Source organism: Vogesella aquatica (assembly GCF_028548455.1).
GTDB classification, from domain to species: domain Bacteria; phylum Pseudomonadota; class Gammaproteobacteria; order Burkholderiales; family Chromobacteriaceae; genus Vogesella; species Vogesella aquatica.
The window spans coordinates 1-109,763 of sequence record NZ_JAQQLF010000008.1 but is presented as its reverse complement, the minus strand read 5'-3'; the positions used below and the strand labels follow the sequence as shown (position 1 = coordinate 109,763).

The 109,763-nt window shown below is 61.8% G+C and carries 114 protein-coding genes and 1 pseudogene (1 of these 115 running past the window's edge); 77 read left to right on the top strand and 38 right to left on the bottom strand.

All coding sequences use genetic code 11. From position 1 onward, the window contains the following. On the top strand, positions 1-246 hold the final stretch of the coding sequence (locus tag PQU95_RS07795) for a cytochrome C assembly family protein (RefSeq protein ID WP_272751469.1). Its footprint begins 573 nt before the window's first position; the window shows 246 of its 819 coding nt (coding positions 574-819); the start codon falls outside the window, past its left edge; it ends in the stop codon at positions 244-246. 97 nt (positions 247-343) lie between these two features. Then, complete coding sequence (locus PQU95_RS07790; protein ID WP_272751468.1) at positions 344-697, top strand: ComEA family DNA-binding protein; 354 nt, start codon at positions 344-346, stop codon at positions 695-697. 91 nt (positions 698-788) lie between these two features. On the opposite strand, the gene PQU95_RS07785 is transcribed toward PQU95_RS07790, so the two are convergent. Further along, positions 789-2,195, bottom strand: coding sequence for a cryptochrome/photolyase family protein (locus tag PQU95_RS07785; protein WP_272751467.1), 1,407 nt, complete (start codon positions 2,193-2,195; stop codon positions 789-791). A 305-nt stretch (positions 2,196-2,500) separates the two neighbouring features. Between PQU95_RS07785 and PQU95_RS07780 the strand changes: the two genes are divergently transcribed. The 7 genes from PQU95_RS07780 (at position 2,501) to yacG (ending at position 8,997) form a co-directional block, all read left to right on the top strand. After that, the gene (locus PQU95_RS07780) at positions 2,501-3,457 is read left to right on the top strand and encodes a porin (RefSeq protein WP_272751466.1); all 957 of its coding nucleotides are present in this window, start codon (positions 2,501-2,503) and stop codon (positions 3,455-3,457) included. A gap of 153 nt (positions 3,458-3,610) precedes the next feature. Continuing rightward, positions 3,611-5,323 carry a type IV-A pilus assembly ATPase PilB gene (pilB, locus tag PQU95_RS07775; RefSeq protein WP_373321383.1) on the top strand — a complete coding sequence of 571 codons (1,713 nt, stop codon included), beginning with the start codon at positions 3,611-3,613 and terminating at the stop codon, positions 5,321-5,323. Between the two features lie 19 nt (positions 5,324-5,342). Next, a complete protein-coding gene (locus tag PQU95_RS07770) occupies positions 5,343-6,563 on the top strand; it encodes a type II secretion system F family protein (RefSeq protein ID WP_272751465.1) in 1,221 nt (406 codons plus the stop codon). After that, the gene (locus PQU95_RS07765; protein WP_272751464.1) at positions 6,563-7,417 is read left to right on the top strand and encodes a prepilin peptidase; all 855 of its coding nucleotides are present in this window, start codon (positions 6,563-6,565) and stop codon (positions 7,415-7,417) included. The genes PQU95_RS07770 and PQU95_RS07765 overlap by 1 nt, the downstream gene beginning before the upstream one ends. Then, complete coding sequence (gene coaE, locus PQU95_RS07760) at positions 7,410-8,027, top strand: dephospho-CoA kinase (protein ID WP_272751463.1); 618 nt, start codon at positions 7,410-7,412, stop codon at positions 8,025-8,027. The genes PQU95_RS07765 and coaE overlap by 8 nt, the downstream gene beginning before the upstream one ends. Next, positions 8,024-8,809 (top strand): cell division protein ZapD, encoded by a 786-nt coding sequence (zapD, locus tag PQU95_RS07755; protein WP_272751462.1) that lies wholly within the window; start codon positions 8,024-8,026, stop codon positions 8,807-8,809. Before coaE ends, zapD begins: the two co-directional genes overlap by 4 nt. Before the next feature lie 2 nt (positions 8,810-8,811). Then, on the top strand, positions 8,812-8,997 hold the full coding sequence (gene yacG / locus PQU95_RS07750; RefSeq protein ID WP_272751461.1) for a DNA gyrase inhibitor YacG: 186 nt from the start codon (positions 8,812-8,814) through the stop codon (positions 8,995-8,997). A 75-nt stretch (positions 8,998-9,072) separates the two neighbouring features. Here the strand turns inward: yacG and PQU95_RS07745 are convergent, their stop codons facing one another. Continuing rightward, positions 9,073-10,311, bottom strand: coding sequence for an N-acetylmuramoyl-L-alanine amidase (locus PQU95_RS07745; RefSeq protein ID WP_272751460.1), 1,239 nt, complete (start codon positions 10,309-10,311; stop codon positions 9,073-9,075). Continuing rightward, entirely contained in the window at positions 10,272-10,763 is a 492-nt protein-coding gene (gene tsaE, locus PQU95_RS07740; protein ID WP_272751459.1) for a tRNA (adenosine(37)-N6)-threonylcarbamoyltransferase complex ATPase subunit type 1 TsaE, read from the bottom strand. Before tsaE ends, PQU95_RS07745 begins: the two co-directional genes overlap by 40 nt. On the opposite strand from tsaE, the gene queG reads away from it, so the two are divergent. Further along, complete coding sequence (gene queG / locus PQU95_RS07735; RefSeq protein WP_272751458.1) at positions 10,762-11,850, top strand: tRNA epoxyqueuosine(34) reductase QueG; 1,089 nt, start codon at positions 10,762-10,764, stop codon at positions 11,848-11,850. The genes tsaE and queG overlap by 2 nt on opposite strands. A gap of 28 nt (positions 11,851-11,878) precedes the next feature. Here queG and PQU95_RS07730 read toward each other — a convergent pair whose 3' ends face one another. Both PQU95_RS07730 and PQU95_RS07725 read right to left on the bottom strand, forming a co-directional pair. After that, on the bottom strand, positions 11,879-12,337 hold the full coding sequence (locus PQU95_RS07730) for a GNAT family N-acetyltransferase (RefSeq protein WP_272751456.1): 459 nt from the start codon (positions 12,335-12,337) through the stop codon (positions 11,879-11,881). Between the two features lies 1 nt (position 12,338). Then, positions 12,339-12,758 (bottom strand): MaoC family dehydratase, encoded by a 420-nt coding sequence (locus PQU95_RS07725; RefSeq protein WP_272751455.1) that lies wholly within the window; start codon positions 12,756-12,758, stop codon positions 12,339-12,341. A 304-nt stretch (positions 12,759-13,062) separates the two neighbouring features. Here PQU95_RS07725 and PQU95_RS07720 point away from each other — a divergent pair, with 304 nt between their 5' ends. The 22 genes from PQU95_RS07720 (at position 13,063) to PQU95_RS07615 (ending at position 34,642) form a co-directional block, all read left to right on the top strand. Continuing rightward, complete coding sequence (locus PQU95_RS07720; RefSeq protein ID WP_272751454.1) at positions 13,063-13,812, top strand: electron transfer flavoprotein subunit beta/FixA family protein; 750 nt, start codon at positions 13,063-13,065, stop codon at positions 13,810-13,812. Positions 13,813-13,815: 3 nt separating this feature from the next. Then, positions 13,816-14,748 (top strand): electron transfer flavoprotein subunit alpha/FixB family protein, encoded by a 933-nt coding sequence (locus PQU95_RS07715; RefSeq protein ID WP_272751453.1) that lies wholly within the window; start codon positions 13,816-13,818, stop codon positions 14,746-14,748. A 259-nt stretch (positions 14,749-15,007) separates the two neighbouring features. After that, positions 15,008-16,792: an acyl-CoA dehydrogenase C-terminal domain-containing protein gene (locus PQU95_RS07710; RefSeq protein ID WP_272751451.1), complete on the top strand. Its 1,785-nt coding sequence runs from the start codon at positions 15,008-15,010 to the stop codon at positions 16,790-16,792. A 139-nt stretch (positions 16,793-16,931) separates the two neighbouring features. After that, positions 16,932-17,519: a hypothetical protein gene (locus tag PQU95_RS07705; RefSeq protein WP_272751450.1), complete on the top strand. Its 588-nt coding sequence runs from the start codon at positions 16,932-16,934 to the stop codon at positions 17,517-17,519. Positions 17,520-17,635: 116 nt separating this feature from the next. Then, positions 17,636-19,702, top strand: a complete 2,067-nt coding sequence (gene gspD, locus PQU95_RS07700) for a type II secretion system secretin GspD (protein ID WP_272751449.1) — start codon at positions 17,636-17,638, stop codon at positions 19,700-19,702. Then, positions 19,699-21,153 (top strand): type II secretion system ATPase GspE, encoded by a 1,455-nt coding sequence (gene gspE / locus PQU95_RS07695; RefSeq protein WP_272751448.1) that lies wholly within the window; start codon positions 19,699-19,701, stop codon positions 21,151-21,153. Before gspD ends, gspE begins: the two co-directional genes overlap by 4 nt. A gap of 1 nt (position 21,154) precedes the next feature. Next, positions 21,155-22,360 carry a type II secretion system inner membrane protein GspF gene (gene gspF, locus PQU95_RS07690; RefSeq protein ID WP_272751447.1) on the top strand — a complete coding sequence of 402 codons (1,206 nt, stop codon included), beginning with the start codon at positions 21,155-21,157 and terminating at the stop codon, positions 22,358-22,360. Positions 22,361-22,363: 3 nt separating this feature from the next. Continuing rightward, positions 22,364-22,522 (top strand): hypothetical protein, encoded by a 159-nt coding sequence (locus PQU95_RS07685; RefSeq protein WP_272751446.1) that lies wholly within the window; start codon positions 22,364-22,366, stop codon positions 22,520-22,522. Beyond that, entirely contained in the window at positions 22,516-23,064 is a 549-nt protein-coding gene (locus PQU95_RS07680; RefSeq protein WP_272751445.1) for a DinB family protein, read from the top strand. The genes PQU95_RS07685 and PQU95_RS07680 overlap by 7 nt, the downstream gene beginning before the upstream one ends. Positions 23,065-23,113: 49 nt before the next feature. Next, positions 23,114-23,551 (top strand): type II secretion system major pseudopilin GspG, encoded by a 438-nt coding sequence (gene gspG / locus PQU95_RS07675; protein WP_272751444.1) that lies wholly within the window; start codon positions 23,114-23,116, stop codon positions 23,549-23,551. 6 nt (positions 23,552-23,557) lie between these two features. Next, positions 23,558-24,043 carry a type II secretion system protein gene (locus PQU95_RS07670; protein ID WP_272751443.1) on the top strand — a complete coding sequence of 162 codons (486 nt, stop codon included), beginning with the start codon at positions 23,558-23,560 and terminating at the stop codon, positions 24,041-24,043. After that, a complete protein-coding gene (gene gspI, locus PQU95_RS07665; protein ID WP_272751441.1) occupies positions 24,040-24,417 on the top strand; it encodes a type II secretion system minor pseudopilin GspI in 378 nt (125 codons plus the stop codon). Before PQU95_RS07670 ends, gspI begins: the two co-directional genes overlap by 4 nt. Beyond that, the gene (locus tag PQU95_RS07660; RefSeq protein WP_272751439.1) at positions 24,414-24,968 is read left to right on the top strand and encodes a type II secretion system protein GspJ; all 555 of its coding nucleotides are present in this window, start codon (positions 24,414-24,416) and stop codon (positions 24,966-24,968) included. The genes gspI and PQU95_RS07660 overlap by 4 nt, the downstream gene beginning before the upstream one ends. Next, entirely contained in the window at positions 24,965-25,918 is a 954-nt protein-coding gene (gene gspK, locus PQU95_RS07655) for a type II secretion system minor pseudopilin GspK (RefSeq protein ID WP_272751438.1), read from the top strand. The genes PQU95_RS07660 and gspK overlap by 4 nt, the downstream gene beginning before the upstream one ends. Then, the gene (gspL, locus tag PQU95_RS07650) at positions 25,915-27,072 is read left to right on the top strand and encodes a type II secretion system protein GspL (protein ID WP_272751436.1); all 1,158 of its coding nucleotides are present in this window, start codon (positions 25,915-25,917) and stop codon (positions 27,070-27,072) included. The genes gspK and gspL overlap by 4 nt, the downstream gene beginning before the upstream one ends. Next, positions 27,069-27,566, top strand: coding sequence for a type II secretion system protein M (locus PQU95_RS07645; RefSeq protein ID WP_272751435.1), 498 nt, complete (start codon positions 27,069-27,071; stop codon positions 27,564-27,566). The genes gspL and PQU95_RS07645 overlap by 4 nt, the downstream gene beginning before the upstream one ends. Then, a complete protein-coding gene (gspN, locus tag PQU95_RS07640; RefSeq protein ID WP_272751433.1) occupies positions 27,563-28,294 on the top strand; it encodes a type II secretion system protein N in 732 nt (243 codons plus the stop codon). Before PQU95_RS07645 ends, gspN begins: the two co-directional genes overlap by 4 nt. A gap of 199 nt (positions 28,295-28,493) precedes the next feature. Next, positions 28,494-29,621 carry a glutamine-hydrolyzing carbamoyl-phosphate synthase small subunit gene (carA, locus tag PQU95_RS07635; protein WP_272751432.1) on the top strand — a complete coding sequence of 376 codons (1,128 nt, stop codon included), beginning with the start codon at positions 28,494-28,496 and terminating at the stop codon, positions 29,619-29,621. A 13-nt stretch (positions 29,622-29,634) separates the two neighbouring features. Further along, positions 29,635-30,282 (top strand): leucine efflux protein LeuE, encoded by a 648-nt coding sequence (gene leuE / locus PQU95_RS07630; RefSeq protein WP_272751431.1) that lies wholly within the window; start codon positions 29,635-29,637, stop codon positions 30,280-30,282. 32 nt (positions 30,283-30,314) lie between these two features. Further along, positions 30,315-33,524, top strand: coding sequence for a carbamoyl-phosphate synthase large subunit (carB, locus tag PQU95_RS07625; RefSeq protein ID WP_272751430.1), 3,210 nt, complete (start codon positions 30,315-30,317; stop codon positions 33,522-33,524). Between the two features lie 147 nt (positions 33,525-33,671). Beyond that, entirely contained in the window at positions 33,672-34,148 is a 477-nt protein-coding gene (greA, locus tag PQU95_RS07620) for a transcription elongation factor GreA (protein WP_272751429.1), read from the top strand. A gap of 62 nt (positions 34,149-34,210) precedes the next feature. Further along, entirely contained in the window at positions 34,211-34,642 is a 432-nt protein-coding gene (locus PQU95_RS07615; RefSeq protein WP_017508226.1) for a DUF4149 domain-containing protein, read from the top strand. A gap of 60 nt (positions 34,643-34,702) precedes the next feature. Here PQU95_RS07615 and yhbY read toward each other — a convergent pair whose 3' ends face one another. Then, positions 34,703-35,029, bottom strand: coding sequence for a ribosome assembly RNA-binding protein YhbY (yhbY, locus tag PQU95_RS07610; protein WP_272751428.1), 327 nt, complete (start codon positions 35,027-35,029; stop codon positions 34,703-34,705). Positions 35,030-35,221: 192 nt separating this feature from the next. Between yhbY and PQU95_RS07605 the strand changes: the two genes are divergently transcribed. The 4 genes from PQU95_RS07605 to glmM all read left to right on the top strand — a co-directional run bounded on the left by PQU95_RS07605 (position 35,222) and on the right by glmM (position 40,123). Further along, positions 35,222-35,839, top strand: a complete 618-nt coding sequence (locus PQU95_RS07605; RefSeq protein ID WP_147682586.1) for an RlmE family RNA methyltransferase — start codon at positions 35,222-35,224, stop codon at positions 35,837-35,839. 70 nt (positions 35,840-35,909) lie between these two features. Beyond that, positions 35,910-37,814, top strand: a complete 1,905-nt coding sequence (gene ftsH, locus PQU95_RS07600; protein WP_017508223.1) for an ATP-dependent zinc metalloprotease FtsH — start codon at positions 35,910-35,912, stop codon at positions 37,812-37,814. Between the two features lie 62 nt (positions 37,815-37,876). After that, the gene (gene folP, locus PQU95_RS07595) at positions 37,877-38,716 is read left to right on the top strand and encodes a dihydropteroate synthase (RefSeq protein ID WP_272751426.1); all 840 of its coding nucleotides are present in this window, start codon (positions 37,877-37,879) and stop codon (positions 38,714-38,716) included. A gap of 75 nt (positions 38,717-38,791) precedes the next feature. Further along, positions 38,792-40,123, top strand: a complete 1,332-nt coding sequence (glmM, locus tag PQU95_RS07590) for a phosphoglucosamine mutase (protein WP_272751425.1) — start codon at positions 38,792-38,794, stop codon at positions 40,121-40,123. Positions 40,124-40,269: 146 nt separating this feature from the next. On the opposite strand, the gene PQU95_RS07585 is transcribed toward glmM, so the two are convergent. From PQU95_RS07585 to iscR, 12 genes are all read right to left on the bottom strand, one after another. Further along, positions 40,270-41,694 carry an alanine/glycine:cation symporter family protein gene (locus PQU95_RS07585; protein WP_272751424.1) on the bottom strand — a complete coding sequence of 475 codons (1,425 nt, stop codon included), beginning with the start codon at positions 41,692-41,694 and terminating at the stop codon, positions 40,270-40,272. A 300-nt stretch (positions 41,695-41,994) separates the two neighbouring features. Continuing rightward, the gene (locus tag PQU95_RS07580) at positions 41,995-42,216 is read right to left on the bottom strand and encodes a DUF2798 domain-containing protein (RefSeq protein WP_272751423.1); all 222 of its coding nucleotides are present in this window, start codon (positions 42,214-42,216) and stop codon (positions 41,995-41,997) included. 50 nt (positions 42,217-42,266) lie between these two features. Then, positions 42,267-42,542 (bottom strand): hypothetical protein, encoded by a 276-nt coding sequence (locus tag PQU95_RS07575; protein ID WP_272751421.1) that lies wholly within the window; start codon positions 42,540-42,542, stop codon positions 42,267-42,269. Between the two features lie 54 nt (positions 42,543-42,596). Then, on the bottom strand, positions 42,597-43,220 hold the full coding sequence (udk, locus tag PQU95_RS07570; RefSeq protein WP_272751420.1) for a uridine kinase: 624 nt from the start codon (positions 43,218-43,220) through the stop codon (positions 42,597-42,599). 207 nt (positions 43,221-43,427) lie between these two features. Beyond that, positions 43,428-43,622: a Fe-S cluster assembly protein IscX gene (iscX, locus tag PQU95_RS07565; RefSeq protein WP_272751418.1), complete on the bottom strand. Its 195-nt coding sequence runs from the start codon at positions 43,620-43,622 to the stop codon at positions 43,428-43,430. Positions 43,623-43,633: 11 nt separating this feature from the next. Next, the gene (gene fdx / locus PQU95_RS07560) at positions 43,634-43,975 is read right to left on the bottom strand and encodes an ISC system 2Fe-2S type ferredoxin (RefSeq protein ID WP_272751417.1); all 342 of its coding nucleotides are present in this window, start codon (positions 43,973-43,975) and stop codon (positions 43,634-43,636) included. 53 nt (positions 43,976-44,028) lie between these two features. Further along, complete coding sequence (hscA, locus tag PQU95_RS07555; protein ID WP_272751416.1) at positions 44,029-45,888, bottom strand: Fe-S protein assembly chaperone HscA; 1,860 nt, start codon at positions 45,886-45,888, stop codon at positions 44,029-44,031. Positions 45,889-45,938: 50 nt separating this feature from the next. Then, positions 45,939-46,472: a Fe-S protein assembly co-chaperone HscB gene (gene hscB, locus PQU95_RS07550; protein ID WP_272751415.1), complete on the bottom strand. Its 534-nt coding sequence runs from the start codon at positions 46,470-46,472 to the stop codon at positions 45,939-45,941. An 88-nt stretch (positions 46,473-46,560) separates the two neighbouring features. After that, a complete protein-coding gene (iscA, locus tag PQU95_RS07545; protein WP_017508212.1) occupies positions 46,561-46,884 on the bottom strand; it encodes an iron-sulfur cluster assembly protein IscA in 324 nt (107 codons plus the stop codon). A gap of 46 nt (positions 46,885-46,930) precedes the next feature. Then, entirely contained in the window at positions 46,931-47,314 is a 384-nt protein-coding gene (gene iscU / locus PQU95_RS07540) for a Fe-S cluster assembly scaffold IscU (RefSeq protein WP_227301513.1), read from the bottom strand. A 52-nt stretch (positions 47,315-47,366) separates the two neighbouring features. Further along, positions 47,367-48,584: an IscS subfamily cysteine desulfurase gene (locus PQU95_RS07535; protein WP_017508210.1), complete on the bottom strand. Its 1,218-nt coding sequence runs from the start codon at positions 48,582-48,584 to the stop codon at positions 47,367-47,369. 21 nt (positions 48,585-48,605) lie between these two features. After that, a complete protein-coding gene (gene iscR / locus PQU95_RS07530; RefSeq protein WP_272751413.1) occupies positions 48,606-49,094 on the bottom strand; it encodes a Fe-S cluster assembly transcriptional regulator IscR in 489 nt (162 codons plus the stop codon). A gap of 302 nt (positions 49,095-49,396) precedes the next feature. On the opposite strand from iscR, the gene PQU95_RS07525 reads away from it, so the two are divergent. After that, positions 49,397-50,518: a beta-ketoacyl-ACP synthase III gene (locus PQU95_RS07525; RefSeq protein WP_272751412.1), complete on the top strand. Its 1,122-nt coding sequence runs from the start codon at positions 49,397-49,399 to the stop codon at positions 50,516-50,518. Positions 50,519-50,562: 44 nt separating this feature from the next. Here the strand turns inward: PQU95_RS07525 and PQU95_RS07520 are convergent, their stop codons facing one another. Then, positions 50,563-51,489 carry a LysR substrate-binding domain-containing protein gene (locus PQU95_RS07520; protein WP_272751411.1) on the bottom strand — a complete coding sequence of 309 codons (927 nt, stop codon included), beginning with the start codon at positions 51,487-51,489 and terminating at the stop codon, positions 50,563-50,565. Positions 51,490-51,906: 417 nt separating this feature from the next. On the opposite strand from PQU95_RS07520, the gene PQU95_RS07515 reads away from it, so the two are divergent. From PQU95_RS07515 to PQU95_RS07485, 7 genes are all read left to right on the top strand, one after another. Continuing rightward, positions 51,907-53,499 (top strand): ABC transporter substrate-binding protein, encoded by a 1,593-nt coding sequence (locus PQU95_RS07515; RefSeq protein WP_272751409.1) that lies wholly within the window; start codon positions 51,907-51,909, stop codon positions 53,497-53,499. Between the two features lie 323 nt (positions 53,500-53,822). Beyond that, positions 53,823-54,851: an ABC transporter permease subunit gene (locus PQU95_RS07510; RefSeq protein WP_272751408.1), complete on the top strand. Its 1,029-nt coding sequence runs from the start codon at positions 53,823-53,825 to the stop codon at positions 54,849-54,851. A gap of 12 nt (positions 54,852-54,863) precedes the next feature. Next, positions 54,864-55,787, top strand: a complete 924-nt coding sequence (locus PQU95_RS07505; RefSeq protein ID WP_017508204.1) for an ABC transporter permease subunit — start codon at positions 54,864-54,866, stop codon at positions 55,785-55,787. Between the two features lie 9 nt (positions 55,788-55,796). Beyond that, positions 55,797-56,771, top strand: coding sequence for an ABC transporter ATP-binding protein (locus tag PQU95_RS07500; protein WP_272751407.1), 975 nt, complete (start codon positions 55,797-55,799; stop codon positions 56,769-56,771). Continuing rightward, a complete protein-coding gene (locus PQU95_RS07495) occupies positions 56,768-57,742 on the top strand; it encodes a peptide ABC transporter ATP-binding protein (RefSeq protein WP_272751406.1) in 975 nt (324 codons plus the stop codon). The genes PQU95_RS07500 and PQU95_RS07495 overlap by 4 nt, the downstream gene beginning before the upstream one ends. 114 nt (positions 57,743-57,856) lie before the next feature. Then, positions 57,857-58,384: a pantetheine-phosphate adenylyltransferase gene (coaD, locus tag PQU95_RS07490; protein ID WP_026107826.1), complete on the top strand. Its 528-nt coding sequence runs from the start codon at positions 57,857-57,859 to the stop codon at positions 58,382-58,384. Between the two features lie 79 nt (positions 58,385-58,463). After that, the gene (locus PQU95_RS07485; protein ID WP_272751405.1) at positions 58,464-59,411 is read left to right on the top strand and encodes a class I SAM-dependent methyltransferase; all 948 of its coding nucleotides are present in this window, start codon (positions 58,464-58,466) and stop codon (positions 59,409-59,411) included. Between the two features lie 159 nt (positions 59,412-59,570). Here PQU95_RS07485 and PQU95_RS07480 read toward each other — a convergent pair whose 3' ends face one another. Then, complete coding sequence (locus tag PQU95_RS07480; RefSeq protein WP_373321381.1) at positions 59,571-60,059, bottom strand: GNAT family N-acetyltransferase; 489 nt, start codon at positions 60,057-60,059, stop codon at positions 59,571-59,573. A gap of 351 nt (positions 60,060-60,410) precedes the next feature. On the opposite strand from PQU95_RS07480, the gene trxA reads away from it, so the two are divergent. The 5 genes from trxA to PQU95_RS07455 all read left to right on the top strand — a co-directional run bounded on the left by trxA (position 60,411) and on the right by PQU95_RS07455 (position 67,088). After that, positions 60,411-60,773, top strand: a complete 363-nt coding sequence (gene trxA / locus PQU95_RS07475) for a thioredoxin (RefSeq protein WP_272751404.1) — start codon at positions 60,411-60,413, stop codon at positions 60,771-60,773. An 11-nt stretch (positions 60,774-60,784) separates the two neighbouring features. After that, complete coding sequence (locus PQU95_RS07470) at positions 60,785-61,315, top strand: glutathione peroxidase (protein WP_272751403.1); 531 nt, start codon at positions 60,785-60,787, stop codon at positions 61,313-61,315. Positions 61,316-61,514: 199 nt separating this feature from the next. Beyond that, positions 61,515-62,768 (top strand): MltA domain-containing protein, encoded by a 1,254-nt coding sequence (locus tag PQU95_RS07465; protein WP_272751402.1) that lies wholly within the window; start codon positions 61,515-61,517, stop codon positions 62,766-62,768. Positions 62,769-62,825: 57 nt separating this feature from the next. Continuing rightward, positions 62,826-63,947 carry an efflux RND transporter periplasmic adaptor subunit gene (locus PQU95_RS07460; RefSeq protein ID WP_272751401.1) on the top strand — a complete coding sequence of 374 codons (1,122 nt, stop codon included), beginning with the start codon at positions 62,826-62,828 and terminating at the stop codon, positions 63,945-63,947. Positions 63,948-63,959: 12 nt separating this feature from the next. Then, complete coding sequence (locus PQU95_RS07455; protein ID WP_272751400.1) at positions 63,960-67,088, top strand: efflux RND transporter permease subunit; 3,129 nt, start codon at positions 63,960-63,962, stop codon at positions 67,086-67,088. Between the two features lie 147 nt (positions 67,089-67,235). Here PQU95_RS07455 and PQU95_RS07450 read toward each other — a convergent pair whose 3' ends face one another. Continuing rightward, complete coding sequence (locus PQU95_RS07450; RefSeq protein ID WP_272751399.1) at positions 67,236-68,054, bottom strand: mechanosensitive ion channel family protein; 819 nt, start codon at positions 68,052-68,054, stop codon at positions 67,236-67,238. A gap of 210 nt (positions 68,055-68,264) precedes the next feature. Here PQU95_RS07450 and hemE point away from each other — a divergent pair, with 210 nt between their 5' ends. The 7 genes from hemE (at position 68,265) to PQU95_RS07415 (ending at position 75,552) form a co-directional block, all read left to right on the top strand. Continuing rightward, positions 68,265-69,326, top strand: a complete 1,062-nt coding sequence (hemE, locus tag PQU95_RS07445; RefSeq protein ID WP_017508192.1) for a uroporphyrinogen decarboxylase — start codon at positions 68,265-68,267, stop codon at positions 69,324-69,326. A gap of 361 nt (positions 69,327-69,687) precedes the next feature. Continuing rightward, positions 69,688-71,862, top strand: coding sequence for a primosomal protein N' (locus tag PQU95_RS07440; protein WP_272751398.1), 2,175 nt, complete (start codon positions 69,688-69,690; stop codon positions 71,860-71,862). Then, positions 71,863-73,239 (top strand): D-alanyl-D-alanine carboxypeptidase/D-alanyl-D-alanine endopeptidase, encoded by a 1,377-nt coding sequence (dacB, locus tag PQU95_RS07435; RefSeq protein ID WP_272751397.1) that lies wholly within the window; start codon positions 71,863-71,865, stop codon positions 73,237-73,239. A gap of 60 nt (positions 73,240-73,299) precedes the next feature. Beyond that, positions 73,300-73,557: a glutaredoxin 3 gene (grxC, locus tag PQU95_RS07430; RefSeq protein ID WP_272751396.1), complete on the top strand. Its 258-nt coding sequence runs from the start codon at positions 73,300-73,302 to the stop codon at positions 73,555-73,557. Between the two features lie 87 nt (positions 73,558-73,644). Continuing rightward, the gene (secB, locus tag PQU95_RS07425) at positions 73,645-74,097 is read left to right on the top strand and encodes a protein-export chaperone SecB (RefSeq protein ID WP_017508188.1); all 453 of its coding nucleotides are present in this window, start codon (positions 73,645-73,647) and stop codon (positions 74,095-74,097) included. Between the two features lie 5 nt (positions 74,098-74,102). Next, positions 74,103-74,546 carry an SH3 domain-containing protein gene (locus PQU95_RS07420; RefSeq protein ID WP_272751395.1) on the top strand — a complete coding sequence of 148 codons (444 nt, stop codon included), beginning with the start codon at positions 74,103-74,105 and terminating at the stop codon, positions 74,544-74,546. A gap of 10 nt (positions 74,547-74,556) precedes the next feature. After that, positions 74,557-75,552, top strand: coding sequence for an NAD(P)H-dependent glycerol-3-phosphate dehydrogenase (locus tag PQU95_RS07415; protein WP_017508186.1), 996 nt, complete (start codon positions 74,557-74,559; stop codon positions 75,550-75,552). 101 nt (positions 75,553-75,653) lie between these two features. On the opposite strand, the gene PQU95_RS07410 is transcribed toward PQU95_RS07415, so the two are convergent. From PQU95_RS07410 to aroQ, 7 genes and pseudogenes are all read right to left on the bottom strand, one after another. Next, the gene (locus tag PQU95_RS07410; protein WP_272751394.1) at positions 75,654-76,208 is read right to left on the bottom strand and encodes a redoxin family protein; all 555 of its coding nucleotides are present in this window, start codon (positions 76,206-76,208) and stop codon (positions 75,654-75,656) included. Positions 76,209-76,295: 87 nt separating this feature from the next. Further along, positions 76,296-77,318 carry a DUF3426 domain-containing protein gene (locus PQU95_RS07405; RefSeq protein ID WP_441374799.1) on the bottom strand — a complete coding sequence of 341 codons (1,023 nt, stop codon included), beginning with the start codon at positions 77,316-77,318 and terminating at the stop codon, positions 76,296-76,298. A gap of 81 nt (positions 77,319-77,399) precedes the next feature. Then, positions 77,400-77,504, bottom strand: a pseudogene (locus PQU95_RS18575) (MJ0042-type zinc finger domain-containing protein); the annotation flags it as partial. 3 nt (positions 77,505-77,507) lie between these two features. Then, on the bottom strand, positions 77,508-78,398 hold the full coding sequence (prmA, locus tag PQU95_RS07400) for a 50S ribosomal protein L11 methyltransferase (RefSeq protein ID WP_227301493.1): 891 nt from the start codon (positions 78,396-78,398) through the stop codon (positions 77,508-77,510). 4 nt (positions 78,399-78,402) lie between these two features. Then, positions 78,403-79,758 (bottom strand): acetyl-CoA carboxylase biotin carboxylase subunit, encoded by a 1,356-nt coding sequence (gene accC / locus PQU95_RS07395; RefSeq protein WP_272751392.1) that lies wholly within the window; start codon positions 79,756-79,758, stop codon positions 78,403-78,405. Positions 79,759-79,890: 132 nt separating this feature from the next. Beyond that, positions 79,891-80,355 carry an acetyl-CoA carboxylase biotin carboxyl carrier protein gene (gene accB / locus PQU95_RS07390; RefSeq protein WP_272751391.1) on the bottom strand — a complete coding sequence of 155 codons (465 nt, stop codon included), beginning with the start codon at positions 80,353-80,355 and terminating at the stop codon, positions 79,891-79,893. A 27-nt stretch (positions 80,356-80,382) separates the two neighbouring features. After that, a complete protein-coding gene (gene aroQ / locus PQU95_RS07385; protein ID WP_272751389.1) occupies positions 80,383-80,832 on the bottom strand; it encodes a type II 3-dehydroquinate dehydratase in 450 nt (149 codons plus the stop codon). Between the two features lie 288 nt (positions 80,833-81,120). Here aroQ and queA point away from each other — a divergent pair, with 288 nt between their 5' ends. The 10 genes from queA (at position 81,121) to PQU95_RS07335 (ending at position 88,867) form a co-directional block, all read left to right on the top strand. Continuing rightward, positions 81,121-82,146, top strand: a complete 1,026-nt coding sequence (gene queA / locus PQU95_RS07380) for a tRNA preQ1(34) S-adenosylmethionine ribosyltransferase-isomerase QueA (RefSeq protein WP_272751388.1) — start codon at positions 81,121-81,123, stop codon at positions 82,144-82,146. A 4-nt stretch (positions 82,147-82,150) separates the two neighbouring features. Next, positions 82,151-82,522, top strand: a complete 372-nt coding sequence (locus PQU95_RS07375; RefSeq protein ID WP_272751387.1) for a gamma-butyrobetaine hydroxylase family protein — start codon at positions 82,151-82,153, stop codon at positions 82,520-82,522. A gap of 2 nt (positions 82,523-82,524) precedes the next feature. Then, positions 82,525-83,259 carry a bifunctional demethylmenaquinone methyltransferase/2-methoxy-6-polyprenyl-1,4-benzoquinol methylase UbiE gene (gene ubiE, locus PQU95_RS07370; RefSeq protein WP_017508177.1) on the top strand — a complete coding sequence of 245 codons (735 nt, stop codon included), beginning with the start codon at positions 82,525-82,527 and terminating at the stop codon, positions 83,257-83,259. Next, entirely contained in the window at positions 83,259-83,816 is a 558-nt protein-coding gene (locus tag PQU95_RS07365; RefSeq protein WP_272751386.1) for a M15 family metallopeptidase, read from the top strand. Before ubiE ends, PQU95_RS07365 begins: the two co-directional genes overlap by 1 nt. Continuing rightward, positions 83,813-84,487, top strand: a complete 675-nt coding sequence (locus PQU95_RS07360) for a YiaD family glycine zipper/OmpA-like lipoprotein (protein ID WP_272751385.1) — start codon at positions 83,813-83,815, stop codon at positions 84,485-84,487. Before PQU95_RS07365 ends, PQU95_RS07360 begins: the two co-directional genes overlap by 4 nt. 3 nt (positions 84,488-84,490) lie before the next feature. Next, positions 84,491-84,817: a DMT family transporter gene (locus PQU95_RS07355; protein WP_272751384.1), complete on the top strand. Its 327-nt coding sequence runs from the start codon at positions 84,491-84,493 to the stop codon at positions 84,815-84,817. 1 nt (position 84,818) lies between these two features. Beyond that, entirely contained in the window at positions 84,819-85,400 is a 582-nt protein-coding gene (locus PQU95_RS07350) for a ubiquinone biosynthesis accessory factor UbiJ (protein WP_272751383.1), read from the top strand. Between the two features lie 15 nt (positions 85,401-85,415). Continuing rightward, on the top strand, positions 85,416-86,957 hold the full coding sequence (gene ubiB / locus PQU95_RS07345; protein WP_272751382.1) for a ubiquinone biosynthesis regulatory protein kinase UbiB: 1,542 nt from the start codon (positions 85,416-85,418) through the stop codon (positions 86,955-86,957). 112 nt (positions 86,958-87,069) lie between these two features. After that, positions 87,070-88,377 (top strand): NAD(P)/FAD-dependent oxidoreductase, encoded by a 1,308-nt coding sequence (locus tag PQU95_RS07340; RefSeq protein ID WP_272751381.1) that lies wholly within the window; start codon positions 87,070-87,072, stop codon positions 88,375-88,377. A 136-nt stretch (positions 88,378-88,513) separates the two neighbouring features. After that, complete coding sequence (locus PQU95_RS07335; RefSeq protein ID WP_272751380.1) at positions 88,514-88,867, top strand: carboxymuconolactone decarboxylase family protein; 354 nt, start codon at positions 88,514-88,516, stop codon at positions 88,865-88,867. Between the two features lie 65 nt (positions 88,868-88,932). Here the strand turns inward: PQU95_RS07335 and PQU95_RS07330 are convergent, their stop codons facing one another. Both PQU95_RS07330 and PQU95_RS07325 read right to left on the bottom strand, forming a co-directional pair. After that, the gene (locus PQU95_RS07330) at positions 88,933-89,277 is read right to left on the bottom strand and encodes a GlpM family protein (RefSeq protein ID WP_272751379.1); all 345 of its coding nucleotides are present in this window, start codon (positions 89,275-89,277) and stop codon (positions 88,933-88,935) included. Then, positions 89,277-89,645: an Mth938-like domain-containing protein gene (locus PQU95_RS07325; RefSeq protein ID WP_026107822.1), complete on the bottom strand. Its 369-nt coding sequence runs from the start codon at positions 89,643-89,645 to the stop codon at positions 89,277-89,279. The genes PQU95_RS07330 and PQU95_RS07325 overlap by 1 nt, the downstream gene beginning before the upstream one ends. A gap of 173 nt (positions 89,646-89,818) precedes the next feature. Here PQU95_RS07325 and PQU95_RS07320 point away from each other — a divergent pair, with 173 nt between their 5' ends. The 4 genes from PQU95_RS07320 (at position 89,819) to thrC (ending at position 94,310) form a co-directional block, all read left to right on the top strand. Then, positions 89,819-91,048 carry a pyridoxal phosphate-dependent aminotransferase gene (locus tag PQU95_RS07320; protein WP_017508168.1) on the top strand — a complete coding sequence of 410 codons (1,230 nt, stop codon included), beginning with the start codon at positions 89,819-89,821 and terminating at the stop codon, positions 91,046-91,048. 227 nt (positions 91,049-91,275) lie between these two features. Continuing rightward, positions 91,276-92,586 (top strand): homoserine dehydrogenase, encoded by a 1,311-nt coding sequence (locus PQU95_RS07315; RefSeq protein WP_017508167.1) that lies wholly within the window; start codon positions 91,276-91,278, stop codon positions 92,584-92,586. Continuing rightward, positions 92,579-92,902, top strand: a complete 324-nt coding sequence (locus PQU95_RS07310; protein ID WP_017508166.1) for a hypothetical protein — start codon at positions 92,579-92,581, stop codon at positions 92,900-92,902. The genes PQU95_RS07315 and PQU95_RS07310 overlap by 8 nt, the downstream gene beginning before the upstream one ends. Position 92,903: 1 nt before the next feature. Then, positions 92,904-94,310: a threonine synthase gene (gene thrC / locus PQU95_RS07305; RefSeq protein ID WP_272751378.1), complete on the top strand. Its 1,407-nt coding sequence runs from the start codon at positions 92,904-92,906 to the stop codon at positions 94,308-94,310. A gap of 114 nt (positions 94,311-94,424) precedes the next feature. On the opposite strand, the gene PQU95_RS07300 is transcribed toward thrC, so the two are convergent. Further along, a complete protein-coding gene (locus PQU95_RS07300; RefSeq protein WP_272751377.1) occupies positions 94,425-96,482 on the bottom strand; it encodes an autotransporter domain-containing protein in 2,058 nt (685 codons plus the stop codon). A gap of 149 nt (positions 96,483-96,631) precedes the next feature. Here PQU95_RS07300 and flgA point away from each other — a divergent pair, with 149 nt between their 5' ends. The 5 genes from flgA to PQU95_RS07275 all read left to right on the top strand — a co-directional run bounded on the left by flgA (position 96,632) and on the right by PQU95_RS07275 (position 100,752). Then, on the top strand, positions 96,632-97,306 hold the full coding sequence (gene flgA / locus PQU95_RS07295; RefSeq protein ID WP_272751376.1) for a flagellar basal body P-ring formation chaperone FlgA: 675 nt from the start codon (positions 96,632-96,634) through the stop codon (positions 97,304-97,306). A 70-nt stretch (positions 97,307-97,376) separates the two neighbouring features. Next, positions 97,377-97,679, top strand: a complete 303-nt coding sequence (gene flgM / locus PQU95_RS07290; protein ID WP_272751375.1) for a flagellar biosynthesis anti-sigma factor FlgM — start codon at positions 97,377-97,379, stop codon at positions 97,677-97,679. Positions 97,680-97,716: 37 nt separating this feature from the next. Beyond that, complete coding sequence (locus PQU95_RS07285; RefSeq protein WP_272751374.1) at positions 97,717-98,181, top strand: flagella synthesis protein FlgN; 465 nt, start codon at positions 97,717-97,719, stop codon at positions 98,179-98,181. Between the two features lie 75 nt (positions 98,182-98,256). After that, positions 98,257-99,174, top strand: coding sequence for a CobD/CbiB family protein (locus PQU95_RS07280; protein ID WP_272751373.1), 918 nt, complete (start codon positions 98,257-98,259; stop codon positions 99,172-99,174). Positions 99,175-99,279: 105 nt separating this feature from the next. Beyond that, a complete protein-coding gene (locus tag PQU95_RS07275) occupies positions 99,280-100,752 on the top strand; it encodes a DEAD/DEAH box helicase (protein ID WP_272751372.1) in 1,473 nt (490 codons plus the stop codon). Between the two features lie 114 nt (positions 100,753-100,866). Here PQU95_RS07275 and PQU95_RS07270 read toward each other — a convergent pair whose 3' ends face one another. The 4 genes from PQU95_RS07270 to pdxR all read right to left on the bottom strand — a co-directional run bounded on the left by PQU95_RS07270 (position 100,867) and on the right by pdxR (position 105,155). Beyond that, complete coding sequence (locus PQU95_RS07270; protein ID WP_272751371.1) at positions 100,867-101,433, bottom strand: LutC/YkgG family protein; 567 nt, start codon at positions 101,431-101,433, stop codon at positions 100,867-100,869. After that, on the bottom strand, positions 101,430-102,812 hold the full coding sequence (locus PQU95_RS07265; RefSeq protein ID WP_272751370.1) for a lactate utilization protein B: 1,383 nt from the start codon (positions 102,810-102,812) through the stop codon (positions 101,430-101,432). Before PQU95_RS07265 ends, PQU95_RS07270 begins: the two co-directional genes overlap by 4 nt. Then, positions 102,809-103,564 (bottom strand): (Fe-S)-binding protein, encoded by a 756-nt coding sequence (locus PQU95_RS07260; RefSeq protein ID WP_272751369.1) that lies wholly within the window; start codon positions 103,562-103,564, stop codon positions 102,809-102,811. The genes PQU95_RS07265 and PQU95_RS07260 overlap by 4 nt, the downstream gene beginning before the upstream one ends. Before the next feature lie 82 nt (positions 103,565-103,646). After that, positions 103,647-105,155: a MocR-like pyridoxine biosynthesis transcription factor PdxR gene (pdxR, locus tag PQU95_RS07255; RefSeq protein ID WP_272751368.1), complete on the bottom strand. Its 1,509-nt coding sequence runs from the start codon at positions 105,153-105,155 to the stop codon at positions 103,647-103,649. A 144-nt stretch (positions 105,156-105,299) separates the two neighbouring features. On the opposite strand from pdxR, the gene gabP reads away from it, so the two are divergent. Further along, positions 105,300-106,691 (top strand): GABA permease, encoded by a 1,392-nt coding sequence (gabP, locus tag PQU95_RS07250; protein WP_272751366.1) that lies wholly within the window; start codon positions 105,300-105,302, stop codon positions 106,689-106,691. A gap of 57 nt (positions 106,692-106,748) precedes the next feature. Here gabP and PQU95_RS07245 read toward each other — a convergent pair whose 3' ends face one another. Both PQU95_RS07245 and PQU95_RS07240 read right to left on the bottom strand, forming a co-directional pair. Further along, on the bottom strand, positions 106,749-107,648 hold the full coding sequence (locus tag PQU95_RS07245; RefSeq protein WP_272751365.1) for a cation diffusion facilitator family transporter: 900 nt from the start codon (positions 107,646-107,648) through the stop codon (positions 106,749-106,751). A 51-nt stretch (positions 107,649-107,699) separates the two neighbouring features. Beyond that, positions 107,700-108,266: a hypothetical protein gene (locus PQU95_RS07240; RefSeq protein WP_272751364.1), complete on the bottom strand. Its 567-nt coding sequence runs from the start codon at positions 108,264-108,266 to the stop codon at positions 107,700-107,702. A gap of 76 nt (positions 108,267-108,342) precedes the next feature. Here PQU95_RS07240 and PQU95_RS07235 point away from each other — a divergent pair, with 76 nt between their 5' ends. Then, positions 108,343-109,332 (top strand): serine/threonine protein kinase, encoded by a 990-nt coding sequence (locus tag PQU95_RS07235; RefSeq protein ID WP_272751363.1) that lies wholly within the window; start codon positions 108,343-108,345, stop codon positions 109,330-109,332. A gap of 47 nt (positions 109,333-109,379) precedes the next feature. On the opposite strand, the gene PQU95_RS07230 is transcribed toward PQU95_RS07235, so the two are convergent. Beyond that, positions 109,380-109,676, bottom strand: coding sequence for a response regulator (locus tag PQU95_RS07230; RefSeq protein ID WP_272751362.1), 297 nt, complete (start codon positions 109,674-109,676; stop codon positions 109,380-109,382). Positions 109,677-109,763 lie beyond the last annotated feature (87 nt).

The window sequence follows — 109,763 nt, the reverse complement described above, 5'->3', positions numbered from 1 at the left end:
ACTTGCAGTCTGGCCAGTGGTGTGTTTTTTGCTGAAGAAGTCTTTGGTCGTGCGGTACCGCTGAACCATAAAGTCATTTTCGGTTTTTTATCGTGGCTGGTGTTTGGTGGCCTGCTAGTTGGCCGCAAGCTGCACGGCTGGCGCGGCCGCTTGGCCATACGCTGGACGCTGGCCGGTTTTGCACTGTTACTTTTTGGCTATATCGGTAGCAAAATAGTTCTGGAGTTTGTTTTACACCGCTATTGAGCTTTTGGCATATTGGCTCAGCGGCAGGCATTTGTGCCGTAATCACATGTTTCTATAAGGAGTAGTTATGAAGAAATGGATTATTGGCCTGTTTGCCATGCTGATGTCGGTAGCCGCCCTGGCCGCGGTCAACATCAATACCGCGACTCAGCAAGAACTGGAGACCCTGAAGGGGATTGGCCCGGTAAAAGCCAAGGCCATTATTGACTATCGTGCCAAGAACGGGCCTTTCAAAAGCCAGGCTGATCTGGTGAACGTACCTGGTATTGGCGAGAAAACGGTAGAGAAGCTCAAGGCTGATCTGGCTGTCAGCGGCAGTGCCAACCCTGCCGCCGCCAAAGTAGCTGCTAAAGGTGCAACAGCAACAGCAACTGCTGCGGCGCAACAAGCAAGCAAGCAGGCCAAGGCTGCGGCACCCGCAGCGCCTGTGCCTGCCGCCAAAAAGCCCTGATATGTATGTGTCCTGACAAAAGCCCGGCATGCCGGGCTTTTTGTTATGCCGTACAAGCTGTTGCCGCATGGTGAACCGTAGCTGGTTGGCGCTAGCTCTGTTTGCCAAATAATGCCAGTGCGTGCTCGCGTTGAATGGCGTGATCCACAATCGGCGCCGGGTACGTTTGGCCCAGTACAAAGCCCAGTGGTAGCTGCTTGGCCAGCCATGGCGCGTGGATACTCTTGTTATCCAGTGCGGCCAACTGTGGCAGGTAGCGGCGGATGAATTTCCCCTCAGGATCAAACTTTTCCGACTGGCTAACCGGGTTGAAGATACGGAAGTAAGGCTGCGCATCACAGCCGGTAGAGGCCGCCCACTGCCAGCCACCATTGTTGGCTGCAAGGTCAAAATCCATCAGCTTGGCGGCAAAGTAGGCCTCGCCCCAGCGCCAGTCGATCAACAGGTCTTTTACCAGGAAACTGGCCACAATCATGCGCAGCCGGTTGTGCATATAGCCGGTCTGGTTAAGCTGGCACATGGCGGCATCTACGATAGGGTAACCTGTGCGCCCTTCGCACCAGGCCTCGAACCAGTGCGGCTCCCCCGGAAATTGCAATGCGCGATACGCAGGCTTGAAGCTTTCGTGGGCCGCTTGCGGGTAGTGCCACAGTAGTTGCTGGTAAAACTCGCGCCAGATCAGCTCGTTCAGCCAGCAGCTGGCACCTTCGTTCTCTTGTGAAATGGCCAGAGATACCGCTTCGCGTACTGATACGGTGCCAAAGCGTAGGTGAACAGACAGGCCGGACACACCAGGCTCACCTGGAAAGTCGCGCAGGGTATGGTAATGCGGCAGTTTACGGGTAAAGCGAGCCAGCAAGTCTAGCCCGGCCTCCCGGCCAGGTTTTGCGGCCGGGGTGATCGATGCTTCACCAAAACCGAGCTCGCTCAGTGTTGGCATCGGTGATAAGTCTTCCCCAGACTTGTGCCACTGTGCTTTGCCCGTATCCGGGTAGGGCAGGGCGAGGCTGCTATGAAAGCGCTTGCGCCAGGCGCGCATGTATGGCGTAAACACTGTGTAGGGCTTGTTCTGGCCGGTCAGTAGTTCGTCGCATTCAAAAATCACCTGATCTTTGCACAAAACCAGTGCACTACCCGCAGCTGTCAGACTGTTGGCCACCTGCGCATCCCGGCTGCGCGCGTAGGGCTCGTAGTCGCGATTGGCGTAAACGGTTTGGCAGCCCAGAGCTTGCGCTTGAGCGGGGATCAGCACCGCCGGGTCGCCGTGTAACACTAAAAGATCGCCGCCACGCGCTTGCAGCGCCTGTTTGAGCTCGCCAACAGCATGGTGGATAAACCCCAGCCGCGCATCATCCCGCGGCAATTGCGTCAGAATCGTGCTGTCAAACACGAATACGCCATAGACCACGTCGGTGTGATTGCATGCCTCGAGCAGGGCGGCGTTATCGGCCAGGCGCAAGTCGCGCCGGAACCAGATCAGTGATTTCGATAGAGTCATGTTTGGTTGTTCTTGTGTGGCAAACGCAACAGCTTGCGTGGGGAGTATGTTTTCTGTTGCTAGTGTACAACTATTGCAAAATCGGTAATTTCCATAAAAAACAAATGCTTAGTGTTGCATTCTTGCTTGTATACAAACTGCAGTGACCAAAAAAACCTCACTAAAGCTTTGTTTTTTTGCAACGGTGCATTTATATTCCAGTCCAGATACCGCCGGTTAACCGGTGGTCAAGACAGCCCGCCCGGCACCCACAAAACGTGCCGGCTACTTATCGGGCAGTGTACATGACCTCGAAAGGAACACACATGAAGAAGCTGATCGTACTGGCTACTCTGGCTGCTCTGCCGGCTGCTGCAATGGCTGACGTAACCATCTCTGGTAATCTGGCTGTTGGTATCGTTAACACCAAAGCAACTGGCAAAGGTTCGGTTAACACTGAAAACCGCACTAACGGTGAAATCAAATTTGCCGGCTCCGACGATCTGGGCAATGGCCTGAAAGCAGTTTGGCAAATCGCCAGCCGTATCAACCTGTCCGCTCAATCCGATAACGCCCGTGATAACCTGTGGGCCGGTCGTGACTCCTATGTAGGTCTGGATGGTTCCTTCGGTCGCGTTACCGCTGGTAACATCTACCTGATGCCGAATTCTGGCGCCATGGCCATCTTCGAAAACAATAGCGCTACTTTTGAATCGGCTGTTTACGATCAAGGTACCCGCTACAACAACACTGTATCCTACAAGGCTCCAACAGTGGCTGGCTTCTCCGCTACCGTTCAGCACTCCTTCGGTTCCAGCTCCGCTAACGAGCAAGCCAAACAATACGCTGATGCAGTGAGCCTGGCTTACGAAATTGGTGCCGTATCCCTGTCTTACGACAACCTGAGCGAGAAACTGAACGCCCAAGGCCAGAAAAACAAACTGCACGAGCTGAACGCTTCCGTTGGTCTGGATGCTCTGACCCTGCAAGCTGGTTACGCTACTGGCAAAAACCAATCTACCAATACCAAAGTTAAAGGCTGGGGTGTAGCTGCTTCCTACGCCATGGGTAATGTAACGCCGAAATTTGGCTACTGGCGCGAAGGTGACTCTAAGACCAACGGCGCTACTGCTAACGACGGTCACAAAGCTTACGCTCTGGGCGTAGAATACGCACTGTCCAAGCGCACCCGTACTGGTGTTGAACTTGCTAAGGCTAACTTTGATGCTCCGGCAACTGCTGATAAGCGCACCGCAACAGTTTACCTGGGTACCAAGTTCTAATCGTTTCTTGCAAACGGTTTGACTGTAGAAAGGCTGCTTCGGCAGCCTTTTTTTATTTCTGAACAAGCGCAGGCTTTGCAGTAAAGTACACAATGCTTGCTGATGCCTGACGGCTTCGGTCGTATAATTGGCTTAACTCACTTTCAAGTACTGATGTCTATGGACGCTGCTTCGATTTCCGGTCTCGGTCGTGCTTTGGTGCAAAGCGAACATCTGCTGGTGCAAGACGCTGAAAGCATCCAGCGTCAGGCGCAGGCATCCGGTATTACTTTTGTAGAGCAACTGGTACTCAGCAAAAAGCTGACACCGCTGGCGATTGCCAAATTTGCCTGCAGTATGTTTGGTCTACCCCTGCTGGATTTGTCTACGGTCAGTAGCGATAGCCTTCCCAAAGGCGTAGTGGATGATGAACTGGTAGCGGGCAAGCGCTTATTGCCATTGTATAAGCGCGGCACGCGTTTGTTTGTGGGTACATCGGACCCCACGCAGACCGCGGCGTTTCACGCCATTACCTTCAAGACCGGCCTGACCGTCGATGTGGTGGTGGTAGAAGACGACAAATTGGGCAAGCTGGTTGGCCGCTATAGCGAAAATGCTGCGGTGGCGGCGTTCAACAGCATGGCGGCGGACGAGTTTGGCGAGCTGGAAATTGCCGATCCGGATACCGAGGCGGTGCCGGATGGTATGCCGGACGTAGACGATGCACCGGTCGTGAAGTTTGTGAACAAGATTTTGCTGGATGCGATTAACGGAGGGGCCTCTGATATCCATTTCGAGCCCTACGAGCGCTTTTACCGTGTGCGTTATCGTATCGATGGCAACCTGAAAGAAATCGTGCAGCCGCCGCTGGCGATCAAAGAGAAGATCGCCTCGCGTATCAAGGTGGTCTCGCGCATGGATATTTCCGAAAAGCGCGTGCCACAGGATGGCCGTTTGAAACTGAAGATTTCCAGTACCAAGGCGATAGACTTTCGCGTTAGCACCCTGCCGACGCTGTATGGCGAGAAAATCGTGATGCGTATCCTGGATGCCTCGGCGGCGTCGCTGGATATCGAGCAGCTAGGCTTTGAGCCCAGCCAGAAAGCGCTGCTGTTGCGTGCTATTGAGCGACCCTACGGCATGGTACTGGTGACCGGGCCGACGGGTAGTGGTAAGACGGTTTCCCTGTATACCTGCCTGAATATCCTGAACAAGCCGGATACCAATATTTCTACTGCCGAAGACCCGGTAGAGATCAACTTGCCGGGTATCAACCAGGTGAATGTGAACGAGCGTGCCGGTCTGACCTTCGCCTCGGCCTTGCGCTCATTCCTGCGTCAGGATCCCGATGTGATCATGGTGGGTGAGATTCGCGACTTTGAAACAGCGGATATTTCCATTAAGGCCGCCCAGACCGGCCACATGGTGTTTTCTACGCTGCATACCAATAATGCGCCGGCGACGTTGACTCGTTTGTTGAACATGGGTGTGGCACCGTTCAATATTGCCAGCTCGGTGTTGCTGATCATGGCGCAGCGTTTGGCGCGTAAACTGTGTAACCACTGCAAAAAACCGGTAGATATCCCGCACGAGGCGTTGCTGCGTGCCGGTTTCGCCGAAGAAGAGCTGGATGGCAGCTGGCAGCCTTATGGCCCGGTAGGCTGCGATGAGTGCCGCGGTTCCGGCTACAAAGGGCGTACTGGTATTTACGAGGTGATGCCTATTACCGACGCCATGGTGCGTTTGATCATGTCAGACGGTAACGCTATCGACATTGCTGATCTGGCCAAAAAAGAAGGCATGGTGGATTTACGCCATTCCGGTTTGCTAAAGGTAAAGCGGGGGGTGACCTCGCTGACTGAAATTGAAGCCGTTACCAACGAATAACAGAAAGTAAACCGGCACTATGGCGGAAGCTGCACTGAAGAAGCCCTCCTCGGCGATCTGGAACTGGGAGGGCAAGGACAAGACAGGCAAGGTGATCCGTGGCGAGATTCGCGCCGAGTCCGAGACGGTGGCCAAAGCGCAGCTGCGCCGTCAGGGTATCAATGCCACCAAGGTCAGCAAGAAGCGGGCTGGCTTTGGCAAGCGTATTACCGAGCGCGACGTGGCGCTGTTTACGCGGCAGCTGGCCACCATGATGAAAGCCGGCGTGCCGCTATTGCAGGCGTTTGATATCAGTGCCAAAGGCCATAGCAATGCGGCTTTTACCAAAATCCTGCTGGATGTGCGTTCCGAGGTGGAAACGGGTAGCAACCTGGCCGATGCTTTTCGCAAGTATCCGGTGTATTTCGACAGCCTGTTTTGTAATCTGATCGCGGCAGGTGAAACCGGTGGTGTGCTGGATTCGCTGCTGGACAAGCTGGCGACTTACAAAGAAAAGATCATTGCCATCAAGGGCAAGATCAAGTCGGCAATGATTTACCCGTCGGCCATTATCGTTACCGCCTTTGCGATCACGGCGGTGATCCTGATCTATGTCATCCCCGCTTTTAAAGAGCTGTTTTCCAGCTTTGGTGCCGATTTGCCGGCGCCAACCCAGCTGGTGATCTGGCTGTCCGACTTGTTTGTCGAGTATTGGTGGCTGATTTTTGGCGGCATAGGCGGCACCATCTGGGCGCTGGTGACGGCTTACAAGCGTTCGCCGTCCATGCAGGTCAGTGCAGACCGTTTGCTGCTGCGCGTGCCCATTATTGGCGATATCGTGCGCAAAGCCACCATCGCGCGCTGGTCTCGCACACTGTCTACGCTGTTTACTGCCGGCGTGCCGTTGGTGGAGGCGCTGGATTCGGTCGCTGGTGCGGCGGGCAACCAGGTGTACGCCGACGCGACCAAGATTATCCAGGCCGATGTCAGCGCCGGTTCCACGCTGAACTTTTCCATGCAGCGCAGCAACCTCTTTCCCAATATGGTGCTGCAAATGACCGCTATCGGTGAGGAATCCGGTGCCCTGGATGACATGCTGGACAAAGTAGCGGACTTCTACGAAGAAGAGGTCGATAACGCCGTCGCCGCGCTTTCCAGCCTGCTGGAGCCGATGATCATGGTGATTCTGGGGGTGCTGATCGGCGGTCTGGTGGTCGCCATGTACATGCCTATCTTCAAGATGGGTCAGGTGGTGGGCTAATGCTGGACGAACTGATGTTATTGCCCGCTACGTGGCAGATTGCCTTTGCGCTGGTTCTGGGTTTGCTGGTGGGCAGTTTTCTGAATGTACTGATACACCGTTTGCCATTGATGCTGGAACAGCAGTGGCAGCAAGAGTGTGCGGCCTTGCAGGGCCAGGAGTCAGCGCCTGCGGCCAACTATAACCTTTTTTATCCTCCGTCCGCCTGTGTGCACTGCCACGCACCTATCCGTGCCTGGCAAAACATCCCGGTGCTGAGCTATCTGTGGCAGCGCGGGCGCTGTGCCAGCTGCGACGGGGCCATTGCGTGGCGCTATCCGCTGGTAGAACTGGTAGCCGGCGTGGCGTTTGCTGCTTTTGCCGCGCAGCTGGGGCTGGGCCTGCCATGGTTGGCCGCATGTTGCTTCAGCATGCTGCTGCTGGCGCTGGCGCTGATCGACGCCAAGACACAATTGCTGCCAGATGACTTGACGCTATTGTTGCTATGGGCCGGCTTGCTATTCAGCTTGCTTGGGGTCACGGTGCCCTTGGCGGATGCCGTCGTGGGTGCCATGGCTGGGTATCTGACCCTGTGGGGCATTTACTGGTTGTTCAAGCTGGCTACCGGTAAAGAGGGCATGGGCTATGGCGACTTCAAACTGTTGGCCGCATTAGGTGCCTGGCTGGGTTGGAGCATGCTGCCACTGGTCGTGCTGCTCTCTTCGCTGGTCGGGGCACTGTTTGGCCTGCTGATGATGGCACTACAGCGCCACGATCGTGGCCAGACCATGCCGTTTGGCCCTTATCTGGCGGCGGCCGGCATGATTGCGTTTGTCTGGGGCAAGCCGATTGTGGCTTGGTATACCGGTGCCTAGCCCGGTAGTGGGGCTGACTGGCGGCATTGGCTGCGGCAAGAGTGCCGTGGCCAGGCTGTTTGCCAGCCATGGAATCCCCTGTGTCGATACCGATAGCGTAGCCCACGCGCTGACCGCACCGGGTGGCGCTGCCATGCCCGCTATCGTTGCCGCATTCGGGGCGGGCATGCAGCAGGCTGACGGTGCCATGAATCGCGCCGTCATGCGCGATCTGGTGTTTGCCGAGCCGGCACAGCGGCAGGTGCTGGAAGGTATCCTGCACCCGATGATCCATACCGAGAGCCTGCGCCAGCTGGCGGCGCTATCCGCACCGTATTGTCTGCTGGCGGTGCCTTTGCTGTTTGAAAGCCAGCGTTACCAGCAGTACATCACCCGCAGTTTGCTGGTGGATTGTGCCCCCAGCACGCAGGTTGAGCGGGTAATGGCGCGTAATGGCATGACGGCGGAGCAGGTGCGTGCCATCATTGCCGCACAGATGGCCCGGGAGCAGCGTTTGGCCCTGGCGGATGATGTATTGCCCAATGATGGCGATCTGGCGGCGCTGGCGCTTCTAGTTGCCGCCAAACATCGTTATTATCTAGCCTGCTTTGGCATTGCCGATCCGGCATGACATCTAATCAACGGACAGCTGCTGTGACCAGTTTCGAGTTTCCCTTAGTAGAACGTACTCGCACTTTGCTTCGACTGGAGCAGGTATACCAGCGTCTGGTGTTTTTCATTGCCCAGCAAGAGAGCTATGCGCACCACGCTGCGCTGATGTCGCTGTTCGAGGTGCTGGAGGCCGCCGGGCGCACCGAGTTGAAGTCTGACCTGCTGCAAGAGCTGGAGCGGCAGAAGCTGAATCTCGAAGCCCTGCGTGACAACCCGGTCGTGCAGCAAGATGCGCTGGAGTCGCAGCTGGAGGAAATCGAGCGCACCATGGCCAGCTTGCTGGAGATTACCGGCAAGTTTGGCCAGCATCTGCGCGAGAACGAATGGCTGATGGCGATCAAGCAGCGCTCGGTCATTCCGGGTGGTACTTGCCAGTATGATCTGCCGTCGTATCATTTGTGGCTGCAGCACGATAGCGAGCAGCGCCGTGCCGACCTGCAGCGCTGGGCGGCGCCGTTGATGCCCACCGCCGCTGCGGCCAACATCCTGCTCAAACTGCTGCGCGATAGCGGTAAAACCCATCCCTACACCGCTCGGCGCGGGGCATTCCAGCAGATGTCCGGTGGCAAGGTTGTGCAGCTTATCCGTGTGGGTTTCGACCGTAGCCTGCAGATCGTGCCGGAAGTGTCTGCCAACAAGTACGCTATCAATGTGCGTTTCATCCATGCGGCTACCGGCGAAGTTCGTGCCCGCCAGGTAGAAGATGACGTGGATTTCTCCCTGACCTATTGCAAGTTCTGACCATGACAACAACACGTACCATCGCCTGCCCGCAGTGCAAGGCAGCTGTGCCGTGGGGGCCGCAAAGCCCGTACCGCCCTTTTTGCAGCGAACGCTGCCGTTTGATCGACCTGGGCCAGTGGGCCAACGAAGAGTACCGCGTGCCAGTGTCCGGCGGCGACCCGATGAAAGAGCTGGACTCGCTCTAGGCGGCGAGACACCGTTAAGCAAAAAGCGCTGCCAAGGCAGCGCTTTTTTCATGGCTAGCCGGGTGCGGCCAACCTTCAGGTACGTGCAATCACCGCACCCTGGGCAAAGTAGGTGCGCACGCCGGACATGATGGCCTCGGCCATATCTTGCTGGAAAGCAGGGTCGACCAGCTTGCGCTCTTCTTCCGGGTGGCTGATGAAAGCGGTTTCCACCAGGATGGAAGGGATGTCCGGTGCTTTCAGCACGGCAAAGCCGGCTTGCTCTACTTTTTCCTTGTGCAGCTTGTTCAGTCCGCCCATTTTGCCCAGCACCGCCTTGCCCAGTTTCAGGCTGTCGTTGATGGTGGCGGTTTGGGTCAGGTCGAACAAGGTATGCGCCAGGTACTTGTCCTTGCCGGCAATCTTGACCCCGCCAATCATGTCGGCATCGTTCTGCGTTTTGGCCAGCAGGCGCGCCATGGTACTGGTGGCGCCGTTTTCGGACAGGGCAAACACCGACGAGCCGCGTGCGGTGCGGTTTTCTACCGCGTCGGCGTGCACCGAGATAAACAGGTCGGCGCCGATTTTGCGCGCTTTCGCCACGCGCACGCCCAGTGGCAGGAATACGTCTTCGTCGCGTGTCAGATAAGCCTTCATGTTTTTTTCGGCGTCCACCAGCTTTTTCAGCTGGCGGCTGATGCGTAGCACCACGTCTTTTTCGCGCGTACCGCTTGGGCCTACCGCACCAGGGTCTTCACCGCCGTGGCCAGGGTCGATCATGATGACCACCGGGCGTGCCGGGTCGGCTTTACCCTTGTTACCGCGCGGGGCGCTATTATCCAGCTGGCCCTTGTTGTAGTCCTGCAGCAGAGCCAGCAGCGGGTCATCCTGCTGCGCGTTGGCCGGGTACAGGTCTACGACCAGGCGATGCTGGTATTCGCCTACCGGTTTAAGCGAGAAAATCTGCGGCTTCACTTCGTTGCGCAGATCCAGTACCAGGCGCACGGTGTTGCCGTTGAACTGGCCGGCGCGTGCGGTGCGGATAAACGGGTCGGCGGACTGGATCTGGCCGCTGATTTCTTGCAGCACGCCAGTGAGCTGCACGTCTTCCAGGTCGATGACCAGGCGGTTCGGGTTGGCCAGAGCAAAGTGCTTGTAGCGGATCTCGCTACCGGCTTCGATAGTCAGGCGGGTATAGGTGGATGACGGCCACACCCGCACGGCAACGATCTGGCTGCTGGCCGCCAGGCCCACACGGCTGACCGTGAGCAGAAAAGTGGCCGCAGCCGCGCCGATCAGCTTGCGGCGCAGTGCGTCATGAAGTGCTTGAGACATAGGTGTCCTGTTTCACTGTGGGCATGAAGGCGATAGCTGCGACCATCGCCATCTACACTAAGTTTCAGTACCAGATCTGGCGCTGGCAGCACCCCGGCGGCTTTGTCGGGCCATTCGATAACGCAGACCGTATCGTCGGCAAAATAATCGGCAAAGCCGGCGTCGTACCATTCTTCCGGGTCGTTAAAGCGGTACAGGTCGAAATGGTGCAGGGTAAGCGCAGGCAGCGGGTAGCTTTCTACCAGGGTATAGGTCGGGCTTTTTACCCGCCCGCTGTAGCCCAAGCCCTGCAGCAAACCGCGCGTGAAGGTGGTCTTGCCCGCGCCGAGGTCGCCATCCAGCTGCAGCTGCAGCCCGCCAAGCAAGGCGCTAGCCAGCTGGCTGCCCAGCTGCAACGTTGCAGCTTCATCGGCAAGGTAGCCGGCGCTGACACTGGTATCATCCGTTGCCATGAGTGGAATATCCTGTAAAAACGAGAATTATCGCGATTTGGCCAGCCAAATCAAGCGGTGGGCGCATGACATGGGCTTTGCCGAGGCGCGCATCACGCAGGCGGCGCTGCCACCCGAGGCCGAGCAGCGCCTGGCCAGCTGGTTGGCCGCAGCTTATCACGGCGAGATGGACTACATGGCACGTCATGGTGCACTGCGGGTGCGCCCGGCCGAGCTGGTGCCGGGAACGCTGCGCGTGATCAGCCTGCGCATGCACTACTGGCCACAGAGCGCTGCCGCTGCCGAGGCGGTATTGCAGCAGCCTGATCAGGCTTATATTTCGCGCTACGCCCTGGGGCGGGACTATCACAAAGTGCTGCGTAACCGGCTGCAGAAGCTGGCCGAGCAGATTAGCCTGGCTGTGCCCGAGCATCAGTTTCGCGTGTTTACCGATAGCGCCCCGCTGGCCGAGGTGGCTTTGGCGGCGCAGGCGGGGCAGGGCTGGCGCGGCAAGCACACCCTGCTGCTGAACAAAAAGCAGGGTTCGCTGTTTTTCCTGGGCGAAATCCTGACCAACCTGCCTTTGCCGGAAGACGCGGCAGAAGAAGGGCACTGCGGCAGCTGTACCCGCTGCATCGATGCCTGCCCTACCGGGGCGATTGTGGCACCGTATACCGTGGATGCGCGCCGCTGCATTTCCTACCTGACCATCGAGCTGAAGGGGGCTATCCCCGAGCCGCTGCGCCCGCTGATCGGCAACCGTATTTACGGCTGTGATGATTGCCAGCTGGTGTGCCCGTGGAACCGTTTTGCGGTGCCGACAGCCGAGGCCGACTTTGCCGTGCGCCACGGGCTGGACGCCGTCAGCTTGCTGGCGCTGTTTGCCTGGCGCGAGCCGGATTTCCAGCAACGCATGGCCGGTAGCCCGATCTACCGCATCGGCTACGCCAAATGGCTGTCCAATATTGCCATTGCGCTGGGGAATGCCCCGTACGCCACAGGCATTGTTGCCGCGCTGCAACAGCAGTCTCAGGCCGAGGATGAGGTATTGCGCGAGTCGGTGCAGTGGGCATTGCTGCAGCAGCTAGGCAAGGCGGCAGGGGAATAAGGTTGGCCGCACGCGGCCAACCCGGGTATTACAGGGATTTGGTGAAGTGGAACGAGGAAATCACAAAACCCAGACGGAAGTACAGCTTGTGCGCCTGGGTACGCCAGGTGCCGGAGTCCAGCACGATATAGCCACAGCCGGCCGCGCGGGCGTGAGCCTCGCACCAGGCAATCAACTGGCTGCCCACGCCTTGCGAGCGGGCGGCTTCATCGGTAACCAGATCGTCGACATACAGCCGCAGGTCTTCGTAGGTGTTTTCATACAGGCGGTATAGCGCCAGGCCCAAAGGCTGGCCCTGCTCGTTACATGCCAGTACCAGGCGTGCGCCATAGCGGCATACACGCTGCATCTTGCTCAGATAGGCCAAGCCATCTTCCGGCAGCATCGGGCGTAGCTGCCGGTGCAGTGCCGCCGCACTTTGCAGCAGCTCGGGCTTGGTGATTTGTCCTGTGTCATCCGTCAGCGGGATAAGCTGCAGGCTGCCCATATCAGGCTTCGCGCGACGGGGCGATCACCAGCGATTCGCCTTCCAGAATGGCTTTGCCTTTTACCAGGCAGACGGTGGCAAACTTCACGCGTTTTTTTGCCGGGTCCAGCTCGGTCACTGTCACGCGGGCAGTCACGGTTTCGCCGATTTTTACGGGTGCTTTGAAACGGGTGGATTGCGACAGGTAAATAGTGCCGTTACCCGGCAAGCGGGTGCCGACTACGGTAGAGATCAGGCTGGCAGTGAGCATGCCGTGGGCGATGCGGGTCTGGAACATCGAGCTCTCGGCGTACTCCTGATTGATATGCACCGGGTTGTCGTCGCCGGATACCGCGCTGAACATCAGGATGTCGGCTTCGGTAATGGTTTTGGCGTACTCGGCGCTGTCACCAAGTTTGATGTCTTCGAAATAAACGGTCATGAAAACTCCTTTGCGGGCGGCTGTTTGCAGCGCCAGCCCTCTGCCAGCACTGCTTTTGCGGTGTTCCTGCCTGTTTTTCTGCTTATGACATGCTCAATGTTGCGCTGCATTCTGCCACGCTTTGCCCCAAATGCAAATTGCGGGGAAATGGCGTAATATCTGCCTACCCCTGTTGTACTGCATTTTTATTGTCGTCAGTCTACCAATTAAACGCTCGTTTGATTAAGGTGTGGTGCTAGCATCAATGAAGCGCCTGCTGGTGTATCGGCGAGTCGTTAAAACCTGAAGAGTCTGCTGGAGGAATATGAAAGCTCTAGTCGCTGTGAAACGCGTTGTCGATTACAACGTGAAAGTGCGCGTCAAGGCCGATGGCACCGATGTGGATGTGGCCAACGTCAAGATGTCGATGAACCCGTTTGACGAAATCGCCGTGGAAGAGGCCGTGCGCCTGAAAGAAGCCGGCAAGGTTTCCGAGATCGTGGTGGTGTCCATGGGTGTGAAGCAGTGTGAAGAAACGCTGCGTACCGCACTGGCCATGGGCGCTGACCGTGCCATTCTGGTGGAAACCGACGCCGAGCTGCAGCCGCTGGCCGTGGCCAAGCTGCTGAAAGCCGTCGCCGACAAAGAGCAGCCACAGCTGCTGATCGTGGGCAAACAGGCGATCGACGACGATGCCAACCAGACCGGTCAGATGGCTGCCGCCCTGCTGGGCTGGGGCCAGGGTACGTTTGCGTCCAAGGTAGACGTGGCTGCGGAAACCATCGACGTGACCCGCGAAGTGGACGGCGGCCTGGAAACCATCAAGCTGCGCCTGCCAGCCGTGGTGACCACCGACCTGCGCCTGAACGAGCCGCGCTACGTCAAGCTGCCTAACATCATGGCCGCCAAGAAAAAGCCGCTGGATAAAACCACCCCGGCTGACCTGGGCGTAGACGTGGCCCCGCGCCTGAAAACCCTGAAAGTGGCCGAGCCTGCCAAGCGCTCCGCCGGTATCAAGGTTGCCAATGCTGCCGAACTGGTAGCCAAACTGAAAAACGACGCAAAGGTGCTGTAAGCCATGGCTATTCTCGTTATCGCTGAACACGACAACCAGAGCCTGAAAGCAGGCACCCTCAATACCGTTACCGCCGCAGCCAAGCTGGGCGAGGTACACGTACTGGTTGCCGGCCACAACGCCGCTGCCGCCGCCGACGCTGCCAAGGCGGTAGCCGGTGTGGCCAAAGTACTGCTGGCCGATAGCGCAGCCTACGCGCACGGCCTGGCCGAAAACCTGGCGCCGCTGGTGGTTGGCCTGGCTTCCGCTTACAGCCACGTGCTGGCCCCGGCAACCTCCTACGGCAAGAACCTGCTGCCGCGCGTGGCTGCGCTGCTGGATGTGGCCCAGATCTCCGACATTATCGCTGTCGAGTCTGCCGACACCTTCGTACGCCCGGTGTACGCCGGTAACGTGCTGGCGACCGTGCAGTCTGCCGACGCCATCAAGGTGATCACCGTGCGTACCACCGCTTTTGAAGCGGCGGCACAAGGTGGTGCGGCCAACGTGGAAAGCATCGCTGCCGCTGCAGACGCGACCCTGTCGTCGTTTGTAAGCCAGGAGTTGACCAAGTCCGACCGCCCTGAGCTGGGCGCCGCCAAGATCATCGTATCCGGTGGCCGTGCGCTGGGTTCGGACGTACAGTTCAAAGCCGTGATCGAGCCGCTGGCCGACAAGCTGGGCGCCGCCGTGGGTGCCTCGCGCGCTGCGGTGGACGCCGGCTACGCGCCAAACGACTACCAGGTAGGCCAGACAGGCAAAGTGGTGGCCCCGCAGCTGTACATAGCGGTGGGCATTTCCGGTGCCATCCAGCACCTGGCCGGTATGAAAGATTCCAAAGTGATCGTAGCGATCAACAAGGATGAAGAAGCGCCGATCTTCCAGGTAGCCGACTACGGCATCGTAGGTGACCTGTTCACCGTGGTGCCGGAGCTGATGGCCGAGCTGGCCAAGTAATACTGCAGTATGAATGGGTTCACGATTGCGCAAGCCTAGGTAAAACAAGGCGTTTCCAACGCAGTGTCGCCGCCGCTCGGCAGGTCGTGGGCCGGTTCACCATAAAACAAGGCGTGGTGCTACGGTGCCACGCCATACAAGAAAGCCGGTTTACCGGTTCGTCTGGGGAAATGCACGCTGCCTGCAGCGTGGGCTTGCCATCAGCCGGATCGGTGACCGGTTTTTTTGCACGATGACGAGTTAATCGAGGAGTAATTTCATGATCTACCAGGCACCCGCCAAGGAAATCCGTTTTGCCCTGAATGAGCTGGCCGAGCTGCCGGCTGTCTGCAGCCTGCCGGGCTACGAAGACTGCTCGGTCGAGCTGGTCGATGCCATTCTGGAAGAGGGCGCCAAATTTGCCGAAGGCGTACTGGCCCCCATCAACAAGCAGGGCGACAAGGGCGCCAAATGGTCGCCGGATTTCACCGTTACCGCCGCCGAAGGCTTCAAGGAGGCGTGGCAGCAGTACGTGGAAGCCGGTTGGGTAGGCCTGCGTGCCCCGGCCGAGTTTGGCGGGCAAGGCTTGCCGGCGCTGGTAGCGTTGGCCGCAGAAGAAATGTGGTGCTCGGCCAACCTGGCGTTTTCGCTGGCGCCGATGCTGACGCTGGGCGCCATCGAGGCCATCAACCATCACGCCTCCGACGAGCTCAAAGCCATCTACCTGCCACGCATGTCCACTGGCGAGTGGACCGGCACCATGAACTTGACCGAGCCGCAAGCCGGCTCCGACCTGGCCCAGGTACGCAGCAAGGCTATCCCGGTAGGCGATGGCAGCTACCAGATCAGCGGCCAGAAAATCTTCATTACCTGGGGCGAGCACGACATGGCGGACAACATCGTCCACCTGGTGTTGGCCCGTCTGCCCGACGCCCCCGCTGGCGTAAAGGGCATCTCGCTGTTCATCGTGCCCAAGTTCATGGTGAATGCCGACGGCAGCCTGGGCGCGCGCAACGATGTGCGCTGCGTGTCACTGGAGCACAAGCTGGGCATCCACGGCAGCCCTACGGCCGTGATGAGCTTTGGCGACGAAGGCGGTGCCATCGGCTACCTGGTGGGCGAGGCCAACAAGGGCCTGGGCTATATGTTCACCATGATGAACCACGCCCGCCTGGGTGTAGGTATCGAAGGCATGGCGGTATCCGAGCGTGCTTACCAGAAGGCGGTGGAGTACGCGCGCGACCGCGTGCAAAGCCGCGCCGTGGGCAGCCCGGACCCGGCCGGTGTAGCCATCATCCAGCACCCTGACGTACGCCGCATGCTGATGACCATGCGCGCCCAGATCGAAGCGCAGCGCGCGCTGGCCTTTTACGCCGCCGCCGCGCTCGACCGCGCCGCCCGCCACCCGGTAGCCAGCGAAGCGGCGCGCAACCAGGCGCTGGTGAACTTCCTGATTCCTATCGTCAAAGGCTGGAACACCGAGCAGGCCAACGAGATCACCAGCCTGGGCATGCAGATCCACGGTGGCATGGGCTATATCGAGGAAACCGGCGTGGCGCAGTACTGCCGCGACGCGCGTATTACCGCCATCTATGAAGGCACTACCGGCATCCAGGCGCTGGACCTGATCGGCCGCAAAACCGCCAGCGAAAACGGCGCTACTGCGCGCTGGCTGCTGGAAGAAGTGCGCAGCACCGTGGCCAAGCTGGCGGCAGCCGGTTTCGACAGCATGGCGGCCAACCTGGAAGCTGCCGCGAAAGACGCCGAGCGTTGCGTGGACTTCATCGTTGGCACATTTGCTAGCCAGCCCGCCTTGGCCGCAGCCGGTTCGGTGCCGTTCCTGAAGCTGATGGGCATTACGCTGGGTGGCTGGATGATGGGCCGCGCCGCGCTGATCGCCAAAGCACAGCAGGGTGATGAAGGTGCCGACGCCGATTTCCTGGCCGCCAAGCAAATCACTGCGCGTTTCTACGCCGAGCATCTGCTGCCGCAAACCGGTGGCCTGGCTGCCGCCATCGTGAGTGGCGCAGATAGTGTCTTGGCACTGGACGCAGCACTGTTCTAAGCTGTTTTGCCCGCGAAGCCCCCTTTCAAATGAATGGGGGCTTTTCATATGCTGGCAATGCTACCCGTGCAGGATGCTTGCCCATCCATGCTCTCTTCATTAATCTCCCACTTTTGTCTGTTCCGGAATGCCCCGTCTTATGTCCATGCCGCAACGTGCTTTGCGCCACATCGGCCGCGTGCCAGCCCTTTTGCCGTGGCTGGCAGCACTGTTTGCCGGCTGGTGGCTAGTGGCCACTTTTCTGGCCTTGCTGCCGGCTTCGCCATCCCTGCGCGTGCTGACCCAGCCGCAGCCGCTGGCAGCTGCCGGTGGCGTCGCCCAGCAATCCTGGTTTGGTGTGGTGCAAGACGCTACGGCTAGCCAGGCTGCGCCGCCCGTGACGGTACTGGGTGTACTGGGTGGCGGTCAGGGCTCGCGTCAGGATTTCGCCATCTTGCTGGAAAATGGCCAGAAAATTGCCGTGCGCGCCGGTGACAAAACGCCAGGTGGCTGGTTGTTGCTGCGGGTGAACGGGGGCGGGGTTGTACTGCGCCAGCCGGATGGTAGCGAGCTGAATGTGGCACTGAGCCGCCAGGCACAGCCAGACAGTGTGGCTGGCCAGACACCTGCCCAGCCGCCGCTGTTTGGCATGCCTGCAACCCAGCCAGCCATGCAGGCCCCCGCGGCGGCGGTACCGCCGGCAAACGATGGTCTGCCGCAAAGGGATGCGCCGGCCCCGCAGGGCTGAGCGGTAAGCGGCAGGGTGTGAACCCAGGTTTTACGTTGGCGCTACGCTGGCGCCGTAGCCGGTGTGGTGCAAGACGCCACGGTATCTGAACAATAGAAAAGCAGATCGATACAATCATGCAGATAGCCCGTTTGGCCGGTGCCTTGGCACTGGTATTTGCTTGCCACGCTTTTGCCGCGCCCGACGAGCCGGTAATGCTGAACTTCGTCAATGTGGATATCGATACGGTGGTCAAAGCCATCGGCGAGATTTCCGGTAAGAACTTCGTGCTGGACCCGCGGGTAAAAGGCACGGTGAATATCGTGTCGGCGCGCCCGGTACCGCGCGAGCTGTCTTACCAGATTCTGCTGTCCAGCCTGCGCATGCAGGGCTTTAGCGCGGTAGAAAGTGACGGCGTGATCAAGATCGTGCCCGAAGCCGATGCCAAGCTGCACGCCCGGGTAGGCAATGCGCGCCGCGGTGACGGCGACCGCCTGATTACCAAGGTGTTCATTTTGCGGCACGGCAGCGCCAACCAGCTGGTGCCGGTGATTCGCCCCATTATTTCCCCGAACAACACCGTGGCGGCCATGCCGCAGGCCAATGCCGTGGTGGTGACCGACTACGCCGACAATATCCGCCGTATCGAAGCCATTATCGACAGTATCGAAAGTGCCAGCGCCGCCGATAGCGTGGTGCTGCCGGTGAAGTACGCCTCGGCTATCGAAATGGCCAGCCAGCTGAACAAGCTATTGCAGGAAGGCAGTACCGGTGCGGCCAACGCTGCTGACGGCGGCCGTATCACCATCGTGCCGGACGCGCGCAGCAATGTGCTGCTGGTGCGCGCCGACACCAGTGGCCGCCTGGCCAAGGTAAAAAACCTGCTCACCCTGCTGGACCAGCCTAGCCAGGCCGGTGCCAATGTGCGCGTGGTGTACCTGCGTAATGCCGAGGCCACGCGGGTAGCGCAAACCCTGCGCAGCCTGCTGTCCGGCGAGGCGGCACCCACAGCGGCTGCCAGCACGCCTGCCAATGGCCAGGCACCTGGCACAGCAGGCAGTACCAAAGCGGCTGACAGCAATGGTGGCGCGCTGGGCAGCACCATCCAGGCGGATGTGGCCAACAATGCGCTGATCATGAACGTGCCGGATGCCATGTACCAGAACCTGCGCAATGTGATCGACATGCTGGACCGCCGCCGCGCGCAGGTGTTTGTCGAGGCGCTGGTGGTAGAAGTATCGGCCGAGCGGGCGCAGGAAGTCGGCATGCAGTGGCAGTCGCTGTCCGGCCTGGGCAATGGCGGCACCAGCGTCATTGGCGGCACCAATTTCCCGGCTACGGGCAACCCCGGCATCCTGAATGTGGCGACCGGCGGTGCGGCGGGCATCAGCGCGATGGCTGGCAGTAGCGGCCTGACAGTGGGCATCAGCAAGGGCACCGTGACCATTCCGGGTATCGGCCAGGTGTTGAACCTGGGCTTGCTGGCACGAGCGCTGGAAAAAGAAGCCGAAGGCAATGTGCTGTCCACGCCGAACCTGATGACCATGGATAACGAAGAAGCCAAGATCGTCATCGGGCAGAACGTGCCGTTTCTCACCGGCAGTTACAGCAACACCGGCACTGCCGGTGGCAATAACAGCAGCGTATCGTCGCCCTTCCAGACCTACGAACGCAAGGACGTGGGCCTGACGCTGAAGCTGACACCGCAGATTTCCGAAGGCGGCCTGGTAAAGATGAAAATCCTGCAGGAAGTGTCGTCGGTAGAAGAAACCAGCCGCAATAACCCCGCCGGCCTCACCACCAACAAGCGTGCCATCGAAACCACCGTCACCGTGGACGATGGCAGCATCGTGGCGATTGGCGGCCTGATCCAGGAAGCGGTCAGCGATGGCGAGAACAAAGTCCCGCTGCTGGGCGATATTCCCGGCCTGGGCTGGCTGTTCAAGTACCAGCAAAAACAGCGCAAGAAAACCAACCTGATGGTGTTCCTCAAGCCCACCATCCTGCGTGACGATGGCAGCGCGCGCGGCCTGGCCAGCGACCGCTACGACTATGTGATCGGCGACCGCCAGCGCCAGGACAGCAAGCTGCCGCTGAATGCCGCAGACGCCTACCAGTCGTCGCCGGCCGGCGGCCTGCTGCAACAGCTGCAGCAAAGCGGCAAACTGCCGCAGCCGGATAGCCAGCGCGTGGCCAAACCATGAGCGTAGCCCGCCACCCGGTGCTGGGCTTTGCCTTTGCCCGTAGCCAGCGCATCGTGCTGGAAGACGGCCCCGATGGCCGCGTGCTGCTGCTCGATAGCCAAACCCCGGCCAGCGCCATCAGCGAAGTACTGCGCCTGCACGGCGCGCCCGATCACCTTGAAACGTTGGCCGCAGACGAGCTGGACCGCCGCCTGTCCAGCCTGTACGCCAACCGTAGCGACGGCGCGGCAGGTGTAGTGGACGATATCGGCGACAGCCTGGACCTGAACGCCATGGTGGACTCGCTGCCCGAGGTGGAAGACCTGCTGGAGTCCGAAGGCGACGCGCCCATTATCCGCATGATCAACGCGCTGCTGACGCAGGCACTGCGCGACGGCGCTTCCGACATCCATATCGAAGCGTTTGAAGACCGCAGCCTGGTGCGTTTCCGGCTGGACGGCACGCTGCGCGACGTGGTGACACCGCACCGTGCGCTGCACGCCGCCATGGTGTCGCGGCTGAAGATCATGGCCAGCATGGACATCGCCGAAAAACGGCTGCCGCAAGACGGCCGTATCTCGCTGCGGCTGGGCGGCCGCCCCGTCGATGTGCGCGTGTCCACGCTGCCCACCAGCCACGGCGAGCGCGTGGTGTTGCGGCTGCTGGATAAAGAGGCCGCGCGGCTGGACCTGGCCACGCTGGGCATGGCCGCCGATATATTGGGGCAAGTGGACGGCCTGATCCGCCAGCCGCACGGCATCTTGCTGGTGACCGGCCCCACCGGCTCCGGCAAGACCACCACGCTGTACGCCGCGCTATCGCGGCTGGACGCGCGCCACACCAACATCATGACCGTGGAAGACCCGGTGGAGTACCACCTGGACGGCGTGGGCCAGACGCAGGTAAACGCCAAGATCGACATGAGTTTTGCCAAGGCGCTGCGCGCCATCCTGCGCCAGGACCCGGACGTGGTGATGATCGGTGAGATCCGCGACCTGGAAACCGCCCAGATCGCCGTGCAAGCCTCGCTCACCGGCCACCTGGTGCTGGCCACGCTGCACACCAACGACGCCGCCAGCGCCATTACCCGCCTCACCGACATGGGCGTGGAGCCTTTTCTGCTGGCGTCCAGCCTGCTGGGCGTGATGGCGCAGCGGCTGGTACGCCGCCTGTGCCCGCAGTGCAAGCAGCTGCACCCGCTGCCACTGGACGGCGAGCCGGGCGTGCTGCATTACCGCCCGGCGGGCTGCCCGGCGTGCAGCAACAGCGGCTATCGCGGCCGTTACGGCGTGTACGAGCTGCTGCAAGTGGACGACACGCTGCAGAAGCTGATCCACGACCGCGCCAGCGAAGCCGAACTGCGCGCGCATGCCGCGTCGTGCGGCATGCGCAGCCTGCGCGACGACGGCTTGCGCTGGGTACGCGGCGGCGAAACCAGCCTCGAAGAAATCCTGCGCGTGACGAGGAGCTGAGTTGGCCGCATTCAAGTACACCGCCCTCGACGCCGCCGGCAAGGAACACGGCGGCCTGCTGGAGGCCGACTCCGCCCGCGCCGCCCGCGCCCAGTTGCGCGAGCGCGGCTTGCTGCCGCTGGAGCTCGACAGCGTGGCCGCTCCACGCCAGGGTAGCTCGCTGCTGGCGCGTGGCTTGCCGCGTGCCGAGCTGGTGATGTTCACCCAGCAGCTGGCCACGCTGCTGGACGCCGGCCTGCCGCTGGAGCGCGCGCTGGCCGCCATCACCGAGCAAAGCGAGCACCCGCGCACCCGTGCCGTACTGGCGCAGGTGCGTAGCGATATCCTGGAAGGCAAATCGCTGGCGCAGGCGCTGGCCGGCGCGCCAGCCGTGTTCAACAGCCTGTACCGCTCGCTGGTGCAGGGTGGCGAGCAGTCCGGCCATCTGGGGCAGGTCATGGCCAAACTGGCGCACTACCTGGACCAGCGCCAGCACACGCAGCAAAAAGTGGCATTGGCCATGGCCTATCCGGCGGTAGTCACCGTGGTGGCGCTGCTGGTGGTGGGCGGGCTGATGGCCTACGTGGTGCCGCAGGTGGTGAGCGTGTTTGCGCAAAGCAAGCAAACGCTGCCGCTGCTGACGCGCATGCTGGTGGCCAGCAGCCACTTCCTGCGCGACTGGGGCGTGGTGCTGTTGCTGCTGATCGTGGCCGCAGCCGCTGCCATCTGGCGCATGCTGCAGGTGCCGGCGCTACGCCGCGCCTGGCACGGCCAACTATTGCGCCTGCCGGTTATCGGCCGCCTGCTACAGGCGCTCAACACCGCACGCATGGCCAGCACGCTGTCCATTCTGGTGGGTTCTGGCGTGCCCTTGCTCACCGCGCTGGACACCGCGCGCGGCATCGTCAGCCTGATTCCCATGCAGGACGCCATCGCCGACACCGCCGCCAAAGTGCGCGAAGGCATGGCCCTGTCGCGGGCACTGGGCAGTACGCGCCAGTTTCCGCCGGTACTGATCCACCTGATCGGCAGCGGCGAAGCCAGCGGCCGTCTGGCCGACATGCTGGACCGCGCTGCCGTCCAGCAGCAGCAAGAAGTAGAGCGCAAGCTGGCCACCTTCACCACGCTGATGGAGCCCTTGCTGATTCTGGTGATGGGCGGGCTGGTGTTGCTGATCGTGATGGCCATCATGATGCCGATCATCGACATGAACCAGATGGTGAGGTGACGCATGAACCCGATAGATGCCGAACGCACGGGCCGCTTGCTGGCAGAGGAACAACGGCTGCTGGCCGAGGCGGTATCGCCGCCGGCAAGTGTGATGCTGTTTGCCTTGTTGCCGTTGCAGCTGGCCGAATGGCACGCCCACACCGGAACCACGCCATGCTGACCCCCGCCGCCATCCGCCAATTGGCCGCCTACAATCGCGGCATGAACGACAAGCTGTACCAAGCCGCTGCCAGCCTGCCGGATGATGTCCTGCATGCCGATCGTGGCGCATTTTTCGGCTCGCTGTTCGGCACGCTCAGCCATATCGTGGTGGGCGATACCGTCTGGCTGCGACGTTTTGCCACCTTGCCATACGGTGCCGAAGTATTGCAGCCTGTGCGGCTTTGGCCGCAGCCCGTGGCACTGGACGCCCGGCCTGCGGCCAACCTTGCCGAGCTGGCTGCGCTGCGCCAGCAACTGGATAGCTTGATCGAGCAATGGGCCGCCACGCTGGATGAACGCGTGCTGGCGCAAGACCTGGCCTACCAGGCTATGCGCGGTGATGCATGCGTCAAGGCGCTGGGCGGCGTGCTGCTGCATTTTTTCAACCACCAGACCCACCATCGCGGCCAGGCCAGCACCCTGCTGAGCCAGGCTGGCGTGGACGTGGGCGTTACCGACCTGCTGATGTGGCTGCCGGATGTCGCAGCCAGCAGCGACTGATTTTACGCCGGCCCGCGTTGCCGGCCATCCATTGCCCAAGGGAGCTCACATGAAACGCCTCAACTCTGCCGCCCAGCGCGGCTTCACCCTGATCGAGATCATGGTGGTCATCGTCATCCTCGGCGTGCTGGCCGCGCTGGTGGTGCCCAAGGTAATGAGCCGCCCGGACGAGGCGCGCATCGTGGCCGCCAAACAGGATATCGGCGCCATGCTGCAGGGCCTCAAGCTCTATCGCCTCGATAACACGCGCTACCCCACCACCGAGCAGGGCCTGCAAGCGCTGGTGAGCAAGCCGACCAGCGGCCCGGCGCCGAAAAACTGGAAGCCGGGCGGCTACCTGGAGCGCCTGCCCAACGACCCATGGGGCAACCCCTACCAGTACGCCGCGCCAGGTAGCCATGGTGAGGTGGATATCTGGAGCCTGGGCGCCGACGGCGAGCCCGGTGGCGAAGGCAACGACGCCGATATCGGCTCCTGGGCGCTGTAAACCGGCATGACGCGCGCAGGCTGCGGCCAACGTTGGCCGCAAGGCGGCTTTACGCTGATCGAGGTGATGGTGGTGCTGCTCATCATTGGTGTGATGGCCACTACCGTCAGCTTCAGCCTGCGCCCTGATACGCATCGTCAGCTGGAAGACGAAAGCTACCGTCTGGCGCGGGTGCTGGAGCAAGCGGTGGATGCCGCCGAAATGGGCGAGGCGCTGGCGCTGGACTGGCAGGCAGGCGGCGCCCGCTGGCGCGTGGCCGATAGCCAGGGTGGCTGGCAGCCCAGCGCCGATGCGTTTTTTGCCGATCACCTGCTGCCGGAAGGTTTGCGCGGCGATGGCCTGCTGCAAGACGGCCGCCCGGCCAGCGGCCCGGTGCGGCTATGGCAGGATGGCCGCCCACCCGCGCTGGCACTGACGCTGCGTGGTGAGAGCGGCGCGCGCAGCATCACGCTGTCACCGGTAGGCACCGTTACCGTGGAGGTGGCGCCGTGAGGCAGCAAGGCGGCTTCACCCTGTTCGAGGTGCTGGTCGCGCTGGCCATCATGGCGGTGGCGCTGGCGGCCTTGCTGCGTGCCAGCGGGGTGGCTGCCGACAATAGCGAGCAGATGAAACAGCGCATGATCGCCACCTGGGAGGCGCAAAACCAGCTGGCCCTGATGCAGGCGCGGCGCGAGTGGCCAGGCCCAGGCCTGCAAGAAGGTGAAATGCAAAGCGATGGCCGCCGCCTGCGCTGGGAGCGCGAGGTCAGCGAAACGCCCAACGGCAACTTCCGCAAGGTGATCCTGCGGGTATTGCAGCCTGGCAGCCAGCGCTATGTGCTGGCCGAGATCACCGGCTTTGTGCGCAGCCCCGAGGTGCAGCCATGAAGCGCCAGCACGGCATGACGCTGATAGAAATCCTGGTTGCCATGAGCCTGCTGTCCATTCTTACCGTGATGGGCTACCGCGCGTTTGGCAATTTGCTGAACGCGCGCGAGCACATCATGCAAACCGGCGAACGCTGGGTGCAGCTGGCGCGGGTGCTGCGCAGGGTCGAGGCCGACCTGCAGCGCCTGCCGCGGCAAGCCCCCAGCGAGCAGCAACAGCCTGCCCTGCAGCTGCAGCCGGCGGGGCAGGGCCAGTGGTTGCAGCTGCGGCTGGCGTCGTCGCGCTATCCGGACGGGCAAGAGCAGGTGCAATACCGTGCCACTGGCGGCCTGGGCTGGCTGGCGGGCCCGGCCAGCAGCGCGCCGGAAGGCGAAGCCTTACCCTTGCTGGCTAGCGATTACCGTGTGCAATGGCGCGTGTTGGCCGCCAATGGCCAGTGGTACGCGCAGTGGCCTGCGGCGGCGGCCGGCTCGCCGCAGCTGCGTGCGCTGGAAATGCGTGTGGTATTGCCCGGCGATGAAGCCATCAGCCGCGTATGGGTGCTGCCATGAAGCGGCAACAGCAAGGCATGGCCATCATCATGGCGCTGCTGATTGTGGCGCTGGCGGCTACCGCAGCCGCTACTGTGTTGTGGCAGCAAAGCTTGTGGTGGCGCCAGGCCGATAACGACCGTGCCCGTGCCGATATCCGGCTGATTGCCGACGCCGGGGTGGGCTGGGCGGGTGACATTCTGGCATTTGATGCCCGCAGTAGCGGCGCGGTAGACCACCTTGGCGAGCTATGGGCGCAGCCCTTGCCGCAAACCGAGGCCGAACAGACCCGCATTAGCGGCCAGCTAAGCGATGCGCAGGGGCGCTTTAATGTGCACAACCTGCTGCTGCCGGACGGCAAGGAAGACGCGGTGCAAGTGCAGCTTTACCGCCGCCTGCTGGCCCAGCTGCAGCTGCCGGCTGCCTTGGCCGATACGCTGCTGGACTGGCTGGACGCCGACGACGAGCAGCGCCCGCAAGGTGCCGAGTCGGCCTGGTACGCAGCCCAGCAGCCGTCTTACGCCATGCCGCCGGCTAACCGCGTGCAAAAGCTGGCGCAGCTGCGCTGGGTAAAGGGTTACGACAGCCAGGTGCTGGCCAGGCTGGCACCGCATCTGGTGCTGCTGCCGCAGCGTAGCGCCTTGAATGTGAACACTATCAGCCTGCCTTTGATGATGGCGCTGGTGCCCGGCCTGGGGCGTGGCCAGGCGCAGGCATTGATCAACCAGCGTAGCACCACGTATTTCAAGGACAAGGCCGACTTCGGCTTGCGCCTCACCGGTAACCTGGTGCCGCTGGCAGTGGAGTACGGCGTGCGCAGCGACTATTTTCTGCTGCAAAGTGAAATACGCCACCCGCGCAGCATGCTGCGGGTAGACGCTTTACTGTTGCGCAACGAACAAGCCAGCAAAGTGCTGTGGCGAGAAGAAGGAGTGGTGCCGGTAGCGGCGGCCACCAACGGGGAATCATGAGTGTATTGAGACTGTATCTGCGGCCAGGCTGGCCAGATAGCGAGCCTGGCCTGCCGTGGGCGCTGCTGGGTAGCCAGGGGCAGTGCCTGGATGAGGGCGATGGCAGCCCCGCCGCCTGGCCGCGAGCCGACCAGCTGGAGCTGGTGTTGCCCGCCGGCACTACCCTGTTTACCTCGGTGGCGCTGCCGGCCGGGCGCGAGCTGAAGCCGGCGGTGATCGGCTATGCGCTGGAAGAACAGCTGGCAAACGACCCTGCGGCCAACCTGTATGCCGTGGGGGGCAAGCTGGCCGACGGCCGCCGCAGTGTCGCGGTGTGCGAGGCGGCGCCGGTGCGCCGTGCCGTGGCCATGCTGCGCCAGCTGGGGCGGCTGGCCGACCGTATCGTGCCAGAAGAAACCCTGCTGCCCCTGCCTGTGGCAGGGCAATGGGTACTGTCTGCCCAGCCGCAGGGCTGCTTGCTGCGCATGGGGGCGGATGCCGCGAGTTTTCTGCCTGCCGCCAGCGCCGCACTCTTGCTGCCCAGGTTGGCCGCAGCGCCGCCGCCAGCCGGGCTGCTGGTGTTGGGCGAGCTGCCGCAGGGCTTGCCAGCCTCCTGGCCGCTACAGCAGGGCGACACCTGGCAATGGCAGCACGGCCGCAGCAGCGGGCCGAATTTTGCCCAGGGCGAGCTGGCGGCAGACCGCCAGTGGCGTGCCTTTGCTCCCTCGCTCAAGCGTGCCGGTGTGATTGTGGCTGCCGTGGTGCTGGCACAAACCCTGCTGGCCTGCGGGCAATGGGGTTGGTACGCCTGGCAGAAAAAAGACCTGCAGCAGCAAATTCGCCAGCAAGTGCAGCCGTGGGCGCCGCAAGCTGTGGCCGGCAGCAGTGCCTTGCCCATGTTGCGGGCGGTAGACCGCTTGCGCCTGAGCCGTGGCCTGCCCGCGCGCGACGATATGGTAGAAGCCATGGCACAGCTGGCACAGATTAACCGCGGCCAGCTCAAGCTGGTATCGCTGCGCTACGACAGTGGCCGCCTGGCGTTCCAGGCACCTTCGCTCAGTGCCGAGCAGGCGCAAGGCTGGCAGGCACAGTTGGCCGCACGGCAGTGGCTGCTGACGGCCAGCCAGAATGAACAGGGGCAGAGTGAGTGGGTACTGACAAGGGAGCCGCTATGAATCAGCTGAAACAGCAGGCGCAGCAGCGCTGGCAGCAGTTATCGGCACGCGAGCAGCGCCTGCTGGCCTTGATGGCTGTGGTGCTGGGGGCGGCAATTTTCTATCTGGTGCTATGGGTGCCGGCGCATCAGCAATCTGCGCGGCTAGCCGCAAGCGTGACCAGTTTGCGCGCCGAGGCCAGGCTGGTGGCCACGCTCGCCAGCGAGGCGAAGGGGCTGAAACCACAGGCCGAGGTGCCCCCGTTGCCGGCCGCCGAGCTGCAAACCATGCTGGCGCCGATGCTGCGCCAGGCCGGGCTGGCAGGTTTGCAGCTGCAGCCGGAGGGCGAGTTTGGCGTGCGGGTGCTGGGCGAGGTGGCATTTGACGACTGGGTGCGTGCCACCGGCCAGCTGGCCGGCCAGCAAGTGCGCGTGTTACGCCTGCAGGCCAGCGCTACCAGCGCAGGGCGTGTGAAGCTGGATGCGGTACTGGTACACGCCGGGGGGGAAGCATGAAGCGCGCAGGGTGGCTAGGGCTGGTAATCGTGGGCTTGCTGTCTGCCGTGGCGCATCTGCCTGCCAGCTTGCTGGACAGCAGGTTGGCCGCAGCGACGGACGGGCGCTGGCGCCTGGCCACGGCCAAGGGCACGCTGTGGCAGGGTAGCGGGCAGCTGATGTACGCTGGCCTGCAGGGCGAGGTCTTGCCCATGAGCACGTTGGCCTGGCGCTGGCAGCCAGCTGCGCTGCGCAGCCTGGCGCTGCAGTGGCAGATCGAGGCCGATGGCCAGGCAGGCAGCCTGCAGCTGAAAGCGCGCAGCGCACAGCTGGACAATGTGCAGCTACAGCTGCCGGTGGCGGCGCTGACCGGTTTTTCGCCAAAATGGCAGAGCGCGCGGCTGGGTGGCCAGCTACAGTTAAACGTAGGGCACATGCTGCTGCAGCCGGGCCGTGTGGACGGGCAGGCGGTGCTGGCGTGGGTGGCGGCGAGCTCGCCGCTATCGCGCATCCAGCCGTTTGGCAGCTATGCGCTGGATGTGCTGGGGCAGGGCGAGCAGGTACAGCTGGCCATGCGTACGCTGCAGGGGCCGCTGCAAATCCAGGGGCAAGGGCGTTATGACGCCGGCGGCTTGCAGTTTGCCGGCAGTGCCAGTAGCGAAGCAGCGCAATACGAAGCGTTGAAACCGGTTTTATTGATGCTGGGCAAGCCCAGCGGGGCGAATAGCGTAACGTGGCAGCTGAATTGACGTTAGCGTCAAAGTTGGCTTGGGTTTGTTCAAGTATTTGTTTTTATTGATGGTTGAAAAAAAGTGCCCGTTCTGCCATTGAAAAAATGCGAAATCGCGGTATAATCGAAAAGTTTAACCGAACGGGACAAGCGCTGCGGCGTGGTGTCCCGTTTGTTATATAAGTGATTCAAAAAACCATTATTTCAGGAGCCAGCCAGTGACAACCGTACCCGCGATTCTAGCCTTGGCTGACGGCACGCTTTTCAAAGGCGTAGCCATCGGAGCCAGCGGCCACACCGTAGGAGAGGTGGTATTCAATACCGCCATGACCGGTTATCAGGAGATCCTTACCGATCCATCGTATACCCGGCAAATCGTCACTCTGACCTATCCCCATATTGGAAACGTCGGCGCCAACTCGGAAGACACCGAGTCCGGCGCCGTTTTTGCATCCGGCCTGATCATTCGTGATCTGCCGCTGTTGCACAGCAACTTCCGTGCGGAAGACTCGCTGTCCGATTATCTGGTGAAGAACAATGTTGTCGCCATTGCCGACATCGACACCCGCAAACTCACCCGTATCCTGCGCGAAAAAGGTGCGCAGGCAGGCTGCATCATGGCCGGCGACATCGACGAAGCCCGCGCCATTGAGCTGGCCCGCGGTTTTGGCAGCATGGCAGGCCAGGATCTGGCCAAGGTGGTGAGCAGCAAGCAAGCCTACCAGTGGAACGTGCGCGAATGGCGCCTGGGCCAGGGCTATACCGAGCAGACCGACACCCCGTACCACGTGGTGGCCTATGATTTCGGTGTGAAGCACAACATCCTGCGCATGCTGGCCGAACGCGGTTGCAAGCTGACCGTAGTGCCGGCGCAAACCCCGGCCAAGGACGTGCTGGCGCTCAACCCGCACGGCGTGTTCCTGTCCAACGGCCCGGGCGACCCGGAGCCATGCGACTACGCCATCACGGCGATCCGCGAGATTCTGGACACCAAGCTGCCGGTATTCGGTATTTGTCTGGGCCACCAGCTGCTGGGCCTGGCTACCGGCGCCAAAACGTCCAAGATGAAGTTTGGCCACCACGGTGCCAACCACCCGGTGCAAGACCTGGACAGCGGCCGCGTGATGATTACCAGCCAGAACCACGGTTTCCAGGTGGACGAGTCCAGCCTGCCGGCCAACGTGCGCGTGACCCATCGCTCGCTGTTTGACCACACCGTACAAGGCATCGCGCTGACCGACCGCCCGGCGTTCTCCTTCCAGGGTCACCCTGAAGCGAGCCCTGGCCCGGAAGACGTAGCCTATCTGTTTGACCGCTTTATTGCGGCCATGGCCGAACGCGCCTGATCAGGAGCACAACATGCTAGGCATAACCGACCTCACGACTTACATCCTCGGCACCATTTTCATCATTCTGTTGCCGGGCCCCAATTCGATGTACGTCTTGTCCGTGGCTGCCCAGCGCGGCGTGCGGGCCGGTTTTGCCGGTGCCGGTGGCGTGTTCACCGGCGACCTGATCCTGATGACGCTGGCGGCTACCGGCGCTGCCAGCTTGCTGCAGACCAACCCGGCGCTGTTTGCCATCGTGAAGTACCTGGGTGGCGGCTACCTGGCCTGGATAGGGCTGAACATGCTGAAAGGTGCCTGGCAGGGCTGGCGTCGTGCCAGGCTGCCGCAGGCTGCGGCTGCGGTGCAGCCAGTGGATGCGGCCAACCCTTTTCGCAAGGCCATGCTGATCAGCCTGATGAACCCGAAGGCGATTCTGTTTTTCGTGTCGTTCTTCGTGCAGTTTGTCGACCCGGCTTACGCCTACCCGGCGCTGACCTTTGCCGTGCTGGGTGCCATCGTGCAGTGCTTCAGCCTGCTGTACCTGACAGTCGTGATTCTGGCGGGCAACCACCTTGCCGCTGCCTTCCGCCGCCGCCACCGCTTGTCGGCAGCCATGGGCGGCTCGGTAGGCGCGATGTTCATCGGTTTTGGTGCCAAGTTGGCCGCAGCCAGTCTGTGAATTGAATAATTGAATTGAATTGAGCGATAACGATGCCTAAACGTACTGATATCAAGAGCATTCTCATCATTGGCGCTGGCCCGATTGTCATCGGCCAGGCCTGCGAGTTTGACTACTCCGGCGCCCAGGCGTGCAAGGCGCTGCGTGAAGAAGGTTACAAAGTCATTCTGGTGAACTCCAACCCGGCCACCATCATGACCGACCCGGACATGGCCGACGTGACCTATATCGAGCCGATTACCTGGCAAGTGGTCGAAAAGATCATCGATAAAGAGCGCCCGGACGCCATCCTGCCGACCATGGGCGGCCAGACCGCGCTGAACTGTGCGCTGGACCTGGCGCGTAACGGCGTGCTGGAAAAATACAAAGTCGAGCTGATCGGTGCTACCGAAGACGCCATCGACAAGGCCGAAGACCGCGGCCGCTTCAAGGAAGCCATGGCCAAGATTGGCCTGTCCTGCCCGCTGTCTTTCGTGTGCCACACCCTGGAAGAGTCGCTGGAAGCCCAGGCCAAGGTAGGCTACCCCACGCTGATTCGTCCGTCCTTCACCATGGGCGGCTCCGGCGGCGGTATTGCGTACAACAAGGAAGAATTCCTGACCATCTGCGAGCGCGGCTTCGAAGCCTCGCCCACCCACGAGCTGCTGATCGAGCAGTCGGTACTGGGCTGGAAAGAGTACGAGATGGAAGTAGTGCGTGACCGCAACGACAACTGCATCATCATCTGCTCGATCGAAAACTTCGACCCGATGGGCGTGCACACCGGCGACTCCATCACTGTGGCACCGGCCCAAACGCTGACCGACAAGGAATACCAGATCATGCGTAACGCCAGCCTGGCGGTACTGCGTGAAATCGGTGTGGATACCGGCGGCTCCAACGTGCAGTTTGCCGTGAACCCGGACACCGGCGACATGATCGTGATCGAGATGAACCCGCGTGTATCGCGTTCGTCCGCGCTGGCCTCCAAAGCCACCGGCTTCCCGATTGCCAAGATCGCTGCCAAGCTGGCTGTAGGCTTTACCCTGGACGAGCTGAAGAACGACATTACCGGTGGTGCCACTCCGGCTTCGTTCGAGCCGTCCATCGATTACGTGGTCACCAAGATCCCGCGTTTTGCCTTCGAGAAATTCCCGCAGGCTGACGACCGCCTGACCACCCAGATGAAGTCGGTAGGCGAAGTGATGGCCATGGGCCGCACGCTGCAGGAGTCCATGCAGAAAGCGCTGCGTGGTCTGGAAACCGGCCTGTCCGGCTTCGATGCGCGTACCACCGACGAAGCGGCGATCCGCCACGAGCTGGGTTCCCCCGGCCCGGACCGCATCCTGTCGGTAGCCGACGCCTTCCGTATCGGCCTGAGCCGCGACGAAATCTTTGCCATCAGCAAGATCGACCCGTGGTTCCTGGCGCAGATCGAAGACCTGATGGGCGAAGAAAAGGCACTGGCCGGCCGCAAGGTAGACAGCCTGAGCTACGACGAGCTGCGTCGCCTGAAGCGCAAAGGCTTCTCCGACCGCCGTCTGGGCGAGCTGCTGGGCACCGACCAGGCTGCTGTACGCGCGCACCGCTGGGCGCTGAAGCTGCACCCGGTGTACAAGCGCGTGGATACCTGCGCTGCCGAGTTCGCCACCAACACCGCCTACATGTACTCCACCTACGAGGAAGAGTGCGAATCGCAGCCTACCGACCGCAAGAAGGTGATGGTGCTGGGTGGCGGCCCGAACCGTATCGGCCAGGGTATCGAGTTTGATTACTGCTGCGTACACGCCGCGCTGAGCCTGCGCGAGTCCGGTTTCGAGACCATCATGGTCAACTGCAACCCGGAAACCGTGTCCACCGACTACGACACCTCCGACCGCCTGTACTTCGAGCCGCTGACGCTGGAAGACGTGCTGGAAATCTGCCGCATCGAAAAACCGTTCGGCGTGATCGTGCAGTACGGCGGCCAGACTCCGCTGAAACTGGCGCGCGCACTGGAAGCCAACGGCGTGCCTATCATTGGCACCAGCCCGGACATGATCGACGCTGCCGAAGACCGCGAGCGCTTCCAGCACCTGCTGCAAGACCTGGGTCTGAAACAGCCGCCAAACCGCACCGCGCGTAACCCGGTGGACGCCATGCGCCTGGCCGAAGAAATCGGCTACCCGCTGGTAGTGCGTCCATCCTACGTACTGGGCGGCCGCGCGATGGAAATCGTGCACGAGCCGGCCGACCTGGAACGCTATATGCGCGAAGCGGTGAAAGTGTCCAACGACAGCCCGGTGCTGCTGGACCGCTTCCTGAACGACGCCATCGAAGTGGACGTGGACTGCATCTCCGACGGTACCGACGTGGTGATCGGCGGCATCATGCAGCACATCGAGCAAGCCGGTGTGCATTCCGGTGACTCCGCCTGCTCGCTGCCACCGTACAGCCTGTCGGCCGAGCTGCAGGACGAGATCCGCCGCCAGACCATCGCCATGGCGCGTGCGCTGAACGTGGTGGGCCTGATGAACGTGCAGTTCGCCATCCAGGGCAGCACCATCTTTGTACTGGAAGTGAACCCGCGTGCTTCGCGTACCGTGCCGTTTGTGTCCAAGGTAAGTGGCGCCTCGCTGGCGATGATCGCCGCGCGCGCCATGGCCGGCATCAGCCTGAAAGAGCAGGGCTTTACCAGCGAAGTGGTACCGCCGTACTACGCCGTGAAAGAAGCCGTGTTCCCGTTCATCAAGTTCCCGGGGGTGGATACCATCCTGGGGCCGGAGATGAAGTCCACCGGCGAAGTGATGGGCGTTGGCCGCACCTTTGCCGAAGCCTACGTGAAAGCCCAGCTGGCTGCCGGCGACAAGCTGCCGCGTACCGGCAAGGTATTCATGTCCTTGCGCGAAGGCGACAAGGAAGGCGGCGTGGAAGTGGCCCGCGAGCTGCAGCAGCTGGGTTTTGGCGTATGCGCTACCCGTGGCACCGCCAAGGCACTGCAAGCTGCCGGCATCATCGTGCAGATCGTGCACAAGGTGAACGAAGGCCGCCCGCACATCGTGGACCTGATCAAAAACGGTGAAATCGACGTGGTGATCAACACCGTGGACGAAAAACGCCAGGCGATCCAGGACAGCCACACCATCCGCCGCAGCGCGCTGCAGATGCGTGTACCGCAGTACACCACCCTGGCTGGTGCCAAGGCGGTGTGTGCCGGCCTGTCGCACGTGGATGCTTTTGACGTGTACAGCGTGCAGCAGCTGCACGCCGATCTGAAGGGCTGATACGGCGTCACGTGCGGCCAACCTTTGAACCGCACGTGAAATCCCGTTACAATCCCGTCTGACACAATCGTCCCGCAAAGCCGCCGTCTCGTACGGCGGCTTGCGCTTTTATCATGGGGCCGCCAGAGGCCCCCGGAGAATAGACACATGATCAAAGTCCCGTTGACCGTACGTGGAGCGGAAATGCTCAAGGCCGAACTGCAGCGCCTCAAGAGTGTGGAACGTCCGTCGGTGATCGAGGCCATCGCCGAGGCGCGTGCCCAGGGCGACCTGTCGGAAAACGCCGAGTACGAAGCTGCCAAAGAGCGCCAGGCTTTTGTGGAAGGCCGCATTGCCGAACTGGAAGCCAAGGTTTCCAATGCGCAGATCATCGACGCAGCCGAGCTGAACGCTGATGGGCGTGTGGTGTTTGCTGCCACCGTCAAACTGCTGGATATGGAGAGCGATGACGAAGTAACCTACCAGATCGTGGGTGACGACGAAGCCGACATCAAGGAAGGCAAAGTGTCGATCAACTCGCCTATTGCCCGTGCCATGATCGGCAAGGAAGCCGGTGATGTGGCCGAAGTGGTAGCACCAGGCGGCATTCGCGAATACGAAATCCTGGACGTATTGTATATCTGAGCCTGAGGCAGGCTGCGGCATGGGCTGCGGCCAACCTTGAGCAGCAATGATCAGGGGGAAGCATGAACGGTTTACGCGCCATCGCCCGTACTTTCTGGATTGGCGGCTTGTGGGTTATCGGCATCATTGTGACGCCGGTGCTGTTTTCGGCACTGGATAACGTGACGGCAGGCATGGTGGCAGGCAGGCTATTCGCCTCTATCGCCTGGGTTGGGCTAGTGTGCAGTGTATTCCTGATGGCGGATTACGTGATGCGCCAGGGCGCGCGCGGCTTGAAGCAGGCGCCGTTCTGGCTGCTGCTGGGCATGCTGGCCTGCATCGTGATCAACCACTTTGCCGTGACTCCCATCATTGCTGCCCTGAAAATGCAGATGAACCACGCGGCAGAAGGGTTGTTCGGTGGCGGTTTTGCTACCTGGCACGCCATTTCCAGCCTGATCTATCTGGTGCAGAGCCTGATGGGCCTGGCTTACCTGCTACGTAGCGATAACTGACAGGCAAATAAAAAGCGGTGGCAAGCCACCGCTTTTATCATGTATTGCCAGCGGCCGTGCTTACGGGCGGGCTTTCAGTGCCTTTTTGCTTTTCGGCAGGTCGATCAGTGTCTTGTCGGACGGGCGGTACAGTACCAGCAGCTTGCCGATGTGTTGCACCTGGGCGGCGCCCAGCTCGTCACAGATCTGGTCGTACATGGCGACACGCGCGCTGCGGTCATCGCCCAGAACGCGAACCTTGATCAGTTCGTGAGCGTCCAGGCTGATGGCGATTTCACGTACCACGGATTCGGTCAGGCCGTTGTTGCCGATCATTACTACCGGGTTCAGTGAATGGGCCAGGCCCTTCAGGTAAGTACGCTCGACGGCTGTCAGTTCGATTTTCATGTGTTGCTTCAAGTTTCAGATTAAAAAAAGATTTTACTAAAATTCAGGCGCTGTTCACAGTAGTTTCGTCAGCGCCCGCCATCAATGGCCGCGGCGGTATGGCGTGCACTATCGGCAAGCCATACTGGCATGTGGGCCGATTGTATTTATAGTTCCCAGTAGAACCTAACCCAAACTCATCAGGAAAGAAGCATGGCACGCAGCAGGACAAGTAACGCCTGGTTAAAAGAGCACGTTAACGACCACTATGTGCATATGGCGCAGAAGGATGGCTACCGTGCCCGCGCTGCCTACAAGCTGCTGGAGATCAACGAAAAAGATAAATTGATCGTGCCGGGAACCGTGCTGGCCGATCTGGGGTCTGCTCCGGGTAGCTGGTCGCAGGTGGCCGCACGCATTGTGGGTGACAAGGGTAAAGTATTTGCCATGGATATCCTGCCCATGGACGCCATTGCCGATGTGTCTTTCATCCAGGGCGACTTTCGCGAGCAGGAAGTGCTGGACGAGTTTGTCGCCTTGCTGGGCGGGCGTCAGCTGGACCTTGTAATTTCCGACATGGCCCCCAATATCTCCGGCATGAGCGCCATCGATCAGGCTCGCAGCTTTCACCTGACCGAGCTGGCGCTGGAATTTGCCCGTGATCACCTGAAACCCGGTGGCCATTTTCTGGTCAAGGTATTTCAGGGTAGCGAGTTCCAGGCTTACCTGCAGTCCATGCGCGAGCTGTTTACAGAGGTGGTAACGCGCAAACCCAAGGCCTCCCGTGATCGCTCCAGTGAAATTTACCTGCTTGGCAAGGGCCGTCGCTGACAGCCTGCCACGCGGGGGTTACAATCAAATAAACCATTCTCCAAGTCAGGGCACATAGGAGCACGCTCTTGTGAACAATATCGGCAAAAACATCGCTATCTGGGTCATCATCGGGCTTGTCCTGATGACGGTATTCAAACAGTTTCAACCCCGGGAAACGCAAAACCAGCTTGAATACTCGCAATTCATCAGCGACGTTGAAACCGGCAAGGTGCAGTCCCTGACCATCGAAGGCAACCCGCTGCGCGGCCAGTGGATACGCGGCAAGCGTACCGATGGCTCGTCTTTCAGCTCGTTTGCCCCGCTGGATACCAAGCTGGTAGACGTACTGATCCAGAACAACGTGCGCTTCTCTGCCAAGCCGGAAGAAGAGCCGTCCATGCTGATGAACATCTTCATCAGCTGGTTCCCTATGCTGCTGCTGATCGGCGTGTGGTTCTTCTTCATGCGCCAGATGCAGGGTGGTGGCAAAGGCGGTGCGTTCTCGTTCGGCAAGAGCAAGGCGCGTATGCTGGACCAGGACACCAATACGGTGACTTTTGCCGACGTAGCAGGCTGCGACGAAGCGAAAGAAGAAGTGAAGGAGATCGTGGATTACCTGCGTGACCCGACCAAGTACCAGAGCCTGGGTGGCCGCATTCCGCGCGGCATCCTGCTGGCGGGTAGCCCGGGTACCGGTAAAACCTTGCTGGCCAAGGCCATTGCCGGCGAAGCCAAGGTGCCTTTCTTCAGTATTTCCGGTTCCGACTTTGTGGAAATGTTTGTCGGCGTGGGTGCATCCCGCGTACGCGACATGTTCGAGCAAGCCAAGAAAAACGCCCCGTGCATCATCTTTATCGACGAGATCGACGCCGTTGGCCGCCAGCGTGGCGCCGGCCTGGGTGGCGGTAACGACGAGCGCGAACAGACGCTGAACCAGCTGCTGGTCGAAATGGATGGCTTTGAAACCAACCAGACCGTGATCGTGATCGCCGCGACCAACCGCCCGGACGTGCTGGACCCTGCGCTGCAGCGCCCGGGCCGTTTCGACCGTCAGGTGGTGGTGCCGCTGCCGGATATCCGTGGCCGCGAACAGATCCTGAACGTACACATGCGCAAGGTGCCGATTGCTGCTGACGTGGATGCACCGGTAATCGCCCGCGGTACACCTGGCTTCTCGGGTGCCGACCTGGCCAACCTGGTGAACGAGGCCGCGCTGTTTGCTGCGCGTCGCAGCAAGCGCCTGGTAGACATGCTGGATTTTGAATCTGCCAAAGACAAGATCATGATGGGCGCCGAGCGCCGCAGCATGGTGATGTCCGAGGAAGAGAAGCGTAACACCGCTTACCACGAGTCCGGCCACGCCGTGGTGGCCAAGCTGCTGCCCAAGTCCGATCCGGTACACAAGGTCACCATCATCCCGCGTGGCCGTGCCTTGGGCGTGACCATGCAGCTGCCAGAGCAAGACCGCTTTGCTTACGACCGTGGCTATCTGCTGGATCGTCTGGCCATCCTGTTTGGCGGCCGTATTGCCGAAGAGCTGTTCATGAACCAGATGACCACCGGCGCCAGCAACGATTTCGAGCGGGCTACGCAAATGGCACGCGACATGGTGACCCGCTACGGTATGTCCGACAAGCTGGGCCCGATGGTATACGGCGAAAATGAAGGCGAAGTGTTCCTGGGCCGCTCGGTCACCACGCACAAGAACCTGTCCGAAGCCACCATGATGCAGGTGGACCAGGAAATCCGCCGTATCATCGACGAGCAATACGCCTTGGCGCGCCGCCTGCTGGACGAAAACCGCGACAAGGTAGAAGCCATGACGGCTGCCCTGCTGGAGTGGGAAACCATCGATGCCGAGCAGATCAACGACATTATGGACGGCAAGCCACCGCGCGCACCGAAGCCGGGTGGCGGTTTTGCCAAGCCGGAGAACAAGCCGCCGGCACCGCCGGCACCTGAGGCGAGCGCCACCCCGGCGCAAGAGTTGTAAGCCTCTTGTCAATTGCCCGAGCCGCAGCTTAAGCTGCGGCTCTTTTGTTTCCGGATTGCATCATGTCCCGCTTTATCTGTGGCCGCTACACGCTGGATCTGTCCCGCTCCCTGGTGATGGGGATTCTGAATGTCACGCCGGACTCATTCTCGGATGGTGGCCGCCACGATACGGTGGCGCAGGCCGTAGCGCACGCTCGGGCCCTGATAGCCGACGGTGCGGACATTCTGGACATCGGTGGCGAATCTACCCGCCCGGGCGCACCTTTTGTCAGCCCGGAAGAAGAGCTGTGCCGTGTCATGCCGGTGCTGCGCGAGCTTGTTCACCTGAACGTGCCGCTATCGCTGGATACGCGCCGCACCAGCGTGATGCAGGCCGCCCTGGCAGGCGGGCTGGTCGACCTGATCAACGATGTGTCAGCATTGGAGGATGAAGGCGCATTGCCCCTGCTGGCTGCGGCCAACGTCGGTATTTGCCTGATGCACAAGCAAGGCAACCCGGACACCATGCAGCAGCAGCCCAGCTACCACAGTGTGGTTGATGAGGTGGGCAGCTACCTCGCGCGCCGCGTGCGGCTGTGTCTGGATGCCGGTATCGACCGCGCCCGCTTGTTGGCAGACCCCGGCTTTGGCTTTGGCAAAACGCTGGAGCACAATTTGGCCTTGCTGCGCGCTTTGCCTCAGCTGGAGCAGCAGGCTGGTGTTTCTTTGCTGGTAGGCTTGTCGCGCAAGAGCATGCTGGGCGCCATTACCGGCGAAAGCCGGGCAGACCAGCGCCTGGGCGCCAGTATTGCCGCAGCCGTGCTCAGCGCACAGCAAGGTGCCAGGGTAATACGCGTACACGATGTGAAAGAGACCGTGCAGGCGCTACAGGTACTCCGTGCCCTGCACGGTGTGCGCTAATATTGCGCTGGATGCATGTTATGCCTGCGCAGTTGTAGGTAAAATATTACAAAAATGTCATGTGAAGGAATGCAGATGGGCCGCAAGTATTTTGGTACCGATGGTGTGCGTGGCGAGGTAGGTAAGGCCCCGATTACCCCCGAGTTCGTATTGCGTCTGGGCTACGCCGCGGGCAAGGTGCTGGTAGACCATGAGCACGAAGAACACCCCACGGTCATCATCGGTAAAGACACGCGTATTTCCGGCTATATGCTGGAAGCTGCCCTGCAAGCCGGCTTTACTGCCGCCGGGGTAAATGTGCTGCTCACCGGGCCGCTGCCTACGCCGGGCATTGCCTACCTGACCCGGGCGCTGCGCCTGTCTGCCGGTGTGATGATTTCCGCTTCGCACAACCCCTACCAGGATAACGGCATCAAGTTTTTTGCCAAAGGCGGTAAAAAGCTGGATGACGCGCTAGAGCTACAAATCGAAGCCATGCTGGACTCCCCGATGGAAACCAGCCCTTCGCGCGAGCTGGGCCGGGCCAAGCGCATAGAAGGCGCTGATCTGCGCTACATCGAATTCTGTAAGGGCACCTTCCCTAACGAGCTGGACCTCAAAGGCCTGAAACTGGTAGTGGATTGCGCACACGGTGCCACCTACCATATCGCCCCCAAGGTGTTCCACGAGCTGGGGGCCGAGGTGATCGCCATTGGCGACAAGCCCAGTGGTTACAACATTAACGATGGTGTCGGCGCGACCCACGCGGAGGCTGTCGCCCAGGCGGTGCAGGCACACGGTGCCGACTATGGCATTTCGCTGGATGGCGATGGCGACCGGCTGATGATGGCTGACCGCCACGGCAATGTGTACGACGGCGACCAGCTGATCTACGTAATCGCCAAGGCGCGCGCTGCCCGCGGCCAGCTGGGCGGCGGTGTGGTGGGCACGGTGATGACCAATATGGCCATGGAGCTGGCACTACAGCGTCAGGGCGTGCCGTTTGGCCGTGCCAAGGTGGGCGACCGCTACGTACTGGAAATGCTGGGCCAGCACGGCTGGCTGGTCGGTGGTGAAGCCTCGGGCCACGTGCTGTGTCTGGACAAGCACTCCACCGGCGATGGCATTATTTCTGCCTTGCAGGTGTTGGCCGCATTGCACGAGCTTAAAACCGGCCTGGCCGAAGTTTGCGCAGACTGGACGCCGTTCCCGCAGAAAATGATCAATGTGCGTCTGCATGGTCAGGACTGGAAAACTGCCAGCGCGGCGCTGCTGCAAGAGGCAGAGCAGGCACTGACAGGCCATGGCCGCGTAGTATTGCGCCCATCCGGTACCGAGCCGGTAGTACGTGTGATGGTGGAGGCTGATGATCTGGCGCTGGCTACCGACTGGGCCAGCCGCATTGCGGCAGTGATCGAAGCCGCGTAGCCGCACTGACACGAAAGACGAAAAACCGGCCAAGGCCGGTTTTTTTGCGCCTGCGGCCAACCTGGGCACCCTGATTGGCGCGCAAGAAAGCAAAAAGCCCTGCCGGCGTAGGCGGGCAGGGCTTGGCGATACGGTTTAAGCGGAGCTTACTTCCACACGTCCTTGTGGATCTTGGCCTGGATTTCCGGGTACTGCTTCACGTCGAATACCGGCTTGTCCTTGCCCGCTTTCAGCTGTTGCTGGTAGTCCTTCAGCAGCACGAATACATACTTGGACAGCATCACGATGGCAAACAGGTTGATCAGCGCCATCACGCCCATGGCCAGGTCGGCCATGTCCCATACCAGCGGCGAGCTGCCAATGGCACCAAATGCCACCATGAACAATACCAGCAGACGGAAAGCCAGCATCACCGCCTTGTTGTTCTTGATGAATTCAACGTTGCCTTCGGCGTACGCATAGTTCCCGATAATGGAGCTGAAGCAGAACAGGAACAGCGCTACCGCCAGGAAGTGGCCACCCCAGCTACCCAGTGTCGCGCTCAGTGCGGCCTGGGTCAGCTGTACGCCTTTCAGTTCGGCACCCGGTACATAAGCACCCGACAGCAGTACGATGAAAGCAGTGCAAGAGCATACGATGATGGTATCGATGAACACGCCAAACATCTGGATGATGCCCTGGCTAGCCGGGTGGGCGGTAGTGGCCGCAGCGGCAGCGTTAGGGGCGGAACCCATACCGGCTTCGTTGGAGAACAAGCCGCGCTTGATACCCATCATCATGGCCTGGCTTACAGCGTAACCGGCAAAGCCGCCAGCGGCTTGTTCCAGACCGAATGCGCTCTTCACGATCAGCATGAAGATGCCTGGTACGGCGGACAGGTTGGTGAAGATTACGAACAGCGTCATGCCCAGATAGATCGCAGCCATCACCGGCACCATCCACTCGGCAACCTGCGCCACTTTGCGGATACCGCCAAAAATGATCGGTGCGGTAATCAGCACCAGGCCGATAGCCACCAGGTTTTTGTCCCAGCCCCATGCGCCTTCGGTTGCGGCCACGATGGAGTTGGCTTGTACTGCGTTAAACACCAGGCCGAAAGCGATGATCAGCGAGATGGAGAAGGCAATGCCCAGCCAGCGCTGGCCCAGGCCTTTCTGGATGTAGTAAGCCGGGCCACCGCGGAAAGTACCGTCGTGGTGGTTTACCTTGAACAGCTGGGCCAGTGTGGATTCGGCAAAGGCGCTGGCCATACCCAGCAGCGCGGTGATCCACATCCAGAACACGGCACCCGGGCCGCCCAGGGCGATAGCGGTGGCGACACCGGCCACGTTGCCGGTACCCACACGGCTAGCCAGGCCGGTAGCAAAAGCCTGGAAGGAAGAAATGTCACTGCCTTCGCTATTGTGGCCGCGGCCACCCAGCATTTCCTGCCAGCCGCGCGGCAGCAGGCGTAGCTGCATGAAACCCATGCGCACGGTAAAGAACAGGCCGACGCCAATCAGGATATAGATAAGTAGCTGACCCCAAACCAGGTCATTGCCTGCGTTGATCAGGCTGTGCAGAGCTTCCATGTGGACTCCTCAAGAATGAAGGTGTTGTTAAATGCCGGTTTGCCGGTCTTTGTTATATTCGGTAAGGAACTTTCCCCTTTTCGGGGGCGCCATCATAACGCACTTGTAGATTGTATGCGCTCGATAGCGAAAAAAATGACAGCAAAAGCAATCATTTATGGCGAATTGCTATTGTTTGTGAAACTAAATATTCAACTGTGAATACGGGGGGCTCGCCAGGCCAGGCGATTGCGCCATGCCGGCGCTTTGGCGTGAATGATTGGTGCGCGTGCTGGCGGGCTGGAGCTAGTCTGTGGCGGCTTATGTGCCCAGCAGGCGGCTCACCAGTGCACGCACGCGCGGGGCGCCAATCAGCACCAGCGGGAAGGCGCAGCACCATGCCAGCAGCCAGGCGTGCAGCCAGCGGCTGACAAAGCCAGCGTCCAGGCCGGTATTGATGCCAGTGAGAATGCCTGACATGAAAAACGCCATATAGCCAGACATGAACAGGGCGAACAGCAGAGTGTGTTTACGGGTAGGCATGGCAGGTTTTGTGCAAAAGCATGCATGGTAAAGCGCCGCACGCAGGCTGGCTACCCTTGGCTTTGCAGGGTTATTGCGTGGTGCTGGCCAAACGGTAGGCGCAAAAAAACCGGGCCGCAGCCCGGTTTGCCGGCAGTGCCTTTCTGTGTGTCGTGGCACTGTGCATCCATATAGTCGTCTTGCTGGCTATCGTACCAGTCGTCCAGCTCGGCCAGCAGATGTTGTTTGCCGGCAAAGCGCGCGCTGCTCTGGCTGCGCTGGTGCGCGCCGCCCTTTTTCAGCAAAGGGCTGTGCGCAAACGGGTTACGCGGTTTCAGGGTGTTCATGTGTACTCCTGCGGGTTAGACCAGGTTGGCCGCATGCGGCCAACCTGGCAGGGTTTAGCTGGCCTGGCTAATCAGGCTGGCTACTTTGGTGGTGATGATATCTACTGCCGGGTCGTTGGCACCATGCGGCAAAATCACGTCGGCAAAGCGTTTGGTGGGCTCGATGAACTGGTTGTGCATCGGGCGCACCGTGCCCAGATACTGCTCGATCACGTTGTCGGTAGTGCGGCCACGCTCGGCGATATCGCGTTTCAGGCGGCGGATAAAGCGTACATCCGGGTCGGTATCCACAAAGATCTTCAGCGACATCATCTCGCGCAGCGCAGCATCGTACAGCGGGAACAGGCCCTCGATCACGATCACCGGCGCCGGCTGCAAGGTGACCGTTTCTTCGGCGCGGGTGTGATTGGAAAAATCGTATACCGGCATTTCGATGGCGCGGCCATTGCGCAGGTCGTCGATGTGTTCGATCAGCAGTGGCCAGTCAAAAGCGTGCGGGTGGTCGTAGTTAGTGCTCAGGCGCTGTTCAAACGTGAGGTGGCTTTGGTCGCGGTAGTAGTAGTCCTGCACGATGACTGCGGCCATCTCGGTGCCAATGGTTTCCAGCACCTTGCGGGTCACCGTGGTTTTGCCGCTGCCGCTGCCGCCAGCGACGCCGATAATGAACGGTGTCGACATAATAACCTTGCCTGAATGTGAAAAAAAACGCGCCATTCTAATGAGTTAGCGTGTAGGCCACCACTACTTTTCTCGGTATTGGCACAACATGCCAAAGGCAAGCGCTGTAGTGTTGATCTGCCTGAGCTGTTTATAGCGCCTGCGCACGGATTTCTCTGGCCAGAATGGCAAAACGCCCTGCGCAAGGCAGGGCGTAGGTGGCAAGGTTTATTCTGCCTCGTCTATCCAGGCTTGCTGGATGGCCTCCAGTACTTTTTCGCCACCGCGGCTGTGGTCGTCGTCGAAGCCTGGCAGGTTCACTACCCAGTTGTGCAGGTCGGTGAAGCGCACGGTTGTCGGGTCGGTGTCCGGCTGGCTATCGTACAGTTCGATGGCAATCTGGTTGATGTCGGTCCATTTCATGGCCAGGCTCCTTAGTGGTGCTCGCGGGCGTGGTTGATGGTGTAGCGCGGGATCTCTACCACCAGGTCTTCATCGGTCACGATCGCCTGGCACGACAGGCGGGATTGCGCCTCCAGCCCCCAGGCTTTGTCCAGCATATCGTCTTCCAGCTCGTCGGACGCTGGCAGCGAGTTGAAGCCTTCGCGTACCACAATGTGACAGGTGGTGCAGGCGCAGGACATTTCGCAGGCGTGCTCGATTTCGATATCGCTCGCCAGCAGGGCATCGCAGACGGTAGTGCCGGTGGCAACGTCGTCGATAACGGCGCCATCGGGGCACAGGTCGGCGTGAGGCAGCACGATGATACGCGGCATGATGTGTTCCTTTAGGTGTTGGCTGTCACTGCGGCACGTTGGCCGCAGCGAGTTTACAGGTTGCCGATGTGCTTGCCCTTCAGGGCTTGCTGGATGTTGCGGTCCATACGGCGGGCGGCGAATTCTTCGGTAGCCTGGCTCAGGCGCTGCGTCGCGGCGTTGACCTCGCGCGTGGTTTGCGTGGCGATAGCGCTATGCAGGCCGGCGATGGCGTCGTCCAGCTGGCTGCGCTCGTCGGCCGACAACAGGTCGCCATCGGCCGCCAGGGCGGCAGCAGTGGCGGCGATCAGGCCCTCGGCGTCCACAATCGCTTCGCGCAGCTTGCGCGCGGCGATATCGTCTTGCACATGGGCGAGCGAGTCGGTCAGCATGCGGCTGATTTCATCGTCGGACAGGCCGTAGCTGGGCTTCACCTCGATGCTGGCCTCCACGCCCGATGTCTGCTCGCGCGCGGTTACCGACAGCAGGCCGTCAGCGTCTACCTGGTAGGTGACGCGGATACGCGCCGCGCCAGCCACCATCGGCGGGATGCCGCGCAGCACAAACTTGGCCAGGCTGCGGCAGTCGCTCACCAGCTCGCGCTCGCCCTGCAGGATGTGCACCGACATGGCGGTCTGGCCGTCTTTAAAGGTGGTGAACTCTTGTGCGCGCGCTACCGGAATGGTGCTGTTGCGCGGAATGATTTTTTCGGTCAGGCCGCCCATGGTTTCAATGCCCAGCGACAGCGGAATCACGTCCAGCAGCAGCCATTCGTCTTCGCCCTTGTTGCCGGCCAGCACATTTGCCTGGATGGCGGCGCCCAGCGCTACCACTTTATCCGGGTCAAGGTTGGTCAGCGGGGTCTGGCCAAAGTACTGGCCCACGGCTTTTTGTATGTGCGGCATGCGTGTGGCACCGCCTACCATCACCACGCCTTTGACGTCTTCGGCGCCGATCTTGGCGTCGCGCAGTGCTTTGCGCACCGGCAGCAGGGTCTTGTCGATCAGCGTTTTGCTGATGTCGTGGAACATGGCCTGGGTCAGCACCAGGTCGATAGTCAGACCGTCGGACAGCAGCGCGGTAATGCGTGTTTCGGCGTGTTCGGTCAGCGCTTCTTTCGCTTCGCGCGCGCGGGTCAGCAGCAGGCGGGTGTCGTGCGCATTCAGGCCGTGCAGGTCGGCTTGCTCCAGAACCCAGCAATAGATGCGGTGGTCGAAGTCGTCGCCACCCAGCGACGAATCGCCGCTGGTGGACAGTACCTCGAACACGCCACGGCTCAGTGCCAGTACCGATACGTCGAAAGTGCCACCGCCCAGGTCGTACACCACGTAAGTGCCTTCGGCGCCATTGTCCAGGCCGTAGGCGATGGCTGCGGCGGTGGGTTCGTTCAGCAGGCGCAGCACGTTCAGGCCGGCCAGGCGGGCGGCGTCTTTGGTGGCCTGGCGCTGGGCATCGTCAAAGTAGGCCGGCACGGTAATCACGGCACCCACCAGTTCGCCACCCAGGCTGTCTTCGGCGCGGCTGCGCAGGGTGCGCAGGATATCGGCGGACACTTCCACCGGGCTCTTGGCGCCGGCACGGGTCAGCAGCTGCACCATGCCGGGGGCGTCCACAAAGCGGTAGGGGCTGCGGCCAACGTCCTGGATATCAGCCAGGCCCCGGCCCATGAAGCGTTTTGCCGACACGATGGTGTTGTTGGGGTCGCGGCTCTGCTCGGCTTGCGCGGCGTAGCCGACAACGACCTCGCCCTGCTCGGTGTAGCGCACTACCGATGGCAGCAGGCTGCGGCCGTGTTCGTCGGGCAGTACCGTGGCGGAGCTGCTCTTGACGGTGGCGACCAGCGAGTTGGTGGTGCCCAGGTCGATACCTACCGCCAGGCGGTGTTGGTGCGGGGCGGCGGATAGGCCGGGTTCGGCAATTTGCAATAGGGCCATGGCTGCTTGCTTACTCTATGCAGTGGCCAGCGTGGGCTGGCGCGGTATGTTTAGTACAGCAACGCTTCGATGGCGTCGCCGATTTCCTGATCCAGTTTTTCCAGAAAGCGCAGTTTGCGTACCGCCAGCGCGGCGGCAGCGTGGTCTGCCTGCTCGTCCAGCGCGCTGCCCAGCTCGGTTTCCAGCTCTTTTACGTCGCCGCGTAGCTGGCGCGACAGTGCTTCGAGCTGGTCCACGTTGGCCGCAGCACGGGCATCGGCAATGGCTTCGCGCCATTCCATTTGTGCCATCAGAAAAGCGGCCGGCATGCTGGTATTGGTTTCTTCGGCGGTATCGACGCCGGCCAGCTGTAGCAGGTAGCGGGCACGAGCCACGGGCGACTTCAGCGTCTGGTAGGCCTCGTTCACGCGGGTGGCACGCATCAGGGCCACGCGCTTTTCGGCGTCTTGCGCGGTAACAAAGCGGTCCGGGTGCACCTCGGCTGCGGCGGTGCGCCAGGCGCTGTCCAGCAGGGCCGTATCGATGGCAAAGCGGCGCGGCAGGTTGAATAGCGCAAAGTGATCCTGCGTGAAGTCGGTGCTCATGAACGCTTTCTGCAAAAACCGGTTAGGGATGAAACGACAACACCGGCCAGCCCGCGCTGGCGCAGGCAGGGCCGGTGGTAGCAGGGGCTTAGACGTTGAAGCTTTCGCCGCAGCCGCACTCATCCTTCACGTTCGGGTTGTTGAACTTGAAGCCTTCGTTCAAGCCTTCCTTGGTGTAGTCCAGCTCGGTGCCTTCCAGGTAGGCCAGGCTCTTGGCGTCGGTAAACACGGTGACGCCGTGGCTCTGGAAGGTGATGTCGTCATCGGTGGCCACATCGACGAATTCCAGCTTGTAGGCCATGCCGGAGCAGCCGGAGGTTTTCACCCCCAGGCGGATGCCCAGGCCCTTGCCGCGTTTGGCGATGAAGTTGCTGACGTGCTTTGCTGCGCTTTCGGAGAGCGTGATTGCCATGATTGCGTCTGCCTTGTGCTGCTGGCGGGCGTGGGCCCGCCGTCTGTTATTTACCGTGCTTCTGCTTGTAGTCGGCCACTGCGGCCTTGATGGCGTCTTCGGCCAGGATGGAGCAGTGGATTTTTACCGGCGGCAGCGCCAGCTCTTCGGCGATGTCGGTGTTCTTGATGGCCAGTGCCTCGTCCAGCGACTTGCCTTTTACCCATTCGGTAATCAGCGAGCTGGAGGCAATGGCGGAGCCACAGCCGTAGGTTTTGAATTTGGCGTCTTCGATGACGCCGTCTTCGCTTACCTTGATTTGCAGTTTCATTACGTCGCCACAGGCCGGTGCGCCCACCATGCCGGTGCCTACCGAGTCGTCACCCTTTTCGAAAGCGCCCACGTTGCGCGGGTTTTCGTAGTGATCCATTACCTTGTCGCTGTATGCCATGATGCTGTCTCCTGCGTGCGGCCAGGGTTGGCCGCATCGTCAAAATGGGGTCTTAGTGGGCTGCCCACTCGATGGTGTTGAGGTCGATGCCGTCCTTGAACATTTCCCACAGCGGGGACATCTCGCGCAGCTTGCCGATTTTGCCTTGCAGCAGGTTCACGGCGTAGTCGATGTCGGCTTCGGTGGTGAAACGGCCAATGGAGAAACGGATGGAGCTGTGCGCCAGCTCGTCGTTACGGCCCAGTGCGCGCAGCACGTACGATGGCTCCAGCGAGGCCGAGGTACAGGCCGAGCCGGACGATACCGCCAGGTCGCGAATCGCCATGATCAGGCTTTCGCCTTCGACAAAGTTGAAGCTCACGTTCAGGTTGTGCGGTACGCGCTGGTCCATATCGCCATTGAGGTAGGTTTCCTCGATGGTTTGCAGGCCGGCCCACAGGCGGTCGCGCAGGGCGCGGGTGCGGGCGTTTTCGCTTTCCATTTCTTCACGGGCGATGCGGAACGCTTCGCCCATGCCCACGATCTGGTGGGTGGCCAGGGTGCCGGAGCGGAAACCACGCTCGTGGCCGCCACCGTGGATCTGGGCTTCCAGGCGTACGCGCGGCTTGCGGCGGATGTACAGCGCGCCAATGCCTTTGGGGCCGTAGGTCTTGTGGGCACTGAAGCTCATCAGGTCCACTTTCAGCGCGGCTAGGTCGATGGCGATCTTGCCGGTGGCCTGGGCGGCATCTACGTGGAACAGCACGCCACGGGCGCGGCACAGCTCGCCCAGCTGGGCGATGGGCTGGATCACGCCGATTTCGTTGTTCACCGCCATGATGGAGGCCAGGATGGTGTCCGGGCGGATGGCGGCTTCAAACGCGGCCAGGTCGATCAGGCCGTTTTCCTGTACGTCCAGGTAGGTCACTTCAAAGCCCTGGCGTTCCAGCTCGCGCATGGTGTCCAGTACGGCTTTGTGTTCGGTACGCTGGGTAATCAGGTGCTTGCCCTTGGTCTTGTAGAACTGGGCGGCGCCTTTGATGGCCAGGTTGTTGGACTCGGTAGCGCCCGAGGTCCACACGATTTCTTTCGGGTCGCAGTTCACCAGCTGGGCCACATTGGCACGGGCGTTTTCTACGGCCTCTTCGGCAGTCCAGCCGTAGCTGTGGCTGCGGCTGGCCGGGTTGCCGAACAGCTCGGTCAGGTAGGGGATCATCGCTTCGGCCACGCGCGGGTCGATCGGCGTTGTGGCGGAATAGTCGAGGTAGATCGGTTGCTTCAGCTCGCTCATATCGGGTTCTCCAGGTGTCGCTTACAAGGGGGTGCCAGCGACAGCCTCGCTACAGGTACTGTTGCGACGCAGGGTTCTTTGATCTTGTACTACAGTGGTTTCTTTGGCGCGCTGCTTCACCACCAGGCTGGCCAGACTGATCTTGGACAGGTAGTCGAAGATGGTCACGTTCAGGTCAGTCCACAGGTCGTGGGTCATGCAGCGGTGGTTGTCGTGGCAGTTTTCACGGCCGGCGCACTGGGTGGCGTCGACGGGTTCGTCCACGGCAACAATAATATCGGCAACAGAAATCTCTTCGATGGTGCGGGCCAGGGTGTAGCCACCGCCCGGGCCGCGTACACTGTCTACCAGCTGTGCGCGGCGCAGTTTACCGAAAAGCTGCTCCAGGTAAGACAGGGAGATACCCTGGCGTTCGCTGATACCGGCCAGCGTGACGGGGCCATTGGCTTCGCGCAGGGCGAGGTCCAGCATGGCGGTGACGGCAAAGCGGCCTTTGGTGGTTAAGCGCATGTGTGTGGGCTCCCTGAGTGGTTGACCGGATTATAACTCAATCCCGAGTAATTTGGTCAAGTATTGCCGGCAGGAAGTTCCAGGGTAAAAGCAAATAAAGCGGTGGTATGCAGACAGTGGGCCACGCCCACTAAAGAGCTAACGATTTTACCCGTATTTACCTAGTTTGACAGGGTTTTTTGCCAGCATGGCGGCACTGGCTGCAGGTGAAAACCGGCGTGCCAGGTGGCCTTGGTGTATGATTCGCGCAAACACTTGTTTGAATTGCGGGCAGCCGTGCTGCCCAGACAGAAGGAACAGCCATGAATAAAGTGGTGATCAGCGGTACCGGCCTGTTTACCCCGCCGCACGCGGTGAGCAATGAGCAGCTTGTGGTGGCTTTTAATAGCTACGTTGCCGCATTCAATAAAGAACACCAGGATGCCATCGCCCGTGGCGAGTTGGCCGCCCTGGCCGAATCCAGCGCCGAGTTCATCGAAAAAGCCTCCGGCATCAAGCAGCGCTTCTTGATGAACGCCAGCGGCGTGCTCGACCCAGCACGCATGGCGCCGCACCTGCCAGAGCGCAGCAACGACGTGCTGTCGGTACAGGCAGAGATGGCCGTGGCCGCTGCTACCGAGGCACTGGCCAATGCCGGCAAGACCGCCGCTGATATTGATATGGTGATCGTGGCCTGCTCCAATATGCAGCGCCCGTACCCGGCAGTGTCCATCGAGGTGCAGCAGGCACTGGGCATCAATGGCTATGCTTTCGATATGAACGTGGCCTGCTCGTCGGCGACTTTCGGCATCCAGACCGCCGTCAACGCCATCGCCGCCGGCCAGGCGCGCGCGGTGCTGATGGTGAACCCGGAAATCTGCTCGGCCCACCTGAACTTCCGCGATCGTGATAGCCACTTCATCTTCGGCGATGCCTGCACCGCCGTGGTGCTGGAAGCGGCCGACACCGCTACTGCGGCCAACGTATTCGATGTGGTGAGCTGCAAGCTGGCCACCGTGTTCTCCAATAACATCCGCAACAACTTCGGCTTCCTGAACCGTTGCGACGAAAGCGGCATCGGCCAGCTGGACAAGCTGTTCGTGCAGCAAGGCCGCAAGGTATTCAAGGAAGTGTGCCCGATGGTAGGCGAGCACATCGTGGCGCACCTGCACGCTAACGGCATCGAGCCACAAGGCGTGAAGCGCTTCTGGCTGCACCAGGCCAACCTGTCGATGAACCAGCTGATCGCCCGCCGCGTGCTGGGCCGCGACGCCGAAGGCAGCGAAGCGCCGGTGATTCTGGACAGCTACGCCAATACCAGCTCGGCCGGTAGCGTGATTGCCCTGCACCTGCACCACGCCGACCTGCAAAGCGGCGATATCGGCGTGCTGTCGTCGTTCGGCGCCGGCTACTCGGTAGGCTCGGTGATCCTGCGCAAGCGTTAAACGTTGGCCGCAAAACGCAAAAAGGCGCCTTATGGCGCCTTTTTCTATTCCTGTGTCAGCGCACGGCCCCATGGCACCAGCGCCGGGTCGTTGACCACCCGCAGGGTAGCCAGGCGGAAGTCCTGCAAAATGGCCGAGCGGCTACCACTGGACGGGTAGGCAATCACGTATTCGTGCTTGGCCGGGGTCAGGAACGGGCGGGTGACCACACCCTGGGTTTCCCAGAAGTCAGAGGCAAAGGGCTCTACGATGGACACGCCAAAGCCGTTGGCCACCATGGCGTAGCGTGTGTGCGAGGTGTGGGTACGAATGTTGTAACGCGGATACACCCCGGCGTGGCCAAAATACTTTTGTTCCTGGTTCTGGCTCAGCGGATAGTTGGGCATCCAGCCAATGACGGTCTCATTGGCCAGGTCCTGCGGGGTGATGAAGTCGCGCTCGGCCAGCGGGTGGCCGGCCGGCAGCGCGCACAGCACGTCGGCTTCCAGCAGCGGCTCTACCTCGATGCCTGCAATGGCGGGAAACGCCAGGCTGATGGCCACGTCGACTTTCAGGTCTTGCAGTTTGACCGTGACTTCGGCATTGCCGACCGTGTCGATGCGCACCGGTACATCCGGCCGCAGCTTGAAAAATTCGTTCAGGATTTGCGGTAGCAGGCTGGTGGACAGTACCGGCATGCAGGCAATGGCCAGGCCTTCGTTTTCCTCGGCGCGGATGGTTTCTGCGGCTTGCCGCAGGCGCTCCAGCCCCAGAAAGTTTTCCTCTACCGCGCGTTGGAAGCGTATGGCGGCGGTGGTGGGCTCCAGCCGGCCTTTGGCACGGTTGAACAGCCGAAAACCCAGGTCGTCTTCCAGATCGGCGATCAGCCGGCTGATGGCGGGCTGGGTGATGTGCATGCGCCGCGCGGCCGCTACCGTGGTACCACAGCTCATCAGGCAACGAAATGCCTCTATCTGTCTAAAACGAATCATTTTTATTTGGGCGGGTGAGGGTTGGCCGCGAATGGCAATAGATGTTCAGCCTATAACAAAATCACATAGAACATCAATTTTCCTCAGTGGATGTGATATCCATGCTGTGAAATACTCAGCCGCGATCGGGCAGGAACACTGTCCGACAGCCTGAGCTGCAGTCTGTCTACACTTGGTGCAACAACACGCTACGTATAAACGTGTTTTGCATCAATAAAGCGCCAAAAACACAACAAGCGCGCTGCCAGTTCCTGGTTTTGTAGTGAAAAATAACAAGCAAGCCTTGTTGGCGTTTTATTGCCTTGCATAATGTATACGCCGGGGGCTAACAATAAACCGGCACGGCGTTTGCATTGTCATGACGTGCGATGCCCAAGCATCACTTCCATCAAAGTAGAAATAGGGAATAGAGAAACCATGCGAGTTGCCAAACATTTGCTGTTTGCCGCCGGCCTGACCGCCGTGGCTACCGCCGCCAACGCTGCCGGCACCCTGATTTACTGCTCCGAAGCCAGCCCGGAAGGCTTTGATTCGGCACAGTACACCGGAGGTTCCACATTTGATGCTGCTGGCCACGCCATGTTCAACCGTCTGGTTGAATTCGAAAAAGGCTCTACCAAGACCATCCCAGGCCTGGCCGAGTCCTGGACCGTGTCTGCCGACGGCAAGGAATACACCTTCAAGCTGCGCAAGGGTGTGAAGTTCCACACTACCGAGTACTTCACGCCTGGCCGTGATTTCACCGCTGACGACGTGGTGTTCAGCTTCAGCCGCATGATTGACAAGAACCACCCGTTCAACAAAGCCTACCCGGTTGAATTCCCGTACGCTTCCGATACCGGCCTGGACGCCAACATCGTGAAGGTAGAGAAAGTTGACGCCAACACCGTCAAATTCACCCTGAAAGACCCGGATGCCGACCTGCTGGCCAAGGTAGCCATGCCGTTTGCGTCCATCCAGTCTGCCGAGTACGCCGACAAGTTGCTGAAAGAAGGCAAAGCTGCCCAGATCAACCAGCAGCCAGTCGGTACCGGCCCGTTCATTCTGGTGCGTTACCAGAAAGACGCCCAGATCCGTTACAAGGCCAACAAGCAGTACTGGAAAAAAGGCGACGTTCAAGTTGATAACCTGATTTTCGCCATCACCACCGACGCCTCGGTACGCGCCCAGAAGCTGAAAGCAGGCGAGTGCCACATCATGTCCTATCCGAAGCCACAAGACCTGGCCGGCATGAAAACCGACCCGGCGCTGAAAGTGACCACCGCCCCAGGCTTCAACATCGGCTACCTGTCGTACAACACCGAGAAGCCACTGTTCAAGAAGCTGGAAGTGCGTCAGGCACTGGACATGGCCATCAACCGCAAAGCCATCATCGATGCGGTATACCAAGGCCAGGGCCAGGAAGCGGCCAACCCGTTCCCGGCTTCGCTGTGGTCGTACAACAACAAGCTGCGTAACCCTGCGGTAGACGTAGCCAAGGCCAAAGCCCTGCTGGCCAAAGCCGGCTACCCGAACGGCTTTGAAATCACCCTGTGGGCCATGCCGGTACAACGCCCGTACAACCCGAATGCCAAGCTGATGGCCGAAATGATCCAGTCCGACTGGGCCAAAATCGGCGTGAAAGCCAAGATCACCACCTACGAGTGGGGCGAGTACCTGAAGCGCATGAAAAACGGCGAGCACGACACCGGCCTGATCGGCTGGACCGGCGACTACGCCAGCCCGGACAACTTCCTGGGCGTGCTGCTGACCTGCGAAGCAGTGGGCGGTTCCAACTACGCGCGTTACTGCAACAAGGACTTCGATGCTGCCGTGCTGAAAGCACGCAAGAGCACCGACCTGAAAGAGCGTACTGCGCTGTACCAGAAAGCCCAGGAGATCTTCAAGAAAGATCTGCCATGGTCCACCATCGCCCACTCGACTGTGAACCAGCCGATGCGCAAAGAAGTGAACGGCTTCAAGATCAGCCCGTTCGGCGACTATTCCTTTGCCGGTGTTAGCGTCAAGTAAGCTGATAAGCGGGGCTTAGGCCCCTGTCAGGACAAGGAGGCTTCGGCCTCCTTGTTTGCTCATTGGCGGGCCGTTTATGCAAACGGAAACTATCGAGCCGGTTAGTTATGGTGGGTTGATCTGTATCAAGGTGGCAAGGGCAGGGCATGGCTAAAGTGCGCTCTGCCGTGGCGGCCTTGTTGCTGGTATAGGTGGGTGGTTCAGTTGCAAGCTGCCCGGCACCCCTCCCTTCTGCTGTTTCCCCTGATAGTTTCCCGTTTGTCTGCGTTTTCTGGCTGTACACGTCGTGCCTCACAAGGGCATGCACGGGAGACTCATTCAACATGTTTTCATTCATTCTGCGCAGGCTGGGTGTACTGATCCCCACCTTCTTCGGCATTACGCTGATTACTTTTGCGCTTATCCGCATGATTCCTGGTGACCCCATCGAAGTCATGGTAGGCGAGCGCACGCTGGACCCGGTCATGCACGCCGCGGCCATGAAGCGCCTGGGCCTGGACCAGCCGCTGTACGTGCAGTACTTCGACTATGTTTCCAAGCTGTTCCATGGTGATCTGGGCGCATCGCTCAAGACACAGGAAAGCGTGTGGAAAGAATTCACCACCCTGTTTCCTGCTACGCTAGAGCTCGCGCTGTGCGCGCTGGTGTTTGCCACCGTCTTTGGCCTGCTGGCCGGTGTGGTAGCCGCCATCAAGCGTGGCTCCATGTTTGACCATGGCGTGATGGGCTTGTCGCTTACCGGCTTTTCCATGCCTATCTTCGTATGGGGCTTGCTGGCGGTGATGTTCTTCTCGGTATTCCTGGGCTGGACCCCGGTATCGGGCCGCATCGACCTGATGTTCGACGTGCAGCCGCAAACCGGCTTCATGCTGATCGACGCATGGCGTGCCCAGCTGGCCGACCCGGATATCAACGCCGGCGCCTTCAAGGACGCCGTGATGCACCTGATTCTGCCGACCGTGGTGCTGGGTACCATCCCGCTGGCCACTATCGCCCGGATGACGCGCTCGTCCATGCTGGAAGTACTGCGCGAAGACTACGTGCGTACCGCCCGTGCCAAAGGCCTGTCGCCGGCCCGCGTGATCTTCATCCATACCCTGCGCAATGCGCTGATTCCGGTACTGACCGTGATCGGCCTGCAAGTGGGCACGCTGATGGGTGGCGCGGTGCTGACCGAAACCATCTTCTCCTGGCCCGGCATCGGCAAATGGCTGATCGAAGCGATTGGCCGCCGCGATTACCCGGTGGTGCAAAACGGCATCCTGATTGTGGCCACGCTGGTGATTCTCACCAACTTCGTCGTCGACATCCTGTACGGCATCGCCAACCCGCGCATCCGTCACGCCAAATAAGCAGGTAGAAACATGGCTAATGTGAATACATCGCCGCAGCTTGCGGCCAACGATGACCCGGCACTGACCTACCCGTCGCCATTCAAGGAGTTCTGGCAAAGCTTCAGCCAGAACAAAGGCGCGGTAGCCGGCCTGGTCTTTATGTCCATCGTGCTGTTCTGTGCACTGTTTGCCGGCCTGATTTCGCCGCACGACCCGCTGGAGCAGTACCGCGACCACCTGCTGACCCCGCCATCGTGGGCGCAGGGTGGCAGCAGCCAGTTCCTGCTGGGTACCGACGAGCTGGGCCGTGACATCATGGCGCGCCTGTTCCACGGCGCGCAGATGTCGCTGCTGATCAGCCTGATCTCGGTATTGCTGTCGCTGGTGCCAGGCGTGATCCTGGGCCTGTTGGCCGCATTTTTCCCCAAAGTGATGGGCGGCCTGATCATGCGCCTGATGGACATCATGATGGCGCTGCCATCGCTGCTGCTGGCCATCGCCATCATGGCCATTCTGGGGCCTGGCCTGGTTAACGCCATGATCGCCATTGCTGTTGTGGGCCTGCCAGGCTATGTACGCCTGACGCGCGCCTCGGCCATGACCGAGCTGAACCGCGACTACGTGACCGCTGCCCGGGTATCCGGTGCCGGCCTGCTGCGCCTGATGTTCGTTACCGTGCTGCCCAACTGCATGGCACCGCTGATCGTGCACGCCACCATGAGCTTCTCTGCTGCCATTCTGGAAATCTCGGCACTGGGCTTTTTGGGCATGGGCGTACAGCCGCCTACCCCGGAGTGGGGCACCATGCTGTCCAGCGCGCGTGATTACATGACCAGCGCCTGGTGGGTAGTGCTGATGCCTGGCCTCACCATTCTGCTGGCCGTGCTGTCGATCAACCTGATGGGTGATGGCCTGCGTGACGCGCTGGACCCGAAAATGAAGCGCGCGGCGTAAGGGGAAATCATGAGTCTGTTGCAAATCAAGAACCTGTCGGTAGAGTTTGGCAATGCGGCCAACCCTTTCCGTGCAGTAGAAGGCCTGGACCTGACCGTCAACCAGGGCGAGATCGTGGGCATCGTCGGCGAGTCCGGCTCGGGCAAGTCGGTGACCATGATGGCCATGATGGGCCTGTTGGAAGGGCAGGGCCGCATCGTGGCCGACCAGCTGGAGTTCGACGGCAAAAACCTGCTCACCATCAGCGCCAGAGAGCGCCGCAAGATCGTGGGCAAAGACATCGCCATGATCTTCCAGGACCCGATGACCTCGCTCAACCCCAGCTACACCGTGGGTTACCAGATCATGGAGGTGCTGAAAGTCCACCAGGGCCTGCGTGGCGCCGAGCTGAAAGCCCGCGCGCTGGAGCTGATGGAGCTGGTAGAAATCCCGGCGCCCAAGAGCCGGCTGGAAGCCTACCCGCACCAGCTGTCCGGCGGTATGAGCCAGCGTGTGATGATTGCCGTGGCACTGGCCTGTAACCCCAAGCTGCTGATCGCCGACGAGCCGACTACCGCGCTGGACGTGACCATCCAGGCCCAGATCATGGACCTGCTGGTGAACCTGCAAAAAGAGCGCAATATGGCGCTGCTGATGATCACCCACGATCTGGCAGTGATCGCCGAGGTAGCGCACCGCGTGGCGGTGATGTACGCCGGCCAGGTAGCCGAGGAAGGCGTGGTGCCGCAGCTGTTCCGCCGGCCGGTACACCCGTACACCCAGGCACTGCTGTCGTCCATCCCCGAGCACAGCAAAGGCGCGCATCGCCTGTCTACGTTGCCCGGCATCGTGCCCGGCCAGTACGACCGCCCCAAAGGCTGCCTGCTGAGCCCGCGCTGCCCGCACGTGCAGCCGCGCTGCCGTGACGAGCGCCCGGCCATTACCCCGCACCAGCACGGCGCCGTGCGTTGCTTCTACCCGCTGTTCGATAAGGAGGCCTCATGAGCCATACCGTCATGCAGGCTCGCGACCTGACCCGTCACTACGAAGTCTCGCAAGGCTTTTTGAAGCCAAAAGCCATGGTCAAGGCGCTGAACGGCGTGTCGTTCGAGCTGAAAGCCGGCAAAACGCTGGCCGTAGTGGGCGAGTCCGGCTGCGGCAAGTCCACGCTGGCACGCCAGCTCACGCTAATCGAAGCGCCTACTGCCGGCTCGCTGGTACTGGAAGGCGTCGATATTGCCAAGGCCAGCAAAGCCGAGCTCAAGGCCCTGCGCAGCAAGGTGCAGATGGTGTTCCAGAACCCGTACGCTTCGCTGAACCCGCGCCAGAAAATCGGCGACCAGCTGGGCGAGCCGCTGCTGATCAACACCAATCTGAGCGCCAAAGAGCGCGAGGAAAAAGTGCGCGCCATGATGAAACGCGTCGGCCTGCGCCCCGAGCACTACTACCGCTACCCGCACATGTTCTCCGGTGGCCAGCGCCAGCGTATCGCCATTGCGCGCGCCATGATGCTGCAGCCGCAAATCGTGGTGGCCGACGAGCCGACCTCGGCGCTGGACGTGTCCATCCAGGCGCAGGTGCTGAACCTGTTCATGGACCTGCAGGACGAGTTCAACACCGCCTACGTGTTCATCTCGCACAACCTGGCGGTGGTGGAGCACGTGGCCGACGACCTGATGGTGATGTACCTGGGCCGTGCGGTAGAAGTAGGTACCAAAGAGGTGATCTACGACAAGCCGCTGCACCCGTACACGCAAGCGCTGCTGTCGGCCACGCCGTCGATTCACGAGGAAGACCGCCGCGTGAAGATCAAGATCCAGGGCGAGTTGCCCAGCCCGCTGAACCCGCCTACCGGCTGCGCTTTCCACAAGCGCTGCCCGTACGCCAGCGCGCAGTGCAGCCAGGACGTACCGCAGCTGCGCACCTTGCTGGGGCGAGAAGTGGCCTGCCATCACGCAGAAACCATCAACGCCTGATAAGGCTGCGTTAAAATGGCGCCGCAGTGGTGAAAACACCGCTGCGGCGCTTTTTTACTGCGGTGCAGCAATAAATGCCTTGTTCCCCCCTGTTCAAGCAGGATACATTCCGCCATGCCTCATACCCACAAAGGAAAGCGTCAATTGAAGCGAGCTGTCTACGCCGGTAGTTTCGACCCGGTCACCAATGGTCATCTATGGATGATCCGCGAAGCCGTTGACCTGTTCGACGAGCTGGTGGTGGCCATCGGGGTGAACCCGGAAAAGCGCTGCACTTTCGATGTGGAAGAGCGCCTGGACATGCTGCGCGCCGTCACGCGCGGCTTTTCCAAGCTGAAGGTGGAAGTATTCGAAAACCAGTTTCTGGTGAACTACGCGCAAAGCATCGACGCCAACTACATCGTGCGTGGCATCCGTACCGCCACCGACTACGAGTACGAGCGCACCATGCGCTACATCAACTCCGACCTGCACGCCGACATCACCACCATTTTCCTGCTGCCACCGCGTGAATATGCCGAGGTATCGTCTACCATGGTAAAAGGCCTGATGGGCCCCGCCGGCTGGGAGCAGATGATTCGCCAGTACGTGCCCGAACCGGTGTACCGCAAGCTGGTGAACTACTATCAGCAGCAAGGCTAGCCTGCGGCCAACCCTGGCCACCCCGCATTCCCCCGCGCCGGATGCCCTCCGGCGCGCTGCATTTCAGAAGAGGTTTTTCATGGTAGACGTATCGGCCTTTGCTGGCCGCCTGGCCAAAAATTACAAGCACTACAGTAAATGGGCGCGCCGTAACGGCCTGGACGCCTGGCGCCTGTACGACCGCGACGTACCGCAGTTCCCGCTGATCATCGACCTGTACGGCGAGCGCATCCACCTGCAGGAGTATCACACCGGCTGGCAGATCGAAGACGCCGACTACCAGGCCTGGATCGCCGCCGTGCAGCAAGCCATCTGCGAGGTCACCGGCGTGCCGCTGTGGCACATTTCACTGAAAACCCGCCGCCGCCAGAAAGGCGAGAGCCAGTACGAAAAAACCGGCCGCGACGGTGAAGACTTCATCGTGGAAGAACAAGGCCAGCGTTTCTGGGTGAACCTGGACGCCTACCTCGATACCGGCCTGTTCCTGGACCACCGCAACACCCGTCGCCGCGTGCGCGAAGAAGCCGCCGGCAAGCGTTTTCTGAACCTGTTTGCCTACACCGGCAGCTTTACCTGCTACGCAGCCAGCGGCGGTGCGGTGTCCAGCGAGACGGTGGACCTGTCCAACACCTACCAGGCCTGGAGCCGCCGCAACTTCGAGCTCAACGGCCTGGACCTGGCCAAGCACGTGCTGGTCCGCGACGACGCCTTCCAGTACCTGGAAGACGCCTGGGTGGCCGGCAAACAGTTCGACCTGATCGTGATGGACCCGCCCAGCTTTTCCAACAGCAAGAAAATGATGGACGAGCTGGACGTACAGCGCGACCAGCTCAAGCTGGTAGACGGTGCCATGCGCCTGCTGGCACCGGACGGCGTGCTGTACTTCAGCAATAACCTGCGCAGCTTCACGCTGGACGAACGCCTGGTAGCCGACTACGCCGTGCGCGACATCAGCGCACAATCGGTGCCGGAAGACTTCCGCAACAAGAAAATCCACCAGTGCTGGCGCATCACCCATCGCGCCTGATGCCCGCCATCAGGCAGGCTATCGGCTCGCCCGGATAAGCCATCGGCGCATCCGGGGGCGTGGTGGGTGGCCAGGTTGGCCGCACCATAAGCGTTGCGGCCAACTGGAGAAGCAGGGGTGGGCTACGTCATGTTACGGCTGGCAGACACGACTAGCGCCTTAGCTCTCCCTGCTCAGCAGCCACTGGATGACATACTCGTTCTCGTCATCCAGACGCGAGCCCACGATGGCGAAGCCGGCCTTTTGCACCACACGGGTAGAGGCGTGATTGTCCGGCGCGACTTCGGCCAGCAGTTCTGTGGCACCCGCCATATAGGCTTTTTGAACCAGTAGCCCTAGCGCTGCTGTGGCCGCGCCCTTGCCCCTGGCGACAGGGGCTATGCCATAGCCTACCTCTACCCGGCCATGCCTTGGTGCGGTTTTGAACCCGCAGGCTCCGACAATCCTGCCATTCAGGTCGTCAACGATGAGAAAAATGGTTACCCAAGGGTTAGGTTGGCCAGCTGCGATAAGTGCCAGTGCTCGTTGGGCGACAAAAGCCGGTGGCATCGAACCTGGCTCGGCTATAGCTGCCACGCTGGCAGGCACACACGAGACAGCTATTGTTTCGATGTCTGTCGCTGAAAGTTCGAGTAGGGAGAATGTCATTTTGTGATGCCAAGTGGGCTAAGCGTAGCCTGATCAGGGCTTACAAAGCCCAATGACCACCGCCTCATTGCCGTGTAAAAGTTGGCCGCATGCAGCCATGGCGTCGTCGCTGGGCGTGTCTGAATAGATCGCGCTGGTCCGCTAGATCGTGCTACTGCCAGTAGACATGTTATGTAGGTACGAAGCTGTACTGCAAGCGTGGCTTTGGCAGTGGGTAGATCATTGCACCGCGCCGCCCGCTATCACCCCGATAAAAAAATACCATCCCGCCGCGCTTGTATTCGGCGCCAAAGGTAGCCATCTTGCAGGCTATGGGCGGCATGCCGCCGTTTAACCGATCAGGAAATACGCATGAGCTACGTTAACCTTACCGCCGATACCTTCAACGACTACGCCGAGCGCGAGGGCATCGTGATGCTGGACTTCTGGGCCGAATGGTGTGGCCCGTGCAAGATGTTCGGCCCGGTGTTCGAGGCCGCTGCCGAAAAGCACCCGGACATCGTGTTTGCCAAAATCGACACCGAGGCCGAGCGCGAGCTGGCCGGGCATTTCCAGATTCGCTCCATCCCCACGCTGATGGCGCTGAAAGACGGCATCGTGGTATTCCACCAGGCTGGCGCCATGATGGCCGGCCAGTTTGACCAGCTGATCCAGGCCATCCGCGACCTGGATATGGACAAAGTGCGCGCCGAGATCTCCGCGCAGCAAGACTGAAAGGCTACACCATGACACCGCGCCTCGCCCTGTTATGCCTGGCGGCACCGTTGGCCGCACTGGCTGCCTGCCCGCCGCTGCTGAACCACCAGGTGCCCGCGCTGATGGGTGGCAAGATCAATCTGTGCGATTACAGTGGCAAGGCCGTGGTGGTGGTGAATACCGCCAGCCAGTGTGGCTTTACCCCACAGTACAAGGGCCTGCAAAGCGTGTGGAAAAGCTACCAGGCCAAGGGCGCGGTCGTGGTGGGCTTCCCCAGCGACGACTTTAACCAGGAGCTGGCCAAGGATGCCGAGGTGGCGCAGTTTTGCGAGAGCAATTATGGCGTGAGCTTCCCCATGGCCAGCCGGGTACACGTGCGCGGCAGCGACGCCCACCCGTTCTACCAGGCGCTGGCCGAAGCCAGTGGCACCACGCCCAAGTGGAACTTCTACAAGTACATCATTTCGGCCGACGGCAAAACCGTTACCGCCTTCAGTTCGCTGACCAAGCCCGACTCGGCAGAGTTTCTCAAGGCGCTGAATGCAGCATTACCGCGTTGAGTCCTGATCATCGCCAGCGCAAGGGCCAGGCAGCAGCCTGGCCCTTGCGCTTTGGTACAGGGCGAAAAGTGCGACAGACTGGCATTTGTCATTTGCCTTTCTGACCAGCGGTTCATTACCATCTGAACTTCGTCGACACAGCCCGGTCTGCTGTCTACTGCCAACCCGCTTACCGACCCTGCTGTCCCATACCCACACCATGCTCAAGCACCTCTTGCCTTTGGCCGCATTGCTGGCCCTGTCTGCCTGTACCACCCTCAGCACCAGCACGCCACCGGCGAGCAGCACCGTGCGCTATGAGGCGGCCAGCTTTGCCGACCTGCCGGACTGGGGCCAGAGCATGGCGTCGCAAAGCCTGGAAGGCTTGCAGCTCAGTTGCCGCAGCCTGCAGGGCAGGGCGGCCTGGAAAACCATCTGTGCCGAGGCCGCCACGCTGGATGCGGCCAACCTGCCGGCCATTACCCGTTTTTACGAGGCCCGCTTTGCCCCGTGGCGCATTGTGGAGCCGGGCAATGGCCTGATTACCGGCTACTTCGAGCCGCTGCTGGCCGGTGGCCATCAGTATTCGGCGCAAACCCCCTATGCCGTGTACGGCGTACCGGCCGACCTGCGCGTGCTGGATGCCAGCGCAGCGCAGTTGGGGGCCGAGGTGCTGGTGGCCCGCCAGGGCACTGGCAACCGCCTGCAGGTGGTGCCTGGCAAAACGCGCGCCGACGCGGGTGAAGTGCTGGTGTACCCGAAAGACTTTGTGGTGGATAGCCGCACGCGCGCGCTGAAAGGCCGCATCGACAATGGCCGCCTGCTGCCGTATTACACCCGTGCCCAGATCAATGCCGGCAAAGGCATCAACACCGCGCCGGTGCTGGCCTGGGCCGAGGACGATACCGAGCTGTTCTTCCTGCAGGTACAGGGCTCCGGCCGCATCCAGCTGGAAGACGGCAGCTATGTGCGCGCCGGCTATGCCGAGCAAAACGGCCATGGTTACAAGTCCATCGGCCGCTGGCTGGTGGATAACGGCCAGATGAAGCTGTCCGACGTGTCCATGCAGAGCATCAAGGAATGGATTGCGGCCAACCCAGCGCGCAAGCAGGAGCTGTTCAATGCCAACCCCAGCTACGTGTTTTTCAAAACGCTGCCCGCCGATAACAACGGCCCGCTAGGCGCCATGGGCGTGCCGCTGCTGGGCGGTTACAGCGTGGCCGTGGACCCGCGCTATATCCCGCTGGGCGCGCCGGTATACCTGTCTACCACCTGGCCGCTGGATGGTGCGCCCCGGCCACTGAACCGTCTGGTGCACGCGCAGGATACCGGCGGTGCCATCCGTGGTGGTGTGCGTGCCGACTTTTTCTTTGGCTTTGGCACCGAAGCCGGCCTGTACGCCGGGCGCATGAAACAAAGTGGCCGCTTGTGGCTGCTGCTGCCGCGCGGTATGCAGCCTGCGGCCCACCTCTGATTTCCCCGATCAAACCGGCTCCGCCGCGCAGGCGGGGCTGCCTTGAAGGACTGTGTAATGCATAGCTACAGACTACGCCCCCTGGCCGCCATGCTGCTGCTTGGCCTGGCTGTCATGGGCACTGCCTGCAATAAAAGCGATACCGATGCAGCCAAGGCCGCCAGCGCGGCGGCAGCCAGTACGCCAGCCCGTGCACTGTCGCCTGCCGACTTGCTGGTGACGGTGGTAGCACCGGTGGCCGAGCAGCTACCCTTTACCGCCACGCTGAACCCGCTAAACAGCGCCGAGGTGGCCGCGCAGAGCGAAGGCACCGTGCTGGCCGTGCTGGTACGCGAGGGTGAAACGGTACAGAAAGGCCAGCTGCTGGCGCGCATCGACGCCGAAGCGCTGCGCCAGAGCGTGCTGGAAATGCAGGCACAGCTGGCCAACGACGAAGCACGGCTGAAGCTGGCCCGCCTCAAGCGCGACAAGCAGCGCGAGCTATACCAGCAGGGCTTTATCTCCAAGCTGGCATTCGATGAAATCGACAACGACTACCAGATCCGCGTGGGCGAGTTGGCCGCACGCCGCAGCCAGCTGGCGCGGGCCAAAACCAGCCTGGGTGAAACCGAAGTGCGCGCGCCGATGGCGGGCATCGTGTATGCCCGGCGCACCCAGCCTGGCGAGCAGGCCAGCAAGAACCAGAAGCTGTTTGCCATTGCCGACCTGTCGGTGCTGGAGGCTGCGGCCAACATGCCGGCGCGGGACATCGGCAAGCTCAAGCCCGGCCAGGCTGCCCGCTTTACCGTAGAAGGGCTGGCCGGCGAATTCCGTGGCGAGCTGGTACGCATCAACCCGGTAGCGGCCACGGCTACGCGGACGTTCAGTGTTTATGTGCGTGTGGCCAACCAGGATGGCCGCCTGAAAGCCGGCCAGTTTGCCAAGGGCGGCATCGTGCAGCGCGAGGTGCTGGACGCCGTGCGCCTGCCGCAAGCGGCCGTACAGCAGGCCGACAGCGCCAGCCCGTGGGTGATGCTGGTACAAGGCGGGCGGCTGGTCAAACAGCCGGTGCGCATTGTGCTGCGCTCGGATAGCGAGCGTGTGCTGGCGGTGCAAGGCGTGGCTGCCGGGCAGACCATCCTGGCGGCGGCGCTACTGGGCGTGAAGCCCGGCGACGCCGTGACTCTGCCCAAACCTTAAGGAGACACGGCCATGTGGCTGACACGCGTCAGTGTACAAAACCCCTACTTTGCCGCCGTGCTGATGTTGCTGCTCACGGTGCTGGGCCTGTTTGCCTGGCGCAACCTGCCGGTAGAGGAGTTCCCCGATATCCGCTTCCCTGTGGCGGTAGTGTCTACCACCTACCAGGGCGCCTCGCCCGAGGTAGTGGAAAGCGATGTGACCCGCCCTATCGAAGAAGCGGTCAATACCATCAACGGCGTCAAGCACATCCGTTCGTATTCGTTTGAGGGCAGCTCGGTAGTGGTGGTGGAGTTCGAGCTGTCTACCGACGCGGTACAGGGCTTGCAAGAGGTGCGCGACAAGGTGGGCGCGGTGCAGGGCAGCCTGCGGCGCGAGGTGGATACCCCCACCATTTCGCAGATGAACCCCAACGACGACCCGCTGATGTCCTACACGCTCAGCTCGGCACAGAGCAGCCAGCGCGACCTGTCTACCTGGGCTGAGAACGTGCTGAAAAAGCGCCTGCAAACGGTAGCGGGTGTGGGCGAGGTGAAGATTGTCGGCGGCAGCAAGCGCGAGGTGCGCGTGCAGCTGGACCCGTACCGGCTGGAGGCGCTGGGCTTGTCGGTCAGCGAGGTGTCGGACGCCATTGCTGCGGCCAACCGTGACTACCCGGCCGGCCAGGTCAGCACGCAGAACAACGAGCTGTCGGTGCGGGTGGCTGGCAAACTCAAGACCATGGAAGACTTCCGTGCCCTGGTGATTGCCAGCCGCGAAGGCCGTGACATACGCTTGGCCGATGTGGCCCAGGTAGACGATGCCGAGGCCGAGCGCAACAGCGTGACGCTGATCGATGGCAAACCTGGCGTAGGCCTGGATATCCGCGCTGCACGCGGTGCCAATGTGGTGAGCGTGGCCGACGGCGTGAAACGCATTGTGGCCGAATACCAGCCGCAGGCGCCGGCAGGCACCAGCGTGCGCCTGACCTACGACAAGTCGGAAGAGGTCAAAGGCTCGCTGCACGAAGTAGAAAAAACCCTGTTGGAAGGCGCCGCGCTGACGGTGCTGATTGTGTTCCTGTTTCTGGGTAGCTGGCGCAGCACGGTGATTACCGGCCTGACGCTGCCGATTTCCATGATCGGCACCCTGTTTGCCATCCAGGCCATGGGCTTCACCCTGAACATGATGACGCTGATGGCGCTGTCGCTATCGGTGGGCCTGCTGATCGACGACGCCATCGTGGTACGCGAAAACATCGTGCGCCACGCCAACCTGGGCAAGAGCCACTTTCAGGCCGCGCTGGACGGCACCAACGAGATCGGCCTGGCGGTGCTGGCCACCACGCTCACCATTGTAGCGGTGTTCCTGCCGGTGGGCTTCATGGGCGGCATCATCGGCAAGTTCTTCCACCAGTTTGGTCTGGCGGTGACTGTGGCGGTGCTGATCTCGCTGCTGGTGTCGTTTACGCTGGACCCGATGCTGTCGTCCATCTGGCACGACCCGCATCGCCACGGCGACAAGCACAAGGGGCCGGTTGGCCGCATGCTGGACTGGTTCGAAGCCTCGCTGGACCGCCTGGGCGAGCGCTACGTGGCGGTGATCCGCTGGTCGCTGGCGCACCGTAAAACCGTGGTGGCCAGTGCACTGGCCATGACCGTGGGCAGCTTCATGCTGGTGCCGGTTATCGGTGGCGAATTCATGCCGGCGGCGGACAAGGGCGAGTTCCGCCTCACCTTCAAGACCGCCGCCGGTTCGACGCTGGAGTACACCGAAGGCAAGGCACGCGAGGTAGAGCAGCGCATCCGCGCCGCCTTGCCCGAAGTGAAGTCTATCGATAGCAAGATCGGTGGCGGCAGCTTTGGCGCGGGGCGTAACGAAGCCCGCTTGTCGGTGGACGTAGGCGACAAACAGCACCGCCAGCGTGATTTGTTCGCACTGATGGCCGCCGCGCGCAGTGCCGCGCTGCCGGTAGCGGGCATACAGCTGGATTCGGTGGAAGAAACCGGCCAGCACGGGCCACCGGGCAAACCGGTGAACCTGGGGGTGCGCGGTAGCGACCTGCAAAGCCTGCAGCGTGCCACCGCCGACATCATGGCCGCCATCAAGCAGGTGAAGGGCGTCAGTGATGTGGAGTCCAGCCTGAGCGATGCCGACCCGGCGCTGAACGTACAGCTGCACCGCGACGCGGCCGCCACCCTGGGCGTGGATCTGGCGCGGGTAGGCAATACACTGTCGGTGCTGCTGGGTGGCAGCACGGCGACCACCTGGGAAGCGCCGGACGGTGAAAACTACAGTGTACGGCTGCAGGTGCCGCGTGAAGCGCGTGCTACCGAGCTGCTGGATGTGCTGATGGTGCCGGGGCGGCGTGCCGACAGTGGCGAGGCGCAGATGGTGCCACTATCGCAGGTAGCCAGCATTGTACCGGCTACCAGCCCGCGCCAGATCGAGCGTACCGACCTGATGCGCGAAATCAGCGTGACAGCCAATATCAGCGGCCGCAGTTCGGGCGAAGTATTTGCCGATGTCGACAAGGCGCTCAAGGCGGTGAAGCTGCCGGCTGGCGTGGTGCTGTCGCAGCAGGGCGAGCGCCAGGACATGCAGGAATCGCTGGGCTACGCGGTGCAGGCGCTGGCCATGGGGGTGATCTTCATCTACATGATCCTGGCGGCGCAGTTCCGCAGCTTCACCTTGCCCATCACCATCATGGTGGCGCTGCCGCTGGCCTTTGTCGGTGTGTTTGTGGCGCTGCTGTTGTTTGGCTCCACGCTGAACATGTTCTCGGTGATCGGCATCATCATGCTGATGGGCCTGGCGTCGAAGAACGGCATTTTGCTGGTGGACTTCATCAACCAGAGCCGGCGCGAGGGCATGTCGCGGCTGGACGCCATCGTAGAGGCAGGCCGCGTGCGGCTGCGCCCCATCATGATGACCAGCCTGGCCATGATCTTCGGCATGCTGCCGCTGGCGCTGGCCAGCGGGGCGGGCTCGGAAACGCAGCGCCCGATGGCGCACGCCATTATCGGCGGCATGATCACGTCTACCGTGCTGACGCTGATTGTGGTGCCGGTGGTGTACACCTATATGGATGGCCTGCGTAGCCGCATCCGCCGCCTGCTGGCACGGCTGAGCGGGCAGAAGGTTGCCCAGGCGCACGACTAGCCTGCCAGGTGCTGGCACCGTGGCCAAAACGACACCCCCCGCAGGCATTGCCTGCGGGGGGTGTCTTGTTCAGCGAGCCAGGGTTTGTCAATCCGGGCGCACCCGCCGGGCAGCCGCCGCAGCGCTCCCGGCAGGTGTACTGCACGCTTACTGCTTGACGTACACCAGCTGTGCCGGCATCGGGGCCGGGAAGTCCTGGCCACCCAGCGCTTCGCGTATGGTTTTGTTGGTGTCGAAATACACTTGCCAGTAGTGGTCGTTATGGCAGTAGGGGCGTACCGCCAGCACCGGGCCTACCAGGTTGAACTCCAGGATTTCCACCTCTATCGCCGGGCTTGCCAGGACATTGGGGATGGTAGCGATGTGCGCCTTGAGTACTGCGACGGCGGCGGGGAAGTCGGCATTGCCGGACAGCTGTGCCTTGAGCTCGACACGGCGGTGCGGGTTGCTACTGTAGTTTTGCAGGGTGTCGCCCAGGATCTTGCTGTTACCCACCATGGTCAGCACATTGTCCGGCGTATTCAGCGCCGTGGTGAACAGGCCGATCTCGCGCACGGTGCCGGTGACACCGCCGGCGGTGACAAAGTCACCTGCCTTCATCGGACGCAGCACGATCAGGAACACCCCGGCGGCAAAGTTGGACAGCAGGCCGGACCACGCCATGCCGATGGCGACGCCGGCAGCAGCAAACAGCGCGGCAAAGGTCGTGGTCTGGATACCGAAATAACCCAGGATACCCACTACCAGCATGATGTTGAGGGTGACGTTGATGACGGTGCCCATGTAGCGCATGATGGTCGCGTCGACATGCTGACGCGCCAGTGCACGTTGCACCAGGTTACCGACCACGCCGATCAGCCAGCGCCCCAGTACCCAGAACAGGATGGCGGCCAGCAGTTTGACGCCCACATCAATGGCGTAGGTGCCAAGTATCTGTTGCCATTGCGAAAAGTCGGTCTGATTCATGTGCTATTCCTTTAAAGTCTATTTGATAGAATTGACAGCTGTTCCAGTTAAGCACACCGGATGAGACCCTACAAGCGCATTACTGATGGCAATAAATCCTGCGTCCTGCGCTACCGGCGTTTTGTCCACAATGGCGCGACTTATGTCAAAGCACGGGGCGAGGCGGTCGCGGTATAATGCGGCCAACTTATCAGACCCACTCAGGCCGACATGACACAGCTCAAGAATGACACCTTCCTGCGCGCGCTGCTGAAGCAGCCGGTTGACTACACCCCGATCTGGATGATGCGCCAGGCTGGCCGCTACCTGCCGGAATACCGCGCCACCCGTGCCAAGGCGGGCAGCTTCATGGGTCTGTGCACCAGCCCGGATTACGCTACCGAAGTCACCCTGCAGCCGCTGGAGCGTTTCCCGCTGGACGCGGCCATCCTGTTTTCCGACATTCTGACCGTGCCGGACGCGATGGGTCTGGGCCTGTACTTTGCCGAAGGCGAAGGCCCCAAGTTCGAACGCACCCTGCGCGACGAAGCCGCCATCCAGGCGCTGGAAGTGGCCCCGCTGGAAAAACTGCAGTATGTCTTTGACGCAGTCAGCAGCATCCGCCGCGCGCTGGATGGCCGTGTACCGCTGATCGGCTTTTCCGGCAGCCCGTTTACGCTGGCTTGCTACATGATCGAAGGCGGCGGTTCGGCCGACTTCCGCCACGTGAAAGCCATGCTGTACGCCCGCCCCGAGCTGCTGCACCGCATTCTGCAGATTACTGCACAGTCGGTAACCGCCTACCTGAACGCCCAGATTGCTGCCGGTGCGCAGGCAGTACAGATTTTTGATACCTGGGGTGGCGCGCTGAGCCACGCGGCGTACAAAGAGTTTTCGCTGGCCTATATGCAGCAGATCATCGCAGGCCTCACCCGCGAGGTAGATGGCCGCCGTGTGCCGGTGATCGTGTTCACCAAAGGCGGTGGCCAATGGCTGGAAACCATTGCCGGTATCGGTGCTGACTGTGTCGGGTTGGACTGGACTACCGACATTGGCCTGGCGCGCGCCCGCGTGGGCGAGCAGGTCGCGCTGCAGGGCAACTTCGACCCTAACGCGCTGTTTGGCAGCCCGGCATCGATCGAGGCCGAAGCAGGCCGTATCCTGGCAGCTTACGGCCACGGCAGTGGCCACGTGTTCAACCTGGGCCACGGCATTTCCCAGTTTGCCGACCCGGCGCACGCCGGTGCGTTGGTAGAGGCTGTACACCGCTTGTCGCGTCAGTACCACCAGTAACAGCACTGCATTTTGCCGGCGGCCATCGTATGATGCGGTGGCCGTTTTTTATTGTTGGCGCCGGTTTGCGCAAGGGGCTTGACAGCTACGTGCGGTGTTGTTCCTGTACTTATTCACACGGTCGATAAGTTTGTGCGCTTTCTGTCAAGGGCTCGCGATAAAAAAACAAGTCAAATCATAAGTAATTGAATTTAAAAGAAAAAATATTTAGATTAATTTTTGTGCAATCTAACGCCGAGGCCGGTTTGACGGCCTTGGCATGCACTCAACTACAGCTTGTGCACAAAGTTATCCACAGCATCTGTGCACAGCTTGGGCCAAGCCAATGCTGGCGTGGCCTGGTGGGGAAACAGGAGTTCATTTGACTGAGCGCGTGATACTGGGCGTGTGGCTGGATGTGCCGCTACGCGCCGCCTTCAGCTACCTGCACGACAGCCCGTTGCCGGATGGCACCCGGGTAAAAGTAGCCTTTGGCCCGCGCGAAATGTGTGGTGTTATCGACAACAGCATACCGCCACCCGCGGTGGCTACGGACAAACTCAAGCCCATTCTGGCCGTGCTGGACGAGCTGCCGCCATTGCCTGCCTTGCTGCTGGAACAGGTGCAATTTGCCGCCCGCTATTACCTGCACCCGGTGGGCCAGGCGTTGTTTACCGCCTTGCCCACCAGCCTGCGCGAAGCGCGGCCGGTCAGACAGGCGGACCATCATGTTTACCAGCTCAGTGCGCAAGGGCTGGCCCGGCCGCCGGCGGCGCGCAGTACCGTCAAGACACTGCTGTGGCAGGCCTTGCAACAGCCGCTCGGTCGCGAGGCCCTGCGCCAGCTGCACCCGCAAGCGGGCAGCTATCTGAAGGCCGGCCTGGCCAGTGGCGACATCACCGCGCTGCCGTGGCAGCCTGCCGCGCTGCGCGTAGAGGGGGCGCTGCCGCTGAACGCCCAGCAAGAAGCTGCGCGTAGCTCGGTGGCAGCGGCGCTGGGCAGCTTTGCTGCCTTCCTGCTGCACGGCATTACCGGCAGCGGCAAGACCGAGGTCTACCTGCAGCTGATTGCCCAGGTGTTGGCCGCAGGGCGCCAGGTGCTGGTGATCATCCCCGAAATCAACCTGACCCCGCAGCTGATCGACCGCTTTGCCCGGCGCTTTCCGGCTACCGGTATTGCCTGCCTGCACAGTGGCCTGTCCGATGGCGAGCGCTTGCAAGGCTGGCTGGATGCCTGGCAGGGCCGTGCCGGCATTGTCATCGGCACCCGCCTGGCGGTGTTTACCCCGCTGCCGCAGCTGGGTCTGGTGATAGTGGACGAAGAGCACGACGGCTCGTTCAAGCAGCACGACGGCCTGCGTTACCACGCGCGCGACCTGGCGGTATGGCGTGCACACCGCCAGCAGGTGCCTGTACTGCTGGGCAGTGCCACGCCCAGCCTGGAAACCGTGGCGAATGTGGAAGCCGGGCGCTATCGCAAGCTGGTATTGGACCAGCGTGCCCACGACGGTGCCAGCTTGCCGCAAATTGGCCTGCTGGATGTCAGACGGCAAAAGCTGGACGATGGCCTGGCGCCCGAGGTGATTGCGGCGCTGCGCCAGCGCCTGGCACGGCGCGAGATGAGCCTGGTGTTTATCAACCGCCGTGGCTACTCGCCGGTGCTGGCCTGCACCGATTGCGGCTGGACATCGGCCTGCCGCCATTGCAGCGCCCGCATGGTGCTGCACCTTAGCGCCCGCCAGCTGCGCTGCCATCACTGCGGTGCGCAGCAGCGCATCCCCGTACAGTGCCCGGACTGCGGCAACCCCGACATCAAGCCGCTGGGCGAGGGCACGCAAAGGCTGGAGGCGGCGCTGCAGCGCCTGCTGCCCGAAGCGCGCATCCTGCGCATCGACCGCGACAGCACCAGCACCAAGGCGGCGTGGGACAGTATTTACCAGCGCGTGCACAGTGGCCAGGTGGATATCCTGGTGGGCACGCAGATGCTGGCCAAGGGGCATGATTTCGGTGCGCTGTCGCTGGTGGTGGTACTGGGCAGCGACGGCGGTTTGTATTCGGCCGATTTCCGCGCCAGCGAGCGCCTGTTTGCACAGCTGATGCAGGTTGCCGGCCGCGCCGGCCGCGCCGGCGTACCCGGGCACGTGGTGATTCAGACCCAGTGGCCGGACCACCCGCTCTACCTGGCGCTGCAGCAGCACGATTTCGACGGCTTTGCCGCCAGCCAGCTGGCCGAGCGGCGCGAGGCTGGCTTTCCGCCCGCGGCCTACCAGATACTGCTGCGTGCCGACGCCCCCGCCTATGCCGACGCCGAGCAATTCTTGCAAGCTGTGCTGCAACAGCTGGGGGCGCCGCCGGACGGTATTACCGTGTTCGGCCCGGCGCCCGCGCTGATGGCGCGCCTGGCCGGGCGCGAGCGCGCCCAGCTCACGCTGGAATCCACCGCCCGCGCTGCCCTGCACGGCTGGCTGCGGGCAGAACTGCCCACGATCGAGGCCTTGGCCCGCAAGGCATCGCGCCAGCTGCGCTGGTCGCTGGATGTCGACCCACTGGAGCTCTGAGTGAAACGTACCCTGACCCTGTTATTACTTTGCGCGGCCAGCACACAGGCCGCCGTACCGGCTGGCTTTCGCGCCAATGAAGTGGCCATCTGGGCGGCGCCGGTAGAAAACGATAGCGTATTCGACGCCTGGCGTGCCGATACACCGGTCAACCCGGCATCCACCATGAAGCTGCTCACCAGCTGGGCCGCCCTGAACCGCCTGGGGCCGAACTACCGCTGGAAAACCGAATTCAAAAGTGATGCCCCGCTGGAAAACGGCGTGCTGCGCGGCGACTTGTACTGGGTTGGCCGCGGCGACCCGCGCCTGGATAGCCCGCGTCTGGCCGAAATGCTGCGCCAGCTGCGCCTGCGCGGCGTGCAGCGCATAGAAGGCAGCCTGCTGCTGGACAAGCGTGCCTACAGCAATATTGGCAGTGCCGATGGCTTTGCCGGCGACGCCGACCGGGTGTTTACCGTACCGCCCGATACCCATCTGCTGAACCTGAAAGTGGCCTGGCTGCGCTATGGCTTCGATGGTGGCAAACCGGCGGTGCAATTGGACCCGCCGCTGCCGCAATTTACCCTGGATAACCAGCTGCAGGCCGGTAGCGCCGCTAGCTGCGGCGACGTACGCCAGCACGTCAAGGTTGCGGTAGACGAGCGCACCATCCGTGTCAGCGGCAAGCTGCCGCAAGGCTGCGATGGTGCGGCCAACTACGTCAATGTGCTGGATATCAACAGCTTTGCCAGCCAGAGTTTCCGTGCGCTGTGGCGCGGGCTGGGCGGGGAAGGGCCGGCTGCCGTGGGGGTTGCCGCGGCACCGGCTGGCGCGCGCACCTTGCTGCAGCAGGAGTCTGACCCGCTCACCGATGTGTTGACCGATGTGAACAAGCACAGCAATAACACCATGGCCCGCAGCGTATTGCTGGCCCTGGGCATGGAGCAGCCGCAAAGCGGCAATACGCTGGACGATGCCGTCGCCCAGGTACGCGGCCTCTTGCAAAGCAAAGGGTTGGCCGCAGATACACTGGTACTGGAAAACGGCGCCGGCCTGTCGCGGCGGGAACGCATCAGTGCGCGCCTGCTAGGCGAGGTACTGCGCGATGCCGCGCGTGGCCCTTACGGCCCCGAGTTGGCCGCTACCCTGCCGCTGGCGGGCGAAGATGGCACCTTGCGCAAGCGCCTGGGCAGCTTTGCCGGCAGCCTGCGCATGAAAACCGGCACGCTGGACGACACCCGCGCGCTGGCTGGCTACTGGCAAGCGCCCAGCGGCCAGCGCCTGGTGATTGTGGCCGTGGTGAACTCGCCGCGCGCCAGCGAGCTGACGCCGGCGCTGGACGCCGCAGTGGGCGACGTGATCCGCCGTTACCAGGCCAGCTTGCTGCTGGCACCGTGAGCGGTAGCATCGTGCTACGGCACACGCTTATAATCGACCCAAACCTTACCGGATACCGCCATGAAACCCGTTACCATGTACACCACCGCAGTCTGCCCTTACTGCATTCGTGCCAAGCAGCTGCTGGCCAGCAAGGGCGTGAGCGATATCAATGAAATCCGCATCGACCTGGACCCGGCCGAGCGTGAAAAAATGATGAGCATCACCGGCCGCCGCACCGTGCCGCAAATCTTCGTTGGCGAAACCCACGTGGGTGGCTGCGATGACCTGGTGGCACTGAATGGTGCCGGCAAGCTGGACGTATTGCTGGCTGATTGATCTGTATCTCGTCGCTGTCATCTATTCATGCGATGATGACAGCTGATTCCAACCCCGCACCTGCCAGGTGCCATAGAGACGTAAAAAATGAGCGAACAACAAGAGCTGCAACCGGTTTTCTCCATCGAAAAAATCTACGTAAAAGATCTGTCGCTGGAAATCCCTAACGCCCCCGCCGTCTTCCTGGAACAGGAACAGCCAGAAATCGACATGCAGCTGGCCAATGGCGCACAGCAGCTGGAAGACGGTTTCTTTGAGTCGTCGCTGACCATCACCGTAACGGCCAAGCTGGGCGACAAAACCATGTTCCTGTGCGAAGTCAGCCAGGCAGGCATCTTCCAGATCCGCAACGTACCGGCGGAAGATATCGACCCGATCCTGGGTGTGGCTTGCCCGAACATCCTGTTCCCGTACGCCCGCGAAACCGTGTCCAACCTGGTTGGCCGCGCCGGCTTCCCGCCTGTGCTGCTGTCGCCGATCAACTTCGAAGCCCTGTACATGCAGCAGCGTGCAGAGCAGGCCGAAGCCGGTAACGCCTGAACCCCATGAAGCGACACCTTATTGTTGCTACTGCCGTACTGGCCTCGCTGGCCGGTACGGCTTTTGCACTGGAATTTCGCTCGGTAAAAGAAACCGGCGTAGCGCTGTACGACGCGCCCACCCTGTCGGCACAGAAACTGTTTGTGGTCAGCCGCTACTACCCGGTAGAAGTGCTGGCAGCACAAAAAGACTGGTCCCGCGTACGCGACGCCACCGGTGGCATAGCGTGGATACCGTCTGCCGCCCTGTCTACACGCCGCACCTTGCTGGTAACCAGCGACAGGCTGGCGGTACGCGAAAGCGCACAAGACAGCGCCCAGCTGCTGTTCTGGGCTGAAAAAGACCTGGTGCTGGATATGCAGGAAGCACCGCAAAGCAGCTGGGTCAAGGTCAAGCACCGTGACGGCAGCATCGGTTACGCCCGTATTAGCGGCCTGTGGGGCCTGTAAGAAAGCCGTGATGAAGATTACCGTTCTTGGTGCGGGTGCCTGGGGTACGGCGCTGGCACTGGCTTTTAGCCGCCAGCACCACGTTACCCTGTGGGGGCGCGATGCGGCGCAAATGATAGACATGCAGGCCAACCGCCTGAATCGCCGCTATCTGCCCGAATGCCCGTTCCCGGATAACCTGCACCTGTCGGCAGACTTGTCCGAAGCCGTGATGGGGGTGGAGCTGGTATTGGTGGTCACGCCGATTGCCGGCCTGCGCCCCAGCCTGAAAGAACTGGCTCGCCTGAAAGTGGATGCGCCCATCCTGTGGGCGTGCAAGGGCTTCGAGGCGGGCTCCAGCCTGCTGCCACACCAGGTGGTAGCCGAGGAGTTTCCGCGCCTGAAAACCGTCGGCGTGTTGTCTGGCCCCAGCTTTGCCAAGGAAGTGGCACTGGGTTTGCCGGCAGCCGTCACGCTGGCCTCGGAAAACTACGCCTTTGCCCGCGATTTTGCCCGCGAGCTGCACAGCCCCTTGCTGCGCATCTATGCCAACGATGATCTGGTCGGCGTAGAGGTAGGGGGCGCTGTGAAAAACGTGATGGCGATCGCCACCGGCGTAGCCGATGGCCTGGGCTTTGGCATGAATGCCCGCGCTGCGCTGATTACCCGCGGCCTGGCCGAAATCACCCGCCTGGCGGTAGCCTTGGGCGGTAGCCAGCAAAGCATGCTGGGTTTGTCCGGCGTGGGCGATTTGTTGCTGACCTGCACCGGTGCGCTATCGCGTAACCGTCAGGTAGGCCTGAAGCTGGCCGAGGGCAAGTCGCTGGACACCATTCTGGCCGAGCTGGGCCACGTGGCCGAAGGCGTGCCTACCGCCCGCGAAGTGCTGCGCATGGCCGAGCGGCTGGAGGTGGATATGCCGATTACTGCCGCGGTATGCGAGCTTTTGTATCACCAGGCCAAGCCACAGAGCGTGGTTGAGCGCTTGCTAGGTCGCACGCCCAAGCCGGAGTTCGGCACGCCCTGAACAAGGTTGGCCGCAGCCGCCTGTCCGCAGAACCCCTTTCATGGTGAAAGGGGTTTGTTTTTATCGGCGGTATGGTACGTGGCGTACCGCGCTCTGCCAGCTTAATCGCCTTCGGCAGGGGCGTCCGGCGGCGCAGGGGAAAACACGATAGCCAGCTTTTCGCGCAGGCTGGCCAGATCGAACTCGTGTTCGTCAGCGTCCAGCCGCTGGGCAAAATGGATGGTGTCCTGCTCATCCGCCAGCCACAACGCCGGGCAGGTGACGCCTGCCAGCGGAATATCCTGCAGTAGCACGCCGAAGTGTTTGTGAAAGTCGCGCCCGCGTAGGGTGGACAGCAACACTACCTGTGGCAGGCCGTGCTCGCGCCGCGCACGCTGCAGGCTGAAGGGGGAGTCGACGGTAACCACAATGAACTGCAGCAGGGGCCAGGCTTCCAGTGCCCGGCGCAGGTCTTGCAGCAGGGTGATGCCTGCCGATTCCGCATCAATGGATAGCAGCGTCACCACCAGTTTGACGCGGCCAAGGTAGCGTTCCAGCGAGACATCGCGCAGCTGCTCGTCTACCAGCATGAAGCTGGGCAATGTCTGCCCGGCTTCCGGGAAGTTGCCGCCCACTTCCAGCGTTTCTTCTTTATAGATAAAAGGGTGCAATGCCATCGAATCCTCCCGGCTTTTTACTATCGTGGCTTATCCGGGCAGAATTTCAAGCTGGTATTGCCAGGCGAGAGCCTGGCACCGGGGCCGTCAGGGGTAGTAAAAGTGCAGGCTGTAGCCCAGCGCCTTACCCTGGGTCATCTCCATGCGCAGCTGCAGCTTGAGTTCGCTATTGCCGTTGAACTGGCCAAGTTTGAGCTCGCTGGCAGGCACATAGTCTTCCGGGCGGAAAGCTTTGCGCGCTACCACCTTGTCTTCGGCATCCTTCAGCGTCAGCTCCATTACCGGGAAGGCTTGCGGATAGTTGGCCATGTTTTTCAGCGTGGCATTCAGCTGGATCAGGTGATCGTTCTGCGGCACAAACGACAGCTCCGACCATTCGGTACGGATCAGCTGGCGGTCGGTGGGCAGCGGCACGCGGCAACCCAGGCTGGCGCAGAGCGCTTCAAACGCCGGGCGTAGCTCGGGCGCTTCCGCGCTGATGCGGGTACGGTTAAAGAAGGCAATCTGCCCTAGCAATGCCAAGCCTAAAACCAGCACAATCAGGCTTTGTACGGTGGTTTTCAGTGCACTGCTGTTGGCCTCAGGCGCTTCCGGTGCGGTTTCGTCCGGCTCGGGCAGTGCTGTGTCGGCTGGCGGGGCGCTGAAAACCGGCTCCGTGCGTGGCTGTATAAGCGGGGCAGGGCTTGGCGCTAGCGGTTCGTCCGCTTCTGCCGGCTCAGGCTCGGGCTCGTTCTGGTAGGCAGACAGCTTTTTATTGCTGGCAGGGCTACGCAGGGCTTCTGCCAGCGCTTGCTGGAATGCCGCGATTTCCTGCCGATTGGCCTCGGCCTCGGCAGCCGCTGCGCGGAAATCCGGCGCAATTGCCGGTTCGGCGGGCTTGGGCGCGGCCTGGCTTAGCTCTGCCGCAACGCGCTGCTTGTCCAGCAGGTCGAAATCCGGCAGGTCGAAATCTTCGTCTTGAATGGGGGTGTCTGGCCGCGCCGGTAACGGCTCGCGGCTGGGCGGGGCTGTCCTTGCCGGGGCGGGCTGGAAGTCGGGCAGCTCCAGCTCGAAATCATCGTCCAGGCTATCCGGCGCGGGCATACCGGCAGCCATGGCTGGCTGTGACATCACGGGTGGTGCCGGCGGTACCGGCGGTGCCAAAGGCACCTCCGGTACAAGGGCTTCCAGATGGCTGGGTGCATGAAAAACATGGCTGCAGCGCCCGCAGCGTACCATACCGCCAGCGAGGGCGAGATGGGCGTCAGAGACTTTGAATTTGGTCTGGCAGCTGGGGCACTGTGTGGTTTGGCTCATGTTTTACGGGCGTTTGGTTCCGGATAGTCGGGTCCAGCCCTCGTCGAACACGGCAGCGTCCATATCGAACCATTTGGCGTAAATGGCGGACAGCTCTTCGGCCTGCTCGGCAAGAATGCCGGAAAGCACGATTTTACCACCGGTTTTCACGTGGCTAGCCAGCAATTCGCCCAGCATGCGCAGCGGGTTGGCCAGAATGTTGGCCACGACAACGTCGTACTCGCCGGGCAGCAGGGTGTCAGGCAGGCCAAAGTCGGCGCTGACGCTGTTTTGCTGTGCATTGTCGATACTGGAGCGCACGGCTTGGGCATCGATATCGATACCACGCGTGGCGCCGGCACCCAGTTTCAGCGCGGCAATAGCCAGAATACCGGAGCCGCAACCGTAATCCAGTACGGTTTCGCCGCCCTGTATTTGCTGATCCAGCCATTGCAGGCACAGACGGGTAGTCGGGTGGCTACCGGTACCAAAGGCCAGGCCCGGGTCCAGCTGCAGGTTGATGGCAGCCGGGTCCGGCGAGGTGTGCCAGGTGGGGGTAATCCACAGGCGGTCGGAGATGCGGATCGGGTCGAACTGGCTTTGTGTCAGGCGTACCCAATCTTGCTCTTCTACCCGCGATACCGTGTAGCTGGGCACATCGATGTGGCACTGGTTGGCCGCAGCGGTCACCAGCAGCGCCACATCGGCGTCTTCGGCAAACAGGCTGTTGATCAGGCTGTGGCTCCACAGCTGGTCTACCGGCTCGCCGGGTTCGCCAAAAATCGGCTGCTCGTCATCGGTACCCGCCAGCGCATCTTCGATGGTGGCGGACAGGGCGCCAACGTCCATCAGGACGTCGGCCAGTTTCTCGGCCACAGCCGAGTCAGCGTGAATGGTGGCTTGCAGCCATGCCATGGAATTAACTGCCTTTCTTCAGCTGCGCCAGGCGCTCTTCCAGATAATGGATGCTGGTGCCGCCCTGACGGAAGGCATTGTCCATGAAGAGTTCCTGATGCAGCGGGATATTGGTTTTGATGCCGGTGATGGCCATTTCGGACAGGGCAACGCGCATGCGCGCCATGGCCTGTTCGCGGGTATCACCATAAGAGATCAGTTTACCAATCATCGAGTCGTAGTGGGGCGGAACCGTGTAGCCCTGGTAGATGTGCGAGTCGATGCGGATACCCGGGCCACCGGCCGGGTGGTAGCTTTCGATCTTGCCTGGCGACGGGATGAAGGTGAACGGGTCTTCCGCGTTGATGCGGCATTCCATCGCGTGGCCCTTGAACACGATCTGCTCCTGGGTGAAGCGCAGCTTCTCGCCAAAGGCAATGCGGATCTGCTCTTGTACGATATCGATGCCGGTGATCAGCTCGGAAACCGGGTGTTCTACCTGTACGCGGGTGTTCATCTCGATGAAGTAGAACTCGCCGTTTTCGTACAGGAACTCAAAGGTACCGGCGCCACGGTAGCCGATGCGGCGGCAGGCTTCGGCGCAAGCTTCGCCAATGCGCTGGCGCTGTTCGGCGGTAATGCCCGGTGCCGGTGCTTCTTCGATGATCTTCTGGTGGCGGCGCTGCATCGAGCAGTCGCGTTCGCCCAGGTACACGGCGTTGCCGTGCTGGTCGGCCAGGATCTGGATTTCGATGTGGCGCGGCTGCTCCAGGAATTTTTCCATGTACACGGTGGGGTTGCCAAAGGCAGCGCCTGCTTCGGTACGGGTCATGTTCACCGAGTTGATCAGCGCGGCTTCGGTATGTACCACGCGCATGCCGCGGCCACCACCACCGCCAGCGGCCTTGATGATTACCGGGAAGCCGATCTTGCGGGCAATCTTGGTGATTTCTACCGGGTCATCCGGCAGCGCACCGGCTACGCCCGGAACGGTCGGCACGCCAGCGTCGATCATGGCCTGCTTGGCCGATACCTTGTCGCCCATCTGGCGGATGGTTTCCGGGCGCGGCCCGATGAAGGCAAAGCCGGACTGTTCCACGCGTTCGGCAAAGTCGGCGTTCTCGGACAGGAAGCCGTAGCCCGGGTGAATCGCCTGGGCGTCGGTGACTTCGGCGGCGGCGATCAGGGCGGGTACGTTCAGGTAGCTCAGGGTGGACGACGCGGGCCCGATGCAGACCGACTCGTCGGCCAGCTTCACGTATTTTGCCTCGCGATCGGCTTCGGAATGCACTACTACCGTTTTAATACCCATTTCGCGGCAGGCGCGCTGGATACGCAGGGCAATTTCACCGCGGTTAGCGATCAGGATCTTTTCAAACATGTCGGTTTCTCCGCAGCCCGGATGCCGTTGGGCGGGCATCGGGCTCGGGCTGTTGGCAGCCCTTCAATTCACGCGAAAACGACAGGGCACGCTGGCGTGCCCTGTCATTTGAAATTCACGGCAGATCGCTGCTTATTCGATGATGAACAGCGGCTCGCCAAATTCTACTGGCTGGCCTTCTTCGATCAGGACAGCTTTCACCACCCCGCTGCGCTCGGCTTCGATTTCGTTCATCAGCTTCATCGCTTCGATGATGCACAGGGTGTCGCCTACATTGACTTGCTGGCCGACTTCTACAAACGGCTTGGAGCCTGGGCTCGGGCGGCGATAGAAGGTACCCACCATCGGGGATTTCACCGCGTTGGCGTTGTCGGCAGCGGCTACCGGTGCGGGGGCGGCTGGGGCGGCAGCTACCGGGGCGGCTGCCGGCGCAGCCTGCTGCGGCAGGTGTACTTGCATGGGTTGTGCGAAGTTGACCGCCGCATTGGCGGATACGCGGGTGATGCGGACTTTTTCTTCGCCCTCGGTCACTTCGAGTTCAGCAATGCCGGATTCCTCGACGAGATCGATCAGCTTTTTCAGTTTGCGCAGGTCCATGGTCTTCCTTCGGATAGTATTCGGGTGTTATGCCGGCAGGCTCATACGCTTGATCGCGTGGGCCAGTGCCAGGGCGTAGCCATCAGCGCCCAGGCCGCAAATCACGCCTACCGCCAGATCCGAAAAATACGAATGGTGGCGGAAAGGCTCGCGGGCGTGGACGTTGGATAAGTGGACTTCAATGAATGGCACCTTGACGCCAGCCAGTGCATCGCGAATGGCAACACTGGTATGGGTAAACGCCGCCGGATTGATGATGACAAAAGCCGTGCCGTCGGTAAGGCAAGCATGGATACGGTCAATCAGCAGGTGCTCGGCGTTGCTTTGCAGAACATCCAGCTCGAAACCGGCATCGCTGGCTTGCGTACGCAGGCGCTGGTTGATGTCGTCCAGGGTGTCCCGGCCGTAGTGCTGTGGCTCGCGCAGTCCGAGTAGGTTCAGATTGGGGCCGTGCAGCACGAGGATTTTTCGGGTCAAGGTGTCAGTCCCTGTTTTGATATGGGCGCGAGTTTGCCGCAATTGTCAGCAAGATGTCCAGCAATTGCCGCATTTCAAACGTGTGTTTAAGTTGCGAACGTGTTGGAAAAATGCTGCGCTTTCGAGTGAAAACACTAACAAATCGGCACATTGTAAGCAGCCGGTAAACTTTAGCGAGCTGCAATAAAACGCTTGTTGATCTGGCACAAGCAGAAGGTGTGCCGGGAACGCTGCCACGGGATGGCGCTCGAAAGGTATAATCGCCACGTTTTCCAAAAGATACCCGCCATGCACGTTTCCGACTTTGACTACCACCTTCCCGAAAACCTGATCGCGCAGCACCCCCCTGCGGTGCGCGGTGCCAGCCGCTTGTTGCTGGTCAACGGCAGTACGCTGGCTGATGCGCAGTTTGCCGCGTTTGCCGATGCCTTGCAGGCCGGAGACGTGATGGTGTTTAACGATACCCGCGTGATCAAAGCGCGCCTGTTTGGCGAAAAAGCCAGCGGCGGCAAGATCGAGGCGCTGGTAGAGCGCGTGCTGGACGAGCACCACGTGCTGGCCCACGTGCGCGCCAGCAAGTCGCCCAAGCCGGGTACGCGGCTGATTTTTGCCGAGCGCTGGCAGGCCGAGATGGTCGAGCGCGTCGGCGAGCTGTTCCGCCTGCGCTTTCTGGATGCGGCCAACGTATTCGATATTCTGGATGCCTCCGGCAAGCTGCCGCTGCCACCGTATATCGAGCGCGATACCGACGGCGACGACGACGAGCGTTACCAGACCGTGTATGCACGGGAAAAGGGCGCGGTGGCCGCGCCGACTGCCGGCCTGCACTTTACCGACGACATGCTGCAGCAGTTGGCCGCAAAAGGCGTAAAACTGTGCAATGTGACGCTGCATGTGGGTGCCGGCACCTTCCAGCCGGTGCGGGTGGACAATATTGCCGACCACAAAATGCACAGCGAGATCTACGATATCCCGCAGGCCACGGTAGATGCCATCAACACTGCGCATGCCGCCGGTCGCCAGGTGCTGGCCGTGGGGACTACCAGCATGCGTGCGCTGGAATCCGCCGCCCGTGGCGACGGCGTGTTGAAAGCGGGCCGTGGCGAGACCGATATCTTTATCACGCCGGGCTACCGTTTTAATGTGGTGGACAAGCTGCTGACCAACTTCCACCTGCCCAAATCCACGCTGCTGATGCTGGTGTCGGCTTTTGCCGGTTACACCGAGATGCGTGCCGCCTACGCGCACGCTGTAGCGCAGGAATACCGTTTCTTCAGCTATGGCGATGCCATGCTGCTGACCCGCAAGGACTAAGCCCATGAGCGGATTGACTCACGATAGCGCCAGCCCGCAGGACGTGATCCTGCACGCCGTATCGCGCCAGCTGGAAATCAGCTTTGACGACGGTGCCCGTTTCCGGCTGCCGGCCGAATACCTGCGCGTGCACTCGCCCTCGGCCGAGGTGCGCGGGCATGGTGTAGGCAACGCGGTACTGCAAACCGGCAAGCTGCACGTGGCCATTACCGGCCTGGAGCCGGTAGGCCACTACGCGCTGAAAATTGTTTTTGACGACGGCCACGACAGCGGCCTGTATAGCTGGGCCTACCTATACGAGCTGGGCGTGAAGCACGACCAGTACTGGCAGGATTATCTGAATCGCCTCGCCGCCGCAGGCGCGAGCAGGGAGTAAGCATGGACAACCAGACGCATTTTGGTTTTAAAACCGTCGATGAAAGCGAAAAGGCGGGCAAGGTGGCCGAGGTATTCCACTCGGTAGCGCAAAAGTACGACGTGATGAACGACCTGATGTCGGGCGGCCTGCACCGCGTGTGGAAGCACTTCACCCTCACCACGTCCGGCGTGCGTGCCGGCGACAAGGTGCTGGACATCGCCGGTGGTACCGGCGACCTGGCGCGTGGCTGGGCCAAGCGCGTAGGCAAGAGCGGCGAAGTGTGGCTTACCGACATCAACAGCTCGATGCTGACCGTGGGCCGCGACCGCCTGCTGGACGAGGGCATGATCCTGCCGGTGTCGCTGGCCGACGCCGAAAAGCTGCCGTTCCCCGATAACTACTTCAATGCCGTGTCGGTGGCCTTCGGCCTGCGCAACATGACGCACAAGGATGCCGCGCTGAAAGAAATGTTCCGTGTGCTGAAGCCGGGTGGCAAGCTGTTTGTGCTGGAGTTTTCCAAGGTCTGGAAGCCGCTGTCGCCGCTCTACGATTTCTACTCGTTCAAGGCGCTGCCGGTGATGGGCAAGCTGGTGGCCAATGACGCCGACAGCTACCAGTACCTGGCCGAGTCCATCCGCATGCACCCCGATCAGGAAACCCTGAAGCAGATGATGCTGGACGCCGGTTTTGGCCGCGTCGATTACCACAATATGACTGGCGGCGTGGTGGCACTGCATAAAGGCATCAAGTTCTGATGGATGCCAGCCTCGCCGTGCGGCTGGCCGAGCTGGGCATTAGCCCGGCAAGGTTGGCCGCACGCGGCCTGCAGCCTTACGCCGAGGCTGATGCGGCTAGCCTGGTGCTGGCCGACATGAACGACGCCGGCCGCGAGTTCCACCTGCTGCCCGGTGCCGCCACCGCGTGGCAGGCCATGCGCGATGCCGCCGCCGCCGACGGCGTGACGCTGTTTCTGGTGTCCGCATTCCGCAGTGTGGCGCGGCAGTACGAGATCGTGGCCGCCAAACTGGCGCGCGGCCAGTGCCTGGACACCATTCTGGCCGTTAGCGCCGCCCCCGGCTTCAGCGAGCACCATACCGGCCGTGCCATCGATATCGGCACGCCGGGTTCGCCGGTGCTGGAAGAACATTTTGAAACCACCCCGGCTTTTGCCTGGCTGCAGCAGCATGCGGCCAACCATGGCTTTGCCATGAGCTTTGACCGGAACAACGCCAGCGGCTACCTGTACGAGCCCTGGCACTGGTGCTGGCAGGATCCTGCCGCCCAGCCCACATCGAAAGGACTTACCGCATGAAACACCTCTCCAAACTCGGCATCGTGACCGTGGTTTCCGCTGCCCTGCTGGCCAGCGGTTGCGCCTCGGTAGACCTGGACCAGTACACCAATACCCAGAAGGGTGCCGTGCTGGGCACCATCGGTGGCGCCGTACTCGGCGCAGCGGTGGCCGGCAAGGGTAACCGCAACAAGGGTGCCGTGATCGGCGCCATCGGCGGCGGCCTGGCCGGTGCCGGCGTGGGCGCGTACATGGACAAGCAGGCACAGGACTTCGAAAAACAGCTGGCGCCGCAAATCCAGTCTGGCGCCATCGAGCTGAAGAAAAACGCCGACCACAGCCTGACCGTGACCATGACCTCGGCCACCGCGTTTGACACCAACTCGGCCAGCCTGAAACAAGCCTTCCTGCCGACGCTGACCACCATCGGCAGCATCGTCAAGCGCTACGGCAAGACCACGCTGGATATCGAAGGCCACACCGACGCCAGCGGTAACGACAAGATCAACCAGCCGTTGTCCGAACAGCGCGCTGCAGCGGTGCAAAGCCAGCTGGCCAGCCTGGGTGTACAGCCGGAGCGCATGAGCGCCGCCGGTTACGGCGCCAGCCGCCCGCGTGGCGACAACAAGACCGAAGCCGGCAAACAGCTGAACCGCCGCGTGGAAATCCAGATCGTGCCGGTGGTGCAGTAAGGCATGAACGCCTGGCTGATGCTGGCCGCGGCGATTGCGGCGGAGATCGCTGCCACCTCGTCGCTGAAGCTGGCGGCCGGCTTTACCCGGCCGCTGCCCTCGCTGGTGGTGGTGGCCGGCTACGTGCTGGCGTTCTGGCTGCTGTCGCAGGTAGTGCAGCGGCTGGACCTGGGCGTGGTATACGCCATCTGGTGCGGTGTCGGCATGGCGGTAGTAGCGGCCGTGGGCGTGTTTTTCTACGGCGAGGGCATGCCGCCGCTGAAGCTGGCCGGCATTGTGGCCATCATCATTGGTACCGTTTTATTGAGTCTGGCCAGCAAGGGGCATTGATATGGGCTTGCGTATTGCCGCATTGAATCATCTGTTGAACCAGCACCCGGCGGTGCGTGCCGAGCTGGCCCAGCATGCCGGGCGCCGCATTGGCATCAGCCTGCCGCCGTTCGACCTGGCGGGTGTGGTCACCAGCGATGGTTGGCTGGCCGCCTGCGAAGGCGAGCCGGAAGCGCGCCTGCGCCTGAAGCACGGCGTGGCGCTGGCGCAGCTGTCCGGCCAGGAGCCTGCCATGGGCGACATCGTGCTGGAAGGCGACACCGAGCTGGCGGCCAACGTTGGCCGCATCGTGCGCCAGCTGCAGTGGGACGCCACCGAAGACCTGTCGCGCGTGGTGGGCGACGTGGCGGCGCACCGCGTGCAAGGCTGGGTGCGCGGCCTGTTCGGCATCAAGGGCGAGATTGGTGGCCGCTTGCTGGAAACCTGGGTCGAGCATCTGCGCGAAGAAGCGCCGCTGCTGGCCAAAAAAACCGACGTCGAGGCTTTTGTCAGCGCGGTGGACACGCTGCGCGAAGACGCCGACCGCCTGCAAAAACACCTGACGCTGCTGGAAGCGCGTGCGGCCAACCTTCGCCAACCATAACAATAAAGCCCCATCATGCGTATTGCGCGTCTGTTCAAGATTGTTTCCGTGTTCTACCGCTTCGGCCTGGACGATTTCCTGGCCGGCCGCCCTAAGGTGGGGCTGCTTGCCAAGCTGTTCCGCCTGCTGCCGCTGCCGCGCGACACCGATGCGCCGTTGCCGCAGCGCGTGCGGCTGGCGCTGGAGCACCTGGGGCCGATCTTCATCAAGTTCGGCCAGGTGCTGTCCACCCGCCGCGACCTGCTGCCGCCCGATTACGCCGACGAGCTGGCGCGCCTGCAAGACCGCGTGCCGCCGTTCGACAGCACCATCGCGCGCGAGGTGATCGAGCGCAGCTTTGGCCAGCCGCTGGCCGACATTTACGCTGAATTCGAGAATGTACCGGTAGCCAGCGCCTCGGTGGCGCAGGTGCACCGCGCGCGCCTGCACGGCAGCCACGGTCAGCCGGGCAAAGATGTGGCGGTGAAGGTATTGCGCCCTGGCATTCTGCCGGTGATCGAGCAGGACCTGGCGCTGATGGCGGTGCTGGCCGGCCTGGTGGAGCGCTTCCTGCCTGACGGCAAACGCCTGAAACCACGCGAGGTGGTGGCCGAGTTCGACCGCCACCTGCACGACGAGCTGGACCTGATGCACGAGGCCGGTAACGCCAGCCAGCTGCACCGCAACTTTATCGGTAGCGATATGTTGCTGGTGCCGGAGGTGTATTACGACTACACCCGGCGCGAAGTGATGACCATGCAGTGGATGGACGGCATCCCGGTGGGGCAGATCGACCGCCTGCGCGAAGCGGGCGTGGACCTGAAAAAGCTCAGTCGCTTTGGCGTGGAAATCTTCTTTACCCAGGTGTTCCGCCACGGCTTCTTTCACGCCGACATGCACCCGGGCAACATCCTGGTGGCTGCCGATGGCCGCTATATCGCGCTGGACTTCGGCATCGTCGGCAGCCTCACCGACACCGACAAGCACTATCTGGCGGTGAACTTCCTGGCCTTCTTCAACCGCGACTACCACCGCGTGGCCACCGCGCATATCGAATCCGGCTGGGTGCCGCGCGATACCCGCGCCGAGGAGCTGGAAGCGGCGATCCGTACCGTGTGCGAGCCCATCTTCAATAAACCGCTGTCGCAGATCAGCTTCGGCATGGTGCTGCTGCGCCTGTTCGAAACCAGCCGCCGTTTCAATGTGGAAATCCAGCCGCAGCTGGTGTTGCTGCAGAAGACACTGCTGAATATCGAAGGCCTGGGCCGCCAGCTGGACCCCGAGCTGGACCTGTGGGATACCGCCAAACCGTTCCTCACCAAGTGGATGAACGAGCAGATCGGTTGGCGCGGCCTGTTGCGCACGCTGAAGCACGAAGTACCGCAGTGGGCCACCACGCTGCCCACCATTCCGCGCAAGCTGGGCGAGGCACTGTCTGGCCAAACCACCGAACTTGTGCTGCAAGGCTATATCCAACTGATGCGCGAACAGAAAACGCAGAACTTCATGCTGAAACTGATCGCGCTGCTGTTGCTGGCGCTGCTGGTGATCCTGCTGACGCGCGGCGTGCCTGGCTGACAGGCTGCTGGCGGACAAGCATACGGCTGGGCTGGCGCGCGATGCGTTACCTCAGCCGTTTTGTTTGGCGGCAGGCGGCTGCGGTAACGCATTCTGATCCAAAGGAGCTGTCATGCTGAGTCGTTCTGCCGATTTACCGCGCATTGTCATCGTTGGCGGCGGCGCCGGGGGCCTGGAGCTGGCCACCCGCCTGGGCCGCCAGCTGGGCCTGCGCCACCGCGCCCGTATTGTGCTGGTGGACGGGTCGCCCACCCACATCTGGAAACCCTTGCTGCACGAGGTGGCCACCGGCGTGCTCAACAGCGGCGAGGACGAGGTGAACTACTTCGCCCACGGTTATCACAATGGTTATGACTTCGAGTTCGGTTATATGCAGGGGCTGGACCACCAGCAACGGCTGATCCGCCTGGGCGCCATTCATGGCAGCGACGGCCAGCAGCTCAGCCCGCCACGCGATATCGGCTACGACTGGCTGGTGCTGGCGGTGGGGGCGCAGAGCAATGATTTCGGCACCCCCGGCGTGGCCGAGCACGCCTTGCAGCTGAACACGCCGCAGGACGCCGAGCGCCTGCGCCACCGCCTGCTGGAGCTGGCTTTCCGTTGCAGCAGCGGCCAGCAGCCAGGGCTGGATATCGCCATCGTTGGTGGCGGCGCCACCGGTGTGGAGCTGGCGGCCGAACTCAACCACACGGTGCGCGAGATGCACGTCTATGGCGCGCGGCTGCAACCGGCGCAGGTACACATCAGCGTCATCGAAGGGGCCGAGCGCATCCTGGCCGCGGCACCGCCGTCGCTGTCGGCCTACGCCGAAGAACAGTTGGCCGCGCGCCACGTACGCGTGCTTACCCGTAGCCGGGTGGCGGCGGTAACTGCCGACGGCGTACAGCTGCAGGACGGCAGTACGGTGGCGGCCGACATGACGGTGTGGGCCGCCGGGGTAAAAGCGCCGGCCTGGCTGGCACAGCTGGATGGCCTGGCGGTGAACGGCCTGAACCAGTTGCAGGTAGACGCCCAGCTGCGCTGCGTAGCGGGCGAAAACATTGTGGCCATGGGCGACTGCGCAGCTTGCCTGGGGCCGGATGGTCGCCCGCTGCCGGCCACCGCGCAAGTGGCGCACCAGCAGGCGCAGTGGTTGGCTGGCGCGCTGCAGGCCTGGCTGCTGCAGCAGTCGGCAGCCGACTTTGCCTTTAAGCCGCAGGGCATGATGGTGTCGCTGGGCAAGCACACCGCAGTGGGTAGCCTGGCGGCGATTGTTGGCCCCAAACGCGATTACTACGTGGAAGGGCGCGGCGCCAAGCTGATCTACGCCTCGTTGTACCGCATGCACCAGGCAGTGGTGCACGGCTGGTGGCTGGCTGGTTTGCTGTGGGTAGGGGATCGCCTGCGCAGGGTGGCAAAGCCTGCGCTGAAGCTGCATTGAGTGACTCGCCATGCCACAAGGCCGCCCACGGGCGGCTTTGTGGCATTTGTGCTGCGCGGCCAAGAAAAGGCTTGTCTTTGCGAAGTCAATATATAAAAATATATATCGTAAAACAATTGATTGAATGGAGCGCGCCATGAGCCACAACTACCCAGACCTTACCGCTACCTTGTCCAGCAAGCTGGCCGACTTGCGCCGCGAAATCCCCGACACCATGAAAGGCTTCGGCCAGATGAGCCGCGCAGCGCTGACGGACAGTGCGCTCAGCAGCAAGCACAAAGAGCTGATCGCGATGGGCATTGGCATTGCCGCCCGCTGCCAGGGTTGCCTGGGCTTTCACGCCAAGGCGCTGGTGGAACTGGGTTGCAGCCGCGCCGAATTCATGGAAATGCTGCAAGTGGCGGTATACATGGGCGGCGGGCCATCGCTGATGACGGCGGCCGAGGCGCTGCTGGCTTACGAGAGTTTTGGCGGCGAGTTGGCCGCATAAGTGTCAGCTGAGAACGCGACAAGGGCGGCCGTGGCCGCCCTTGCTGTTTGTGCGATCCTGCACGGCTAGCCGTGCCAGTGCTGCCAGCCCCATAACAGGATGGCAGCAGCGAGTAGCCAGCACAGCGTGGCCAGCAGCAGGGTGGCCGCCAGCGGCAAGCGCACACAGAGCCAATATACCGCCAGCAGGTAGGCAGCGTAGGGCAGCAGCGAACACAGGCCGAACAGCGCAGTTTGCTGCAGGTCGGCGGCGCTGCGGCTGCGGCCAACCATATAGTGTGCAATCAGGGCAAAGGTGGGAAACAGCGGTACCAGCCCGGCCACAAAGAAATAGCGGCTGCCGGACAGCCACTGGATCAACAGCACTGCCAGCGCGCCCAGCAGGCACTTGCCCAGCAGGGCGATATCCATCAGCTGCCCAGCAAGGCGGCCACGACTTTGCGGTCTTCTGCCAGCAAAATGTTGTAGGTACGGCAGGCCGCGCTGGTGTCCATTACTTCCACACCGATACCGGCATTGGTCAGCGCCGCACTCAGGCGCGGGTGCGGAAAGCGCAGCGTGGGGCCACTGCCAAAAATCACCAGTTCCGGCTGTAGCGCCAGCAACTGGGCAAAGTGCGCTTCTTCCAGTGCCGCAAAGTTGGCCGGTGCCCACGGTGTAATGCTGTCAGCGCTCACGATCAGGCTGCCTTCGTGGCGTTCACGGTTGATCTCGACATAGCCCGCGCCGTGCGCGGTAAACAGGTTGGCACCTGCAGTTTTGGCTTCATGCAGCTTCATGATGAAATCCTGTTGGCTGGTGTAGTGCAGTGCACCACGGTTTGGGATAGGATTATACCCCGCCTGGCCAGAATGCCAGGGCCGGATAAGCCCGCCGCTTGCGGCACAAAACAGGACAAAAGCAACGCTGCCCGCCACACGGGCAGCACGCCAAACAGACGGTATCGCCCCCCATGCAGCCCATCCAGAAATCACAGAAACTTGCCAACGTCTGCTACGACATTCGCGGCCCGGTGCTTGAACACGCCAAGCGCATGGAAGAAGAAGGCCACCGCATCATCAAGCTGAATATCGGCAACCCGGCGCCTTTCGGTTTCTTTGCCCCGGACGAGATCATCGAGGACGTCATCGTCAACCTGCAGAACGCGTCCGGTTACTGTGATTCCAAGGGCCTGTTTGCCGCGCGCAAGGCCATCATGCACTACGCGCAGCAAAAGCACCTGCCGCAGGTGGGCATGGAAGACATCTACATCGGCAACGGCGTATCCGAGCTGATCGTGATGGCCATGCAGGCGCTGCTGGACAATGGCGACGAAGTGCTGGTGCCGGCGCCGGACTACCCGCTGTGGACCGCCGCCGTCAGCCTGGCCGGCGGCCAGCCGGTGCACTACCTGTGTGACGAGAACGACGGCTGGATGCCATCCATTGCCGACATCCGCGCCAAGATCACGCCGCGTACCAAGGCGCTGGTCATCATCAACCCGAACAACCCTACCGGCGCGCTGTACCCGGACCACGTACTGCAACAGCTGGTAGACGTGGCACGCGAGTTCGGCCTGCTGCTGTACGCCGACGAGATTTACGACAAGGTGTTGTACGACGGCGCTACCCACACCTCCATCGCCTCGCTGGCGCCGGACCTGATGGTGTGCACCTTCAACGGCCTGTCCAAAAACTACCGTGCCTGCGGCTACCGCGCCGGCTGGATGATCTTGTCCGGCGACAAACGCCGCGCCAAAGACTACATCGAAGGCCTGAACATGCTGGCCTCGATGCGTCTGTGCGCCAACGTGCCGGCGCAGTACGCCATCCAGACCGCGCTGGGTGGCTACCAGAGCATCGACGACCTGGTGGCGCCGGGTGGCCGCCTGGCGCGCCAGCGCGACCTGGCGTACAAGCTGCTCACCGATATACCGGGCGTGAGCTGCGTCAAGCCGCAAGGCGCGCTGTACCTGTTCCCGCGCCTGGACCCGGCGGTGTACCCGATCGAGGACGACCAGCAGTTCATCCTGGAGCTGCTGCAGCAAGAGCGCGTGCTGCTGGTGCAGGGTAGCGGCTTCAACTGGATTGCGCCGGATCACTTCCGCGTGGTATTCCTACCTAATAGCGACGACCTGACCGAAGCCATCGGCCGTATCGCCCGCTTCCTGGAAAACTACCGCAAACGCCACGGTACCGCATGAACACACTTGCCCGCGCCGCACTGAAACACCGTCTGCTCAAGCGCCAGGCGCGGGTGAGGCATCATTGAACAAAGGGGCGTGCGCGCCCCTTTGTGCTGTCTGCGGCCAACCCAGGGTTGGCCGCAGCGCAGAAATAAAAAGCTGGATAAACAAACCAGCAGCTGCCACTGGCAGCAGGCCGACGTGCCAGGGAAATTTGAAAACCGAAACAGCAGGAGTATTCAACAATGAAGCCGATCAATATTGGCCTGATGGGGGTGGGAACAGTCGGTGGCGGTGTCGCCACCGTATTGAAGCGTAACGCGGAAGAAATCAGCCGCCGTGCCGGCCGCGACATCCGTCTGACGATTGCTTCCCGCCGCAATGTAGAGCAAGCCCGCGAGCTGGTGGGGGCCGACGTGACCGTGGTGGCCGACGCCTTCGCCGTGGTGAACCACCCGGACGTGGACATCGTGGTGGAGCTGATCGGTGGCGATACCGTGGCCAAAGAGCTGGTGCTGCAGGCTATCGCCAACGGCAAGCACGTGGTCACCGCCAACAAGAAGCTGCTGGCGGTACACGGCAACGAGATTTTTGCCCGCGCGCAGGAAAAAGGCGTGATGGTGGCGTTTGAAGCGGCGGTGGCCGGCGGCATCCCCATCATCAAGGCGCTGCGCGAAGGCCTGTCGGCCAACCGTATCGAATGGCTGGCCGGCATCATTAACGGCACGTCCAATTTCATCCTTAGCGAAATGCGCGAGAAGGGTGCCGACTTTGCCGACGTGCTGAAAGAAGCACAGGCACTGGGCTACGCCGAAGCCGACCCGACATTTGACGTGGAAGGCCACGACGCCGGCCACAAGCTCACCATCATGGCCGCCATCGCTTTCGGTATTCCGATGCACTTCGACCAGTGTTATCTGGAAGGCATCAGCCAGCTGGCCGGCAAAGACATCCAGTACGCCGAAGAGCTGGGCTACCGCGTGAAGCTGCTGGGTCTGACCCGCCGCACCGAACAAGGTGTAGAGCTGCGCGTGCACCCGACGCTGATCCCCGAGCAGCAGCTGATCGCCAACGTGAACGGCGTGATGAACGCGGTACTGGTGCGTGGCGACGCCATCGGCCAGGCACTGTTCAACGGCCCGGGCGCCGGTGCGCTGCCTACCGCCTCGGCCGTGGTGGCGGATATTGTCGACGTGGCCCGCCTGCTGACCTCCGACCCGGAACACCGCGTGCCGCACCTGGCTTTCCAGCCGGACCAGCTCAAAGACCTGCCTATCCTGCCGATGGGCGAGGTGGTGAGCAGCTACTACCTGCGCATCCAGGCTATCGACCGCGCTGGCGTGATGGCGGACATCACCCGCCTGCTGGCCGAAAACGGTATCTCCATCGAAGCGCTGATCCAGAAAGGCTCCGCTGCCGATGGCTCGGCCGAGATCGTGATCCTGACGCACCGCGTGCTCGAAAAAGCCGCCAACGCCGCCATTGCCGCCATCGAGGCGCTGGACAGCGTCGCGGGCAAGGTAGTGCGCCTGCGCATGGAAGAGCTCAATGGTTAAGCGGCTGCTTATCCTGTTGGCCGCCAGCAGCCTGCTGGCGGGCTGCGCCACGCTGGCCCCGCGCCAGCTGGCACAGGACCGGCTGAACGACGCGTGCCGCAGCAAGATTGCCAGCACGCCGCTGCTGCCTTTGCTGAGCTCGCAAAGCAAGATCAATGGTTATTGCAGCTGCGCCAGCGACAAGCTGGTGTCCGGCCTGAGCAACAGCGAGCTGCTGGAAGTGTCGGCCAAAGGCAAAGACATTCTGGCCGAGCCTGCCTGGCAGGGCCGTTTGCTCAATGTGGGCCTGCAATGCCTGAACACACTGGTTCGATAACATGAAATACATCAGCACCCGTGGCGGCATGGCGCCGCTCTCGTTTTCCGACACCATCCTGATGGGCCTGGCGCCGGATGGCGGCCTCGCGCTGCCGGAAAGCTACCCGCAGGTTGGCCGCGCCCAGCTGGACGCCTGGCGCGACCTGTCCTACGCCGAGCTGGCGTTCGAGATCATCCGCCTGTTTGCTACCGATATCCCGCAAGCCGACCTCAAAGCCATCCTGGATCGCACCTACACCGCCGAGGTATACGGCAGCGTGGCCATCACTCCGGTGAAGCGCTTGCACGACGGCCTGGTGATTCTGGAGCTGTCCAACGGCCCGACGCTGGCGTTCAAGGACATGGCCATGCAGTTTCTGGGCAACCTGTTCGAGTACGTGCTGGCCAAGAAGGGCGAACAACTGAACATCGTGGGTGCCACCTCCGGCGATACCGGCTCGGCGGCCGAGTACGCCATGCGCGGCAAGCAGGGCATCAACGTGTTCATGCTGAGCCCGGACGGCTTGATGAGCCCGTTCCAGCGCGCGCAGATGTACAGCCTGCAGGACGCCAACATCCACAACATCGCCATCAAGGGCATGTTCGACGATTGCCAGGACATCGTGAAGGCGGTGCAGAACGACCACGCCTTCAAGAGCCAGTACAAGATCGGCACCGTGAACTCCATCAACTGGGCGCGCGTTGTCGCGCAGGTGGTGTACTACTTCAAGGGCTACTTCAACGCCACCAGCAGCAACGACGAACAAGTCAGCTTCTGCGTGCCGTCCGGCAACTTCGGTAACGTCTGCGCCGGCCACATCGCCCGCCAGATGGGCCTGCCGGTGCAACGCCTGATCGTGGCCACCAACGAAAACGACGTGCTGGACGAGTTCTTCAAGACCGGCCGCTACCAGCCGCGTGGCACCGCCAATACCTGGGTAACGTCCAGCCCGTCGATGGACATCTCCAAGGCGTCCAACTTCGAGCGTTTCGTGTTCGACCTGCTGGGGCGTGACGGCGCTGCGGTGGCTGCGCTGTGGGCCGAGGTGGACGCCGGCCGCGGTTTCGACCTGGGCGACAAGCTGGCGCAGATGCGCGAGCAGTTCGGTTTTGTGTCCGGCAAGAGCAGCCACGCCGACCGCCTGGCCACCATCCGCACCGTGGACGCCGAAGACCAGGTGGTGGTGGATACCCACACCGCCGACGGCATCAAGGTGGCGCGCGAAGTGCGTCTGCCGGGCGAAACCATCGTGTGCCTGGAAACCGCGCTGCCGGCCAAGTTTGCCGATACCATCCGCGAAGCGCTGAACCGCGACGCTCCGCGCCCGGCTGGTTTCGAGGGCCTGGAAGACCTGCCGCAAAAGGTAACGGTGTTCAATGCCGACGCTGACGCGGTGAAGGCCTACGTACGCCAGGCGCTGGGCTGAGCAGCCGCAGCCTGAACCCGCAACCCCTTCCTGCCGGAAGGGGTTTTTCTTTATGGTGATGCGGCAAAGAAAAAGCCCGCCAGACAGCGGCGGGCGCAGGCAAGGTTGGCCGCATCAGAAACTGGCGGCCAGACCCAGGTTGTAGCGCGTGCCGTTGCCGCCTTTTTGGCCACTGCTGCCGCTGGCCTGGATAAAGCCATTCATGCCTTTACCCAGCGATACCGTGGCGCCGGTTTGCCATTCCGCCCAGCTGCGGTCTGGCTGGCTACCGCTGACAGTGAACTCGCCCTGGGTGCCGTACACGCCGCTACGCAGGGTACGTGCCTCGTCGTTTTGTTCTTGCTTCATGCTGATCATCAGGTAGGGCGTGATGTTGCCCAGCGCCGCTTGCAGCTCCCAGCCCGCCTGCAGGACGGTGGAGTCCAGTACCTGCTTGCCAAAGCGCATGCTGGTACTCTGGCTGGCTTGCTCGCTGAAAGCGGCCACATGGCCGCGCTGCATGGCGACGCCGGCAAAGGGGCCGGTGCGCAGCTGGCCCTGCTGCATGCGGTAGCCGGCGCTCAGGCGCAGGCTGTTGTGGTTGGCGCGCGTGCTACCGGTTTCCTGGCGCTTGACGCTGCCCAGGTCGGCCACACGGCGCGTATCGATATCGGCAACGCCCAGGGTGGCATCGCCATCCAGCCATAGCGCGCCGCTGCGGTAGTTGGCGCTGGCGCTCATCAGGCTGTGCTGGCTGTCATAGCTGCCCAGGCTGCCTACGCTGGTGTCCAGCTTGCCCTGGGTGAAGGCCATGCCGACGCTGAGGGACGGGGTGAACTGGTAGTCCACGCCCACGGTCAGCAGCTCGCCCTTGGCTTGCTCACCGTTGCGGCCAACGTCCTGCTTGCCACCGGTCACGCTGCTGAATGCCCCGACAGTACCTACGGCGCGCTGTTCATGATCCAGCGCACGGGCGCGGGCATCCAGCGTGCTGCCCAGCCGGCTGCTGGCGGCGGCTGGCACATTGGCCAGCGCTTCGGCAAAGTAGGGCGCTTGCAGCAAGCTGGCAAAATAGTTGCCCAGCAGGGCGTGGGTGGTAGGCGTGGGGTGGCGGTCGTCGGCAAACAGATAGCTCAGTGTGCCGGTGACGTTGGCGCTGGTGCAGACCAGCGACGAGGTGGTGCCGCACGCCGGGCCGGTAACGTTGTCGATACCGTAGGCTGCCGGGTTGGCCAGTACTTCGGCAAACAGGGCATTGACGTTGGCACGCACCACATTGGCACCGGTGGCGGAGATGGCGCCATCGGCGGTGGTGTTATAGAGCGTGGACAGGTTGTTCAGGCCGGTCTTGCTGGTGTTGTAGCCGTCGGTGATTTGCTGTTGAGTGACTGCACCGTTTAATGCAGCGGTAAGGGTCGTAAGTGCTTTGTTGATCAATGCTTCCTGGGAGGCAGTGGTTGGTGTCGACTCACTTCTTAGTATGCCTGCAACGATTGCTTTCAAATTATTATTGTTAGGTTGCGTCGAAACAATCTGATCAATCACAGCATAAAGGGCAGCAGGGGTATTACCAAAAGAAGGAAGGTTGGGGGCGATGATCAGTTTGGCACCTGCCTTGTTCAGTACGCCAATCTGGGTGGCCAGGCTGTTGGCAGCGGCGGTCGCCACGGTGGAAGCATTGCTGCTGCCGGCACCCGCTGCGGTAGGAATGTCGTTGCCGCCGCTCCAGACAAAGTACACTGCATCCGGGTTGGCCTTGCCACCATTGGCTGTCAGGTAGTCTTGTACTTGTTGTGGCAGGTCGCGGATATCCAGCCCGCCCGGGCCGGCGGTTTGTGTGCTGCTGCTGTTGGGTAGCGTCGCGCCGGTGGCATAGGTAACCGACTGGGCGCCGCCTTGGGCAAAGTTGTTGCCGCTGGTGCCCAGCGTGCTGGCTGCATTGCTGGCGCTGACGCTTAGCCCCAGTTTGCCTGCCAGGATATTGGCGTGGTTGGCCGCATTATTGGTTGTCCAGCGCGCGTCGGCTGGCAGAATGATGAACCCGCCGGAACCATTAGGGATGGCCTGGCCACCAAAGGCACCGGTGTCGGTAAGACTGTCACCAAAGAAATAGATATGGCTGTAGCTGCCTGCAGCGAAAGCAGCAGGTGAAAGCAGGGCAGCCATGACGGCGGCGCGGAGAGTAGTGCGCATGGTGTAGCTCCTCGTGTTGTGTCTGGCGTGTCGCCAAAGGTTTTTTATATTTTTTAGAGCATAAGCTCGTTTGTTGCGGCCGATTGAAACAATTGTTCGATAAGGCTGTATTTGCCGATCTTTTGTTGTACTGGCGTTACAATCAGGACATGAATAGACACAAACTTCTATGGTTGCCAGGCGGCTTGTTGCTGGCTGCGACGGTGTTGGCGGCCGAGACCCGGCTACCGGAAAAGGCGGCAGAAGTGTTCCTGCAAAGCCAGAAGGGGGATGACGGTTATGCATACCGCCTGGCTGCGCCGCGCCAGAAAGCGGCCATGCCGAATTGCCCGCAAGATTTGCAGGCAGGCTGGCCCGCAGGCAGTAGTGCGCCGAGGAGCCAGCTGGAAGTGAGTTGTGCGGCTGCCGGCTGGACCTTGCGGCTGCCGGTTACGGCGAGCGAGCTACCCGTCGCGGTCGTTACCACAAGGCTGGTGCGCAGTGGCGAAGTACTGCAGGCGGCAGATATCCGTTTGGCTGCCATTAACCGCAACCAGACATCGCAGGGGCTGCGCGACGTGCAACTGGTGATCGGCCGGATGGTGACCGCTACCTTGCCGGCGGGTACCGTGCTGCAGGGTGGGCAGCTGCGCCTGCCTTATGTTGTCAAAATGAATCAACCGGTGCGCTTGCAGGCAAAAGGTGATGGTTTCGTCATCGGCAGTGACGCTACCGCGCTGGGTAACGCTGGCGTGGGCGAGCGCGTGAATGTGCGGGCAGGAAACGGCAAGGTGGTTTCTGGCATCGTGGACGCGGATGGCAGTGTTTCGGTATTCGTGCCCTAAAAAAAGCGTCAAGTTTCGGATTTTTCGGGCGATAATAGAAATAACCGATAAAAAGCAGTGCAGGTAAATCATGAAAATCGACAACTCAGGCAAGGTTGCAGCCAGCTACGCTGCCCCAAGCCGTACCAGCCCGAAAGAAAGCGATGCAAGTGCCAAGGCATTTTCGCGTGCCGATGGCGGTGAAAGCGTTGCGATCAATCCATTTGCCAGCCGCCTGCAGGGCATGGAGCAGGCTGCAGCAGCAGCCCCGGCTTTTGATGCAGACAAAGTCGCCTCGATCAAGGCTGCCATCGCTGCCGGCGAGTTCAAGATCAACCCCGGTGCCATTGCCGACAGCCTGATTGCTTCTGCACAGGAGCTGCTGGCGCGGTAAACTGGCCCGCCAGGGGTGATAAACCGGACAGATGCAAATGGATGTAGCGGTATTTCTGGCCTCGTGCCAGTCTGAAATGGCCTTGCTGGAAACGCTGCAGGTAACCCTGCAGCAGGAACAGCAGGCCATTTTGCGTATGGATGCTTTTCAGATCGAAGAGCTTGCGCAGCAAAAAATGCAGCAGCTGACACAGCTTTCAGTGTTGCGCGCGCAGCGCCTTGCCCTGCAGCAGGCTGCAGGATTGGCGCAGCAGGATGACTGGCTGCCATGGCTGCAGCAGGCTCCTGGCGAGGTGCAGCAATGCTGGCAGGCGCTGGAACTGGCGCTATTGCGTCTGAAAGCGTTGAATGACCTGAATGCCAGCATGGCGGATGAACGCATGCGGTTTGCCACGGCAGTCATTGATTCTTTACGCAGTGCCATGCAAGGCGTGGATGGCTACGGCCGACACGGCACCCTGTCTTCCGGTGTAGGCGGCTCCCGCCGCCTGGGGTCCGCCTGAGCGCAGCAGCCCGCCTGATGACGGTTTTGTGGTATCTTCCTTCGCGGGCCACAACCAATTCCTTTCCGCAGACCCATGACCCTGATTTCACTTATCGCCGCGCTGGTTCTGGAGCAATTCCGCCCTTTGGGTAACCGTAACCGGGTGTTGTTGCTGTTCATCCGTTACGCCAACCATCTGGAGCGCACCCTGAATGCGGGTTACAACCGTCATGGCGTGCTGGCTTGGCTGGCAGCCATGTTGCCGGTACTGCTGCTGGCGGGCGGCGGGTTTTACCTGCTGTGTGCGATCAGCCCGGTACTGGGGTTTGTCTGGAACGTGCTGGTGCTGTACCTGACCATGGGTTTTCGTCATTTCTCCAGCTACTTCTCTGAAATTTCCCTGGCACTGAATGATGGCCAGGAGCTGGAGGCCAAGCAGGCACTGGCTAGCTGGACCAACCAGCCCACGGCCGAGCTGAGCATTGGCGAAGTGTCCCGCCTGGCGATAGAGCAAGGGGTGGTAGACAGCTACCGTCACGTGTTTGGCACCATGTTCTGGTTTGTGTTGTTGCCTGGCCCGACAGGGGCTGTGTTGTACCGTTTCACCCAGCTGCTGGCCCAGAAATGGGGTGGCCGTGCTGCGGATGACCTGTTCGGCCGCTTTGCCGGCCGTGCCGGAGAATGGCTGGACTGGTTGCCGGTACGTTTGACTGCCGCGAGCTTTGCCGTAATGGGAGACTTTGAAGACGCCGTGTACTGCTGGCGTTCGCAGGCCAGAACCTGGGGTAATTACGCCACCGGTATCCTGCTAGCCTCTGCTGCGGGTGCGCTGGGTGTCAAACTGGGCGACCCGCTGCGCCAGAACTACACCATCAATTTCCGCCCCGAGCTGGGCGTGGGTGATGAAGCCGACCCGCAATACCTGAAAAGTGCGGTAGGGCTGGTATGGCGCACGGTACTGCTGTGGCTGTTCGTGATTCTGCTGATCAGCGTGGTCAGCCTGTTCGGCTAGGGCCGGACGCATGATGCGCCGCCAGGCACTGGCGGCGCTTCGCTTTTTAATCGTTTACAAACGGCTTTGCCCGGTAACGCGGGCAAGGCTGATGGAGTTCCTGACATGTCGTTTGCCGAGCTAGGCCTGGCACCTGAAATCCTGCGTGCCATCGACGAAATGGGGTACTCGGAAGCTACCCCCATCCAGGCCAAGGCCATTCCACTGGTGTTGTCCGGCCGTGATTTGCTGGCTGCTGCCCAAACCGGTACAGGCAAGACTGCTGCATTCTTGCTGCCTATCCTGGAGCGTCTGAAAAAGTTTGCCAACCCCAGCGTATCGCCGGCCATGCACCCGGTGCGTGCGCTGATCCTGTCACCCACGCGTGAGCTGGCCGACCAGATTGGCGTGAATGCCAAGGCGTATACCAAGTACCTGCCGCTGCGCACGACTACCGTGTACGGTGGCATGAACATGGACCCGCAGGTCGCCGAGCTGCGCCGTGGCATCGAAATCGTCATCGCCACCCCGGGCCGCCTGCTGGACCATATCCAGCAAAAAACCATCCAGCTGAACAAGGTAGACGTGCTGGTACTGGACGAAGCCGACCGCATGCTGGACATGGGCTTTATCCAGGACATCCGCAAGATCATGTCGCTGCTGCCCAAAGAGCGCCAGACCTTGCTGTTCTCGGCCACCTTTGCGCCCGAGATCAAAAGGTTGGCCGCAGACTTCATGCGCGACCCGCAAACCGTAGAAGTAGCCCGCCAGAACTCGACCAATGCCCAGGTCGAGCAGCTGGTGTTTGCCGTAGACGGTTTCCGCAAGCGCGCCTTGCTGTCGCACCTGATTCGCGAGCGCGAAATGAGCCAGGTGATTGTGTTTTGCAAGACCAAGATTTCTGCCGACCAACTGTCGCGCGACCTGAAGCGTGACGGCCACGCCGCCGAAGCCATCCACGGCGACAAGGCGCAGAGCGCCCGCCTGGAAACGCTGGAGCGCTTCAAAAGTGGCGAAGTCAAAGTGCTGGTGGCTACCGACGTGGCCGCCCGTGGTCTGGATATTTCCGAGCTGCCATTCGTAGTGAACTACGAAATGCCGAACTCGCCGGAAGACTATGTGCACCGTATTGGCCGTACCGGCCGTGCCGGTGCCTCCGGTGTGGCCATCTCGCTGATGAGCCCGGACGAGACGCGCCAGCACGAGGCGATCGAAAAGCTGACCCGTCAAACCTTGCCGCCGCTGCCCCTGCCGGAAGGTTTTGGTGGCCGCCCGCCGCGCGACGACGCCGCCAGTGCACCGCGTCGCGAGCGTAGCGAACGCCCGGAACGCAGCGAGCGCCCTGACCGTGCCGAGCGCAGCGATGCCCCGCGCCGCAGCGAACGCGCCGAGCGTGGCGAGCGCAGCCCGTCGCTGTATGGCGATAAGCCGCGCCGCGATAGCCGCCATGCGCCGGATAGCCGTGACGCACGCGATACGCACGACGAAGGCGAAGGCCGCAAGACGGTGAAGCTGGGCATTGGCGGGCGTATCCTGCCGCAACGCCAGCGCGAAGTACCGGCACTGTTGCTGCCACCGCGTTACAAGGTAGAGCGCTGAGCTGCTGCTCGATATAAAAGCCACCTTCGGGTGGCTTTTTTGCGTCTGCGGCCAACGTTGGCCGCAAAAAAAGCGGCCACGCGGGCCGCCAAAGGAAGCAACAACTTACTGCAATCAGACAAACACCACCAGCGCGGCCATGGCGCCGTGCGCGCCCATCACCAGGCTTTGTTCGATATCGGCGGTGCGCGAGCTGCCGCTGATGAAGCCGCCAAAGCCTTGCTCGCGGATGGCGATGCGGCGGTAGGCGTCGCGCATGGTGTCCACGATAGCGTCGCGCGGCACCACTAGCACCAGTTTCTGGGTCAGGAAGTAAATCGAGCGCCACTGGTTGTCGGCGTGGCTGACCCATACCGCCGCGCTTTCGGCCACTGCCAGCTCGCCGGGGACGATGGCCACGTCCACGTCGTGCCAGGCGTGCGGGCTGGGGCTTTCCTCGTGGTTTTCTACGGTCAGGTCTACCAGGCGGCCGTGTTGCGGCCAACGTTGTTGTACCACGCCCAGCACGCTGTCGCCGTCAGCCAGCTGCACGGCGTCGCCACCCAGGTTGCGTACCAGGGTGCGGAAGGCGTCGAACTTGTCGTCGAAGGTGATGAACGGTACCGCGTCGATATCGGGCAGTGCCGGGCCTTGCGGGCGGTTCTGGCGCAGCCGCGCCAGGATCTGTTCTCGGCTGCTCATGACTTTTTCTCCTGGCGGGCTTGCCACATTTCCTTGAAGCTTTGCTCCGGCATTTCCGGTAGCGCGCGGCCGGGCCGCGACCACGCACTATGGCGGGTAAGACTGTCCGGCACGATGGGCACTACCTTGCGCATCACCTTGCCGCCGGCGTCCATCAGCGATGGGTGCTGGGTGAGGAAGCGCATCGCCAGCAGGCCCATTTTCTTGGCCGGCTTCAGTGTGCCGGCGTCGAAGGCGCGTTTGCGCTGCAGTACCAGTTGCTCGTGCAGGTTGATTTTTACCGGGCATACATTGCTGCACGAGCCGCAGGTGGTGCAGGCAAACGCCATGCTGCCGTGCTTTTTGATGTCGCGGCTGGGGCCCAGGGTGGATCCGATGGGGCCGGGGATGATGTAGCTGTAGCTGTGGCCGGTACTGCGGCGGTACACCGGGCAGGTGTTCATGCAGGCGCCGCAGCGGATGCAGCGCAGGCTCTGGTAGAAGTCGTCGTTGCCCAGGATGTCGCTGCGGCCGTTGTCCACGATCACGATGTGCATCTGGCCACCGGGGCGGGCGCGGTGGAAGTGCGAGGTGTAGGTGGTAATCGGTGAGCCGATGGCCGAGCGCGCCAGCAGGCGTGTGAACACGCCCAGGTGTTCCAGCCGCGGAATGATTTTTTCCAGGCCCATGCTGGCGATGTGGATCGGCGGCAGCGCGGTGCCGAGGTCGGCGTTGCCTTCGTTGGTACACACCACCACGCCACCGGTTTCGGCGATGGCAAAGTTCACGCCAGTCAGGCCGGCGTCGGCGGTGAGGAAATGCTCGCGCAGGTTGGCGCGCGCGGCGTGGGTCAGGTACGTGGGGTCGTTATTGCCCGCCTCGGTACCCAGCTCGCGGTGGAACAGCTCGGAGATCTGTTCTTTTTTCAGGTGGATGGCCGGCATCACGATGTGGCTGGGCGGCTCTTGCCGCAGCTGCACGATGCGCTCGCCCAGGTCGGTATCGATTACCTCGATGCCGTGCTGTTCCAGATAGGGGTTCAGCCCGCACTCTTCGGTGAGCATGGACTTGGACTTCACCAGTTTCTTCACGCCCTCGGCGGCCAGAATGCCGTGCACGATGCGGTTGTGTTCGTCGGCATCGGCTGCCCAGTGCACGGTAACGCCGTTTTTCTCGGCGTTGGCCTGGAACTGCTGCAGGTAGTCGTCCAGCCGCGACAGCGTGTGCGCCTTGATCTGCTGCGCCAGTGCACGCAGTTGCTCCCATTCCGGCAGCTGCTTGGCCTGCATGTCGCGCTTCTGGCGTACCCACCAGATAGCGCTGTCGTGCCAGCGTGCCTGTTCGCGGTCTTGCAGGAAGGCGGCCGCGGCTGCGGCGTGGTTGATATTGTCGTTTTTCATGCTGCGCCCCCGCGACCGGTGAGGATTTCCACGATATGCAGCGGGCGGATGGGGCGGCAGCGGTGGCGGATGATGCCGCCCATGTGCATCAGGCACGACGGGTCGGCGCCCACGATGTACTGCGCGCCGGTGGCTTCGTGCTGCGCCACGCGGTCTTCGCCCATGGCCACCGATACTTCCGGCTCGTCCACGCTGAAGGTGCCGCCAAAGCCGCAGCACTCGTCGCGGCGCTCCGGTTGCTTGATCTCGATGCCGTCTACCAGCTGCAGGATGCGTTCCAGCCGCGAGTGGTAGGGGATCATCAGCTCGGACGGCGCGGCGTGGCCCAGCTCTCGCAGGCCGTGGCAGCTCTGGTGGATGGATACGGTGTGCGGGAAGTACACCGGCTTGGGCAGTTTTTCCACTTTCAGTACGTCTTGCAGGAACTCCACGATCTCGTAGATGCGCGGCTGCAGTGCCTGGTAGTCGGCGTTGTCGGCGATATACCATGGGTAGTGGTGCTTGACGTGTGCGGTACAGCTGCCGGACGGCGATACCACGTAGTCGTAGTCTTTGAAAATGCCGGTGAAACGGCGCGCCGCATCGCAGGCACCCTGGCTGTCGCCGTTATTGCTTAAAGGTTGGCCGCAACAGGACTGGGCCAGCGGGTAGTGCACGTCTACGCCGTAGCCTTCCAGCAGCTCGGCGGTAGCCATGGCGACGTGGGGGTACAGATCGTTGACAAAACAGGGGATGAAAAGAGCGACTTTCATGGCGGTGTGCAGTTCTCCGGCGCAATGCCCGGCTGGGCTTATCCTGATTAAAGCCCGTGCACGGGGAGATGCCAATGCGGATTTACCCTTGTGCCGGCGGCACGCAATGCTGCCGGATGACGCCCGCCAGCACGGCAAAGTGGCGCGGAATATCGGCCTCGTCCACGTGGGCGTAGCCCAGTAACAGGCCGGGTTGTGGCTGGCCGGCGCGGTAGTACTGGCTGAGCGGGCGTGTCAGCACGCCGGCTTGCTGCGCGGCGTGGCTCACCGCCAGGTCATCGCTGCCCGGCGGCAGGCCCAGCACCAGGTGCAGGCCGGCCGAGCCGTCGTGGATGGGGAGGCTATCGCCGAAGTGCAGGCGGATGGCGTGTAGCAGTACCTGGCGCCGTTGCGCGTACAGCTGGCGCATGCGGCGGATATGCGCCACAAAGTGGCCCTCGGCGATGAAGTCGGCCAGCACGGCCTGCGTCAGGTACTGGCCACCACGGTACAGCTCGGACAGACCGGTCTGGAAGCTGTGTACCAGGCTTTCCGGTACCACCATATAGGCCAGGCGCAGGCCGGGGTACATCACCTTGGAAAAGGTGGCCAGGTAGATCACGCGGCCGTGCTGGTCCAGCCCCTGCAGCGACGGCAGCGGCGGGCGGCCATAGCGGAATTCGCTGTCGTAGTCGTCTTCCACTACCCAGCTGCCGTGGCGGCGCGCGTGCGCCAGCAGGCGGCGGCGCCGTGCCAGGCTCATCACGGCGCCAAGCGGATACTGGTGCGAGGGCGACACGAAAATCAGCCTGGCCTCGCCGCTGCCGGCGTCTACCTGCAGGCCTTCGTCGTCTACCGGCACCGGTACCGTGTCCAGGCCGGCGCTGCGCCAGACGCTGTGCACGCCCCAGTAGCCCGGCTCTTCTACCCAGGCCTTGTCACCGGGGTCGCCCAGCAACAGCGCGATCAGCTGCAGTGCGGCGTGGGCGCCGTTGGTGATGATGATTTGCTCTGGCGTGCAGCGCACCCCGCGCGAGCTGCGCAGGTAGTCGGCCAGTTGCTGGCGCAGCGCCGGCAGGCCGGGGCCGACCGAGTAGGTAAGCAGCTCGGGTTGCGGTTTGCGCCACTGGCGGTTTTGCAGCCGCATCCAGGTACGCGCCGGGAAAGTGCGGATTTCCGGTACGCCGGGCATGAAGGCGCCCCACTGGCGCTGGCCGGCACCGGCCTGGCTCACCAGCTCGTGACCGCGGCGCGATACCAGGCTAGTGGTGGCGCGGGCTGGCGAGGGTGTCGCGGCCGGCTGGCCGTGCAGGCGGTCGGGGCGGGTGTCCAGCACGAAGGTGCCACGACCGACGCCGGCGCTGACGTAGCCCTCGGCGGCCAGCCTTTCATAGGCGTGCAGCACGGTATTACGCGCCACACCCAGTTCGTCGGCCAGCTGGCGCGAGCTGGGCAGCCGCAGCCCCGGCGGCAGGATCTCCTGCAAAATGCCGTCGCGCATCAGCCGGTACAGCTGCTGGTTATTGCTTTCGTTGTCGCCGCGGCGAAATTGCAGCAACAGCAGGTCGCTCAGCAGCGACGGTGCGCTGGCAGGCTGGGCAGGGGTGGTCATGATTGGCTCCATTAAAAAACCGGAATTGGGTCTAAGTATATCGCCATTCAGGTCGTACACTGCGCGCGGGCAGTCAAGACTTGCCCATGACAAGAAGGCCGCTGACGGCACGTGTCACATCGATCCGATAGAGAGAAACCCTGAATGACTGCATCTTCTTCCGGCTTGAGCCACGGGCTCAAGCAACGGCATGTCACCATGCTGTCCATTGCCGGCGTCATTGGCGCCGGCCTGTTCGTGGGCTCCGGCCACGCCATCGCCGAAGCCGGCCCCGCCGTGCTGATTGCTTACGGTTTTGCCGGCATGCTGGTGGTGCTGGTGATGCGCATGCTGGGCGAAATGGCCGTGGCCTCGCCCGATACCGGTTCGTTTTCCACTTACGCCGACCGTGCTATCGGGCACTGGGCCGGCTACATCATCGGCTGGCTGTACTGGTGGTTCTGGGTACTGGTGATTCCGCTGGAAGCCACCGCCGCCGCCACCATTCTGCACGCCTGGTTTGCCGGCGTGCCGATGTGGGCGTTTGCGCTGGGCATTACCATGCTGCTAACCATCACCAACCTGTTCAGCGTGAAGAACTACGGCGAGTTCGAGTTCTGGTTTGCGCTGGTGAAAGTGGTGGCCATCGTGCTGTTCCTGGCCATTGCCGGTGCGGCGATCTTTGGCCTGATTCCGGGTAGCCAGACCAGCGGTGTGGCCAACCTGATGGCCCACGGCGGCTTCATGCCTAACGGCTTTGGCGCGGTGCTGGGCGCCATGCTGACCACCATGTTCACCTTCCTGGGTACCGAGATTGTCACCATTGCCGCGGCCGAGTCGGACAACCCGCAGCAGCAGATCACCAAGGCCACCAACTCGGTGGTATGGCGCATCAGCCTGTTCTACTTGGGCTCCATTTTCGTGGTGACCTCGCTGGTAGCATGGAACGACCCGCAGCTGCCGCTGCAAGGCTCTTACCAGCGTACGCTGGAGCTGATCGGCATCCCCAATGCCAAGGCACTGGTAGACGTGGTGGTGCTGGTGTCGGTGGCCAGCTGCCTGAACTCGGCGCTGTATACCGCCTCGCGCATGCTGTACTCGCTGGCTTCGCGCCGCGATGCGTTTGCCCTGTTTGGCCACGTGGCGCCCAACGGTACTCCGCAGAAAGCCGTACTGGGTTCGATGGTAGTGGGTTTCCTGATGGTGATTGCCAACTATATGGTGCCGTCCGAAGTGTTCAACGTGCTGCTGGCCACCTCCGGCACCATCGCGCTGCTGGTGTATCTGGTGATTGCGGTATCGCAGCTGCGCATGCGCCAGCGCATGCAGGCACGAGGCGAGCAGCCGGCGTTCCGCATGTGGCTGTTCCCGTGGCTGACCTGGGCGGTAATCGTGTTCATCTGCGCGGTACTGCTGCTGATGGCGCTACGCCCGGATCACCGCGTCGAGGTACTGGGCACCGGCATCCTGACGTTGCTGCTGGTGGTGGTGGGCTGGCTACGTTCGCGTGCGCTGGGCACGCCGTGGCTACACAGCCCGCTGCCGGCGCGCAGCTAGATCGACCCTGCTGTTGGACTTTGACAGCGTTGGCCCCTGCACTGCAGGGGCTTTTTTTTAACGCTGGTTTACCGGCAAGCCCACGGGGTCGATGTGGGTCATGACGTCCAGCACCTGGTGAGCCGCCATCACCCGCGCCCGGGCATCTGCGGCGATGTCGTGGCCCTGGTAGACGGTGAGCTCGCCGTCGATTTCCAGGTGCACGTCAACCTGGACATGGTCACCCAGGCGGCGGGTGCGCAGGTCGTGTATGCCTTGTACGCCGGGGGTCTCCAGCAGCGCTTGCTGGATGGCGGCCACGGTGTCGTCGTCGGCGGCGCGGTCCATCAGGTCGTGCAGCGCATCCCAGGCAAACTGCCAGCCGGCGCGGCCAACCATGAAGCCCACCAATGCGGCGGCCAACGGGTCCAGCCAGGTGTAGCCCAGCAGGTTACCGCCAATACCGGCAGCCACTACCAGCGAGGACGCCGCATCCGCGCGTGCGTGCCAGGCGTTGGCCACCAGCATGCTGGATTTCACGCGGGTGGCCACCGCCAGCATGTAGCGGAACAGGCTTTCTTTCGATACCAGAGTGAATAGCGCGACGTACAGTGCCAGCGGGTGGACCGGCGACAGGGCGGTATGGTGGAGGATTTTGTTGCCTGCCCCCCATAGCATGCTGCAGCCAGCGGCCAACAGCAGGGCGCCGAGCACCAGAGAGGCCGCTGTTTCGTAGCGGTAGTGGCCGTACTGGTGGTCGTGGTCTGGCGCCTTGCTGCTGTGCTTGCGCGCCAGCAGCGCGACAAAGTCGGCCAGCAGGTCGGACAGCGAGTGCAGTGCATCAGCCACCAGGGCTTGCGAGCCGGCCCATACCCCGGCGAGTAGCTGGGCGATGGTCAGTACGATATTGACTGCGACGCTGACCCACAGGCTGCGTTGGGCGGCTTGGTGTTGCGGGCTGTGGGCTGGGCTGGTCATGGTGTCTTCGCAAAAAAAACAGCAGTGTGATGTAGGTGGCTGATGGCCAGCTTAAGACGGCAGGCCGCTGTCGTGGCTGGCATCGGGCTCGTCCAGCGGCGGCAGCGTGCTTAACAGCTCGGCCAGCAGGCTTTGCGTCAGCCAGGGTGGGACATCCTGAATGTGCCACCCGGCTTTTTCCGCACACAGGGCCAGGGTGCGCAGGAAACGATGAAAACCTGGACGGTTTTGTCGCATCGTGATGTTTTGCTGCCCGATGGTAAAGCTGAGGCTGGCGTAGTCGCTGCCTGCCTGGGCATCCAGCCCCGTGCATAACGGCACGCTACCGCTGGCGGGAAGGGCCGGGGAGTTTTGTGCGAATTTCATGCCGCCGCCGTGACCGGGCTGGTCGGCCAGGTCTTCTTCGTTCATGGCCATGCGGTGCTCCAGCGCAATGCGCTGTTCGCTGCTGCCGGCACCGGGGATGCCTTCGCCCGGCACGGCGCGGGCAAACAGGGCGGCAATATCGCGCAGGATGGACTGGGTCAGATAGCGTGTCAGCCATAGCTGGTGGCCGCCGGGCTGTATCAGTACCAATAGGCGGTCTTCGGCTTCGAAGTAGGTAAAGGATAGGCTCATGCCACGATGGTAAGCCCTGGCGGCAACGACTGCAAAGGTTGGCCGCAGGCCGTGCGCTGCGCGCATAATGCGGGGCATGGATACCCTACACCCTTATACCGCGCTGACGCCCGACCTGATGCTGGATGCCGTGGAAAGTACCGGCTTGCGCTGCGATGGCCGCATGCTGGCATTGAACAGCTATGAAAACCGTGTCTATCAGGTGGGCATGGAGGACGGCCCGCCACTGATTGCCAAGTTTTACCGGCCAGGGCGCTGGCAGGACGCGCAGATTCTGGAGGAGCATGCCTTTGCCCGCCAGCTGCAAGAGGCCGAAATCCCGGTGGTGGCGCCGCTGGCGTTTGCCGGCCAGACACTATTGCAATGGCAGGGCTTTCGCTTTGCCCTGTTTCCGCGCCGTGGCGGGCGGGCGCCCGAGCTGGAAGACGAGGCCACGCTAGAATGGCTGGGGCGGTTTCTGGGGCGCATTCACGCTATTGGCCGCAGCCAGGCTTACGCCACGCGCCCGGCGCTGACGGTGCAAACCTTTGGCCACGATGCCTTGAGTATTATCGAAACAGGCGGTCACCTGCCCAAGCATCTGGCGGCGCGCTTTGGCCAGGTGGCGCAGGCGGTGATCGGTATGGCCGAGGCAGCTTTTGCCAGCTTGCCTGCACTGACCCTGCTGCGTACCCACGGCGATTGTCACGCCGGTAATGTGATGTGGACGCCAGACGGCCCGCATTTTGTCGACCTGGACGACAGCCGCATGGCACCCGCCATTCAGGATATCTGGATGTTGCTTAGCGGCGAGCGCGAGCAGCAGTCGGCACAGCTGGCGGCTATTCTGGCGGGCTACGAAGAGTTTTGTGATCTGGATTACCGCGAGCTGCGGCTGATCGAGCCATTGCGCAGCCTGCGCTTGCTGCACTACTGCGCCTGGCTGTCGGCGCGCTGGGCGGATCCGGCTTTCCCGGCGGCGTTTCCGTGGTTTGGTAGTGAACACTACTGGCTGGAACGCATTAACGAGCTGGAGCAGCAGCTGGAGGCCATGCAGCTGCCGCCGTTGTGGTCTATGCCTGCCTGATGTTTGTCTTGTCGCCCGGCGCTGCGGCCGGGCTGCCATGACTGTGCTTATTGCTGCAGCAGTGCATGTACTGCCTTGAGCAGCAGCGGGGGTTGTAGTGGTTTGGTCAGCCACGCGGTCGCCCCGGCGGCGCGTCCGGCGGCTTTCATGCTGTCGCTGAGCTCGGTAGTAACCATGATGACCGGTGTTTGTGCCAGTGGCGGGCGCTGGCGCAGTGTGCGGATGAATTCCAGCCCGTTCATCTCGGGCATGTTCAGGTCGCTGATGATCAGCGATGGCGTGTATTTGTCCAGCTGTAGCAAGCCTGCTTTGGGGCGTGTACTGAATTTTGTGTAAACGGACATTTGGCAGGAAACTGCTACCTAGTCTGGAGGCACAATGAGCTCGAAAAATCACAACGTACCTGACGCACTACTGGACAGCTTGCTGGC

What these genes read in the sequence shown, in the direction of transcription:
- PQU95_RS07790 (WP_272751468.1), top strand. Translation starts at nt 344, where the DNA reads ATGCTGATGTCGGTAGCCGCCCTGGCCGCGGTCAACATCAATACCGCG.
- PQU95_RS07785 (WP_272751467.1), bottom strand. Translation starts at nt 2,195, where the DNA reads ATGACTCTATCGAAATCACTGATCTGGTTCCGGCGCGACTTGCGCCTG.
- PQU95_RS07780 (WP_272751466.1), top strand. Translation starts at nt 2,501, where the DNA reads ATGAAGAAGCTGATCGTACTGGCTACTCTGGCTGCTCTGCCGGCTGCT.
- pilB (WP_373321383.1), top strand. Translation starts at nt 3,611, where the DNA reads ATGTCTATGGACGCTGCTTCGATTTCCGGTCTCGGTCGTGCTTTGGTG.
- PQU95_RS07770 (WP_272751465.1), top strand. Translation starts at nt 5,343, where the DNA reads ATGGCGGAAGCTGCACTGAAGAAGCCCTCCTCGGCGATCTGGAACTGG.
- PQU95_RS07765 (WP_272751464.1), top strand. Translation starts at nt 6,563, where the DNA reads ATGCTGGACGAACTGATGTTATTGCCCGCTACGTGGCAGATTGCCTTT.
- zapD (WP_272751462.1), top strand. Translation starts at nt 8,024, where the DNA reads ATGACATCTAATCAACGGACAGCTGCTGTGACCAGTTTCGAGTTTCCC.
- yacG (WP_272751461.1), top strand. Translation starts at nt 8,812, where the DNA reads ATGACAACAACACGTACCATCGCCTGCCCGCAGTGCAAGGCAGCTGTG.
- PQU95_RS07745 (WP_272751460.1), bottom strand. Translation starts at nt 10,311, where the DNA reads ATGTCTCAAGCACTTCATGACGCACTGCGCCGCAAGCTGATCGGCGCG.
- queG (WP_272751458.1), top strand. Translation starts at nt 10,762, where the DNA reads ATGAGTGGAATATCCTGTAAAAACGAGAATTATCGCGATTTGGCCAGC.
- tsaE (WP_272751459.1), bottom strand. Translation starts at nt 10,763, where the DNA reads ATGGCAACGGATGATACCAGTGTCAGCGCCGGCTACCTTGCCGATGAA.
- PQU95_RS07730 (WP_272751456.1), bottom strand. Translation starts at nt 12,337, where the DNA reads ATGGGCAGCCTGCAGCTTATCCCGCTGACGGATGACACAGGACAAATC.
- PQU95_RS07725 (WP_272751455.1), bottom strand. Translation starts at nt 12,758, where the DNA reads ATGACCGTTTATTTCGAAGACATCAAACTTGGTGACAGCGCCGAGTAC.
- PQU95_RS07720 (WP_272751454.1), top strand. Translation starts at nt 13,063, where the DNA reads ATGAAAGCTCTAGTCGCTGTGAAACGCGTTGTCGATTACAACGTGAAA.
- PQU95_RS07715 (WP_272751453.1), top strand. Translation starts at nt 13,816, where the DNA reads ATGGCTATTCTCGTTATCGCTGAACACGACAACCAGAGCCTGAAAGCA.
- PQU95_RS07710 (WP_272751451.1), top strand. Translation starts at nt 15,008, where the DNA reads ATGATCTACCAGGCACCCGCCAAGGAAATCCGTTTTGCCCTGAATGAG.
- PQU95_RS07705 (WP_272751450.1), top strand. Translation starts at nt 16,932, where the DNA reads ATGTCCATGCCGCAACGTGCTTTGCGCCACATCGGCCGCGTGCCAGCC.
- gspD (WP_272751449.1), top strand. Translation starts at nt 17,636, where the DNA reads ATGCAGATAGCCCGTTTGGCCGGTGCCTTGGCACTGGTATTTGCTTGC.
- gspE (WP_272751448.1), top strand. Translation starts at nt 19,699, where the DNA reads ATGAGCGTAGCCCGCCACCCGGTGCTGGGCTTTGCCTTTGCCCGTAGC.
- PQU95_RS07685 (WP_272751446.1), top strand. Translation starts at nt 22,364, where the DNA reads ATGAACCCGATAGATGCCGAACGCACGGGCCGCTTGCTGGCAGAGGAA.
- PQU95_RS07680 (WP_272751445.1), top strand. Translation starts at nt 22,516, where the DNA reads ATGCTGACCCCCGCCGCCATCCGCCAATTGGCCGCCTACAATCGCGGC.
- gspG (WP_272751444.1), top strand. Translation starts at nt 23,114, where the DNA reads ATGAAACGCCTCAACTCTGCCGCCCAGCGCGGCTTCACCCTGATCGAG.
- PQU95_RS07670 (WP_272751443.1), top strand. Translation starts at nt 23,558, where the DNA reads ATGACGCGCGCAGGCTGCGGCCAACGTTGGCCGCAAGGCGGCTTTACG.
- PQU95_RS07660 (WP_272751439.1), top strand. Translation starts at nt 24,414, where the DNA reads ATGAAGCGCCAGCACGGCATGACGCTGATAGAAATCCTGGTTGCCATG.
- gspK (WP_272751438.1), top strand. Translation starts at nt 24,965, where the DNA reads ATGAAGCGGCAACAGCAAGGCATGGCCATCATCATGGCGCTGCTGATT.
- gspL (WP_272751436.1), top strand. Translation starts at nt 25,915, where the DNA reads ATGAGTGTATTGAGACTGTATCTGCGGCCAGGCTGGCCAGATAGCGAG.
- PQU95_RS07645 (WP_272751435.1), top strand. Translation starts at nt 27,069, where the DNA reads ATGAATCAGCTGAAACAGCAGGCGCAGCAGCGCTGGCAGCAGTTATCG.
- gspN (WP_272751433.1), top strand. Translation starts at nt 27,563, where the DNA reads ATGAAGCGCGCAGGGTGGCTAGGGCTGGTAATCGTGGGCTTGCTGTCT.
- leuE (WP_272751431.1), top strand. Translation starts at nt 29,635, where the DNA reads ATGCTAGGCATAACCGACCTCACGACTTACATCCTCGGCACCATTTTC.
- carB (WP_272751430.1), top strand. Translation starts at nt 30,315, where the DNA reads ATGCCTAAACGTACTGATATCAAGAGCATTCTCATCATTGGCGCTGGC.
- greA (WP_272751429.1), top strand. Translation starts at nt 33,672, where the DNA reads ATGATCAAAGTCCCGTTGACCGTACGTGGAGCGGAAATGCTCAAGGCC.
- PQU95_RS07615 (WP_017508226.1), top strand. Translation starts at nt 34,211, where the DNA reads ATGAACGGTTTACGCGCCATCGCCCGTACTTTCTGGATTGGCGGCTTG.
- yhbY (WP_272751428.1), bottom strand. Translation starts at nt 35,029, where the DNA reads ATGAAAATCGAACTGACAGCCGTCGAGCGTACTTACCTGAAGGGCCTG.
- PQU95_RS07605 (WP_147682586.1), top strand. Translation starts at nt 35,222, where the DNA reads ATGGCACGCAGCAGGACAAGTAACGCCTGGTTAAAAGAGCACGTTAAC.
- folP (WP_272751426.1), top strand. Translation starts at nt 37,877, where the DNA reads ATGTCCCGCTTTATCTGTGGCCGCTACACGCTGGATCTGTCCCGCTCC.
- glmM (WP_272751425.1), top strand. Translation starts at nt 38,792, where the DNA reads ATGGGCCGCAAGTATTTTGGTACCGATGGTGTGCGTGGCGAGGTAGGT.
- PQU95_RS07585 (WP_272751424.1), bottom strand. Translation starts at nt 41,694, where the DNA reads ATGGAAGCTCTGCACAGCCTGATCAACGCAGGCAATGACCTGGTTTGG.
- PQU95_RS07580 (WP_272751423.1), bottom strand. Translation starts at nt 42,216, where the DNA reads ATGCCTACCCGTAAACACACTCTGCTGTTCGCCCTGTTCATGTCTGGC.
- PQU95_RS07575 (WP_272751421.1), bottom strand. Translation starts at nt 42,542, where the DNA reads ATGAACACCCTGAAACCGCGTAACCCGTTTGCGCACAGCCCTTTGCTG.
- udk (WP_272751420.1), bottom strand. Translation starts at nt 43,220, where the DNA reads ATGTCGACACCGTTCATTATCGGCGTCGCTGGCGGCAGCGGCAGCGGC.
- iscX (WP_272751418.1), bottom strand. Translation starts at nt 43,622, where the DNA reads ATGAAATGGACCGACATCAACCAGATTGCCATCGAACTGTACGATAGC.
- fdx (WP_272751417.1), bottom strand. Translation starts at nt 43,975, where the DNA reads ATGCCGCGTATCATCGTGCTGCCTCACGCCGACCTGTGCCCCGATGGC.
- hscA (WP_272751416.1), bottom strand. Translation starts at nt 45,888, where the DNA reads ATGGCCCTATTGCAAATTGCCGAACCCGGCCTATCCGCCGCCCCGCAC.
- hscB (WP_272751415.1), bottom strand. Translation starts at nt 46,472, where the DNA reads ATGAGCACCGACTTCACGCAGGATCACTTTGCGCTATTCAACCTGCCG.
- iscA (WP_017508212.1), bottom strand. Translation starts at nt 46,884, where the DNA reads ATGGCAATCACGCTCTCCGAAAGCGCAGCAAAGCACGTCAGCAACTTC.
- iscU (WP_227301513.1), bottom strand. Translation starts at nt 47,314, where the DNA reads ATGGCATACAGCGACAAGGTAATGGATCACTACGAAAACCCGCGCAAC.
- PQU95_RS07535 (WP_017508210.1), bottom strand. Translation starts at nt 48,584, where the DNA reads ATGAGCGAGCTGAAGCAACCGATCTACCTCGACTATTCCGCCACAACG.
- iscR (WP_272751413.1), bottom strand. Translation starts at nt 49,094, where the DNA reads ATGCGCTTAACCACCAAAGGCCGCTTTGCCGTCACCGCCATGCTGGAC.
- PQU95_RS07525 (WP_272751412.1), top strand. Translation starts at nt 49,397, where the DNA reads ATGAATAAAGTGGTGATCAGCGGTACCGGCCTGTTTACCCCGCCGCAC.
- PQU95_RS07520 (WP_272751411.1), bottom strand. Translation starts at nt 51,489, where the DNA reads ATGATTCGTTTTAGACAGATAGAGGCATTTCGTTGCCTGATGAGCTGT.
- PQU95_RS07515 (WP_272751409.1), top strand. Translation starts at nt 51,907, where the DNA reads ATGCGAGTTGCCAAACATTTGCTGTTTGCCGCCGGCCTGACCGCCGTG.
- PQU95_RS07510 (WP_272751408.1), top strand. Translation starts at nt 53,823, where the DNA reads ATGTTTTCATTCATTCTGCGCAGGCTGGGTGTACTGATCCCCACCTTC.
- PQU95_RS07505 (WP_017508204.1), top strand. Translation starts at nt 54,864, where the DNA reads ATGGCTAATGTGAATACATCGCCGCAGCTTGCGGCCAACGATGACCCG.
- PQU95_RS07500 (WP_272751407.1), top strand. Translation starts at nt 55,797, where the DNA reads ATGAGTCTGTTGCAAATCAAGAACCTGTCGGTAGAGTTTGGCAATGCG.
- PQU95_RS07495 (WP_272751406.1), top strand. Translation starts at nt 56,768, where the DNA reads ATGAGCCATACCGTCATGCAGGCTCGCGACCTGACCCGTCACTACGAA.
- coaD (WP_026107826.1), top strand. Translation starts at nt 57,857, where the DNA reads ATGCCTCATACCCACAAAGGAAAGCGTCAATTGAAGCGAGCTGTCTAC.
- PQU95_RS07485 (WP_272751405.1), top strand. Translation starts at nt 58,464, where the DNA reads ATGGTAGACGTATCGGCCTTTGCTGGCCGCCTGGCCAAAAATTACAAG.
- PQU95_RS07480 (WP_373321381.1), bottom strand. Translation starts at nt 60,059, where the DNA reads ATGACATTCTCCCTACTCGAACTTTCAGCGACAGACATCGAAACAATA.
- trxA (WP_272751404.1), top strand. Translation starts at nt 60,411, where the DNA reads ATGAGCTACGTTAACCTTACCGCCGATACCTTCAACGACTACGCCGAG.
- PQU95_RS07470 (WP_272751403.1), top strand. Translation starts at nt 60,785, where the DNA reads ATGACACCGCGCCTCGCCCTGTTATGCCTGGCGGCACCGTTGGCCGCA.
- PQU95_RS07465 (WP_272751402.1), top strand. Translation starts at nt 61,515, where the DNA reads ATGCTCAAGCACCTCTTGCCTTTGGCCGCATTGCTGGCCCTGTCTGCC.
- PQU95_RS07460 (WP_272751401.1), top strand. Translation starts at nt 62,826, where the DNA reads ATGCATAGCTACAGACTACGCCCCCTGGCCGCCATGCTGCTGCTTGGC.
- PQU95_RS07455 (WP_272751400.1), top strand. Translation starts at nt 63,960, where the DNA reads ATGTGGCTGACACGCGTCAGTGTACAAAACCCCTACTTTGCCGCCGTG.
- PQU95_RS07450 (WP_272751399.1), bottom strand. Translation starts at nt 68,054, where the DNA reads ATGAATCAGACCGACTTTTCGCAATGGCAACAGATACTTGGCACCTAC.
- hemE (WP_017508192.1), top strand. Translation starts at nt 68,265, where the DNA reads ATGACACAGCTCAAGAATGACACCTTCCTGCGCGCGCTGCTGAAGCAG.
- grxC (WP_272751396.1), top strand. Translation starts at nt 73,300, where the DNA reads ATGAAACCCGTTACCATGTACACCACCGCAGTCTGCCCTTACTGCATT.
- secB (WP_017508188.1), top strand. Translation starts at nt 73,645, where the DNA reads ATGAGCGAACAACAAGAGCTGCAACCGGTTTTCTCCATCGAAAAAATC.
- PQU95_RS07420 (WP_272751395.1), top strand. Translation starts at nt 74,103, where the DNA reads ATGAAGCGACACCTTATTGTTGCTACTGCCGTACTGGCCTCGCTGGCC.
- PQU95_RS07415 (WP_017508186.1), top strand. Translation starts at nt 74,557, where the DNA reads ATGAAGATTACCGTTCTTGGTGCGGGTGCCTGGGGTACGGCGCTGGCA.
- PQU95_RS07410 (WP_272751394.1), bottom strand. Translation starts at nt 76,208, where the DNA reads ATGGCATTGCACCCTTTTATCTATAAAGAAGAAACGCTGGAAGTGGGC.
- PQU95_RS07405 (WP_441374799.1), bottom strand. Translation starts at nt 77,318, where the DNA reads ATGTCACAGCCAGCCATGGCTGCCGGTATGCCCGCGCCGGATAGCCTG.
- prmA (WP_227301493.1), bottom strand. Translation starts at nt 78,398, where the DNA reads ATGGCATGGCTGCAAGCCACCATTCACGCTGACTCGGCTGTGGCCGAG.
- accC (WP_272751392.1), bottom strand. Translation starts at nt 79,758, where the DNA reads ATGTTTGAAAAGATCCTGATCGCTAACCGCGGTGAAATTGCCCTGCGT.
- accB (WP_272751391.1), bottom strand. Translation starts at nt 80,355, where the DNA reads ATGGACCTGCGCAAACTGAAAAAGCTGATCGATCTCGTCGAGGAATCC.
- queA (WP_272751388.1), top strand. Translation starts at nt 81,121, where the DNA reads ATGCACGTTTCCGACTTTGACTACCACCTTCCCGAAAACCTGATCGCG.
- PQU95_RS07375 (WP_272751387.1), top strand. Translation starts at nt 82,151, where the DNA reads ATGAGCGGATTGACTCACGATAGCGCCAGCCCGCAGGACGTGATCCTG.
- ubiE (WP_017508177.1), top strand. Translation starts at nt 82,525, where the DNA reads ATGGACAACCAGACGCATTTTGGTTTTAAAACCGTCGATGAAAGCGAA.
- PQU95_RS07365 (WP_272751386.1), top strand. Translation starts at nt 83,259, where the DNA reads ATGGATGCCAGCCTCGCCGTGCGGCTGGCCGAGCTGGGCATTAGCCCG.
- PQU95_RS07360 (WP_272751385.1), top strand. Translation starts at nt 83,813, where the DNA reads ATGAAACACCTCTCCAAACTCGGCATCGTGACCGTGGTTTCCGCTGCC.
- PQU95_RS07355 (WP_272751384.1), top strand. Translation starts at nt 84,491, where the DNA reads ATGAACGCCTGGCTGATGCTGGCCGCGGCGATTGCGGCGGAGATCGCT.
- PQU95_RS07350 (WP_272751383.1), top strand. Translation starts at nt 84,819, where the DNA reads ATGGGCTTGCGTATTGCCGCATTGAATCATCTGTTGAACCAGCACCCG.
- ubiB (WP_272751382.1), top strand. Translation starts at nt 85,416, where the DNA reads ATGCGTATTGCGCGTCTGTTCAAGATTGTTTCCGTGTTCTACCGCTTC.
- PQU95_RS07340 (WP_272751381.1), top strand. Translation starts at nt 87,070, where the DNA reads ATGCTGAGTCGTTCTGCCGATTTACCGCGCATTGTCATCGTTGGCGGC.
- PQU95_RS07335 (WP_272751380.1), top strand. Translation starts at nt 88,514, where the DNA reads ATGAGCCACAACTACCCAGACCTTACCGCTACCTTGTCCAGCAAGCTG.
- PQU95_RS07330 (WP_272751379.1), bottom strand. Translation starts at nt 89,277, where the DNA reads ATGGATATCGCCCTGCTGGGCAAGTGCCTGCTGGGCGCGCTGGCAGTG.
- PQU95_RS07325 (WP_026107822.1), bottom strand. Translation starts at nt 89,645, where the DNA reads ATGAAGCTGCATGAAGCCAAAACTGCAGGTGCCAACCTGTTTACCGCG.
- PQU95_RS07320 (WP_017508168.1), top strand. Translation starts at nt 89,819, where the DNA reads ATGCAGCCCATCCAGAAATCACAGAAACTTGCCAACGTCTGCTACGAC.
- PQU95_RS07315 (WP_017508167.1), top strand. Translation starts at nt 91,276, where the DNA reads ATGAAGCCGATCAATATTGGCCTGATGGGGGTGGGAACAGTCGGTGGC.
- PQU95_RS07310 (WP_017508166.1), top strand. Translation starts at nt 92,579, where the DNA reads ATGGTTAAGCGGCTGCTTATCCTGTTGGCCGCCAGCAGCCTGCTGGCG.
- thrC (WP_272751378.1), top strand. Translation starts at nt 92,904, where the DNA reads ATGAAATACATCAGCACCCGTGGCGGCATGGCGCCGCTCTCGTTTTCC.
- PQU95_RS07300 (WP_272751377.1), bottom strand. Translation starts at nt 96,482, where the DNA reads ATGCGCACTACTCTCCGCGCCGCCGTCATGGCTGCCCTGCTTTCACCT.
- flgA (WP_272751376.1), top strand. Translation starts at nt 96,632, where the DNA reads ATGAATAGACACAAACTTCTATGGTTGCCAGGCGGCTTGTTGCTGGCT.
- flgM (WP_272751375.1), top strand. Translation starts at nt 97,377, where the DNA reads ATGAAAATCGACAACTCAGGCAAGGTTGCAGCCAGCTACGCTGCCCCA.
- PQU95_RS07285 (WP_272751374.1), top strand. Translation starts at nt 97,717, where the DNA reads ATGGATGTAGCGGTATTTCTGGCCTCGTGCCAGTCTGAAATGGCCTTG.
- PQU95_RS07280 (WP_272751373.1), top strand. Translation starts at nt 98,257, where the DNA reads ATGACCCTGATTTCACTTATCGCCGCGCTGGTTCTGGAGCAATTCCGC.
- PQU95_RS07275 (WP_272751372.1), top strand. Translation starts at nt 99,280, where the DNA reads ATGTCGTTTGCCGAGCTAGGCCTGGCACCTGAAATCCTGCGTGCCATC.
- PQU95_RS07270 (WP_272751371.1), bottom strand. Translation starts at nt 101,433, where the DNA reads ATGAGCAGCCGAGAACAGATCCTGGCGCGGCTGCGCCAGAACCGCCCG.
- PQU95_RS07265 (WP_272751370.1), bottom strand. Translation starts at nt 102,812, where the DNA reads ATGAAAAACGACAATATCAACCACGCCGCAGCCGCGGCCGCCTTCCTG.
- PQU95_RS07260 (WP_272751369.1), bottom strand. Translation starts at nt 103,564, where the DNA reads ATGAAAGTCGCTCTTTTCATCCCCTGTTTTGTCAACGATCTGTACCCC.
- pdxR (WP_272751368.1), bottom strand. Translation starts at nt 105,155, where the DNA reads ATGACCACCCCTGCCCAGCCTGCCAGCGCACCGTCGCTGCTGAGCGAC.
- gabP (WP_272751366.1), top strand. Translation starts at nt 105,300, where the DNA reads ATGACTGCATCTTCTTCCGGCTTGAGCCACGGGCTCAAGCAACGGCAT.
- PQU95_RS07245 (WP_272751365.1), bottom strand. Translation starts at nt 107,648, where the DNA reads ATGACCAGCCCAGCCCACAGCCCGCAACACCAAGCCGCCCAACGCAGC.
- PQU95_RS07240 (WP_272751364.1), bottom strand. Translation starts at nt 108,266, where the DNA reads ATGAGCCTATCCTTTACCTACTTCGAAGCCGAAGACCGCCTATTGGTA.
- PQU95_RS07235 (WP_272751363.1), top strand. Translation starts at nt 108,343, where the DNA reads ATGGATACCCTACACCCTTATACCGCGCTGACGCCCGACCTGATGCTG.
- PQU95_RS07230 (WP_272751362.1), bottom strand. Translation starts at nt 109,676, where the DNA reads ATGTCCGTTTACACAAAATTCAGTACACGCCCCAAAGCAGGCTTGCTA.